Raw genomic sequence first — 115,091 nt, forward strand, 5'->3', positions numbered from 1 at the left:
GGTGCCGGTTGAGCACGGCCGGTCATCTCCCGCCGGTCCTGATCCCGCGGGGCGGGGAACCGTGCCTGCTCGACCTGCCGGCCGGGGCGCCGCTCGGTGTGGGCGGTGTGCCGTTCAGCGACGTCACCGTGCCTCTCGGCCCGGGCGACCGGCTCGTGCTCTACACGGACGGCCTGGTGGAGACCCGGAACAACGACATCGACAGCCGGCTGGACACCCTGCTGGAGCTGCTGCACGCGCCGGATCCGTCGCTGGAGGAGTCCTGCGACCGGCTGCTGCGCGAGCTGCGGGACCCGCAGGACCCTGACGACGTGGCCCTGCTGGTGGCCCGGGTACGCGGATGACGCCGGGGCGGTGAGAGGGGCTGTCCCGTGTCACCGCCCCGGGCCCCGTCGGGTCGGACGGGGGCGCGTCCGGGTAGGTCAGTGTGCGCACCTGCGGTGCCGGTGGCAGCAGTGCGCGGCGACAGCCCTTCGGCGGCTGCTCGCGCCGAGGAAGCCCAGCCCGATGCCGAGCATCCAGGTGTCCTTGGCCAGCGGGACGCCGTCCAGGCTCGGGCGCAGGCTTCCGGGCTCGCGCAGCCCCGGCACCCGCAGATACAGGCCGACCAGCCCGCCGGAGAACCCCGTGAGAGCGAGCCCCGCGAGCCTGGTCGGCACGAAGGGGACCAGCAGGCTGCTGCCGACCGCGATCTCGGTCCAGGCCAGCAGCCGGGTGAACCGGTCGGGCTCGATCTTCTTGAGGAACGGGTAGGCCGTGCAGGCCATGCCGTGCAGGCCTTGGGCGGTCGCTTCGTCCGCCTTGAGCTTGCCCAGGCCGGAATTGAGGATGAACGCGCCGGTGGCGATGCGCGGCGGGAAGTCGCGCGGTTCGGGCAGCGGCAGCATGGGTGCCTCCCTGTGTCAGGTCGTCGGCCCCTGATCGAGCATAGCCAGCCGCCGCCCCGCACGCGCGCAGAGATCGGCCGCCTGCCCGGCGGCGAGCGCGGCGGCGACGGGCACGCCGGCTGTCGTCCCCCTGGGAGCTGGTGGCCGAAGGGGCGTGCTCCGTGGCGACGTGCCCCGGCGGGGCCGGGGCGGAGTACGTACCCCTCCCACGCTCGCGACGCCGCGCGAAGTGACCGGCCCCGCGGCCGGAGTTCGTCGCGGCGGCGGGAGGGGCACGCCGCACCCCCGAGCGGGCCTCGGCCATACTGATCACGGCGGGAACGGAGAGGCGGAACAGTGGTCCGACAACAAACGGAATACGACGTCTTGGTGGTCGGCGGCAGCGGGGTGGACACGATCGTCCGCGTCGATGCGCTGCCGGTCCCGCTCGCCGACTCGGTCATGGTCGGCCCGATCGAGGAGTGGCCCGGTCACACCGGGGGCAACGTGGCTCTAGGCGCTCGTGCGCTGGGGCTGGACGTCGCGCTGCTCGACTGCATCGGCGACGACTGGACCGGCGCGCAGGTGCGCCAGAGGCTGGCCGAGGGCGATGTGGAGTTCCACCCGTTGATCTCTCCGGCGGGCACCCGTCGTGCGGTCAACCTGGTGGACGCGACCGGGCGGCGGATGTCGTTCTACGACGCCCGTGATCCGGAGGATCTGCGGATGCCGCGGGACTTCTACCTCCCCCGGCTACGGCGTGCCCGCCACGTCCACCTGTCGATCATGAACTTCACCCGCTTCCTCTACGACGACATCGAGGCCCTCGGCGTCCCGGTCTCCACCGATCTGCACGACTGGGACGGACTGGCCGACCACCAGCGGGAGTTCGCGCTCCGGTCCGACCTCGTGTTCTTCAGCGCGGCGGCGACCGGCGACCGGACACCCGCGCTGATGCGGGAGATCCTCGGTGAGGGCCGGGCCGGGACGGTGGTCGCGACGGCGGGCGCCCGGGGCTCCTACGTACTGACCCGCGACGGCGGCCGGGACCCGCACCACGTCCCGGCGACCGTGCCGCCGGCGCCGGTGGTGGACAGCAACGGCGCGGGCGACGCGTTCGTCACCGGGTTCCTGTACGGCAGACTCGACGGCCGGGACGCCCGGGAATCCGCCCGGCTGGGCGCGGTGGCGGGCGCCTTCGCCTGTACGGCACCGGGCTCCACGGCCATGATCGGCCGGGAGGCCCTGCTGGCGGCGGACGGCGACGGCTCGTAGCCGCGTACCACCGCTGACGCGTGCGCCCCGGCGGGCCGGGATTCCGGTCCGCCGGGGCGCTCGCGTGGCGGGACGAGTCCCGCTGGTGTCCGCCTACTTCAGGTAGGGGCCGGCCGTGCCGATCATGCCCGGGCCGTTCAGCACGTAGACGCGCATGTTGCCCTTGCCCGGTGCCGCGACGGTGAGCTTCCCGTCGGTGACGACCCGCGTGTCGCCGGTGACGGCGTCCTTGTACGTGCCGTTGGGGATCCCGGTGTACGAGGCGCCGCCGGTGACGGTGACGAGTGCGAAGCTGTCCGTCGTACCGCTGGTGTAGCGGCGCTTGTACGCCATCTGGCCGGTGATGCCCTCGGTGGAGTACTGGCCCATCTGCAGGGCGGGCACGGCCCGGCGGATCTGGTTGAGCCGCTGGACGTGCTTGACCAGGGGCTTGGCCAGCGTGTTGGCCACCTCACCGGTGGCGGAGTCGACCTTGGAGAACTCCGAGGACGTGACGTTCCCCGCGAGGTGGTCACCGTAGTAGGCCCGCCCGGTCGTGGCCAGCGGACAGGTCGGGCCGCAGTCGATCCGCTTGCCGGCCTGGAACTCGATCTCCGATCCGTAGTAGAGGGTGGGGATGCCGCGGAAGGTCCACATCAGGGCCATGTTCTCGGCCCAGGCGTCGGTGCCGCCCGTGTAGCGCTCACTGCTCTTGTTGGGGCCGTAGTCGTGGCTGTCGACGTAGACGACGTTGTACGTCGCGTCGTTCGTCGAGTCGTCGGAGTCCTTGCCGTTGTTGTAGGCGTTCGTGGCATCACCGAAGTTCATGTGCATGCGCATGTCGATGATGTTCATGCCGGAGAACTTGCTGTAGTCCGGTGCGTGGTACGCGTTGCCGTTCAGGAACGCGTTGTCCGAGGTCGGCTGCGCACCGGTGCCGAGCTGCTCCTCGTAGTTGTACATCTCCAGGGCGGCCTTGGTGTCGTCGGCGTCGTACTCCTTGCGTTCCTTCCAGGTGAAGAACTGCGCGGAGTGGTTGACCGACCCGCGGTTCCACTTGTCGTTGACGAACGCGCCGACCTCGCCGAAGACCAGGAAGTTCTTGGCGGCCTCGGCGCCGAACCGCTGGGTGACCCGCTCCTGGATCGCGGGCAGGAAGCGGCGGTTCCAGGTGGTGCGGGGGATGTGGACGGCGGTGTCGATGCGGAAGCCGTCGACGCCCATGTCGATGTACTTGTCGTACGCGCCGATCAGGTAGTTCTGGACCGGTGCGGACTCGGTGTTGAAGTCGGCCAGGTCTTCGTGCAGCCAGCACGAGCGGGAGTCCTCGCCCTCCCAGTTCCCCAGCCAGCAGTTGTGGTAGTAGACCTTGGGGAACATGCCCGAGGTCGGGTTCGGCCACTGGCAGTTGTAGATCTTGTAGCCCTCGGGCGAGGTGGCTCCGGTCGGCTTGCCCCAGTTGAGACAGGTGTTGCCCGCGGGCTCCGCCGTGGACCACAGGTCGCCGTTGTAGTACGACTTGCCGCTCTTGGGGTCGACGGTGAGTCCGTCGTACTCGAAGCCTTCGTTCTTCTCGTCGTAGTACCAGCTCCACTGGCTGTCCCGGACCCCGTAGACGGGCGGGGTGAACAGGCCCTTGGCGCCCCAGCGCGAGGAGTGGTTGTAGACGACGTCCTGGTAGATCTTGACGCCCTTGGCGTGGGCCGCGTTGATCAGGTCCTGGTACGAGGCTCCGGCGGACTCCAGGCGGGGATCGACCTTGTAGAAGTCGTAGCCGTGGTAGCCGTGGTAGTCGTAGTCGGACCGGTTCAGGACGACCGGGGTGATCCAGATGGCCGAGAAGCCGAGGCCCTTGATGTAGTCGAGCTTGTTGACCAGGCCCTTGAAGTCGCCCCGGAACATGGGGTCGTTGTTGGCGGCGTTGCCGGACTTCACGTCCTGGCTGCCGCCCCGGTTGTTGCTCGCGTCCCCGTCGTTGAAGCGGGCGGTCAGGACGAAGTAGATCGGGTCCTTGCGCGGGTCGGTGCCCAGCGGCGTGCCCTGGGCGGCCGTCGGCGGCCTCACCCCCGTGGTCGCCTTCGCGGCGGCGGAGGCGGCAGAGGTGTTGCCCGCCGCGTCGACCGCCTTGACGGTGTAGGTGTAGGCGGTGTTCTCCTCCAGGTTCGACTCGGACAGCACCGTCGAGCTCACGTCGGTGACGACGCTGCTCTTGGTGCCTCCGGTCCTGGTGACCTGGTACTTGGTCACCTTCTTGTTGTCGGTGGAGGGTTCCCAGGTGAGCACGACGGCCACCCCGTCGGCCTTGGCCGTCACCACGGTGGGCACGGTCGGCGCCTCGGTGTCCGGCGGTTCGGCGACGCACGGGTCCTTGGCGTCCTTGACGACCGCGCGGTCCTTCACCGTGCTGACGCCGGCGGGGATCGTGTAGTTGCCGCCGTTGTTGTTGTCCCAGACCCCGTTGCCGTTGTTGAACACGGCCTGCATGGAGGTGGCCGCGCCGAGCCCGACCGTCTTCTTCACCCAGCCGGTGCAGGCGGGCTCCATGCCGACGCCGGGCACCGCGGTCCAGGAGCCGCCCGCGGGCTGGTAGTGCAGGTTGGTGGTCGTCCAGCCGACCGTGGCCGTGGAGTAGTACACCGAGGCGGTGTTCGCCCCGTCGCCGGTGGGGCTCGGGCTCGGGTCCGGGCCGGTCCCCGCGCACGGGTCGCTGTGGGCCACGACCCCGTCCTTGACGGTGATGTTCCCACTGCCCAGGTCGTAGTTGTTCCCGGCGTTGTTGTCCCAGACGCCCGAGCCGTTGTTGAAGGTCGCCTGCAGCCCTTGCGCGGTCCCGAGGGGCACGGTCTTCTTGACCCAGTCGGTGCAGGCGGCCTCCATCGCCACGCCGGGCACCGCCGTCCAGGAACCGCCGTCCGGCGCGTAATGCAGGTTGTAGGCCGCCCAGTTCTTCGTCCTGGTGTAGTAGAAGACGGTCGTGGAGGTCTCGGAGGCGGCGACGGGCTTGGCGTCGAGATCAGGGGTGCCCGGCAGCGCGGTGAACAGGCCGAGCACTGCGGCCGCGGCCGTCGCCGCGGCCAGGGGGCGCCTCAGCAGCCTGTGAGGGGTGCGTTTCATCGGTGTCTCCAGGGAAGGGCCACGGCGACTGCGGTGCCGTGGCGTCCAGGACGCAGGGTCGGGGATCTGCGCCGTCCCGCCGGAAACCCTGACGCGCCTCAAGGCCCTGACGATGGGGGTGCGTTCCGGCTGAAAGTTCAGCCGGAATGTTGCTGCAATCTCTTGCAGCAGGGAAGTTACCGGCACATGACAAGGCCGTAAAGAGGTCCGGCGCCATCCAGCGCCCCTCTTCTCAAGTGGACTCCCCGACTCCGGACATGACGGCCTTGCCCGGGACGCCCCGGCCGGCCGCCGCCGCTCAGAGCCGTACGGTCAACTGCGCCTGCACGTGGGCGCGCAGAACGCCCGCCATGTCCGTGGCGCAGCCGCTGAGCAGCCACTGCGTCTGGAGTCCGTCCATGAGCGCGATCAGCTGCTGCGCCGCCTCGCCGGGAGCGATCCCGTCCCGGAGGTCCCCCGCGTCGCGGGCCTCCGCGTAGGAGACGGCGGTGGTCGCGACCGAGTCGCGGTACCGCTCGACGAAGTAGGCGTGAGCCGGGTGGTCGACGGAGGTGGCCTCGGCGGCGAGCACGGAGAACAGCTCGACGATTCCCCGCCGTTCGGCGTTCAGCGCGGCCAGGTCGACCAGCCGGCGCAGGCGGTCCACGCCCGTGGGGCCGCCGACGGAGAGCCACTGGCCGTCCACCTCGTCGCGGTGTTCGAGGACCGCGAGCAGCAGCGACTCCTTGGTGGGGAAGTGATGCAGCAGCCCAGGGTGGGAGATGCCGCAGCGGGTCGCGATCACACGCAGCGAGGCGCCCCGGTAGCCGGCCTCGCCGAACAGGGCCATGGCCTGGTCCAGGATCTCCCCGCGCTTGGCGCGGCCCTTCGCGTAGCCACGACGTGCCTGACCCGTCACTCGCCACACTCCCCGCTCATGTCGGACGGCACCTCTGCGTACAGTCGCACATCTACATACTTACCACCCGGTCGGTATTCAGCGTACGGTGGTCCTCAGCGGCCGGGCAGAGCCTCGCCGTGCCATCCCGTGAGCGCCACGCTGCGCCGACAGCAGGAGACCGCAGACGATGAACGCAGCCACCGGCCGGCCCGGCGCCCACAGCCGGCCGCCGCGCGTGCGCCCGCGGCCTGCCCGTCCCCCGCAACCGCCGGAACGCGGTCACGACACGTCGGAGGTGAGGGACGGCCGCGCGTGCGCCGCCGCTCCTCACCGTCCAGGTATCCGCCCGGTGAGAACGTCACCGACGTTGTGAAAGGAACTCCCGTGGGCTCCTGCCTGCCCTATCTCGACCCCGCACTGTCCGTCCCCGAGCGCGTCGCCGACCTGGTCGGCCGGATGACGCTGCCGGAGAAGGTCGGCCAGATGCTTCAACTGAACGCGAAGGACGGGGTACGGCACCTCATCGAGGAGATGCACGCGGGGTCGATCCTCCACGCCTCCCCGGACCGGGTCCTGGAGGCGGCCGCGCTCACCGAGCGGACCCGGCTCCGGATTCCGCTGCTCGTCGCGGAGGACTGCATCCACGGTCATTCGTTCTGGGAGGGCGCCACGATCTATCCCACCCAGCTCGGCATGGCGGCGACCTGGGACCCGGAGCTCGTGGAGCGCGTCGCCCGGGCGACGGCCGTCGAGGTGGCCGCGACCGGGGTCCACTGGACGTTCTCCCCGGTCCTGTGCATCACCCGGGACCTGCGCTGGGGCCGGGTGAGCGAGACGTTCGGTGAGGACCCCTTCCTCATCGGCGAGCTCGCCTCGGCCATGGTGCGCGGCTACCAGGGCGACGGGCTGGACGATCCGACCGCGGTCCTCGCGTGCGCAAAGCACTTCGCGGGATACTCCGAGACCCAGGGCGGCCGGGACGCCAGCGAGGCCGACCTCTCCCGGCGCAAGCTGCGCTCGTGGTTCCTGCCGCCCTTCGAGCGGGTCGCCCGTGAGGGCTGCCGGACGTTCATGCTCGGCTACCAGTCCATGGACGGGGTGCCGGTCACGGTCAACGACTGGCTGCTGAACGAGGTGCTGCGCGGCGAGTGGGGCTACACCGGAACGCTGGTGACCGACTGGGACAACGTCGGGCGCATGGTGTGGGAGCAGCACGTGTACGCCGACCACACGCAGGCGGCCGCCGCCGCCGTCCGGGCGGGCAACGACATGGTGATGACGACGCCGGCGTTCTTCGGCGGGGCGCAGGAGGCGGTCGCCGCCGGCACGCTCGACGAGGCGGAGATCGACGCGGCGGTCCGGCGCATCCTGACCCTCAAGTTCGAGCTGGGCCTGTTCGAGAACCCGCGCCACCCCGACCGCGACCGCCAGGCCGCCGTCATCGGCAGCGCGGACCACGCCGGGCTGAACCTGGAGGTGGCCCGCCGCTCGCTGGTGCTCCTGACCAACGACGGCACACTGCCGCTGGCCGGCGGGTTCGAGGCCGGTCCCGACGGGCGCGCGGTCGCGGGCGCGGGCTCCGCGCCGCGCACGGTCGCCGTCATCGGCCCCAACGCCGACGACGCGCAGACCCAGCTCGGCGACTGGGCGGGCTCGTCCGGCCAGGCGGACTGGCTGCCGGACGGGCATCCGCGGGCCATGATCCGTACCGTGCTGGACGGCTTCCGCGAGCACGTGCCGGACGGCTGGAGCGTCACGCACGCCCGGGGCGCCGACATCCTGACCGTGGGCCCGGACCCGGAGGGCGCCTTCTTCCCCGACGGGCAGCCGCGTCCGGAGATCGTCGTCCCGGCGGAGCCGAACGAGGCCCTGATCACCGAGGCGGTCGCCGCGGCGGAGGCGGCCGACTACGTCGTCGCGGTCGTGGGTGACCGCATCGAGCTCGTCGGTGAGGGCCGCTCCACGGCCACCCTGGAGCTGGTCGGCGGCCAGGTCGCGCTCCTCGACGCGCTGGCCGCGACGGGCAAGCCTCTCGTCGTGGTCGTCATCAGCTCCAAGCCGCTCGTGCTGCCGCCGTCCGCCCACCGCGCCGCGGCGATCGTGCACGCCTTCAACCCGGGGATGCGCGGCGGCCGGGCCGTCGCCGAACTCGCGCTCGGTCTCGTCGAGCCGTCCGGGCGGCTGCCCGTCTCCTTCGCACGCCATGCGGGGCAGCAGCCGACGTACTACAACCAGGTGCGCGGCCAGCACGGCACCCGCTACGCCGACCTGACGCAGCGTCCGGCATTCGTCTTCGGCGAGGGCCTCAGCTACACGACGGTCGCGTACGCGGACCTGGAGGTGCTCACCGACGTCCTCGGCCCGGGTGACACGCTGCGGGCGCGCGTTGTCGTCCGCAACACGGGTCAGCGCTCCGCGCTGGAGACCGTGCAGGCGTACGTCAGCGACACGGTGACCTCCGTGACCTGGGCGGAGAAGGAGCTCAAGGCCTACCGTCAGGTGGCGCTCGCCCCCGGCGAGTCGCGGGAGGTCGTCATCGAACTGCCCGTCGCCGACTGCAGCCTGGTGGACGCCGCGGGCCGGCGGATCGTCGAGCCGGGTGCGTTCGAACTCCTCGTAGGTCCGTCGTCGCGCGACGACGTCCTCCTGCGGGCGGGGTTCACGGTCAAGGGCTGAGGGCCCCGCGTGCGGGTGACGGGGGCGAGGGGCCCGTCACCCGCCGGGGTCACCCACCGCGGTTCGCCACCCCCGAGGGCGGACTCGGCGGCGCCGCCGCGCGGCGGACTGCCGCGCCGTCGGGAGCAGGCGATCCACGGAGTCATGGCCCGGGGCCGGGGCCCTTGCCACCGCCCGGGCCCGGGGGCTGCTCGTCGGAGCCCCGCGCGCCGGGGGCCGTCGCCCCTTCCGCCGGCTCGTCGGCCGCCGCGCCCGGCATCGCCCCGTCTCCCCGCAGGCGTTCCAGGTCCGAGGGCCGCACCTGGATGACGACCAGGGCGATCAGCGCGGCGACGACGGCGAAGGCGGCTGCGGCGACGAACGCGGTGGAGACACCCGATGCCAGGACCTGGTCACCCCACCCTCCCGGCAGCTGGCCGGTCCTGCGGAACTCCGCCAGCTGCGCCGGCGTCGCGTCCGCCAGGAATTTCGGCACCTGATCGGTGGCCTCGTTACGGCTGGCCGTACCGAAGACCGTGACAAGAATGGACAGACCCAGCGACCCGCCCACCTGCTGCGTGGTGTTGAGGATGCCGGACGCCGCACCGGCCTCCTTCGACTCGACCCCCGAAACGGCCATCAGCGTCAGCGACACGAACTGCAGGCCCATGCCGAGGCCGAACACCAGCACCGGGCCCAGGAGACTGCCCAGGTACGTGCTGTGGACGTCGGTCTGCGTCAGCCAGCCGAGGCCCACGGCGGCCAGCAGGGAGCCCGTCACCATGAAGGGTTTCGGGCCCCACCTGGGGAGCAGCCGGGAGGTGATCCCGGCGCCGATCGCGATGATGACGCTGACCGGGAGGAAGGCGAGGCCGGTTCTCAGCGGGCTGAAGTTCAGGATGTTCTGCACGAACAGGGTCAGGAAGAAGAACATGCCGAACATCGCCGCGGCGAGGCTCAGCATCATTCCGTACGTGCCGGCGCGGTTGCGGTCGCGGAACATCCACAGCGGCGTGATGGGCTGCCTGGACCGGCTCTCGATCGCGATGAACAGGCCGAGCAGCACCACGGCCACGGCGAAGGCCACCAGGGTGAGGGTGTCGCTCCAGCCTTCTTCGGAGGCGCGGATGAATCCGTAGACGAGGCACACCATGCCGAGCGTCGCCGTCAGTGCGCCGACGACGTCGAAGTGGCCGGGGTGGCGCGCGGACTCGCGGATGTAGCGGCGCGTGGCGAGCACGATCAGCAGCCCGATGGGGACGTTGACGAAGAAGATCCACCGCCAGTCGAGCCATTCCACCAGCACTCCGCCCGCCAGGAGCCCAATGGCGCTGCCTCCGGCCGAGACGGCCGCGAACACGCCGAACGCCCTGTTGCGTTCCGGTCCTTCGCGGAAGGTCGTGGTGATGAGCGAGAGCGCGGTCGGCGACGCGATCGCGCCTCCGACGCCCTGGAGGGAGCGCGCGGCGAGCAGTTGCCACGCCTCCTGGGAGAGACCGCCGAGCAGGGAGGCGAAGACGAAGAGGGCGACGCCGAACATGAAGACTCTGCGCCGCCCGAGGATGTCCCCGAGGCGCCCGCCCAGCAGGAGCAGCCCTCCGAACGTCAGGGTGTAGGCGTTGATGACCCAGGAGAGGTTCTCGGTCGAGAAGCCCAGCGAGCTCTGGATGTGCGGGAGGGCGATGTTCACGATGGTGATGTCGAGGACCACCATCAACTGGCACGAGCAGATGACGAGAAGGGCGATCCCGCTGCCTCGTCCCTTCCTCGGGGAGTCGGCAGCCTGTCGGGATGTCGCGTGGGAGCCCGTCATGGGTTTGCTTGCCACTCAAGCCGTCAGCGGAAATCAGGCCATCGGCGAACGCGGTCGTCCGCTCCCACGACGTTAACCCTGCCCGTCGGCTGCCGCCATTCGGGCGACAGGGCCGACGGACGGGCATGCACGAGTCGCCTGCACGGTTGGTCTGACAACGATGTCGTGTGCTGGGGCACTATCGGTGACGTCGCCCGGGCGACGAGGTGGGGCGGGACCGGTCCTGCGACGCCGTCGGCGCGGCAGGCCGCCGGGGCAACGGATACCGCCTCGGTCGCCGTGGGCTCACTCGAGCGCCGCCGGCGCCTGGGACGTCGCTGTCACCGCCTCCGGGGAGTCGGGCGTCGGGGCGGGCGGGAAGAGACGGGCCAGTTCGTCGGCCAGGACGGTGAGCTGGGCGCGCCCGGGGTGTCCGGCGAAGGCCGCGATCTGGAGGAGGGTCCCGGCGCCGCGGACGGTCAGCAGTTCGGTGTCGAGCAGTCCGGGGACGATCCGGCGGATCGCCTCGGTGGCGGCGGGCTCGGCCAGGAGCCGGGCCAGCGGGGTACGGAGGTTCAGCGCGCCCTCGGCGAACTCGTCGGAACGGGCGGCGGGTTCACGGGCCGCCTCGGCACGCTCGCGCTGGGCGGCGACGAGGAGATGGGCCTCGCCGACCTCGTCCGGATCGTACGGGAGACCGAGCCGGGTGTACTGGTCGGCGGGTGCCTCGCTCGCCCTCAGCCGCTCCACCAGAAGCCGGATCATGCGCAGTTCGACGCGGTCGTCGACGAGCGGCTTCTCCTGGTGCGGGTCGGTGTCGAGGTCGAACAGGAGGGTGCCGAAGCGCTGCGGCCCGAGCAGCGGGGAGGGGCTGGCCGCGATCCTGAGGGTGCGTACGCCCTTGGTGAAGCCGAACGGTTCGGCCAGGGTCAGGTCCGACAGTTCTCCGGGGGTGAACCGGCCACGGATCCGGGTCGGCATCAAGGTGTGTTCGAACAAGGGCTGGTTGCTGTCGTCGTGGCACGCCCGCATGTAGACGTACCGGCCGTCGGTGACGTTCACATGGCCGCCGAACATGCCGAACAGAGCCGAGTCACGTGGCTGTCGGGCGTCCGGCGTCTCGCGCAGCGGGCGGCCCTGCATGTCGGGGGTGCGTGCGGCGCCGAACAGGTCGAGGAGGGTCGGGGCGAGGTCGATGGTCTGCACGAGCGAGGCATCGCGGCTGCCGGCCCGTTCCGGGCTGCGCGGGTCGTGGACGAAGAGCGGGGTGTGGACGAGTTCGTTGTACCAGGGGGTGACGACCTTCGCCCACCAGCCCTTCTCCCCCAGCAGATAGCCGTGGTCGGTGCAGACGATGAGCATGGTGTCGTCCCACAGACCGTGCTCGTCCATCGCGTCGAGGACCCGGCCGAGCGAGTGGTCGCACATCGAGAGCAGCGCCGCGTACTCGTAACGGGCGTGGTTCTCCTGGCTCTTCGTCTCGGTGACCCGGTTGTAGTCGGGCCAGTCGAAGTGCGGCCCGTCGTAGTCGTGCGGATAGAGGTCCTTGTAGTGGTCCTGGGTGAAGAAGGGTTCGTGCGGGTCGAAGGTCTCGATCTGCACGAACCAGTCGTCCTCGGTGTGGTTGGTCCGCAGGAACGCGAGACCGGCGTCGAAGGTGAGGGTCTGTGGCTGCTTCGCCTCGGTGTCCAGGTACTGCCGGTTGACCCAGTCCTGGCGCCACAGGTCGTTGCGGGTGGTGCGCAGGTCCTCGGGGATCGTGGGCTCCGCGACCTGCCCCTTCCAGGCGTCGCCCTCCTGGCCCCGGAAGAACTCCCACGAGTTGTAGCGGCCGTGGTACGTGGCCCCGCCGTCTTCCCAGTAGTGCTGGTGGTCGCTGACGAGGTGGGTGTAGACGCCGTGCCGCTTCAGGAGTTCGGGCATCGAGTCGTCGAAGGGCTCCAGCGGTCCCCAGCCACGGTGGAGGAAGTTGTGGCGCCCGGTGTGCAGTTCGCGCCGGGCCGGCATGCACGGCATGGAGCCCGCGTAGCACGTGTCGTAGGTGACCGTGCGGTCGGCGAGACGGCGGAAGTTCGGGGCGTGGATCCAGTCGGCGCCGTAGGGCGGCAGCAGATGCCGGTTGAGGCTGTCGAACATCACCATGACGGCCTTCATCGGGTGGTGGATCCTTCCGCGGCGGGGACGGGTGTGAGATCGCGGGCGCAGCGGAAGCCGCCGTGGCCGGTCGAGGAGTCGGGGGTGTTGTGGGAGCGGGCGGCGACGCGGTAGCGGTTGCAGTACGAGGCGTGGCACAGGTAGGAGCCGCCGCGGATGACGCGCTCGCCGGGCCCGAAGGCGTCGGCACACCACTCCCAGACGTTGCCCGAGGTGTTGTGGAGGCCGTATCCGTTGGGCTCGTACGCGGTGACGGGCACGGTGCCCGTCCGGCCGCCCGGCCGGTCCGAGCGGTGCGGGAACGGTCCGCGCCAGATGTTGCACCTCTCGCGTCCGCCGGGGGCGAGTTCGTCGCCCCACGGGTAGCGGAGGCCGTCGTGGCCGCCGCGGGCGGCGTACTCCCATTCGGCCTCGGTGGGCAGCCGCAGGCCGGCCCAGTCGCAGTAGGCGAGCGCGTCGTCGTGGGAGACGTGGACGACGGGGTGGTCCGCCCGGTCGGTGACATGGGAGCCGGGTCCTTCGGGCGCCTGCCAGTACGCTCCTTCGACGCCCAGCCACCAGGGGGCGCCCGGCACCCGGCCGATGACGTGGTGCCCGGCGGCCGGGTGGACGAGCAGGTGGAACACGTAGGAGCTGCCGTGCCTCTCGGCGTCGGTGCGGTAGCCGGTGGCGTCGGCGAAGGCGGCCCAGTCGGCGTTGCTGACGGCGGTGGTGTCGATGGCGAACGGGGCCACGGCCACGTCACGCACCGGCCCCTCACGGTCGGCGAGGTAGCCCTCTCCGAAGCCGTCGCCCATCCGGAAGACGCCGCCGGGCAGTTCGGCCATCGCCCGGCACCCGGCCGCCGGTGGCGGGGCGGCCCGGCGTACCGCGGGCAGCGGGAGCACGTCCGTGCAGGGGCGGCCCGGGGCGCAGCAGGTGGTCACGCGGGTACTCCCGTCCTCTGCGTACGGACGGCGGGGGCGGCACGGGGTACGGGTTCGGGCGCCGCCGCCAGCAGGGCGCGGGTGTACGGGTCGCGAGGGTGCTCGCAGACCTCGTCCGCGCTGCCGGTCTCCACGATCCGGCCCTGGTGCATGACCGCGATGCGATGGCTGACCTGGCGGACGACCGCCAGGTCGTGGGCGATGAAGACCAGGGCGAGGCCGAGGTCGCGCTGGAGGTCGGTGAGCAGGCCGACGATCTGCGCCTGGACGGACACGTCGAGCGCGGAGACGGGTTCGTCGCAGATGAGGACGGAGGGATCGGGGGCGAGCGCCCGCGCGATGCCGACGCGCTGGCGCTGGCCGCCGGAGAAGGAGCGCGGATGCCGGTCGGCCACGGCCGGATCCAGACCGGCCAGGTTCAGCAGTTCCGCCACCCGCTCCCTGCGCCGGCCCCGGTCGCCCAGGCCGAAGGCGATCAGGGGTTCGGCGACGATCTCGCCGACCGTCATGCGGGGGTTGAGTGAGGCGTACGGGTCCTGGAACACCATCTGGACCTGGCGGCGCACCGTGTGCAGGGCCCGCCTGGTGGGTCGGGTGACGTCCTCGCCGCGCAGCCGGATGCTGCCGCCGTCGCAGGGGTGGGCGTGGGCCAGCACCCGGGCCAGGGTGGACTTTCCGGAGCCGGACTCGCCGACGATGCCGAGGGTCTCCCCTGCCGCCAGGGTCAGCGACACGCCGTCGAGCGCGGGGACCGCGTGGCGTCGGGCACCGCGTCCCCGGTACGTCTTGCGCAGCGCCTCGGCCTCCAGGACGACGGCGCCGGGGGCGGGGCGGTCGATGCGGGAGGGCGGGGCGGGGGCGGGCAGGGGCTCGGTGCGCGCGGCGGCGGGCAGGCAGGCCACGTGCACGCCGTCCGCGGTCCGGGTGAGCGGGGGTGTCGCGGTGCGGCAGCGGCTCTCGACGAGCGTGCAGCGGTCGGCGAAGGCGCAGCCGTCGCCGAGCAGGGTGAGGTCGGGCGGGCTGCCGGGGATGCCGGTGAGCCGGGTGCCCGACGGGGTGGACAGGCGGGGAACGGCGGCGAGGAGCCCGGCGGTGTACGGGTGGCGGGGCCGGGTGAGCACCTCGGCGGTGGGTCCGTCCTCGACGACCGTTCCGCCGTACATGACGAGGACGCGTGCGCAGGCGCGGGCGACGACGCCCATGTTGTGGGTGATGAGGACCAGGGCGGTTCCGGTCTCCCGGTTGAGGTCGGCGAGCAGGGTGAGGATCTGGTCCTGGACGGTGGCGTCGAGCGCGGTCGTCGGTTCGTCGGCGAGGAGGATGTCGGGTTCACCGGCGAGGGCCATGGCGATGAGGATGCGCTGACGCTGGCCGCCGGAGAACTGGTGCGGGTGGTCATCGGCGCGCCGGTGCGGTTCAGGGATGCCGACCCGGTCCAGGAGTTCGACGGCGCGGGTCCTGCGGGCGGCCTTGTCCCGGTCGCCGTGCGCGCGCAGCACCTCTTCGATGTGGCGGCCGGCCGTCAGGACGGGGTTCAGCGCCGTCATCGGGTCCTGGAAGATCATGCCGATGCGGGCGCCGCGCACCGCGCGCAGCTCCTCCTCGCCGGCGGCGGCCAGGTCCTGGCCGTCCAGGCGGACCGTACCGGTGGTGATACGGCCGGTGCCCGGCAGCATCCGGGTCAGGGCGAGAGCGGTGGTGGACTTCCCGGAACCCGACTCGCCGACGACCGCGAGCGTCTCGCCCCGGTTCAGGGTGAACGAGACTCCGCGTACGGCTCGGAGTGCCGAGCCGTCGGGGGTGGTGAACTCGACGCCGAGGTCGCGGACCTGCAGCAGTTCCTGGGCGGTCATCGGCGTATCTCCCGGTTGAGCGCCTCGGCGATGAGCGAGAGTCCGAGGACGAGCGCGGTCACGGTGATCAGGGGCCCCGCGGCGAAGTTCGGGGCCTGGGCGAGATAGGGCATGGACTGGCTCAGTACGGCTCCGAGGGTGGGTTCCGGCGGCCGTACGCCGACGCCGAGGAAGCTCATCGCGCCCTCGATGAACACGGCGACGGTCAGGGAGACGGCGATCTGGACGATGAGCGGATCGACGGCGTTGGGCAGGATGTGCCGGACCAGGACCCGGCGGCCGGAACTGCCGCCGACCCGGGCGGCGGTGACGTACTCCCGCTCACGCTGGACCAGGATGCCGCCGCGCAGCAGCCGGCCGAACGCCGGGATTTCCGCGAGTGCGATGACGAGGACGACGGGAGTGCGGCCGGGGCCCAGGATCGCGGTGATCGCGAGCGCGAGGATCAGGCCCGGGAACGCGAGAAGGAGGTCGAAGACCCGTTGGACGACGGTGTCGGCCACCGGGTGCGCGGCAGCGACGAGGGCGAACAGGCAGCCGAGGGCCGCGCCGAGGGGTACGGCGAGCGAGATGATGCCGAGGTCGGTCCGGATGCCGTACAGAACGCGGCTGAGCAGGTCCCGGCCCAGGTCGTCGGTGCCCAGCGGATGCCCCGGCGTGCCGAGGGCGGCGAGGCTCTGGCCGCTCTGCTCGGTGGGCCCGTGGCCGGCCAGGAGCGGTGCGAGCAGCCCGGCGAGGATCACCGCGCCGACGAGGACGAGGCCCGTGCGGGCGCGCACGGTGGACAGTGCTCTGCGGTAGGGGTGGCGGCTGCGGTGCGTGCCGCGCCCCTTGGCGGCGGCCGGGGGCGGTCCGGCGGTGAGGAGATCGGTTGTCGAGGTCATGGGCGTTACTCCCACCTGATCCGGGGGTCGAGCCAGGCGTACACGAGGTCCGTGAGCAGCTGGACGAGGACGAAGACGGCGACCAGGAGCAGCAGGAGGTCCTGGACGACCGGGTAGTCCCGGCGTTGGAGGCCCTGTTCGGCGAGCTGTCCGAGGCCCGGCCAGGCGAAGATCGCCTCGACGAGCACGGCTCCGCCGAGCAGGTGCCCCACCTGCATGCCCAGCAGGGTGACGACGGGCGGGAGGGCGTTCGGCAGGGCGTGGCGCCACAGGAGCCGGCGCGGTGTCACCCCGGCGGCGGTCGCGGTGCGGATGTAGTCCTCGGCGAGTCCTCGTTCGATGCCGTCCTTGAGGTAGCGGCCGAGGACGGCGGCGCTGGGCAGGGCCAGGCAGAGTGCGGGCAGCAGCAGGTACTGCGCGGCGAGGTCGGGCGCGGCGAGGAAGGCGACCCGGCCGCCCGGGGGCAGCACGCCGAGGATGACGGCGAACAGCAGCACAAGCAGGACCCCGCTGACGAAGGGCGGCACGGCCAGGGCGGCCGTCGTCGTCACCCGGACCACGGTGCGGATCCAGCGGCTCGGGGAAGTGGCCCCGAGCACACCGAAGGCCGTACCGAGGAGGACGACGAACAGCAGGGCCGCCACGGTGAGTTCGGTGGTGGCGCCGAGCCCGTCCCCGATGAGGTCGGCGGTCTGTCCGCCGATCGCGTACGAGGGTCCGAGGTCGCCCGTCAGCAGGGACCCGGTCCAGTGGGCGTACTGGGAGAGCAGGGGTGCGTCGAGGCCGAGCCGGTCCCGGATCGCGGCGACGGTCGCCGCGTCCGCGTCGGGGCCTGCGAGGGTGGTGGCGGGGTCGCCGGGGACGAGGCGCAGGATGGTGAAGATCAGGAAGGAGGCGGCAAGCAGGACGAGGAGGGCCGACGGCAGCCGGCGGATCAGATAGCCGCGCATGTCACACCAGGTAGGCGTTGTCGAGGTTGAGGTAGGAGAACTTGTTCAGGGTGACGCCGCGCAGCCGGTCGGCGGCGACCTGCACCTGTCCCCGCACGACGAGGTCGATGAGGAACGCCTCGTCGAGCAGGAGGGAGGAGATCTTCTCGTGCTGGGCGTTGACCGCCGCCGCGCTCGTCTCGCGCTGGGTCCAGGCCTCGCGCACGACCTCGGTGTACTCGGCCGAGCGGTACTTGGAGGTGTTCGTCGCCTCGTTGAACGGATAGGCGCTCACGGCGAGGGTGGAGGGCTGGACCTGGGCGAAGCCGTGCCCCATGGTCCACAGCGCCGGCATGTCCTGGGAGATCAGCTTCTTCTGCCCGGTCGCCGGGTCGGTGGGCTGGAGTGTGACGCGGACGCCGACCTGCTCGAGGTCGTACTGCAGGGATTCGGCGATCGCCGTCTCGCTGGGCAACGCAAGGTGCAGGAGCGGTAGTTCGAGCTTGCTGTGCCCGGCGGACCTCAGCAGCTCCCGGGCCTTCGCCGGGTTGTGGGTGTAGTGGGTGCGGTGCGCCTCGGTGAAGGCGGGTGAGGACTTGGGCCAGGGGGCGGCGGAGGCGAGGCCGTAGCCGCCGAGTGTCTGGGCGAGCAGTCGGTCGCGGTCGACGGCCCAGGCGAGCGCCTGGCGTACGGTCTTGTCGTCCAGCGGGGCGACGGTGGTGTTGACCCCGAGGTAGACGGCGCCTCCGCCCGTGTCGTAGTCGCTGATGGTGAGGTGCGGATCGCTTTTGACGACACCGAGGCTCTTGCCGGGCACGTTGAACGAGAGCTGGGACTGGCCGGAGCGCAGTGACGAGATCAGCGCGTCGGCCTGGGGTATGACGCGCAGTTCGACACCGTCGAGGTAGGGGCGGCCCGGCTGCCAGTACGCGTCGTTCCTGGCGAGGCTCAGGCCGGCGCCGGGGCTCCACTTCGTCAGCTTGAACGGGCCGGTGCCGATGAGCCTCTTCCCGACGACGGCGTCCTCGACCGTCTCCGAATCGGCGATGATCATGAACTCGAACAGGTCGAAGAGGTTGTTCACCGGATGCGCCAGTTTCAGCACCAGTTCGTGGTCGCCGCGCTTCTCGAATCCGGTGACCGTGGCGGCCGTGGCGCGCAACTGGGCCGCGCGCACCGGGTTCTGAAGGTTCTTCACGGCGAAGATCACATCGTCCGCGGTGAACGCGCGGCCGCTGTGGAAGCTCACGTCGTCGCGCAGCCGCAGCGTGATGCTGCGTCCGTCCTCGGCGTACGTCCAGGAGCGGGCGAGCTCCGGCTTCGGCCTGAGCCGGTCGTCGTAGCGGGTCAGGGTGTTGTAGATCAGCCGGTGCTGGAGGGACTGCCCGCTCTGGGAGAACAGGAGGGCGGGCGTGAAGTCGCTGTTGACCGCGACGTTGAGGACACCTCCGCGCTGGGGCGCGGCGCTCGCGCCCTGCGGAGCGGACGAGGCGTCCGACACCGCCGAGCGGCAGCCCGCCAGGCCCAGTCCGAGAAGCAGGGTGCCGCCTCCCGCGGCGCGCAGTGTCGAGCGCCGGGAGGGTCCGGAGGGCGTGTGGGAGTACAGCTCGGTCATCGAAGCCTGCCTGTGACGGTGAGGGACGGTGAAGGAAGGGAGCGGCCGGATGCGCCGACGCATTCGTTCCGCTGCGGGAGAAATAGGGAGCCGAGGTTGGCCGGCCCGGGGAAGGCACGGTTCGAGGGCGCTCAGGACGTACGGAATCAGTACCGGCGGTGCGTGAGGAAGTTGATCCGAGCCGGAACGCGCCGGGCGCGGCGCATCAGGTGGTGACGCGGCGCGGGGCTATATGAAATCGGCTCCGGCCGGGACGTCGTCGCACCGGTGAGGTGTCAGCGAGGCGTCGCGGACACCCGGGACGGGCCCGTGGAAGAAACGGTCCGGTCAGTCGCGAACGGCACAGACCGCGCTGGCCTGTCGACAGAGGTCGACGTGCCTGCGGGAGATGAGGCGCATGTCCGGGTTCACGGGAGCAATATGACAGTGGCGTCGCCGGACGGTCAACCCGGTCTGTCCGGATCCTGGTACGGAGCCTCCGTCTGCCCCGGGAGAGGTGCTAGCTCCGTGACGCCGTCAGCGGGCTCCTGAACAGCGGGTTCAGCAGGATGGTGCCCGCGGCGACGGGGGTGACGGCCGTCCCGGCATGTGGGCTGACGATCCGTTCGGGGTCCCCGCAGACGTGGGAGTGGTCCACCGCCGCTCCCCGGATCTCCTCCAGGTAGTCCGGATTGACCAGACTGGAGTGCTCCGTGACCACGACCAGGTCCGGGTTGAGGACGTCCAGGAGCAGGGCCGTCGCGCGGCCGACCGCACGGGCCCGCTCTCGCAGCAGCCGGTCCGCGCGCCGGTCCCCGGCCGCCGCGGCGTCCACCACCAGGAAGGCGTCCGGCTCGGGCACGATCCCGCGGCGCACGGCGGTCTGTGCGACGGCCGTGTTCGAAGCGGTCGCCTCCAGGCAGCCGGACCGTCCGCAGGGGCAGGTGGCCGTGGAGTCCGGGACGGGCAGGTGGGCCACGTCGCCGGCTCCGGACCCCGGCCCCTGGTGGACCACGCCGGCGATGCCGAGGGCGGCGTCGACCACGTTGCCGATGAAGAGGTGGACCAGGCTCCGGCGTGCGGCGGGCCGGCCGAAGAGGATCTCGGACTGGGCGACGGCCCTGGCGTGGTTGTCGATCCGCACGTCGAGTCCGCCCAGGCCACGGGCGAGTTCGGCGGCGAGGGGCCGCTGGTGCCAGCCGAGCGCGTCATGGCGCACGGCGGTCCCCGTGGCCGGGTCCACCCAGCCTCCGAGGGCCGCGCCCACACCCAGCAGGCGCCGTCCGCGAGCGACGTCGTCGAGGAACGCGCGCAGTCCCTGGACGATCCGGAGCGACAGGTCCCCGGGCGCTATGCCGTCGTGCGGAAGGGCGCGACGCGCCAGCAGCCTTCCGCGCAGGTCCAGCAGGCCGAACGTCGAACCGGGTACACCGATGTGGACCCCCGCCGCGACCGGCCCGCCGCTCTCCCCGGTGTGCAGATCGACCGGGATCTGGGGTCTGCCGACTCCGCTGCCGGCCACCAGCTGCGGCAACTCCCTGATCAGGCCGAGCCCTAGGAGGTCGGTGCACTGGCGGGACACCGCCGCCGGGCTCAGCCCCGAGCGATCGGCGATCGTCCGGCGGGCTACCGGTCCGTGGTCGAGAACGGTGCGCAGCACCGTGGCGGCGTTGGCCTCGCGCCGGCCGTCACCGGTCGCCCGGAACACGTGGGGGGCAGCTGTCATGGGTCCTTCCTCAGGTTTTCTGCGATCTGCGGGCGGTCGCAACGTTACGGCGGCATGAATTCGTCCCCGGGTTCGCACCCGGCGCCGGGGCGGGATGGCCGGCCTCCGGGGCCGGCAGGAGAACCCGCAGTTCAGAGGCGGTTCGGACGCCCCGCCCCGGAGACAACGCGAGCCCCGCGCAGGCGCCGATTGAACCACTGCCCGGCACCCTTCGGGGTACATGAGCGCGCTTGACGTACGCGGCGGGGCGCTGCGAGTCTCCGGGACATGTTCGCGACGGCCGTCACCGATGCGCGGCCCGCCCGCGCCGGCCGCACCGCGATGCCGCCCGCGTGTCCGGGCCCCTGTCCCACCGCCTGACCCGGCTCCCCCCGCCCGGCACTTCGCACAGCTCTCCGACCACACCTTCGGACGGCTCTCCACCCCCACCTCCGCTTACGGACGGCACCCCGTCCCTCGGTGGCCACGCCACACCTCTATTACTTCCGCTCCCAAATTAATCAGGGCGTCGACCGCACCACGATCGGCCGGCGCACCAGCCTGTCCTTCGAAAGGGATCTGCCATGACTTCCACCACCACCGCGCCCGCTCCCGCCGTTACCGTCCAGAAGCTCGGCGGTCGCATCGGCGCCGTCATCTCCGGGGTCCGCCTCGGCGGGGACCTCGCCCCCGAGACCGTCGCGGCCGTCCGGGCCGCGTTGCTGGCCCACAAGGTCGTCTTCTTCCGGGGCCAGGACCATCTGGACGAGGACAGTCACGAGGCGTTCGGGCGGCTGCTCGGCACGCCGGTCGCCCACCCGACCGTTCCGTCCGCCGACGGCCGTTACTCGCTCGGCATCGACTCCGACCACGGCGGCCGGGCCAACCAGTGGCACACCGACGTCACGTTCGTCCCCGCCTACCCGGCCTTCTCCATCCTGCGCGCCGTCGTCATCCCGCCGTACGGCGGCAACACCCTGTGGTCCAACACCGCCGCCGCGTACGCCGAACTGCCCGAGCAGCTCCGCGTCCTGGCCGACAGCCTGCGGGCCGTCCACTCCAACGACTACGACTACGTCGCCGTGCGGCCGAACGCCCGCCCGGAGGCGCTCGCCAAGTACCAGGAGGTCTTCACCTCGACGAAGTTCCTCACCGAACACCCGGTGGTCCGCGTCCACCCCGAGACCGGCGAACGGGTGCTGCTCCTCGGCAACTTCGTCCAGCGGATCAGCGGTCTGACCGGCCGCGACTCCCGGGCCCTGGTCGACCTGTTCCAGTCCCACATCGAGCGCCCGGAGAACACGGTCCGCTGGAACTGGCAGGTGGGCGACGTCGCCATCTGGGACAACCGCGCCACCCAGCACTACGGCGTGGACGACTCCGACACCCACGAGCGCAAGCTGCGCCGCGTCACCATCGACGGCGACGTGCCGGTCGGCACCGACGGCCGCTCCTCCACGCTCATCAGCCCCGAGGCGGTACCCGACCCGTCCTTCGGTATCGCTTCCGGCGCCTCGACGGCCTCGGTCGCGGAGACCGCGGGCGCATGAGCGGGTCCATCCCGTACGGTGAGGCCTCTGTCCCGGCGGGCGGCGCCACCGCGTCGCCCGCCGGGGCGCCCCCGCAGGTGATCGTGGTCCTCACCGACCAGCAGCGCTGGGACACGGCCGGCGTGCACGGCAACCGGGCGGGGGTAACCCCGGAGTTCGACCGGATCGCCCGCGAGGGCACCCTGTTCGAGCACGCGATCACCTCCAATCCGGTCTGCGCACCGGCCCGTTCGGCTCTGCAGACCGGCCGCTTCCCGACCGCCACGGGCGTCTTCCGCAACGGTCTGCCCCTTCCACGGGACGTGCCCACGCTGGCCGGGGAGTTCGCCGCGGCCGGCTATGCGACGGGGTACATCGGCAAGTGGCACCTGGCGGGTGAGGACCAGCCGGACGGCCCGGTGGAGCCCGGCCGCCGGGGCGGTTACGAACGGTGGCTCGCCTCGGACCGGCTCGAGTTCACCTCGGACGCGTACCGCACGGTGGTGCACGACGAGGAGGGGGCCGCTGTCCGCCTGCCGGGCTACCGCTCGGACGCCCTGGTCGACGCGGCGATCCGTTTCGTGGCCGACCACCACGACCGGCCGTACCTGCTGTTCCTCTCCCTGCTGGAGCCGCACCACCAGAACCCGACCGACGACTACCCCGCTCCGGCGGGCTACCGCGAGCGCTACGAGGGCGCCTGGCTGCCACCGGACCTGGCCGCGCTCGCACCGGGCGCGCCGCAAGGCGGTGCGCACCGTCATCTGGCCGGCTACCTCGGGCAGATCAAGCGCGTCGACGAAGGGGTGGGGCGCCTGCGCGACGCCCTGCGGAGCATCGGGACGCAGGAGAACACGGTCCTGGCCTGGACAGCGGATCACGGTTCCCATTTCCGCACCCGGAACAGCGAGTACAAGCGCTCGGCCCATGAGGCGTCCGTCCGTGTTCCGCTCGCGCTCACCGGACCCGGCTTCACCGGCGGCGGGCTGGTCCGCCGGCCCGTCGGCACGGTGGACCTGATGCCCACCCTGCTCGCGGCCGCGGGACTTCCGGTGCCCGATGGCGTCCAGGGGCGGTCCCTGCTCCCGCTCACCGGCGGGGGCCGTGACCCCGGCCGGCCCGGCTCCGCGTTCGTCCAGATCAGTGAGGACCGGGTGGGGCGCGCGGTACGCACCTCGCGGTGGAAGTACGTGGTGGACGCGCCGGGCGCCGACGCCTGGAACGAACCCGGCGCGGACCGCTACACGGAGACGGAGCTGTACGACCTGGCGGCCGACCCGTACGAGCTGGACAACCTCGCCGGGCTGGAGTCGCACCGCGAGGTCGCCGATGAACTGCGCGAGGAACTGCTGGACTGGCTGGAGCGGATCGAGGACGCGAAGCCCGGGATCGACCGGGCGGCCGCACGCCCGTCCGGTCAGCGGCGCGCGGAGCCGTTTCCGGCCGGTGTGCCGTGGGAGGGGGTGCGGTTCGGCCACCGCCCGCGCCCCTGAGCACACCGGCCTTCGCTGACGTCGTCGCGCAGGGCGGGTGCATCCCGCTCGGATCCGTGACTCAGACAGCCTGCGCGGCGGCCGGTGCGGGAGCGGGTTCCTGCCGCGTCCCCGCCGCCCATCGTGCCGCCGGCCCGAGTGCGTACGACGCGGCGAGGACCGTTCCGCCGAGCAGCAGCCAGCCCACGGTGCCCCGTCCGAGCAGCAGCCCGGTGAGCACGAGGGGCCCGAGCGTGCGCGCGACGGTCACGCCGGTGCCGAAGAAGCCCTGGTACTCACCGACGCGCCCCGTCGGTGCCAGGTCGAAGGAGAGCTGCCAGGAGCCGGCCGAGTGCAGCATCTCGGCGGCGACCAGCAGCACGGAGCCGCCGGCCAGGGCCGCCACCGCGGCCCACGGGGAGTCCACCGCCGACATGGCGAGGACGACGCAGGTGAGGACCATGAGTGCGCCGGACCGGCGGAGGGCGCGCACCGCCGTGGGAATGCCGCGCACAGCGCGCGCGGTTCGGACCTGGAAGAGCATCACGGCCCCGGTGTTGAGCACGAAGAGCGCGGAGACCAGCCATTCGGGAGCCTCGGTCCGCTCGGTGATCCACAGCGGCAGGCCGACGCTGAGCAGCGGCATGCGCAGGAGCAGCACGGTGTTGAGGAGCGTGACGACGGCGTAGGGCCGGTCCCGGAGCACCGCGAGTTTCACCTTCCGGCCCCCGGGCGCCCCCGGGACGGCCGGCAGACGTAGCAGGACGAGTGCGCAGAGCAGGAAGCTCGCGGCGTCGACGGCGAAGACCGCCAGGTACGCCGCCGTGGTCCCGGCCGACAGGGCGACGCCGCCGAGCGCGGCGCCCACGGCGAGCCCCGCGTTGAGCGTCGACTGGAGGTGGGCGAGCGCACCGGTGCGCTCCTTCGTCGCGACGAGGCCCGCCAGCAGCGCCTGACGGGCGGCGGCGAGGCCCGACTGCGCCGTGGCGTACAGACAGGCCGCCGCGAGGAACAGCGCGAAGTCCCGTACGACGAGGAAGGACGCGACGGCGAGGCCCGTCGTCAGAGCGAGCAGCACCGCAGTCCCCCGGGGGCCCCGGCGGTCCGCGATGCGGCCCAGGGACACCCCCGCGACGGAGCCGACCGCCCAGGCCACGGTGAGGCCGAGCCCCATCCTGCCGGGGGCGAGGCCGACCACATGGGTGAAGTAGAGGGCTGAGGTGACGTAGTACGCGCCGTCGCCGACGGAGTTGCTCAACTGGGCCAGGGAGAGCGTGCGTTGAGGACCGGCCGGGGGCAGAAGGTTCGGCATGGCGTTGACGCTACGCAAGGAGCGGCTCACCCGTGTGGGGCATTCAGGCACCGTGGGAGTGGGCCACTTCAGCCGTCCCCTCAGTCGGAGAAGTGCCGGCGCAGGTGATGGTCGAAGAAGCGCTCGACGAGGCCGGAGGTGAGCACCCCCGGCCGGGCCGGGGTCCGCTCGCCGCACCGGGTGGTGTGCACGGTCGTGGGCAGGGGCGGCGTCCGCTCAAGGGCGTCGGTGTTGAAGAACCCGTGTCCGGCGCCGTGGACCGACACCAGGGTCGCCTCGCTGCCCGCACCGTGCAGGGCCTCGAACAGCCGTCGGCTCTGTTTCGGCCCTACCAGGAGGTCCGCGTCTCCGTGCAGGATGAGGAAGGGCGCCGCCGGCCCGCTGACATGGCTCACCGGGCTCGCGTGGGCCGCGAGTCCCGGACGGTCCGTCGTCGGTCCGCCGAGCAGCCCCCAGGGCGGGGACGCCGGATCGATGTCGTTGACGACCCCGCCGGGCAGGCGATCCTCGTCCATGTGGCGGAGGTCCGTGGGGCCGTAACCGTCCACGACCGCCTGCACCTCGCTGGAGTACCCGGCGTGGCCGCCGTCCCCCTCCCCCGCCGGGTCGCCGCCGGTCAGTGCGAGCAGGGCGGCCAGGTGCCCACCGGCCGAGCTTCCCCACACGCCGACGCGTTCCGCGTCCAGCCCTCGGTGCTGCGCCACCGACCGCAGATAGCGCACGGCGGCTTTCACATCGTGCAGTTGGGCAGGCCAGAGCGCCGTGCGGCTCGACCGGTACTCGACGTCCGCCATGGCGTAGCCGCGCTGGGCGAAGAGCCGTCCCAGATGCGGGCCCATGCCCCGCGCGGCCCGCTGCCACCCGCCGCCGGGCAGCCAGACGATGACGGGACGCGGACCGGGCACGCCCTCGGGCAGGTACAGGTCCAGCCTCAGTCCGCCTCCGGTCGCGGGCTCGGAGAAGACCAGGTCGCGCAGCACCGTCACGGGCGGTGCGGGCGCCGTCGGCCCCGGCGGCGAGGTCGAGGCGAGGCCCTCGACGTAGGTCTGCATGAGGGTCGCGCTGCGGCCGCGCTGCTCCGCGTCGGCCCGGTCGTCGGCTCGCGTGCGCGCGTTCACGCTCCCTCCCACCGCTGGCCCGGGGCCGGAACGTTCCGGTAGCGGGTGAACGCCTGGCGCATCCGGTCCGGGGAGGACCGAGCCGATGCGGCTCCCGACGACGCGTACGACCGCCCCGCCTGCCCGCCGCTCCTGCGCCCAGGACACGACCTCGTCGAGCGCCGTGATGGAGCGGTGGGCCATCGGCAGCAGTTCGCGACCCAGCTCCGTGAGTTCGACGTGGCGCGCGTCGCGGCGGAACAGCGGTGCGCCGAACCTCCTCTCCAGCGCGGCGATCTGCTGGCTCAGCGACGGGGCGGAGATGTGCAGGCGCTGCGCGGCACGGGCGAAATGGAGCTCGTGTGCCACGGCGGCGAAGTACCGCAGTTGCTGGACCGTGAGATCCACGGAGATCCTCCTGGGGGCCCGGCCCTATGGCAGGGGCAGGCCCGCGTAGTTCTGGGCGAGTTCTGCGGCGGCGTGCGACGAGGCGGCGATCCTGTCCAGTCGCGCGATCTGCAGCCGGGTGTCGAAGGCGCTCTGCTCCGGGTCGGTGTGCAGGGCGGTGGTCATGAAGTACGAGAAGTGCTCGGCCCGCCACACCCGGCTCAGGCAGGTGTCGGAGTAGGCGTCCAGCAGGTCGGGCGACCCGGTCGTGTGCCGGCGGACCAGGGCGCGGGCCAGCACGACGACATCGGCCGCCGCCAGGTTGAGCCCCTTCGCCCCGGTGGGCGGGACGATGTGGGCGGCGTCTCCCGCGAGCAGCACCCGGCCGTACCGCATGGGCTCGGTGACGGAACTGCGCATCGGCAGAACGGACTTCGCCGTGATGGAGCCGCGCCGCAGCTTCCAGTCCCCGTCGACGGCGAACCGGGCGTCGAGTTCGTCCCAGATCCGCTCGTCGGACCAGTCGGCGGGGTCGGTGCCGTTGGGCACCTGGAGGTAGAGCCGGCTGACCTCGGGCGACCGCATGCTGTGCAGGGCGAATCCGCGCGGCGAGTGGGCGTAGATCAGTTCGTCGCAGGACGGCGGTACGTCGGCCAGGATCCCCAGCCAGGAGTAGGGGTACACGCGGTCGTACGTGCGCTGCACCCCGGCCGGGATCGCGGTCCGGGCGACGCCGTGGAAGCCGTCGCAGCCCACCACGTAGTCGCAGGTGAGCACCTCGTCGCGGCCGTCGTGGGTGTAGTGGACGGCCGGCCGGCCGGTGTCGGCGCCCTCGACCGAGGTGACGTGCGCGCCGAAGAGCAGCGGCGCGCCCTCGGCCAGGTGCAGGGCTATGAGGTCCTTGACGACTTCGGTCTGGGCGTAGACCCACACCCGGCGGCCGCCGGTGAGCGAGGGGAAGTCGATCCGGTGGGCGCGGCCGTCCCAGCGCAGCTCGATGCCGTCGTGCACCAAACCCTCGGCGTCGAGGCGCTGGGCGGCGCCGGCCTCGCGGAGCGCGTCGACGGTGGGCTGTTCGAGGATGCCGGCCCGCTGACGCCGCTCGACGTACGCGCGGTCGCGGCTCTCCAGGACCACGCAGTCGACACCCGCGCGGTGCAGCAGCCGGGCGAGCAGAAGTCCCGCCGGTCCGCCGCCGATGATCCCTACGGTCGTGTGCATGGACTACTTCTCCTCTGCGGGGTGGGTGATTTCGGCGAGGATCCGGTCCGCCGCCGCGAACGCGGCGTTGGCCGCCGGGACTCCGCAGTAGACGGCTGCCTGCAGCAGGACCTCCTGGACGTCCTCGGGGGTGAGGTCGCCGCTGACGAGCGCCGCCCGCAGGTGCATGGCCAGTTCTTCGTGGTGGCCGCGGGCCACCAGGGCGGTGAGGGTGAGGCAGCGGCGGGTCCGGTGGTCGAGACCCGGCCGGGTCCACACCTCGCCCCAGGCGTAGCGGGTGATGAAGTCCTGGAAGACGGCGGTGAAGGGCGTGGTCCTGGCGACGGCCCGGTCGACGTGCGCGTCACCGAGGACGGCGCGGCGTACGGCCAGACCGGCGGTGTGGCGGGACGCGTCGTCGGGGAGGGCCGCGAAGTGGTTCAGCAGCGCGGCCCGTACGGGCGCGGGCCGCTCCACGTTGGCCAGGTGCGAGGCGCCGGGAAGTTCGACCAGCGTCGCGCCGGGGATGGCGTCGGCGAGTTCGCGGGCGTGGGCGACCGGGGTCGCGGGGTCCTCGCGGCCGGCCACGACGAGCGTGGGGGCGGTGATGCCTCCCAGTTCGCCGCGCAGGTCGTATGCGGCGAGGGCTTCGCACAGCGACGCGTACGCGTGGGGGTCGACGTCGTGCAGGTCCGCCAGGACGGCACGGGCCGCGGGGCTGTCGGCGAAGTCCGCGGTGAACCAGCGGGCCGCGGCCGTGCGGGCCACCGGGCCTGTCCCCTCGGCCCGTACGAGGGCGGCGCGCTCGTGCCAGGCCCGGGGTTCGCCGAAGCGCGCCGAGGAGCACACGAGTGCGAGCGAGGTGATCCGGTCGGGGTGGTGGACGGCCAGCCAGGTCCCGACCGCGCCGCCCAGGGAGATGCCCGCGTACGCGAACCGCTCGATGCCGAGGGCGTCGGCGAGGCGGAGCACCTCTCGGGCCAGCTCCGCTATCCCACTGCCCGCGGGGAGGAGGCCGCCGGGCGTGCCGCCGTGGCCGGGCAGTTCCCAGCGGACGACGCGGTGGTCCCGGGCCAGCGCGGCGGTCTGGCCGTCCCAGACGGACAGTGCGGTGCCGAGGGAGGGGCCGAGGAGGAGCGGTGTGCCGGAGAGGGGGCCGTCCACCTGGTGGTGGAGAAGGCGTGCGGCCGGGGCGGCGGAGGAGTGCGGGGTGGTCATGGGGCTCCTGAACCGGACGGTGCCGGTGGTGAGGGGGCCGGTGGCGGGGGTTGATGGGTGAGGGGTGTCTGTCAGCGGGTTCCGGGAGCGCGTGGTCGGGGCACTGCCGCCGGGCACCCGGTGCGTGCCGGGATCGTGCTGTCGCGCGTGCGCCTCAGTCCGGGCCTCTTCGCTCTTCACCGCGGCGCAGCGCGCGGTCGACGAGGAGGCCGGCCGATCCGGTGTAGGCGGAGGGGTCGGTGAGGGCCCTCAGCTCGTCGGGCCGCACGACACCCGCCAGTGCGGGGTCCTGCGCCAGCGCTTCGTGGAGGTGCGTGCCCTCGCGGGACGCGCGGGCGGCGCCCTCGGTCACCGCCGTGCGGGCCTCGGCCCGTCCGATCCTGGCCGAGAGGACGGCGAGGAGCCGTTCGCTGACGATCAGTCCGCCCGTCGCGTCGAGGTTCTCGCGCATGCGCCCGGGGTGGACGCGCAGCCCTTCGACCAGGGTGGCCGCCGCGTCGGCGGCTCCCCCCACCGTGCGCAGCGCCTCCCGCAGGGGCTGCCATTCGGCGTGCCACGCGCCGGGCGGGCGTTCGTCCTCGGCGGCGAGTGACGCGTACAGGATTCCGGCGAGCGCGGGGACCTGACGGGCGGCCCCCGCGATCAGGACGGCGCGGGCCGGATTGGTCTTGTGCGGCATCGCCGATGATCCTCCGCCGGTGCTTTCGGAGACCTCGCGGATCTCGGTGCGGGAGAGGACGAGGACGTCCGCGGCGAGTTTGCCGAGTGCTCCGGCGGTGAAGGCCAGCGCTCCCCCGAGGTCGGCGACCGGCGTGCGCAGGGTGTGCCAGGGCAGTGCGGGTGCGGCCAGTCCGGTCGCGGTGGCGTACGCCTCGACGAGGCTCAGGCCGGTGTCCCCCGCCTGTCTCGCTGACCCTTCGCACGGCCCCGCGTCCGGGTTCCCGGACTGCGCGAAGGCCGAGAAGGCCGCCAATGTACCGGCCGCGCCGCCCAGTTGGGCCGGGAGTGCGGCCCGTACCGCCGCCAGCCGGTCGCGGGCGTCGAGGACCAGGCCGCGCCAGCCCGCCGCCTTGAGGCCGAAGGTCGTCGGCACGGCGTGCTGGGTGAGGGTGCGGCCCGCCATGGGTGTGTCGCGGTGCTCGGCGGCGGTGAGCGCCAGGGCGGCGGCGGAGCGGTCGAGGTCGGCCAGGATCAGGCGCAGGGATTCGGACGCCACCAGCATGGCGGCGGTGTCGAGGATGTCCTGGCTGGTCGCGCCCCGATGGACGTGGGCAGCGGCCCGGGGGGACCGTTCGGCTACGGCGGCCGTCAGGTCGGCGGCCAGCGGGATGACCGGGTTGCCGCCCGTACGGGCCCGCAGCGCCAGGGAGCGCGGGTCGAACCGGGTCGCGTCGGCCGCGGCCGACGCGACGGCGTCCGCCGCGCCGGCCGGGGCGTGGCCCAGGGATTCCTGGGCGCGGACGAGCGCCGTCTCGGCGTCGAGCAGGGCGCGTACGTACGCCGTGTCGCCCGTCGCGTCCTCGACCGCCGTTCCGGCGCGGACCGGTGCCAGCAGGCCGACGTCCGCCGCCACGTCAGCCGAAGTCAAGGAAGACCGTCTCCTCATGTACGCCGTCGTACTGCAGACGGATGTCGAATCGGTGGATGCCGGTGTCCTCCGGCGTGGTGAGGAGCGTGGCCCTGCGCTCCTCGGGAAGCCCCGCGAGCAGCCGGTCCTCGGCGAGGCCGGTGGCGTCGTGCAGATAGGCGCGGGTGTGCAGGTGGTGCGTCAGACCGCGGGCGAAGAGGGCGATCGCGAGGTAGGGGGCCCCGCCCGGCGGCAGCGTCGTCACGGTGTAGTGCCCGTCGGCATCCGTCGCCACCCGGCCGAAGCCGGTGAAGCCGAGTCCGTGGCGGCCGATGACCGCCCCGGTGACGGGGTCGCGGCGCAGGGATCCGGGCGCCCCGCGCCGGGAGCCGTCGGGTGCGGGCTGCCACACCTCGACGAGGGCGTCGGGCACCGGTTCGCCGGCTCCGTCGAGGACATGGCCGTGCAGGACCACGGTGCCGGGCCGGTCCGCCGGGGCGATGTCGCCGCCGCCCGCGAACGGCAGGGCGTATCCGTAGAAGGGCCCGACGGTCTGGGACGGGGTGGGCTGCGGTCGCCCCGGAGCGGCGGGGGCGGGTACGGCGGCGGACATCAGCGGCCCTCCTCGGTCCAGGTGGCGGACGGGCCGTCCAGAACGATGTCCCAGCGGTAGCCCAACGACCACTCGGGGGTGGACAGTTCATGGTCGTACGCCGCGACGAGACGACCGCGGGCTTCATCGTCGGTGACGGACTGGAGGATCGGGTCGTACGCGAAGAGCGGGTCGCCCGGGAAGTACATCTGGGTGATCAGACGCTGCGTGAACGCGGCGCCGAACAGCGAGAAGTGGATGTGTGCGGGGCGCCAGGCGTTGGTGTGGTTGCGCCAGGGGTAGGCGCCCGGCTTGACGGTGACGAAGGAGTACGTGCCCTGCTCGTCGGTCAGGCAACGGCCCACGCCGGTGAAGTTCGGGTCGAGCGGGGCGGGGTGCTGGTCGCGCAGGTGGGCGTAGCGGCCGGATGCGTTGGCCTGCCAGATCTCGACGAGCTGGCCGCGCACGGGACGGCCCGCCCGGTCGAGGACGCGTCCGGTGACCGTGATCCGCTCCCCCAGCGGTTCACCGTGATGCTGTCGCGTCAGGTCGTGGTCGAGTTCGGTGATGTCGGTGACGCCGAAGACGGGACCGGACAGCTCGACGGCCTCCGGGTCGGCGCCCACGGGGATCAGTGGCCGCTTCGGGTGCCGCAGGGTGCTGCTGCGATAGGGGGCGTAGTCGCGGGCGGGGTGCGCGCGCGCGGGTGCGCCCGCGGCGAGTGCCTTGGCGTAGGCCTGGCGCGCCGCGGTGATCTCGGCGGTGACGTCGGCCTGGTCCGGTGGGCGGGGGGCGGCCTGGGCGGATGGGGTGGTCATGGGTGGGAGCGCTTCCTTTCCGGTACGGGGGAGGTGGCCCGCCGGTCGGCCGGGTGCGGTGCGACCGCGTACGGGCCGGGGATCACAGCGTGCTTCCCCGGACGACGGGGACGGGGCTCACGGCGTGGCCCCTCGGGCGACGCGGACCGGGGCGGCGGTCCGGGCCAGCACCTCGGCGACGTCGACACCCGGTGCGGTCTCGGCCAGGACGAGCCCGGCGGGGGTCACGTCGAGCACGGCCAGATCCGTGATGATCCGGTGGACACAGGCCCGGCCGGTGAGCGGCAGGGTGCATTCCTCGACGATCTTCGGGCTGCCGTCCTTGGCGGTGTGGGTCATCGTCACGATGACCCGGCGGGCTCCGTGGACGAGGTCCATGGCCCCGCCGATGCCGGTCACCAGCTTGCCCGGGACGGCCCAGTTGGCGAGGTCGCCGCCGGCGGACACCTGCATGGCGCCGAGCACGGCCGTGTCGATGTGGCCGCCGCGGATCATGCCGAAGGAGAGGGCGGAGTCGAAGAACGAGGCCCCGGGCAGGACGGTGACCGTCTCCTTGCCGGCGTTGATGAGGTCGGGATCGACGTCCTCGTCGTACGGGAAGGGGCCGGTGCCCAGGATGCCGTTCTCCGATTCGAGGACGACGTGCACGCCGTCGGGCAGGTGGTTGGGGATCAGCGTCGGCAGGCCGATGCCCAGGTTGACGTACTCGCCGTCGCGGAGTTCGGCGGCCGCGCGGGCGGCCATCTCCTGGCGGTTCCAGCTCATCGGTGACCGTCCTCGTCAGGGTGGGGCCGTGGTGTCACGGTGCGCTGCTCGATCCGCTTGTCGGCGGCCTGCTCGGGGGTCAGCGCGACCACGCGCCGCACGAAGATGCCGGGCAGGTGCACGTGGTCGGGGTCGATCTCGCCGGGCTCGACCAGTTCCTCGACCTCCGCGATCGTGAGGCGGCCCGCCATGGCGGCGAGCGGGTTGAAGTTGCGGGACGCCTTGTTGAAGACGAGGTTCCCGTGCCGGTCGCCCCTGGCCGCCCTGACGAGGGCGAAGTCGGTGCGGATGCCGCGCTCCAGGACGTGAGGGGTGCCGTCGAAGTCGCGTACTTCCTTGGCCGGCGAGGTGATCGCGACGCCGCCGTTCCCGTCGTAGCGCCAGGGCATCCCGCCGTCGGCGACCAGGGTGCCGACGCCGGCCGGGGTGTAGAACGCGGGTATGCCCGCTCCGCCGGCGCGCAGGCGCTCGGCGAGGGTGCCCTGCGGGATGAGTTCGAGCTCCAGCTCGCCGGCCAGGTACTGGCGGCCGAACTCCTTGTTGCCGCCGATGTACGAGCCGGTGACCCGGCTGATCCGGCCGGCGGCCAGCAGGACCGCGAGCCCGGAGTCCTGCGCGCCGCAGTTGTTGGACACGACCCGCAGGTCCCGGGTCCCCCGTTCGTGGAGGGCTGCGATCAGTGCGTCGGGGACGCCGCTGAGTCCGAAGCCGCCCACCGCGACGGAGGCGCCGTGCGGCACGTCGGCCACGGCGAGCGCGGCGGAGGCGACCACCTTGTCCATGGGACCGTTCCTCACTTGCTCGAAGAGCGTGTTCGCAGAGTTGTGTGTTCGCGTAAACGCGTGTGCGCGGAGGCGTGTGCTCGCGTAGGTATGTGTTTGCGGAGATGCGTGTTCGCATAGTGAAGTTTCTTTCACTATTCTTGCCACGGAGTCTGCCGCCCGCCCGGAGCCCTGTCAACGGTCGGCGCCCCACCACCGCCGTGCGGCCCGCCGCTCGGCGGCCGGCGTTCATTACTGTGGTCCCACGACGCACGACGGAGAGCCGATGCCACCGCCCCACACGCTTCAGCAGACCGAGACGCCGGCGCCGGCCGAAGCCGTCGCCCCGCTCATGCGCGGCATCACGGTCCTGCGCCGGCTCACCGACGAGGGCGGGACGATGAGTCCCAGCGCCATCGAGCGCGCCACCGGCCTGGCCCGGTCCACCGTCGACCGGATCACCGCGACCCTGGCCCGCATGGAGTACGTACGGGTGGACGGCCGCGACATCACGCTCGCCCCGCGCCTGATGGAACTGGGCAATGCCTGCCTCTCCGCCCTCCGTCTTCCCTCGCTGCTCGGCCGGCGCGCCGACGCGCTGGCCGACGAGCTCGACGAGTCGGTGTCCCTCGCGGTCGGCGACGGCGACGGCATCCGCTTCGTCCATCAGGCCACCCGGCGCCGCGCGATGTCGCTGAGCTTCCGCATCGGTGACCTGCTGCCCGCCGAACGCACCGCCCCCGGACCGCTGTTGGCCGCCGGCTGGGACGCACGGGCGTGGCAGCGGTGGCGGGAGCGCCGGGCCGCGGACCCGGAGGGCCTGACCTTCCCCGCCGTGCCCGTGCGCCCGTCCCCGGACGAGGAGGAGTTCGCCGTCCGCGCGGAGCGGGCACGCCACGACGGCTGGGCCCTGGACGATCAGTTGATCGAGCCCGGTCTCGTCGCCCTGGCCGTGCCGGTGCACTCCCCCGAGGGCGACGTGGCCTGCCTCGTGAGCGTCGTGAGCCACACCAGCCGGCACACCGCGGCCTCCCTGCGCGACACCGTGCTGCCCAGGGCGCTGGCGGCCGCCGCGGCCATGGAGGAGGACCTCCGGCAGGCACCGCCCGCCGCCCCTGCGGACTCCCCCACCGCGTCGGCCTCCTGGACCCGCGCGTCCAAGCAGGAGCTGGGCCGCGAGTTCAACGAGTCGCTCGCCCGCGGTCTGAGCGTGCTGGCCACCTTCGGCGAGGGCCGGGACGCGCTGACGCTGACCGATGTCGCCCGGGCCACCGGGCTGGCCAGGGCGACCGCCCGGCGGGCCCTGATCACCCTGGAGCACCTCGGTTACGTCGTCACCGAGGGCCGGATCCATCGCCTCACCCCGCGCGTGCTGGCCCTCGGCTACCCCCCTTTGTCCCGCGCGACGCTGCCCCAGATCGCCCAGCCCCACCTTGCCGCTCTGACCGGACAGGTCCAGGACTCGGCCTCACTCGCGGTCCTCGTGGGAGACGACGTCCAGTACACCGGCCGCGTGGCGACCCGGCGCATCATGAACGTCAACATCACGGTCGGCACGCGCTTTCCCGCGCACGCGACCTCCCTGGGCCGCGTGCTGCTCGCGGCCCTGCCGCCGGCGGAGCGGGCGGCCCGCCTCGCCCGCACGGAGCCGCACGCCCTGACCCCGTACACCGTCACCGGCCCCGACGAGCTCCGGGCCGTCCTGGACCGTGCCCGGGCGGACGGTTACGCGTTGGTCGACGAGGAACTGGAGGTGGGACTGCGTTCGGTCGCCGTCCCCGTCCACGACCGCCGGGGCACCGCCGTGGCGGCCGTCAACGTGGCCATGCACAGCAGCAGCCGCACCCTGCAGGAGTGCGTCACCGACGTGCTGCCCCGCCTGCGTGCGACGGCCGGGCGCATCGAGGCCGACCTGCACATCACCGAACGGTACGTCCGGGTCCCGGCGATGTGACGCGGCCGGCCGGACGTCCGCACCGCCGAGCCGTGGCGACTCCCGCCGGGAGACACGGAGCGCACCCGCCCCTGCGCTCCGGCGCGGGCCGCCTCCGCACGCCGCACCGCTCGTTTGCTAAGATCGTCACGCCGTTCAGCGTGTACCGAGGAGACCAGACATGGCAGGCGACGACGACATCTCCGGGTGATACCCGGATCTGACCGGCCACCGCGGGCGCCCAGGGGCGCCACCGCAGTGGCCATGTCGTTGTTCCCTTCTCAGCCACTCCTCCGGGGCGGCAGTCCGTGCCGACCCCGGATTCACACGCGAGGTCTCCCGTATGTCCGACGCTTCCCTCATCTGCTCGAACCTCTCCTTCTCCTGGCCCGACGACACCCCCGTCTTCACCGGCCTGTCCTTCACCGTGGGCGCAGGCCGGACGGGCCTCGTCGCACCGAACGGGTCCGGCAAGAGCACCCTGCTCAAGCTGATCGCCGGGGAGCTCCGTCCCGCCACCGGCTCCGTGTCGGTGGGCGGCACACTCGGCTACCTCCCGCAGAGCCTGCCGCTGACCGGCGACCTGTCGGTGGCCGAGGTCCTGGGCGTCGACGCGGTGATCCGCGCCCTGGACGCCGTCGAGTCCGGCGACGTCGCCGAGGACCACTTCGCGGTCATCGGCGACGACTGGGACATCGAGGAGCGCACCCGCGCCCAACTGGACCGGCTCGGGCTGGAGGGCCTCTCCCTCGACCGCCGCATCGGCACGCTCAGCGGCGGCCAGGTCGTGTCGCTCGGACTGGCCGCCCAGTTGCTGAAGCGCCCCGACGTGCTCCTGCTCGACGAGCCGACCAACAACCTGGACATCGACGCGCGCCGGACGCTCCACGACACCCTGGAGGCGTGGAACGGGGCCCTGCTGCTCGTCAGCCACGACCGCGCGCTGCTCGACCGCATGGACCGCATCGCCGAACTCCACCCAGATGAACTGCGCCTGTACGGAGGTAACTTCACGGCCTACGAGGAGTCCGTGCGGGCCGAGCAGGACGTGGCCGAGAAGAACGTCCGCAACGCCGAACAGGAGCTGAAGCGGGAGAAGCGGGAGCTGCAGCAGGCCCGTGAGCGGGCCGAGCGCCGCGCGAGCAACGCGGCCCGCAACCTCAAGAGCGCGGGTCTGCCGCGCATCTTCGCCGGGAACATGAAGCGGGGCGCCCAGGAGTCCGCGGGCCGGGCCGGTCAGACGCATGCCGCACGGGTCGGCGACGCCAAGGCGCGGCTGGACGAGGCGGGCCGCGCGGTGCGCGACGAACAGCGCATCACACTCGACCTCCCGGACACCGACGTCCCGGCCGGGCGCACCGTGCTGCTCGGTGAACGGCTCCAGGTACGCCACGGAGACCGCGAGCAGTTCACCGCCCCGGGCGTGGACCTGACGATCCGCGGCCCCGAGCGCATCGCGCTCACCGGGCCCAACGGTGCGGGCAAGAGCACGCTGTTGCGGGTGATCAACGGCGATCTCCCCCTGGACGGCGGCGAGATCAGGCGGGCCGACGGCCGGATCGCGTACCTCTCGCAGCGCCTCGATCTGCTCGACCTCGACCGCACGGTGGCGGAGAACTTCGCCGCGTTCGCCCCGCACCGTACGGAGGCGGAGCGGATGAACCTGCTCGCGCGCTTCCTCTTCCGCGGCGACCGGGCCCACCTGCCCGTCGGTGTGCTGTCGGGCGGAGAACGGCTGCGGGCCACCCTGGCCTGCGTCCTGTGTGCGGAGCCGGCCCCTCAGCTGCTCCTGCTGGACGAGCCGACCAACAACCTCGACCTCGTCAGCGCCGACCAGCTGGAGAGCGCGCTGGGCTCCTACCGGGGGGCGTTCGTGGTCGTCAGCCACGACGAGCGCTTCCTCCGGCGGATCGGGGTGGACCGGTGGCTGAGGCTGGCCGACGGGCAGTTGGTGGAGAGCGGAGCGCCGCAGACGTGACGCGCTGACGTGCCGTCCTGGCCCGCGCCCGAGGCCGAGCGCCCGGCGGGCCGAGAACCGACCACGTTGGAGGCAGTCATGAGCAACCCCACACCCCCGCCCGCCCTGCTCGCACACGATCTCGTCCGCGCCTTCGGTGCGCGGCGGGTACTGGACGGAGTGTCACTGACCGCGTCGCCCGGCCACCGCATCGGCCTGATCGGGGAGAACGGAGTCGGGAAGTCGACTCTGCTGCGCCTCCTGGCCGGGACTGACGAACCGGACTCCGGCCATGTGACCCGGCCCGCCGATGTGGGCTTCCTGCACCAGGAGATGGCGTTCGACGCCGGTTCGACGATCGCCGACGTACTGGACGACGCCCTCAGGGAGGCCCGGGCGGACCTGGCGGAGCTCGACCGGCTCTCCGCGCTGCTCGCCCGCACCCCGCAGAGTGCCCCGGACCACACCGCGCTCCTGGAGGCGTACGGCGTGCGGCTCCAACAGGCCGAGGATCGCGAGACGTGGGACGCCGACCGACGCGCCGCGGTCCTGCTCACCGGGCTCGGCCTCGCGGCGCTGGCGCACGGCCGGACGCTCGGCTCGCTCTCGGGAGGGCAACGCGGCCGCCTCGCGCTCGCCGCGCTCCTGGTGCGGCGGCCCTCGGCCCTGCTGCTGGACGAGCCGACCAACCACCTCGACGACGAGGCCGCCGCGTTCGCGGAGGAGCAACTGCGCGGCATGCCGGGGCCCGTGGTGATCGCCAGCCACGACCGGGCCTTCCTGGAGGCCGTCTGCACGGACCTGGTCGACCTCGATCCGGCCGTCGACGGCCCCGTACGGTACGGCGGCGGCTACAGCGCCTATCTGGCCGGGAAGCGGGCCGAACGGGCGCGCTGGGAACGGCGCTACACCGAGGAGCAGCAGGAACTGGAGGCGCTGCGGCGCTCGGCCGATGTGACCGCGCGCATGGTCGCGCCGGACCGGGCACCGCGCGACAACGAGAAGATGGGGTACGGCGTACGGGCCGGCCGCGTGCAGAGCCAGATCGCGCGCCGGGTCCGCAACGCCTCCCGCCGGCTGGAGGAACTGGAGCGCGACCGGATCGCTGAGCCGCCCGCGCCGCTGCGGTTCCGGTACACCTCGCTGGCCGGGCCGGCGGAGGAAGGCACCCTCGTGTCCCTGCGCGCTCTGCGTGTTCCGGGCCGCCTGGCCGTGGACCGCCTCGACGTCACAGCGGGCGAACGCCTGCTGGTCACGGGCGGCAACGGCGCGGGGAAGTCGACGCTCCTCGCGGTGCTCGCCGGGGGTCGCGCGGCCGAACGGCTCCCCGTCGAGGGAGAGGTGGACCGGCGTCCGGGGCTGACGGTGGGGGCCCTCACCCAGGACACGGAGTTCGCCCGGCCGGACCGTACCGTCCGGGAGACCTACGAGAAGGCGCTCGGCTTCGCACGGGCCGAGGAGGTGCCGCTGGTCTCGCTCGGACTGATCCACGAGGGAGACCTGGACAAGCCGGTGGGACAGGTGTCGGTGGGCCAGCGCCGCAGGCTCGCCCTGGCCGTGCTGACGGCGCGCCCGCCGCAGCTCCTGCTGCTGGACGAGCCCACGAACCACCTGTCCCCGCGTCTGTGCGACGAACTGGAGGAGGCCCTGGGGACGGGCCCCGGAGCCATCGTGCTCGCCAGCCACGACCGCTGGCTGCGGCGGCGGTGGCGGGGCCGGGAACTCCGCCTGTTCCCGGAGGAGGAGCACCAGGACCTCCCGGTTCCCGGACTATGAGGCGGCGGCCTCGATCAGCAGCGCCTGCCCCGGGTTGAGCGTCGGCATGGGCAGCCCCGCCCGGGTCAGTACCGTGCCGGCCATCGGTACCCAGCCCTCGACCGCGGCCCGGTACCAGGCGGGGGCGAGGGTCTGGTGCATGGAGGGCAGCCCGGCCTCCGTCCGGATGCGGACCCGGTAGGGCCGGCCGGGGGCCAGGCCGGGGAGGCGGACGCGGCCCGACTGAGCCGGCACGGAGGTCTCCGTCCGCGCCCAGCAGTACAGCGCCGCACCGGCGTCCGGCGCGACGACTCCGTGCAGGTACGTCGCGTCGTCGCCGAGGTCCGCCCTGACGACCCGTCCACCGTGCAGCAGCCCCCGTACCTCCTTGTACAGCGCCGCCCACCGGGTCAGCACGTCCCGCTCCGCGGGGGTGCGCGCCGTCAGGTCGTCCTCGATGCCGGCGTGTCCGAACAGGGCGGTGATCAGGCGGAACGAGTCGTCGGCGACCCGGCCCGTCGTGTGGCTGCGCGGGCCCCCGACATGGGTGCCCACGAGTTCCGGCGGCAGCAGCTGCCCCGTCCAGCGCTGGATGGACTGGCGCTCCACCGGGTCGTTGCAGTCCGAGGCCCACACCCGGTCCGTGCGGGCGAGGACGCCGAGGTCGACGCGTCCGCCCCCGCTGGAGCACGATTCGATCTCCAGGCCTTGCCGGCGGGACCTGAGCGTGTCCATCAGCCGGTACAGGGCCCGCGTCTGGGCGTGCACCCCCGGCCGGTCACCGCCGGGCGCGCCGCGGTGGACCGCCTCGTGCAGTTCCCGGTTGTGGTCCCACTTCAGGTAGTCGATGCGGTACGCGGCGACGAGGGTGTCCAGCGCCTCCAGCAGATACGCGAACGCCTCCTCGTGGGCCACGTTGAGCACGTACTGGTGGCGGGAGCTCGGCCCCAGGCCCGCGGACGGGCCGAGGATCCACTCCGGGTGCTCCTGTGCGAGGCGGGAGCGGAGGTTCACCATCTCCGGTTCCACCCAGAGGCCGAACTGCATGCCGTGGGCGTGCACCCGGTCCGCGAGCGGGGTCAGCCCCTGGGGCCACATCCGCGGGTCGGCCGTCCAGTCGCCGAGCCCGGCCGTGTCGTCGCGCCGGCCGAGGAACCAGCCGTCGTCCAGGACGAGGCGCTCCACGCCGACCGCGGCGGCGGCGTCGGCCAGGGCGAGGAGCCGTTCGGGCCGGTGGTCGAAGTAGACGGCCTCCCAGGTGTTCAGGGTCAGCGGACGCGGCGACGAGGGGTGCCCGGGACGGGATCGGAGCATCGTGTGGAAGCGTCCCGCGAGACCGTCCAGACCGTCGGCGGACCAGGCGAAGAAGCACTCCGGCGAGGTGTAGCTGTCGCCGGGGGTGAGCCGGATCTCGCCGGGTGACAGCAGTTCGCCCCCGCCGAGGACGCCGCCGTGCACTCCGGCCCCCTCGGGCAGCCGCTCGGCGAGCCAGCGCTGGTTGCCGCTCCAGCCGACGTGCAGGGCCCAGACCTCGCCCGTACGGAAGCCGAATCCGGGCACGCCGACCGTCAGCAGATAGGGCGCGTCCAGGCCGGGCCGCCCCCGGCGGACCTCACGGACGTGGCCGGCGAAGGCGAGCGGCCCCCGCTGCGGGGAGCGTTCGCGGCACCATTTGCCGGTGAAGTCCAGGATCTCCTGGGCGCGGTGCGGCAGGGGGAGCAGGGTGGTGGTGGAGGCGAGGTCGTACGGGGCGGCCCCGGGGGCGTCGGCCGGGGAGGACAGCCGGGTGCGCACACCGAGGACACCGGACGGGTCGAGCCGGTAGGTGAGGGTGAGGTCGAGCCCGGCGTCGGTGTCCCGCAGGGTGATGACGAGCGCGTCCGGGCTCTCCTCGGCTCCGGTCATCACGACGCGGGGCGTGGTGGCCGTCCCGGCCCGGTGGCCCTCGTGGGCGGGGGTGCCCGACCAGCCCTCGGCCTGGGTGGGCCAGACCGTGAACTGCCGTGGCTCGTCGAGTGCGCAGTGGAGCGAGGCGGCGTCCGCCGACAGCGCCAGGGACGCGAGAGCGTCGTCGGTAAGCTCCCCGAGGTCCTCGCCCCAGTGCAGGACACGGGGCAGTGGGGTGCGGAGTTCGACGACGAAACTCACGCCTGCCGCACGCAGGTGTGCGATCCGGGTGGTGCTGCGCGTCATACGTTGGTGTCCTCTCGGAACCGGGGGGCGGCGATTCGCCTCGCCGCCCCCTTCGTGGCCGGTCAGGCGTAGGGGTCGAAGGGGATCCCGGCGGGCTTCGCCTTGGCCAGGTGGCCGGCGAAGTTGCCGTCCTTGAGACCGAAGACGGCGCTGCCGAAGTCGGCCTGCACCAGCTTCTCCCGGATGCCGGCGGGGTAGCCGTTCCAGCCGACCAGATCGGGGAACTGCCACTGGTGGTAGTGGTTCTCCGGCGGCTCGTCGCCGGTGGTCGCGCGGCGGAAGCAGTGGGTTCCGATTCCGTCCTTGTGGTAGACGACCTTGGGGTGCGTGCCGTCCCACAGCATCCCGTCGCGGCCGTACACCTGGAAGTCGCCGTGGGCGGAGGTGGACACGTACTTCGCCTCGTTGTCCTGCACCCACACCACGACGTGCTCCCAGTCGTGACGGTGCCCGCCGAGACCGCTTCCGGCGACGGCCTGGTCCTTCTCGAAGTAGAGGCCGTACATGATGGCGCACCAGCCGTTGTTGCACAGGGAGCGTGCGTAGCCGTTGGTGTTGTCCAGGTCCCAGGCGTCGTGGCAACTGCCGTTGACGGCGCCCGTGGTGTTCAGGCCGGGAGCCACGGCCCCGTCGGCGCCGATGGCGGGTGTCGGGTAGCAGCCGTCGCCGTCGTAGTCGAAGGCGGGCTGGAACGTCTGCTCCAGCGCGTCCGCGTTCGCGGGCAGCGCGCCCGGCACGGCCGCGAAGGCGCTGCCGGACGCGCCGACGACCAGGACCGCCGCGGCGGCCAGGGGGAATAACGCCTTACGGAGTCGTCCTGTGTTCTTCACTGCTTCCTCCTGGTTCACGCCTGCCGGACACAGCCATGCCATGGCATGCCCATGTCCAAGCTCACGGAACCCCCGCCGGACCCGGCGACGGCCGCCCCGGCGACGACGCTCACGCGTAGTCCATGAAGCAGTGGGCGGCTATGCGGTGCGTGGGATAGCCGAGCCGCTCGTCCGTGAGCAGGCGCACGAGGAACTCGCCCATACCGGACTCGTGTCGCTCCCAGGTGTCGAAGTCCGTACGCACGAGTACGGTCCAGTCGTCCGGATCGGGCGCACCCGTCTGCCAGACGAAATCGAGTTCCTGCTCCGACGTTCCCCAGCGCAGGATGCCTCCCGGTGCCGGGAAGACGGAATGGGGCCGCCAGAGGTCGCGGGCGTGGACCGCGTCCCCGGTGGCCCACTCCACGAGGTCCAGGCCGCGCACCCCGGGGACGAGCAGTTCGAGGTACGTGTCGAAGCTTCCGTACCCGAACAGGTCGACGATCTCCTTGTAGTCGCCCGGCAGCCGTGTGCCCAGGGCCTGTTCGGCGGCCTGCCAGTCGACCGGCGTACGGGGAGGCGGCTCCCAGCCCGTGAGCAGGCGCAGCCTCTCGGGCCACGAGGCACCCTCAGGGATTCCCTCCGCGGCCGGGTCCGCCCGGTCGGCGATCACGACGAGCGCATGCTCCCGTCCGGCGCGGACCACCCGGGCGCAGCCGATCCAGTCGTTCCAGTGCGGCCACGCACGCATCTCCAGCAGCTCCGTGCCGAAGGCCTCGACGAGCGGCTGTCCGGTCCGCGCGTCGAGCGGCTCCACCCTTCGGCCGTCGTCGATCAGCGTCCGGGGCGTCCCCGCTCTGCCGGAGATCCCGTCGACGAGTTCATGGAGATCCGTCCCGTCCGGCACGTCCAGGATGACGGCCGGACGGGGCGCGGGAGCGGGCCCGAGCACGGGACGGAGGTGCTGCCAGACCGTGTTGACGAATGAGGGTTCGACCATGACCCGCAGTCAACCGCATCCCTCTGACATCCGCCTCAGTCCAGCACTTCCCTCGTCAACTCCGCCGAGTCGTCACCCGGTTCGACGGCTGAGACCGCCCGGGGACGGACGGCCCTACGGCTGTTCGCCGGTGCGCGGCGTGCTGTCGACGTCGTGGTGGATGGGCGTCCGCACTCCGGTCAGCGGAGCACCCGTCCCGCCCCGGCGCTCCGCCACGATCTCCGCCGCGATGGACAGGGCCGTCTCCTCCGGCGTACGGGCGCCGAGGTCGAGGCCGATCGGGGAACGAAGGCGATCCAACTCGGCCTCGGTCACGCCGGCTTCCCTCAGCCGCTGGTGACGCTCCTCGTGCGTGCGGCGCGAACCCATCGCGCCGACGTAGGCGACCGGCTGCCGCAGGGCCGTCTCCAGCAGCGGAAGGTCGAACCTGGCGTCGTGGGTCAGCACGCACAGGACGGTACGGGCGTCGGTGGCGGTGCCCGCGAGATACCGGTGCGGCCAGTCCACCACCACCTCGTCCGCCTCGGGGAAGCGGGCGCGGGTGGCGAAGACGGGCCGGGCGTCGCACACCGTCACGTGGTGGCCGAGGAACTTGCCCGCCCGCACGAGCGCCGTGGCGAAGTCCACGGCGCCGAACACGATCATCCGGGGCGGCGGCACGCTCGACTCGACGAACAGCGTCAGTCCGCCCGGACAGCTCGTCCCGTCCTCGGCGATCTCCACGGCGCCGGTGCGGCCGGCGTCCAGGAGCGCGCGGGCCTCCGCGGCCGCTCTGCGGTCCAGGGCCGGACGGCCGTCGAGACTCCCCTCGTACGATCCGTCGCCGCGGACCAGCAGCGGCCGGCCGAGCAGAGCGTCCGGCCCGCGCACCACCCGGGCGAGGGCCACCGGCTCGTCGCGGCCGGCCGCCGACAACGCCGCCCGGAGCACCGGCTCCCCGGAGCGGACCGGTGCGACGACGACGTCGATGACACCGCCGCAGGTGAGTCCCACGGCGAAGGCGTCGTCGTCGCTGTAGCCGAACCGCTCCCGTACCGTCCGGCCGTCCTGGAGCGCCTGGACGCAGAGTTCGTACACGGCCCCTTCCACGCAGCCGCCGGAGACCGAGCCGACCGCGGTGCCCTCGGCGTCGACGGCCATGGCCGCGCCGGGGGCACGAGGAGCGCTGCCGTCGACCGCCACCACGGTGGCGACGGCGAAGGCGCGGCCGTCCTCGGACCAGCGGTGCAGCGCCTCCGCGATGTCAAGCACCCCGGGCTCCCCCCGCGGCCCGCTGTCGCGCCTCTTCCGCCGCCGCGAGGACGCGGTCGGGGCGGATCGGCAGGCGGCGGTGACGCACGCCGGTCGCATGCCACACCGCGTTGGCGATCGCCGCGGCGACGCCTACGATGCCGATCTCGCCGATGCCCTTGATCCCGATCGGGTCCTCGGGGTCGTGGTCGTCCACCCAGCCCGCCTCGATGTTCTGCACATCGGCGTGGGCGGCGACGTGGTAGCCGGCCAGGTCGGCGTTGACGTAGCCGCCGGAGGCCTGGTCGCGGACCGCCTCCTCGTGCAGGGCCATGGAGAGCCCCCAGGTCATGCCGCCGACGAGCTGGCTGCGGGCGGTGAGCGGGTTGACGACGGTCCCCGCGGCGAAGATGCCCAGCAGCCTTCGTACGCGTACCTCGCCGGTGGTGACGTCCACGGCCGCCTCGGCGAACTGCGCCCCGTAGGAGTGCCGTTCCTTCTGCGCCAGGGCTCCGATGGCCTCGGTGGTGTCCGACCGGGCGGTGAGTCCCTCGGGCGGAACGGATCCGCCGAGCGCGAGCATTTCGCGCAGCTCGTCCGCCGCCAGTCGCACCGCCCAGGCCCAGGAGCGCGTGCCCATGGACCCGCCGGCGATCCAGGCCGGGCCGAGGTCGCTGTCCCCGAGACGTACCCGGATCCGGGACGGGTCCACCCGCAGCGCGTCCGCGGCGACCGAGAGCATCGCGGTCCGCGCGCCGGTACCGATGTCCGCCGCGTTGATCCGTACGGTGTAGCCGCCGTCCTGCTCCGCGGTCACGGCCGCCGTGGACGGGCCGACCCCCGCGGGGAAGGACGCCGCCGCCATGCCGGTCCCGAGGAGCCAGCGCCCCTCGCGGCGCAGCCCGGGACGTGGGTCCCGGCCGGCCCAGCCGAAGCGGCGGGCGCCCTCCTCGAAGCAGGCGGTCAGGTTGCGGCGGCTGTAGGGCAGCCCCGATACGGGGCCGGCCGAGGGCTCGTTGCGCGCCCGCAGCTCCATCGGGTCCAGGCCGCACTTCTCGGCCAGTTCGTCGATGGCCGACTCGAGGGCGAAGGACCCCGGCGCCTCTCCCGGCGCCCGCATCCAGGTCGGGGTCGGCACGTCGAGGCGCACCAGCCGGTGCCGGGTGCGGTGCGCGTCGGCGTCGTACATGGTGCGTCCCGCACTGGCGCCCGGCTCGACGAACTCGTGCACGGTCGACGTGAGACTCAGTGACCGGTGGTCGAAGGCCCGCAGGCGGCCGGCGGCGTCGGCTCCGAGGGTGACCCGCTGCGCGGTGGGGCTGCGGAATCCGACCAGCGAGAACATCTGCCGGCGCGTCAGGACGACGCGGACAGGTCGGTGGAGCAGGGTCGTCGCCATCACGGCGGCCACCTGGTGGGGCGCGAGGCCCTTCGATCCGAAACCGCCGCCGACGTGCTCGGACCGCACCCGGACGGAGCCGGGGTCGAGGGAGAAGAGCGACGCGAGCTCGCTCGCCACCCAGAAGGTGCCCTGGTTGGAGTCGAGGACCTCCAGCCGGCCGCCCTCCCACCGGGCCGTCGCCGCGTGCGGCTCCATGGAGTTGTGGTGCTCCTCGGGGGTGGAGTACTCCTCGTCCACGACGAACGCGGCCTCCCGCAGCCGGGCCTCCAGGTCCCCCTTCTCCGTGTCGGCCTGGGCCATCGCGTTCTCGCCGGGGGTGTAGGTACCGGAGTGTCCGGTGAAGAAGCCCACGTCGTGCGGTTCCTCGTCGTAGCGCACCACCAGCGCCTCGGCGGCCTCCCGGGCCTGCTCGGACGTCTCGGCGACGACGAGTGCCACGGGCCAGCCCATGAAGGGCACCCGGTCGTGCTGGAAGAGGCCGACCACCGGGTTGGGACGTCCCAGCATGCCCCTGTAATCCGTGTCCACGCGCGGCGCGTTCCCGTGGTGGAGCACGGTGAGGACTCCGGGCATGTCCCGGACGGGGCCGTCCTCCACGGACACGATCCGGCCGCGGGCCACGGTGGACAACGCCAGCCACCCGTGGGCCAGTTCGGCGAAGGGGATCTCTCCGGCGTAGCGGGCCGCGCCGGTGACCTTGTCCCTGCCCTCCACTCGGGTACGGGCGGAGCCGACGGCTCCCGTCACGGTGGAGTTCTCGGTCGTGGTGGTCATCGGGCGGCCTCCTCGGCGAGTTCGGTGAGCACGGCAATGACGAGGTTGCGCATCAGGGTCACCTTGTAGGCGTTGTCCACAAGGGCTTCGGCGGCCGCCAGTTCGGCATCCGCCGCCGCGGCGAACGCCTCCGCGTTCGCCGGGCCACCGGTCAGGGCCTCCTCGGCCGCACGGGCCCGCCACGGCCGGGACGCCACCGCGCCGAAGGCCAGACGCACCTCCCGTACGACTCCGTCCTCGACGGCGAGCGCCGCGGCGACGGAGCCGATCGCGAACGCGAAGGAGGCGCGTTCGCGCACCTTCCGGTAGCGGGAGTGCGCGGCGACCGCGGCGGGCGGCACGGTGACCCCGGTGATCAGGGCGCCGGGCGGGAGGGCCGTCTCCATGTGCGGGGTCTCCCCCACCGGAAGGTAGAAGTCGGCGAGGGGCAGCTCACCCGGGCCGTCGGCCGTCTCGTACGAGACGACGGCGTCGAAGGCCGCCAGCGCGACCGCCATGTCCGAGGGATGCGTCGCCACGCAGTGCTCGGAGGCTCCGAGGATCGCGTGGTTGTGGTGCTCGCCCGTCCGCGCGGGGCAGCCACTGCCGGGTACGCGCTTGTTGCACGGCTTGGTGAGGTCGCCGAAGTAGCCGCAGCGGGTCCGCTGGAGCAGATTTCCGCCGACCGTGGCCATATTGCGCAGCTGACCGGAGGCGCCGGCCAGGAGTGCCTGCGCCAGGGCCGGGTAGTGCCGGCGGACCTCGGCATGGGCGGCGAGGTCGCTGTTGGTGACGGTCGCACCGATGCGCAACCCACCGCCGGGTGTGAACACGACCTCGTCGAGCGGGAGTTCCTGGACGTCGACGAGGAGTGTCGGCCGTTCCACACCGGCCTTCATCAGGTCGACGAGATTGGTTCCGCCACCGAGGAGGCGGGCGCCCGGGTCTTCCGCGAGCAGGGCCACCGCCCCGGAGACGTCGAGAGCGCGTTCGTATCCGAATTCCTTCATGCGACAGTCTCCTCGGCGCCGGCCGCGGACTCTTCGGCCGCCCGTGCCACGGCCTGCACGATCGACATGTAGGCGCCGCAGCGGCAGAGATTGCCGCTCATCCGCTCGCGGATCTCCTCGGCGGTGAGAGCAGGCGGCCCCGCTTCCGGCCGGATGTCGTCCGTCACGGCACTCGGCCAGCCCGCCGCGTGTTCCTCGATCACCGCGAGCGCCGAACAGATCTGGCCCGGGGTGCAGTAGCCGCACTGGTAGCCGTCGAGGTCGAGGAAGGCCTGCTGCACGGGGTGCAGCCGGTCCCCGTCGGCGACGCCTTCGATGGTGGTGATCGCGCGGCCCTCGGCCGCGACCGCGAGCTGCAGACAGGAAACGGCCCGCCGTCCGTCGAGCAGTACCGTGCAGGCACCGCACTGCCCCTGGTCGCAGCCCTTCTTGGTGCCGGTCAGATCGAGACGCTCGCGCAGGGCGTCGAGCAGGGTGGTGCGGTGGTCGACGGGCAACGTGTATTTTTCGCCATTGATGTTCAGGGTGAGGTCACTGGACGTCGATGGGGCCATGATCAGCCTTCTTTCGCGTTCTTGTGCGCGTCGAACGAGACGTTCCCGGCAGCGGTGCCGGGAGGGAGAGGGCGGAACGGGTGGGGGCAGGTGACCGGGCACACCGGTCGGCCACAATGGCCGGATCTACCGCTAGGATGGAGAAAGCGGACAGCTGTCCGCTTATCTGCCGAACCTAACGGACAGCTGTCCGGTTAGCAAGGCCGGCGTGGTCGTTTTTCCGGAAGGAGGAGGCGTGGACGAGGAGAAGAGCACGCCCCAACGTCCGGATGCGCAACGGAACCGCGAGCGCATCCTGGCCGTCGCCCTGGTGGAACTGACGCGGTCGGCGGACGCCCCGGTGAGCGCGATCGCGAAGAAGGCCGGCGTCGGCCAGGGCACGTTCTACCGCAACTTCCCCAACCGCGAGGCCCTGGTCCTGGAGGTCTACCGCTACGAGATGCAGCAGGTCGCCGACACCGCCGCCCACCTGCTCAGGACCCGCACCCCCGACCAGGCCCTGCGGGAGTGGATGGACCGTCTGGCCCAGTACGCCATGGCGAAGGCGGGACTGGCCGTCGCCCTGCGCGCGACCGCCGGCAGGTACGGCAGCCTGGCGCAGCTCGGCCACGGCCCGGTGACCCGCGGCATCACGCTCCTGCTGCGGGCGAACGAGGAGGCGGGGACCATCCGCCCGGGGGTGACCCCCGACGACTTCCTGCTGGCCATCGCCGGCCTCTGGCAGCTCGACCCGCACAGCGAGTGGCAGCCGAGGGCCGCCCGGCTGCTGGACCTCGTGATGGACGGGCTGCGGGCGGGAGCGCCCGGCGCGGACGGACCGTCAACGCGGGCGTAGGTCCCTGCGGTTCACACGGCCACGCCCCCGATGACCACCGTGCGCGCCCAGGGAGGCGGTTCGCCGGGAACGTACTCGGCATCGTCCTCGTCCCACTTCCGCGCGTCAGGCCGGTCGAACAGTCCCACCACCGTCCGGCACGGCGGTGGGGTGCTCGGCCACGGGGTCTGTCCGTCGGTGAGGACCACGATGACATCGGGCCGGGGTTGCGAGCGGAGCGCCTTGCCGAAGCCCGAGCGCAGGTCCGTGCCGCCACCGCCGACGAGCGGTATCCCCTCGGCCCGGCACAGCGGGTGCACGACCCGGGTCGCCGCGTCGCACGCCAGGACGGTCACCAGGTCACGCCGGCCGCCCACCGCCCGGGAGATGGCGGCGACCTCCAGCAGCGCACTGCCCAGTTCGCCATCGCCGACCGAACCGGAGGTGTCGACAACCACCGCCACCCGGGGAGGCCTGCGCCGCAGGCTCGGCAGGACGACGCCGGGCGCCCCTGCCGAGCGTCGGGCCGGACGGCCGTACGTGTAGTCCTCGCCGGCCCCGGGCCCCGACGCCGCCGAACGCACGGCCGCACCCAGCAACCGCCGCCACGGCTGGGGCGGATGGAACGCCTCCTGCGCCCACCTCCGCCACCCCTTCGAAGCGGTGCCCGCCGCCCGACGATGCCCTGGGCCACCCGGAAGCGCACCGCGTCCCGCTCCTGCGGGCTGAGACCGTGAGCGCCTTCCGGTCCCAGGTCCCATTCCCGTTCGAGGCCGTCGGCGCCGCTTCCGCAGTCCAGCCAGGCCAGGTGCTGCGTGCGCGGGCCGAGCCTGAACTGACGCAGGTAGTCCTCCATCAGCTCCCCCTCCGGCTCGCACGGGGACGGATCACCCGGGCGCCACGGTCGGCGGGGCCGCGTCAGCGGCCGCGGGCGTCCCGCAGGAGAAGCAGCCGCCGCGACCGCAGCCATTGCGGGCCGATACCGGCCGGGCATGTGAGGATCCGGGCTCGCCCGGGCACACGTGGTGTTCCGGGGCTTACGGGCCGAAGGGCGCAGCGGACGGAGACACACCATGGCCGGTAGCGGCGTGCCCCAGGCGGGTGCGGTACCCGCCGCGAGCATCCAGCTGCCCGGCATCGTGCTGGGGGTGGGGCTGGGCGGCTTCGTCGACGGCATTCTCCTGCACCAGCTGCTGCAATGGCACCACATGCTCACCGGCACCGACCACGACCGGATCGGTGTGAAGTACTACAGCCCCCGCACGGTCCCCGGACTGGAGATGAACACCGTCTGGGACGGCATCTTCCACGCCGTCTGCTGGATCGCCGTCCTCCTGGGCCTGGCCATCCTCTACTCCCGCGTCACCCACAACCGTCGACGCGTGTGGACCTCCAGGGTGCTGTGGGGCTGGATCCTCGTCGGCTGGGGCCTGTTCAATATCGTCGAAGGTCTCCTCGACCACCAGATCCTCGCCATCCACCACGTCCACGGTGGCCCGTACCAGGTGTGGTGGGACATGGGTTTCCTCCTCCTCGGGCTGCTCCTGATCATCGGCGGCCTGCTCCTTCAGCGCGGCGGGAAGGCGTTCGATCCCGAGGCCCCCCGCGGCGGCCCCCGCCTGGCCCGGAGCGCCTGATGGACCACGACATGCCCGGGCCCGGCGACCACGCCCCAGGCGGCCTGTGGCAGACACTGCTCCTCGTGCTCGGCCTGCTTCTCGCCTCCGCCGCCTACCTGCTGCTGGCCCACCGGGCCCGCCGCCGCAACTCCGCCCGGGGGTGGGGGCGGTGGCGATCGGCCGCCTTCCTGACCGGGACCTTCCTGCTCGCGGTGGCGCTGCTGCCACCGCTGGCGCCGTTCGCCCACCACGACTTCCGCGGCCATATGGCCCAGCACATGCTCATCGGCATGTCCGCGCCGCTCGCCCTGGTCCTCAGCGCCCCCGTCACCCTCCTGCTACGCACTCTGCCCGCCACCCGCGGCCGGCAGCTGACGAAGGCCCTGCACACCCGCCCGGCCCGGATCCTCACCCACCCCGCCGTGGCGCTGCTGCTGTCCACCGGCACCCTCGCACTGCTCTACTTCACCCCCCTGTACCACGCGAGCACGGGCAACGCGGCGGGGCACTGGCTGCTGCACGCCCACTTCCTGCTGTCCGGGTGCCTGTTCGCCCACGTCATCGCCGGCCCCGACCCGGCCCCCTCGCGGCCCGGAGTGCCGGCGCGCCTGGTCTGCCTCGGCATCGCCATCGCCGCGCACGCGGCGATCTCCCAGCTGATGTACGGCGGCTTCTGGATCGACATCCACGCCCCCGTCGACCAGGTCCAGGGCGGCGCGGAGATCATGTACTACGGCGGCGACATCACCGAACTGCTCCTGGCCGCCGCCCTCGTCACCACCTGGCGCCCCGCGCCGGGGCCCCAGCCCCGCAGTGCCGCCACTGGCTCGCCTCTGGCCACGGGCGCGGCGGCCGCGCGCTGAGGCTCTCGCCGCTTGCGGATGTCAGGCACGGGGCGCGGGCAGGGCGGCCACGGCCCACCTCGCCCGCGTGGACAACGGGCTGAGCGCCTTCGCCGACTCCTTGCCGATGGTGCCGAGCAGGACGTCGCCGTGCTCCATGGTCGCGTACGCGAGTTCCGCGTCGCCCGTCTCCGCCGCGGCCAGCGTCAGCTCCAGGTGCTGTTCCGTGATCAGCCGCCCGAGCCCTCGCCGGTGCCATCCGGCCACGCCCTCGTCCGGTGGGGGGCCGCCGAGGCCGACCGCCGCCCGTGCCCGCCCCAGCGCCCTCCCGGCGGCCGCGAGGTCGCCCTTGCGGCGTTCGAGGCGGGCGAGGACGTACGCTTCCGAGGCCCGGTCCGACGCCGTGTCCTGGAGCGAGAGCAGATTGAACTGGGCGCGGGCCGCCTGCGCGTGGTCGCCGATGCCCTCCAGCGCCCGGCTCAGCTCCCGGAGCAGCGCGGCGTCGGGGCCGGTGTCGTCGAGCATGCGGATGAGCGCGACGCGGGCGTGCTCGACGCGGCCCTGCCGGTGCGCCAGGTCGGTCCAGATGAACTCGCTCGCGGTCGCGATGTCCCGCCCGTACCGCCTCGTCTCCTCGGCGCGGGCCCATGCGACAGCTCCGGCACGGTCGGTGATGGCCCCGGTGGTGGCCGACCTCAGCAGGGGGACATCCTCGTCCTGCCCGTGCAGGGCGACGAGCACCGCGGCCAGCCTCCGTTCCTCGAACCGCTCGGTCCGTACGGCGCACTCGGCCTCCAGCAGCGGACGCAGCAGCGGCAGATCGTCGTGCCGGCGATCGAACTGCGCCGCCCTCAGCACGCCCGCCCGCAGCACCGGGTCCGCGGCCGCCTCCTCCGCCGCGCCGAGGTCGCCGGAGCGCATCCGTCGCAGCACCTTGCGTCCCGGGCCGAGGACGACGTCACGCAGACACATCCGGTAGGAGTCGTCCAGCCGGTAGGCGCACAGCTCCGCCGAGTTGAGCAGGAGATGGTCCGGCTCGGTGCGCCTGGCCGCTGACTCCGTCATCGCGAAGAGTTCGACCAGGGGCCGCTGCGGAAGACCCAGACCGCTGAGCAGTGCCGCCCGTTGTCCGTCCAGGTCGGGTGCGTACTCTTCGCGCGCTTCGTCGTCGGACGCGCGGACAGCGGCGCGCATCGCCTCTTCGTCCAGGTCCTCAGTGACGTTCTCGCACCACTCGGGCAGCCGGATCTGCATCTCCAGTGCCTCGCCGACACTGTCGGCGATCAGCACGGCGTCCCCTTCCGACGAGGCGTACAGCACGGCCGTTCCCCCGGAGAGGAAGAACGTGCCACCGGTGTCGTCTCCGGCGATCGGCTCCAACGACGCACCGGATGCCAGGTGCACGTCTTCCACGTGATACGCCCGGCTCACGTCGAAGTTGAAGGGGAAGGCGGCTGTCTCCGCCAGTTCGGGGCGGCTGCGCAGGAGTGCGAGGCAGGGGTCTGTCATGGGGCCGGATCCTACTGAGAGGGACTGTCGGGCGGCCACGCGCGCGGCCACCACGACGTCGTCGGGACGGCCCCGCCGACCCCCTCGACGCCGGTGCCGGGCCGGGTGGGGTCTGACCGGGTGATGCCGGACGGGGGTGGAGTCGGACCGGGTGGGGTCGGACCGGTTGCCCGGCCTTCGGTCGGCAGGTCAGTCCGTCAGGCCGGCGGCGAGGGTCGCTCCCAGCTCCCAGCACGCCTCGATGTCGGCCTTGCCGGGCTCTCCCGTGACGGTCACCGCGTCGGCCGCTCGGCGCCAGCCCAGGCCCGTCGTGATCGACTCGATGGCCCGCACGGCCCCGGTGACGTCGTTGCCGCCGTGCACGTAGTAGCCGAAGGGGCGGCCACGCGTCGCGTCCAGGCACGGGTAGTAGACCTGGTCGAAGAAGTGCTTGAGCGCCCCGGACATGTAACCGAGGTTCGCCGGGGTTCCGAGCAGAACGCCGTCGGACGCGAGCACGTCGGACGCCGTCGCGGCGAGCGCCGCGCGCCGCTCGATGCGGACGCCCTCGATCCCGTCGGTCGTCGCACCGGAGACGACCGCTTCGAACAGCGCCTGACAGTTCGGCGACGGCGTGTGATGCACGATCAGCAGAGTAGCCACACCCCGAAACCTTGCAGTGCCCGCCTCGCGGCCGCAAGCGAGGCCCCGTCCGTCCCGCTCCCGCCGTCGTGGAACCAGGCAGCGGGGAAGATCCGGCGGTCAGGGCCGGTGGCCGAAGAACTCGACCTCCGCCATGGCCACCCGGCGGCCCTTGCCGGTGCCGTACGCGGAGGCGACCGTGATCCGGACGCGCACCGTGTCCGAGCCCCGCACGTCGAAGGTCTGCTGGCCCGCCTGGTCCGCCAGCCGGATCCTCCGCGTCGTCTCCTTGCCGTCCTTCGAGGTGAGGACCACGGTGATCCGCGCCGGCCTCGCCTGGGTGAGGAATTCGTCCTTCCGGGCCGAGGTGCCGGAGAACACCACCATCTTCAGCAGCCGGACCGGCTGCGTGAACGCGCACTCCAGGTAGGCGCCCACACCGTCGTCGCTCTCCCGGGGGGCCCAGTAGCGGTTGTTGAAACCGTCGAAGGCCGCAGCAGCGGGGTGTCCCGGAGCCGCGCTGGAACTCAGGTAAGCGGAGGGCACAACCGCTTCCGGGGCCCCCGTCTCCTCCTTCGCGATGCCGAACAGGCCGGACAGGTGCGGCAACGCGAACCAGATGCCGGCCAGCAGCAGAAGCACCACGACCGGCAGTGCGAGCCGCGGTCTGCGCCGTCCTCGCCGTGGCCGGGTGCCTGCCATGTGCGCCTTCCCCGGTCCCCGGCGAAGGACGCGCCGCCACCACGGAGGCCGGACGCCGGGCGCCGGTCCCGGGTCGAGGAGCAGGCCGCACCGGACGCAGAGGGTGCGCTCCGGCGCGTTCTGGGCACGGCAGTTGGGGCACACCACGGGAGCGCCTGTCGCCGGCGGAGGGCCCGGCGGTGCGGGTGCGTCCGGATCCGGGCCGGGCGGCCATGCCTCGGGGCCGTGGCCGGGCCCGGCGGGGGCGTCCCCGGGACGGCGGGGAGCCGCCGTCACCGGCCGGAGAGGGGAAGGCGGCACGGCGGGGGCCGGGGCGGGAACGGCGGGCGGGGAGGGGGGCGGCGCAGGCCGCCCCCGGTCAGGAGCCGGTGCCACCGGCTCCCGCGATTCGGCCACCGGCGCTACAGCCGCCGGGCGTCCGTCCGGCGGCGACCCCGGACGACCGGTCGGCCGTGGCGGCGGGACCTCCGGCTGACCGGCCACCGGCGGCCCCGGCTCACGACGGGCGCCGGGCGCCGCCCCGTCGGATTCCTCCGCCCCCTCCGGTTCCCACGCCAGAAACGCCTCGCAGGACGCGCAGAACTCCCGCCCCGGCGCATTCCGATGACCACATGTCTCGCAGATCACTGCGCACCGCCCCCCGCGCCCCCGGCCGGAGGCACGATCTCCAGCGTGTATCCCACATGAGCCGGGACCTCGGCATCGATGAGCTCCTCCAGCCGCACCCGGTCGATCGTCCGCCCCGGCCGTTCCCCGACCCGGACCGTCACCCAGGGACGTGCCCGCCCCGGCAGGACGGTGTGCGACGCGGTCGACCAGGCCGTTCCCCCGCTCTCGGTGATCTCGGGCTCGGTGCCCGTCTCCAGCCGTACCGCGTCGGCCAGTCCGCCCGCGGTGCCGCGCCGGGCATGCCGGGCGACCGCTCCCCGTACCGTCTCGCGTCTCCGCTCGACGGGACTGTCCTCGTGCGGCTCCACCGCCACCCACTGGGCCAGCCAGGCCAGGAAGTCCTCCGGGGCGCTGCGCGGGTCCAGGTGGGCGGGGAGGTTGTCGATGGTGAGCAGCACCGGCGCGAGCACGTCGTCGAGCGCGGAGAGGAACCGGCGGAGGAAGTCCTGCTCCAGGTAGACGGCGGGCAGCTGCTCGATCAGCGGGTGCGGGGTCGGGAGTCCGGGGACGCAGGTACGCATGGGCCTAGGCTCCCCTCACCCGGAGCTGGTGCTCGTAGCTGAAGACCAGCGCGTGCCGGTCGAGCGGAATCTTGGCCGTGGCGTCGGTGCGTTCACCGGTGACCGGATCGGCGCGGTAGAGCCGTACGTCCTCCACGAGGTCGACTCCAGGAACCCTTTGGAGTACGGCGAACGCCTCGCCGGACTGGACCGGCCGCCCGAACGGCCAGCCCTGTCCGTTCGGCCCGCCGGTCAGCGCGTTGAAGTACCCGTACAGCGCGGCCAGCGCCGCCTCCCGCACGCGCTCGGCGACCGCCCCGCGCTCGGCCTGCACCGAGGCGACGACGGTGACGCCTTGGTAGTACGGCGGCTCGACGACGAGCCGGGCCCCGATCGGCCGCCGCGCTTCCAGGTGGCCGGCGATGAGGCGCAGGGTCTGCGCGGGAGGGACGAGCTCGTCGAACTCGATCCTGCCCTGCTCGTCGCTGCGGCCGGCCGGGACGACGAGCAGCCGCACCCCGTGGGCGGAACCGTCGCTGTCGTCCCCGTCCTCGCCTCCACCGGCCCGGATGCAGTGCACGCGGGCGGCGTCCGGGGCGACGTCGCGGGCGAGGAGTTCGTAGTCGTGGGGGACGACGGCACGGTGCAGGGTGCGCAGCGTCATCGGCCCGCGCACCCGGGCGCTGTCGACGCTCTCCCCGTCGACTCCGCCGAGGGCCGGCCGGCGGTTCTCCACCCGTGCCACGTACGGGATCGCGCTGCGCAGCACCTTCAGCGTCGACCGGGCGACGTTCCCGCGCAGCCCGCCACCGGTGCGGTAGGACCGCACCCGGACGGTGGCGCCCTTGGCGGGGACCGCGCCGTAGTGGCGTACGGACCCGTCCCGTTCCCGTACGGCGGGACCGAACTCGACCCGGCCGGAGTTCGGGTCGAGGGTGATGTGGTGGTCCTCGGGCCCGGAGTGCGCGAAGTCGTCGACCCGGGTCCACCGGGTGTATTGCGGATCGGGTCCGCTCGCGGGGTCGGCCACCTCGATCACGAAGTCGCCCGGCACCACGGGCGGACGGGCCAGCGTGAACGCCTGCCCCGCCACTCCCTCCGCCGCGCCCAGCACCTCGTCCGAAACGGTCTCGGCGTGCTCGGCGGCCACGGTCGCGCCGATGGTGAAGGCGGTGATCCGGCGGACGACGGGCGGTGCCAGGTAGGTCGGCCGGCCGTCCTCCGCGTCGATCAGGCGGCAGCGGAGCCAGCCCCCGGTGCGCCGGACGAGGGCGGCCGCCGTGTGCGTCCTCGGCAGGTGGAGGATCAGCTCGCCGGAGCGGTTGAAGCCCCCGGTGTCGTCCTTCTCGACCTCGCAGACCGTCCATGCGGTGCCGTCCCAGGCTTCCCAGACCAACGGCGGCCGCAGCGGATCGACACCGACCCCCTCGACCTTGCAGTCGAGCCGCAGGACGACGACCCCGGCCGGCACCGCCGTCGACAAACCGACATAGAGGCAGTCCCCCGGCGCGGGGGCGGCCCCGAAACACGTCACGTCGCGGCCGATCGCCAGTTCCTCCGTGCGGTCCGCCGCCTCCCCCGCCGCCGGCCAGGTGGCCAGGTGGGCGAAGGCGCAGGGGGTGATCGTCAACTGCTCGGCGGTCGTGAAGACGACGGCTTCCTCCGTCTCCGTGCGCACGGTGGCGACCTCCGTACCGGCCCGCACCACGACGGGGTCGGGGCGGGGCGCGGAGAGCCGGAACGTCACGTCGGTGTGCGCGGCGGTGGGCGGGTGCAGCCGGACCCCGATCAGGTCGAGGAAGGTGCGGTAACTCTTCTCCGGCACCCGGTTCACCCGGTAGACGAGCTGGTCGACCATGGTGGCGAACGCCTCGATGAGGGTGACGCCCGGATCCGACACGTTATGGTCGGTCCACTCCGGGCAGCGCTGCTGGACCAGGCGTTTGGCCTCGTCCACCAGCCCCTGAAAGCGGCGGTCGTCCAGATGGGGACTGGGCAGCGTCACGCGCCGGCCTCCTCGTCGTCGTGGCTCGTCGTGTGTTCGTGCTGCGGGATCACGTAGAACGGGAAGACGAGGTTGCGGGGGTCGTTGGAGCCGCGTACCGCGTAGCCGATGTCGATGTAGAGGACCCCGTTGTCCGCCTCGTCGAACCGCACGGTGACCTCGTCCACGTCGATCCGGGGCTCCCAGCGCTCCAGCGCCAGCCGTACCTCGTACGCGAGTTGCCCGGCCGTCCCCGCGTCGGCCGGGGCGAACACGTAGTCGTTGACCGCGCAGCCGAACTCCGGCCGCATCGGCCGTTCCCCCGGGGAGGTCGCCAGGATCAGCCGGATGGACTCCTCCAGTTCCCGCTCGCCGCGCACCAGCGCGATGGACCCGGTGGCGTCCGTACGGGGCGGGAACGCCCAGCCGGCTCCGATGAACTGCTGTCCCATGGCGCTCAGCCCCCGATCAGCACGGTGGCGCACCCCGCCACGACCGGTGACCCACAACCGCTCCGGTCCCCCACGCGTGCGGCGGGCCTGCCGCCGATCGCCACGGTGGAGCTGCCCGGCGGCGCGATCGTGGACGGCGGGTGGAGGGCGGGCGACGCGCACTGGTGCGAGGTGCCCACGGTGGCGGCGGGTCTCCCGCCGATCAGGACCGACGGCACCCCTGGCGGACCGACCGTGCCCGGGTGCCCGGTGGGGTCGGCGACCCGGGCGGCTGCGGATGGTGCTGACGGCATGCGGTCCTCTCCTGTCCCACTGCTCTCGGTGCTCGGTGCCGGTGGTTCCGGCACGTCCGAACCGCTGGTTCCCGTACGTCAGTTGAGCGTGATCATCGGTGCGTTGACGGCCACCGAGCCACCGCTCTTCACGTCCGTGCGCTGCGTTCCGTCGACCGTGACATGGCCTCCCCGCACCTCCACCGCGCCCCCGGTGGAGAGCGCTACCGTGCCGTTCCCCCCGTCGACTGCGACCCCGCTGCGGGACGACACCGTGACGCTGTCACCGGTGAGGGCGAGCACCCCGCGTCCGGCGTCCAGCGCGACGCCCTTGGCCGCTTTCACGGTGACCTCTTCCTTGGCCTCGATCGTCACGCTGCCGTCGCTGTTGATGACGACGGCGGTGCCCCGGCGGTCCAGGTCGATCGTGAGCTTGCCGTCGCCGGTGCGGAGTCTCACCCCTTGCGGACCGTCCGCCGCGTCCAGCAGTTCGAGCTGGTTCCCGCTCCTGGACGCGAAGGCGCGACGGTTGACCGCGCCGGTGGTGGGATCGACGAGATCGCCGCCGGAACCGGGAGTCCCCGCATCGGCGGCCGGAGCGCCGCCCCCACCACCGGGGCGGTCCTTCCCGTTGTAGAGCCCGGCCAGCACGTACGGCCGGTCCAGATACCCGTGCTCGAAGCCGACCAGCACCTCGTCCCCGACCTCCGGGATGAAGGCCTCGCCGCCGCCCGTCCCGCCGGACTGAGCCGTGCGTGCCCAGTCGCTCGCGTACTCGTCCGACAGCCAGGGGAAGCGGACCTTCACCCGGCCCGACCCCTGCGGATCATGGGTGTCCGTCACCGTCCCACTGACCAGTCCGGCGCACCGCCCGAGTCCTCCGGGCGCTCCCGCCGCCCCCTGTCCACCGCCTCCGGTGAGCCCGAACAGGGAGCGTTCCTGCTGGCCCGACACCGTGATCCAGGTCTCGTACCCGCGTACGGCGTCGAAGACGTGCCGTGAGGACGTGACGGTGTACCGGCCCTCGAACGGCGCGCCCACCGCGTTCAGTGCCACCGCGCTGCCGGCCCTGACCTGCGGGTTTCCCCGGATCACCGCTTCCAGCTCCGCGAACGAACCCGCGATCCGCTCCGCCAGCGCCTTCGCCGCCCGGTCCACCTGCGCCTGTGCCCCGTACGCCGCGTCCGTCACCACGAACCGTGCCTCGCCGAACGGGGCGGACACCTCGGCCGCCGTCACGCCGAGTTCCAGCGTCGACGACGTGCCGGCCGGGGCCCTGCCCACCACCGGCGCCTTCGCCCCGACGTCCCAGCCGCGCACTTCCACCTCGGACACCTGCTCGGCGGCCGAGACCCCGGCGCGGCACCGCAGCAGGTTGTCGCCCAGTTCGAGGACGAGGGGGTCGCGGCCGGCCCGCGCGGACCCGTCCGGCGCCCCGCTCGCCTCGGCGGGGCGGGTGATGTGCAGGTGCCCGTCGCGGACGTACGCCTGCGCGCCGGCCTCCTCGGCGAGCCCGCGCACGAACTCCCAGTCGGTGACGTTGGGCTGGGCGATGTGCTCGATCACGGGGCCTGCCACGTCCACCGTTCCCGGCTTGAGTCCGGCCCGCTGCGCGACCTGGCCGCAGATGTCGGCGAGCGTCATGTTCTGGTAGCTGGCGACCCGCCGCCCCCGCAGCAGCCGGTGCGACTCGTCGAGCCCGCGGACGACCGTGAACGTGCCGGTCTCGTCGAGTTCCACCTCAAGCGCCGTGACCACCCCTTCGAGCAGGGGCTTCGGAGCCGTTTCACCGCCCGCACGGGCCAGCAGCCGGGCCTCGCTGCCGATCCTCAGGCCGGTCTGTTCCAGCAGGACCCGGTCCGGGTCACGGAACCGCAGCAGGAACAGGTCGGGGAGCGTACGACTGTCGTCGACGTACCCCTCGACCAGGGTGTTGACGAATCCCGGTGGCAGCGGTGTGCCGTCGAACTCGACCACCAGTGCGGTGGCGACGCCCTGCCGCGTCATCGGCCCGGCCCCCGGTCCGTGGCGGTGCTGCCGAGCCTGCTCAGCTCGTCCAGCGCCGGCAGGAGGAGCTGCGTCCCGGGGGCGAGCCGCAGCGGGTCGTCGATACGGTTCGCCTCGGCGATGAGCCGCCAGGCACCGGCGTCCCCGTACTCCCGGTGGGCCAGCGACGGCAGCGAGTCCCCGGCCGCCACCCGGTGCACGCGCCGGGCCGCCAGCGCGCCCGATGTCGGGTTCTGGCCGGGCGTCTCGCCGCTGATCTCCTCCATCGTGACCTGGCAGACGGCCCGGATCGGCACCCCCGAGGTCGTGAACAGGGTGTACTTCGCGGCGACCTGGCTGACGTAGCCCGGGAATCCGGTGAGCCCGCCCCAGTGGAACACCACCCACGGCGGTGACGACCGCTGCTGCTGCCGGGTCTCGCTCGTCGGCACGCAGCAGGCGAACAGCTGCTCGACCGAGGTCACCACCCGGGTGTCCTGAGTGTCACTGGCGTCGAAGAACATCTCGACGGTGAGCTTGCTGGGCTGCGACCCCTGGTACTCCGGCGGTCCCGAACTCTTCGCCGCCTTGGCCGGGGTGCGCTTCCAGGAGGCGGCCTTCGTCAGGCTCAGCTCCTTGGGATTGAACTGGAAGTCGATCCGACCGCACGGACCGCCGGGGGTGAGTCCGCCGCCGGTGGGCGGCGTGCGCAGCTCCAGGTAGGCGTGCTCCAGCTTGGGCCTGGCCGATCCGCCCTTGGCCGCGGACGCCACCCCGGACGTACCGGCGGCACTGAAAGCGATGGGTCCCGCGCCGCTCATGCCGTTCAGCCCTCCATCACGTAACCGTGGTGGGCGATCTCGATGGTCTCCATCGCGACCTTGGGCGATTCCGGAGTGAAGGAGGGGCCGGTCCAGCGCACGGGCACCACCTCCAGCAACCCCCACTGGGCCACCTTGCGCCCGTCCCCGGTGCGCGCCTCGATGTGGGCCGTCTTGCGGCTGAACCCGGTCGTCATGGTGGCGAACCAGCGCGCCACCTTCTCCGTCTCGCGGGTCAGCGGGCGGGACAGTTTGACGTTGGAGTACTTGAGCCGGGTCGGCAGCTGCCACAGGTGCCCGTTGTTGCCGCCCTCCTCCCGGGTCTCCAGGACGACTTCGCACCCCAGGCCGTCGCAGGTGTTGAACGACCCGAGTTCGATGTCGTCGATCGTCACGACGAAGCAGACGCTGACGGCGGGGTCGTCGTCCGGGGCGGTGGCCATGGCACGTGCCTCTCGATCGTTGACTCAGGAGCGGGGCGTCAGTGACGGGTGTCGATGAGGAATCCGGCGCGTTCACGTTCGAGCCGGAGATCGGCCTTGAGGAGACGGCTGAGCGGCCCGTAGAGCGCCCGGACCAACTCGTCCGTCACGGGCGGCGCGCCCTGCCCGGCCGGTGCGCCGGCACGGGTCTCCGCGACGGAGGCGGGCGTGGGCTCCGGTCCCGTACTCGTCCCGGTTTCCGCTTCCGGTTCCGTTACGGGAGGGGGATCGGGGTCCGGCAGCGGAGGCGGCTCCTCGGCGATCTCGGCGTCGCGCTGGAGAACCGGCCGTGAGGTGCCGTGCGGGGGCGCGGCCCCGAAGACGACGCTCCCGTCGGCCAGGCGCTGGGCCACCCCGGCCGCGACGGCGACGGAACCGGCGGTCGGTGAGGGGGCTGGGCTGCCGGAACGGGCTGCCGACGACGCGGGGCGGGGCGGCGCCCCGCCGGTCTGCCTCTGTACGGGCGACACCGCGGGCCGCAACGGTGCCGCGGGTGGGCCGGGGGCCACTCCCGGGTCCGTGATGGTCCACCGGACGGGCACGGCACCGGGTGCGCTCAGGGGCGGGCCGTCAGGCGGTGATGGCCGCTCCACCCCGCCGCCCGTGGACGAACGCTGGACGGCCGCCCCGTCCGAAGGCGCGGTGTCACCTGCGTCGGGGACGTTACGGAGGGACAGCGGCCGGTCCCCGAGAAGGGGTGCGGTCGGGCCGGCGGGGGGTGCCGGGACGGATGTGGACCCGCCCGAGTGGGCGAGGGAGCGCTGCACGGGAGCGGAGGACGCCTGGGCCGGAAAGGACGTTGGGGCTGCGGGGGACGTCCGGGGCTCGGATGCCGGGGCCCCGCTCTCGCCGCCCACCTCTCCCCCTTGCCCGGCGCCGGAGCCGGTGCCGGGCAGGGGGGCGTCACCGAGCAAGGGGGCGACGGGCCCGGTCACTTCACCCCCGGTGGACGCCTCCGGCAGTTCCGGGACGCCTGGCGTTCCGCCCTCAGCCTGGACGACGGGATGGTCCGCCGATGCCGCCGAAGTGGTCTCTCTCGGCACCAGCGGGTGCCGGGGCTGCGCGTCCGACGGCTGATCGGACCGCCGCTGAGCCGTCGGCGGCAGACCGGGCAGCGGCGCTCCGAGTCCGGGTGTACGCCGAGGCGGCTGCGCCGAGGGGGAGGCGACCGTGCGCCGCACCGCCTCGACGCCCGTGCTCGCGCTCTCCCCGGCGGGTGTCTCCTCGGCGGGCTCCACCCGCTGGACGAGCGCCTGCTCGCCGACCAGGTGACGTACGGGCAGCGCGCCCGCGGCCGGTGAACCCCCTGCGGACGTCAGAGCCGGCGCACCGTCCTCGTACGCGCGCCGCACAGCCACCGCAGCGGGCCCGCTGCGGTGGCGCGGCGGCATCTCGACGGCCCGCTGAACCGCCGGGGCGGGGCTCCCCGCCGCCGCGAGGGCGACGCCGTGCACGAGTCCGGCCGGTGCGCCCGGGCTGACCAGATGCCCCAGCGGCGTGCCGAGCGCGGTCTCCTGCCGTGTGGTCAGCGCCGCCTGGAAGCCACCGGGGTCGATGACGAGGTCCTGCCCGGTCACGGACCGTTGGACAGGCGCCAGCCGGCTCACATCGACACGGTCGCGGCGGTCCGGTCGCGGCGCTTGCGCAGCGGCCGGGGGCGGGGCGCTGCTCGTGGAACGGCCGCCGCGCAGCCAGGACATCAGCCCCATGGATCTCCCGTCCTCCCTGCGCCTGCCGCTACTGCCCGTTGAGGCGAGCGATCTGAGCGACGAACTTCAGTCGTTCCGGATGTTCCAGGTCCAGCAGGTCGTCGAGCGGCCAGTGGAAGTGGTAGGCGAGGTACGCGACTTCCTCGTAGAGCAGGTCGGCCGCGTACGTCACGATTCCCCCAGGCGACCGCCGGCGAGATCCACCGCGAACTCCTTCTGGCAGGACGGACACGAGACGGCGGCGCGGGTGTGCCCCTCCGCGTTGATCCGTCGGTAGAAGTCCTGGAGGAACGCCAGGTCGGACGCGAACAGGTCCTCGATGACACCCGGATGGATGTCCTCGACCGTCCCGATCCGGGTCACGACCCGGGAGATCAGGACGACCGACAGATAGGCGGAGTTCTCCCGCACGCGGTCGTCGCGCAACGGCACGAGTTCGTCGCGGGCGGTCGCGAGCCGCATGACTCCCGTGCGGTGCACGGTGCCCGACTCGTCGACGTAGCCGCGCGGCAGGTCGAACGCGAACTCCGTGCGCAACGGCTCGGGCTCCGCGGCGCCCTCCCGCTCCGCCGGCTCCCGTCGCGGCCCCTCGAACTGGACCGTGCGCCGCATCAGTCGAGCTCCATGCTCTCGTAGGTGATCGACAGTTTCTCCGTGAGGACCGAGGTGTCGCCGGCCTTGAGCGTGCCGATCTCCAGGGACTTCGGCCAGGCATTGATCAGCTTGTACCGCTTGATCGGCAGGCCTTCGTAGTCGTAGACGATGACCGCTCCGTTGCGGCGGGCGCTCATCATGCGGCCGAAGCGTGAGTCCTTGATCCAGCGTTCGAAGCTGTTGTCCTCGGTGAGGCCGCGTGTGACGGTGACCTCCCCGGCCTTGGGCCGGCCGGGCAGCTTCTTGATGGCGTACTTGCCGTCGGCGGTGTTCTGCTTCAGCTCGATGACGTCCTGCTCCATCTTGAGGCCACTGACCTCGGTGATCTGCTTGATGATGACGCTGTCGAACTCCAGGCCGAAGGAATGCCCGACGGAACTGTCAAGATCGGGAAGCGGCACAACAGGCTCCTTACGCCAGGTTCGAGGACGGGCCGGTGACGGGCGCGCCGGTGACGGGCTGACCGGTCACTGCTGATCAGGGCGTGCTGTCGACAGCCCGGTCATTCGTCGACGCCCCCTGTGCCGCCGGCCAGTTGGGAGAGCCGGAACACCACGAACTCCGCCGGTTTGACGGGAGCGACGCCGATCTCGCAGATGACCTGGCCCGCGTCGACGCTCTCGGGCGGGTTGGTCTCGCGATCGCACTTCACATAGAACGCCTCGTCCGGTGTGAGCCCGAAGAGCGAGCCCTTGCGCCACTCGTTCACCAGGAACGCCGAGACCGTACGTCGGATACGCGCCCACAACGCATCGTCGTTCGGCTCGAAGACGACCCACTGCGTGCCCGCGAGGATCGACTCCTCCAGGTAGTTGAAGAGCCGCCGGACGTTGAGGTAGCGCCAGGCCGGGTCGGAGGCCAGGGTCCGTGCGCCCCAGACCCTGATGCCGCGCCCCGGGAAGGCGCGGATGCAGTTCAGCCCGATCGGGTTCAGCAGATCGTGCTCGCCCTTGGTCAACTGCGTCTGCAGCGCCACGGCCCCGCGCACCACCTCGTTGGCCGGCGCCTTGTGCACCCCGCGTGTGTCGTCGTTGCGCGCCCAGATCCCCGCGATGTGGCCGCTAGGAGGTACGAGGGTGGCGCGGCCGGAGGAGGGGTCGGCGACGCTGATCCAGGGGTAGTAGAGCGTGGCGTACTTGGAGTCGAAGTTGGCGCGGTCCGTGCGCCAGGCCCTGACCTGCTGCGGCGAGAGACCTGGGGGCGGGTCGAGAACGGCAACGCGGTCGCCCATCAACTCGCAATGGGTGATGAGGCCTTGTTGCACGGCGATGACCGATTCCAGGTCGAGCAGCCCGCGTTCGTACGCGCCCATCAGGTCGGGTACGGCGATCATCGTGACCTCGTCCACGGCCTCCAGCCCGCCGAGCCCGGTGCGGCGGTCGGCGTCACCGACGTACGTCTCGGGAGCGAGCGCCCCGGCGCCGCCCGCCAAAGGGGCGGCGGGAGCGAGCGCGACCGACTGCACGTCCGGCCTGGCCGGGGCGGCGCCCCGCCCCGTCTCCCGTATCTCGATGAGCTCGGACTTCGCGTTGACGCGGGTGGCGACGTTCTCCTTGCTGCGCTTGGTGGTCACGGACGGGTACGTCTCAGCCACCTGCCCGTCCCGCTTCACGATCAGCTGGAAGACGTCGGAGGGCGGGTCGTCACCCTCCACCTCCGCGACTTCGACGCTGATCTCACCGGCCACGCCGGGCCGGGGCTTGACGGCGTACGGCCCGATCTGGACCTCGGCGCCGGCGGCCAGATCCCCCGGGCCGGTGTCCGACCCTTCGGCGATGCGCACCACGTGGCAGATGCCGCCTCCGTTGGCGAAGAAGCCGTAGACGGCGGAGGCGAGGTACGTACCGTCGACGAAATCGCCGAAGGTGCTGACGAACTGGCTCCAGTTCGTGATGAGTGTCGGCTCGTCGAACGGGCCCCGCTGGGCGAAGCCGATGAAGGCGGCGACCGACGTGCCTACCCCCTCGATCGGCCGCGACCCGGACTCGACCTCTTCGACGTAGACGCCCGGGGACAGGTACGACGGCATATGAGCCTCTCCTTGACGCGCTCCTCGGCATGCTCCTCGCCCCGCTCCACGGCCGGGACCGCGAGCAATTCTCGCCACTCGCGCGATCACCGGGAACGGATACTCGGCCGCCCCGCCGTGCACCGGCCGCTGCCCGAAGAGGCAACCCGCCGGCGCCGCACGCACTACGCGGACGTGCCCCGACCGTGGCGCGCCCACGCTCCGCTCACCCGGCACGCGCGCGGCAGCCTGGCACACCACGTCCGGGCGGATCTGTGGCTGGCGGGAGGGACGGATGAAGGCGGTTCCGGAGAAGACCCCCACCGCACCGGCCCACCCCGATACCGCCCCCCGCTCGGACCAGGCGCCGGCACCCTCCGCCCCGGCCCCGGACCGCCGGGCCGTACAGCGCCTGCAACGGGCGGCCGGCAACGCGGCGGTCTCCCGCCTGGTGGCCCAGCGCTACACGGCCCCGGTCACACCGGCCCCCGCCCAGGCTCCCGGCTTCCGCAGCCTGAAGGCGTCCGTTGCGGCGAAGAAGACCCGGATCGCCGTCCACCCGCCCGCTGCCGCGGAGTCCAAGGCATCCCAGGACGCGGCGGTCGCGCCCCCGGACGACAGGGAAGCGCAGGGGAAGGCTGCCAACGCCGAGAAGATGAACGCGGCGAAGCCCGGCGAGTTCGACAAGAAGGCGTTCGTCGACGCCGTGAACAAGGCCATCGACGCGCAGGCCCCGAAGAATCTCGACGAGGCCGACAAGTTCTCCAAGTCGGGCAAGGCGGAGAAGGTCAAGGCGGAGGTCGACGGCAAGGTCACGGCCGGCAAGGAGTCGTCGGTCAAGGACATCGGCACGGCGACGAAGGCCCCGCCGGACACCTCGGCCGCCAAGGACAAGCCGGTCACCCCCCTCATCCCGGACCAGCCGCCGGGGAACCCGGGCGCTCCGTCCGCAGCGGACGCGATTCCGGCCGAACAGCCGCCTGCCGTCACGGACTTCTCCGAGGGCCCGGCTCAGAACGACCAGGCGATGGCGGACGCCGAGGTCACCGAGGACCAGCTCGCCAAGGGCAACGAACCGGAGTTCAACGCGGCCCTGGCGGCGAAGAAGACCGCCGAGACGGACTCGGCGAAGGCCCCCGCGAAGGGCAGGGCCGCCGAGAGCCGTCAGCTGAACACCGCCAAGGCGGGCGCGGCGGCCTCCGGCGCGGCCGCGATGTCCGCCCTCACCGCCACCCGGGCGCAGGCGGGCCAGAAGGTCGACGGCGGAAAGGGCGAGACCAAGTCGAAGGACGAGAAGAAGCGCGCCGAGGTGACGGCAAAGCTGCAGAAGGTCTACGACGGCACGAAGAAGGACGTCGAGACCACGCTCTCCGACCTGGACAAGAAGGTCGACACGGCGTTCACGGCCGGCGAGAAGGCGGCGCGGGACGCGTTCACGGCGGATCACAAGCGCCGGATGAAGAAGTACAAGGACAAGCGCTACTCGGGCTGGACGGGCAAGGCCCGCTGGGTGAAGGACAAGTTCGCCGGCCTCCCCCAGGAGGCGAACGACCTCTACCAGGAGGCCCGCAAGCTCTACGTCGCCCAGATGCAGACGGTGATCTCCTCGGTCGCCGACCTCATCGGTACGGAACTGGGCAAGGCGAAGGCCCGTATCGCCAAGGGCCGCACGGACATCAGGGCCGAGGTCGACAGACTCCCCGCAGCCCTCCGACAGTTCGGCGAGGAGGCGGCCAAGGACTTCGCCGGCAAGTTCGACGACCTGGAATCCACGGTCGACGAGAAGTCGGAGCAACTGGTCCAGGACCTGGCGTCGAAGTACACAGCGGCCCTGAACAAGATCGACGAAGAGATCAAGAAGCTCCAGGAAGCCAACAAGGGCCTGATCGACAAGGCGAAGGACGCGATCGTCGGCGTCATCCAGACGATCAACGAACTCAAGAACCTCCTCCTGGGCATCCTCGCCAAGGCCGCGGGCGCGATCATGAAGATCATCAAGGACCCGATCGGCTTCCTGGGCAACCTGGTACGCGCGGTCGGCGCGGGCCTCGAACTCTTCGTCACGAACATCGCCGAGCACTTGAAGACGGGCGTGGTCTCCTGGCTGCTCGGCACCGCGGTCAAGGCGGGCCTCGAACTCCCCCAGAAGTTCGACATGAAGGGCATCGTCCGGATCATCGGTTCGCTCCTGGGCCTGACCTGGGACAACATCAAAGCCCGCGTGACCCGCAAGGGCGTCCCGGCCGAAGCGATGGCGGCGGTCGAGACTTCGGTCCCGGTCGCGAAGAACATCGCCGCCGAGGGCCCGGCGGGCGCGGTCAAGGAAATCCAGGCGGAGGCCGGTGACCTCAAGGCCACGATCCTGCAGAAACTGACGACCTACCTGATCCCGACGGTCATCATCGCGGGCATCACGTGGATCCTCTCCCTGCTGAACCCGGCCTCGGCGTTCATCCGAGCGGTCAAGGGAATCATCGACATCGTCACGTTCGTGGTGACCCAGGGCTCCCAGATCGCGGAGTTCGTCAATGCGGTCCTGGACGCGGTGGTGGCGATAGCCAACGGCGGCCAGGCGGGCGTCCCGAAGATGGTCGAGACGGCGTTGGCGGCGAGCGTGCCGCTGCTGATCGGGTTCCTGGCGTCGTTGCTGGGCATCGGAAGCCTGGCCAACAAGGTCAAGAGCGTGTTCCACGCGGTGGCCAGACCCGTCAACCGAGCCATCGACAAGATTGTCGATCTCATCGCCAGAAGAGGAAGGGCACTTCGGAGCAAGCCGAAAAAGGAGGGCCAAGAGGAAGCAAAGTCAAAAAAGACAGACGAACCGACCGTTCGAGACGTCCGCAAGCCGTTCACCATGGGCAATGAGCAGCACACCCTGCTTCTGTCGATCAAGAACAAGAAGCCTCATGTCGAAATGGCTTCGGAGCATTGGAGATATCTCAAGAGGCTCATCGTGCTGGCTCGACTCGATCTTCCCAATCGCACCGCCGACCAGACTCAACGGAAAGAGATAACCGACGGACTCGCCCAGGTCGACCTGATCCTGGACCAGCTGGAGGCAGCCGGCGAGTGGGACTCCAACATCACCTTGCGGCAACGTCGTGAATTCGATCGCACGCTGGCAAACCTCACCGCTGTCCTCGGCGAGATAGGCGGTAAGTACGGATTCCCCAAGCTGAAGGAACTCAAGAAACCTTCGGACTGGCTTCTGGGTAACCTCATAAAAATGGACCTACGCGAGAACAAGCTGTTCCGCAAGGTCGTGTACGGCGGCTGGTCCCCCGCTTCCAACACGCTTCGTGCGACCACCAAGGCGAGCCTTCTGGCAGCCATGTCGACGGCCCCGGTGCGATCAGCCTGGTCGACAGATCCCAAGTTCGGGAAGCCCGGCGTGTACGTGTGCCCCGGCTACTCCGCCGGTGGCCTTCCGCCGCACCTTGCAGACAGCACCGACCCGGCGGAATTCCTCACTCTCGACCACGATTCACCGGTCTCCGGTCACTGGCAGAACCTGGGCAACAAGCGTGGACATCCAGAGCGAGAACGGTTTTACAACGATCCCGCAAACCTGGTTCCCATGTGCAACACCTGCAACGGCAAGAAGAGCGGTCCCCGCGTGAGCGACTGGATGGTCCATCAGGGCTTCTCCGACTATTTGGGACGTGGGCTTTGAGCACTTTCGCACTGTGGCATCCCACCTGCACTGCGGTTCAAGGAGGGTTTCGGTGTGCCGTCGACGTGACGGCCATGGAGTTCCAGGAGATCAACGAGGGTACAGACGCTCTGATGACGGCGTTCGCTCGCGCCCTCGGCATGGACGGAATTATCCGGGAGTGGAACGTCAGCCTCTTCCTGTCCCCGTACTACGCGTACGAAATATGGCCGGACCAGAGACCATTCGCCGAAGTCACTTCGCACACGGCCGACTGGCGAAATCGCTTCGGCCGGGCGTGGCATGCGTCGTGGCTGGTGACTGAGCAACCACCTTTCCAGTACGGCGGCCTCGGGCCGTACTTCGTCGACGAGATCGACCGCAGTTGGACCGATGAGCCGCGTTCGAGCGGGTCCGAGGACGAGTACGAAGTGGTCATTCTGGCCGACGGCAGCGGCAGCGCATCGTTCCTGGACGGTCTGGTCAGCCCCGAGCGGATCAGTGTGGTGGATGTACCGACCGGTCTTCTGCCACTGAACCGGGTGACGATCCGGCTGGGGCGCGTTCGTCCGCAGATCGTCGAATCGGACCTCGCCGCAATCCTGAGGGCCTTCGGGGTCAACCTCTACTCCACGCATCACCTTCTGACGAGGGACTATCACTTGCCGTGGCCTCATCTTGTTCCTTGGTGAAGCCCCGCGAAGTCACGGGTTTCCACCGCTTTGCGACGACGCGCAGCCCAGTTCACCCGGCGGCGGGCGAGGGCGAGGACTGCTTGGGCAGCAGCGCAGGCAGAGGTGGGAACAAGGCATTCGACGGCGACGTCCTGTTCCTCGCTGCCCCGGACGGCACCCCCGCTGGGGGGCTCCGATGCCGAGCCCGGCTGCACCCCGGACATCACCCGCGTGAGGCGCTGGGTCGTCACCGCGTGACGGATCAGTGGTCACGCATCAACCCACCCGCACACGAAGCGACTTCACGCCGTTGATGAAGTTCGACACCAGCCGGCGCGGTGGCGCCGCGAGCTGGAGGCCCCCGGCAGGGAGCACGCGGCACGCCTCCTCGTACAGCGCGCGCAGTTGCAGCCGCGCGAAATGCGCTCCCATGCAGACATGCGGGCCGTCACCGAAGGAGAGGTGCGGGTTCGGGGAGCGGGCCAGGTCCAGGGCGAACGGGTCGCGGAAGACGCGTTCGTCGTGGTTGGCCGAGGCGTGGAAGACGACCACCTTGTCGCCCCGGCGGATGCGGGTGCCCGCCAGGGCCGTGTCCTGGGTCGCGGTGCGGCGGAAGGTCAGGACCGGTGGGTGGCGGCGGAGCAGTTCGTCCACGGCGGTGGTGAACCCCACCTCGCCGTCGCGCAGGCGGGCGTACGCATCAGGGTGCTGGGTGAGCAGGTGCAGGCCGCCGGGGGCCGCGCTGCGTACCGTGTCGTTGCCCGCCACCACCAGCAGGAAGAAGAACATCTCCAGTTCCGGCGCGGTCAGTTCGCGGTCGGTGGCGAGAGCCGTCATCACGTCGTCGCCAGGGTGTCGGCGCTTGTGGACCGCCAGCGCGTGCGCGTAGGCGAACATGTCGCGCAGGGAAGCCGGGGAGCGTGGGTCGACCGGCTTGCCGTCCGGGTCGAGAGCCGGAGTTCCGGCCTCGTCCGGGTCCTGGTAGCCGATGACGCGTCGGGTCCAGTGGAGGAGGAGCGTGCGGTCGGCGTCCGGTACGCCCAGGAGGTCGGTGAGGTTGAGCAGGGCGTAGTCGTCGGTCACCTGGGTGACGAGGTCGCATGTACCGTCGCCGGACCGTGCCCCGGTGACCGCGCGGGTGAGGAGGGAGCGGGCCCGTTCGCGTACGACCGTCTCGAAGCGGTCCACTCGCTTCGGGGTGAAGGCGCGGCTGACGAGCGTACGCAGGCGCCGGTGGTGCGGTGGGTCCTGGTTGAGCATCATCCGGCGGATGAACGGCAGGTCGGCGGGGTCCGGGTCGCGGATCTGGGTGGCGCCGAGGTACGAGGAGTACGTGGAGGAGTCCTTCAGGACCCGGGTCACGTCCTCGTACCGGGTGACCGCCCAGAAGCCGGGGCCCGCCGGCCAGCCCAGCACCTCCGGCTCCTCCTGCCACGCCACGGGGTGGTGGTCGCGCAGGTGACGGTAGCGCTCGTGCGGGACGCCCCGCTCGTACTGCCTGGGGTCGAACACGTCCGGCACGCTCACGCCGTCGCCTCGCCGCCCTCCGCGTCCGCCCGCAGGAAGTCCTCCACGACCCGGATCAGGTCGAGCGGAGCCTCGTCCATCGCGTAGTGGCCGCAGGACGGCAGTTCCACCAGTTCGGCGTGCGGAAACCAGCGCATCCAGGTGGCACGCTGCAGGTCCGCGGAGAGGGCCGGGTCGAGTGCGCCCACCACCGCCAGGGCGGGGACCGGCGAACCGTCGACCCGGTCGTGGAAGTCCTCGCCCGCCCACGAATCCAGCCAGGCCCGGAACGCCGTCGCGTCGCTGCACTCGACCGAACGGCGCACCATGCGATCCAGCCAGGCAGCCGGGCGTCCGCCTCCGGTGGTGATGTCGATGATGGCCCGGCGGTTGTCCGGGTTCCGCGCCGCGTCGGCGAACAGCTCCCACTGCTCGGGCGGCAGGGGCAGGCCGGACGCGGGGACCGGTGACACCCCGACGACCCTGCGCACCCGCTGCGGCGCGGCCGCCAGCGTCCGCTGGACGACGGAGCCCCCCATCGAGTGGCCGATCAGCGAGAAGCGGTCCCAGCCGAGCCGGTCGGCCAGCGCGAGTACGTCCGCGGCTCCCTCGGCCGTGGTGTACGTGCCGCTCGCGTCCCTGGCCTCGCCGTATCCCCGGAGATCGACGAGCGCGTACTGGAACGAACCGATGTCAAGGTCCGGCAGCACCGCGTCGTACGCGGAGCGGTCGGCGAACCAGCCGTGTACCGCGATCACCTTGTGCGGGCCCTCGCCGTGCAGGGCATGAGGCAGAACGGACCATGCGGTCACACCGGCTCCCGTCGCAGTGCGGCAGTCATCTGTCGGTCGACAGAGCGTCCGCCCGCCCACGGTGGCGGGAAGCACCGGTCCGCGCAAGGGCACACGCGGAGGCCGCCGCGACTGCTTCACCGGGGACGGACCGCGATGCCGCGCCTCTCACGGGTGAGGACGGCCCCGAATCCGGCACGGCCGTCGGATCCAGGCTCAGGACCAGCCCATCTCGCCGTGCCGGGAGACGAAGCGCCCGGTGCCGGCGCCGGGCCCCTCGGTGGCGAGGGCGACGATCGCGTCCGTGCCCTCGGTGACGGTCTGCGGACCGCTGTGCCCGTTGAGGTCGGTCGCGGTGTAGCCGGGGTCGGCGGCGTTGACGCGGATGCCCTTGAGCGCTTTGGCGTACTGCGTGGTCAACATCGTCAGTGCCGCCTTCGAAGCGGTGTAGAGCGGCACGACGACGTGCGATTCGGGCCGGGCGGGGTCGTGGGTGAGCGCGAGGGAGCCCATGCCGCTGCTGACGTTGACGATCGCGGGGTCGTCGGAGTGGTGCAGCAGCGGCAGGAACGCGGTGGTGGTGCGGATGACGCCGATGACGTTGACCTCGAGGACGGCGCGGGCGTCGGCGGCGGTGAGGCCGCTGGGATCTCCGGCGGGGCCGTGGACGCCGGCGTTGTTGATCAGGACATCGATCCTGCCCTCGTGTTCGGCGACGTTCGCGGCCGCGGCGGCCACGGACGCGTCGTCCGTCACGTCGATGGGGACGTAGCGTGCGCCGAGCGCGGCGGCGGTCTCCTCACCCTGCTCGCGGTTGCGCGCTCCGACGAGAACGGTGTGGCCGCGCTCGATCAAGCGGCGGGCGGTCTCGCGGCCGAGACCCTTGTTGGCTCCGGTGATGAAGGTGATCGTCATGTGGTCGATGGTGGTGCCGTCCGGAGAAGCGCACCAGGGACGCCTCGACGGTAGGAAAGCCTGTACCCCCCTCACGCCCGCCCACATGACCGGGCATGCGGGAGGATGGAGATCATGCCGACGACACCCGAATCCGGACTGGGCGCCATGATCCGTACGTGGCGGGACCGGCTGCCGCCGTCGGCCGCCGGACTGCCGGTGGCCCACGGGCGTCGGACCGCCGGGCTGCGGCGGGAAGAGCTGGCTGACCTGGCCGGTGTCTCCGTCGACTACGTCGTGCGCCTGGAGCAGGGGCGGGCCACCACCCCCTCGGTGTCCGTGGCGGCGGCCCTGGCGCGCGCTCTGCAGCTGTCCACCGCTGAGCGCGACCACCTGTACCGGCTGGCCCGGCTCGCGCCGCCGCTGGACGGCGCGATCTCCGATCACCTCGCGCCCGGCGTGCAGCGGGTACTCGCCCGCCTCGGGGACGTGGCGGTCGCGGTGTTCGCCGCCGACTGGCAACTGGTGTGGTGGAACCATGGGTGGGCCGCCCTGCTGGGCGACCCCGGCGCCTCGCCGCCGCGGCTGCGCAACTTCGCCCGTGACAGGTTTCCGGTGGGCGCGGGCCCAGCCCACCTCGCGCGGTGGCCGGTGACCGAGGCGGACCGCGACGCCACGGACGCGGCCGTCGTCTCCGACCTGCGCCGCGCCACCGGCCGCTTCCCCCGTGACAGCCGCTTGGCCGCGCTGATCCGCGATCTGCACGCGGTCAGCCCGAGGTTCGCCGAGCTGTGGGCGACGGGGGTGGTGGCGGCACATCGCGAGGACCACAAGACGATCGACCACCCGTTCGTGGGCCCGGTCACGGTGGACTGCGACGTCCTGACCGACGGCGACTCCGAACTCAAGATCGTCATCCTGACCGCCGCGCCCGGCAGCGAGGACGAGACCAAGCTGCGGCTCACCGCCATCTCCGGCGCACCGGCCACCACGCACCACTGATCCGGCCCGTCCGCCTGACGATGGACTGCGCGAACGGCTGCTCAGGGCGTGCCGGGCCACGCTGCGTGACGCTGGGCTGTCGCCGCCCTGCGTGACCGTGCCGAGCGGCCGGCCGGGACTCGTCGGCGGACTCCACGGACTCGTGGGGTCGGTTCACCCTTCGAGCAGGCGTCTGCCCTTCACCCCTGCACCAGTGCCAGATACGGCCCGAACTCCGACGCCAGCGTCAGCCGCCCCAGCTTCTGGTACTCCCGCTGGATGGCGTGGATCAGCGTCGCCATGGTCACCGCACGCCCGGTGTCCGCCGCCAGGTACGCCGCCGTCACCGCGATCGAGCGGATGTTGCCGCCTGCCAGCTCGAAGTTCTCGGCGCAGAAGGCGAGATCCAGGTCCGTGCCGCGCGGGAGCACCGTCCCCAGGCAGCGCTCCCAGAGCACCAGGCGTTGTTCCGGGTCCGGGACGGGGAAGTCGATGACCAGGTCCAGGCGGCGGGTGAACGCGTCGTCGAGGTTGGCGCGGAGGTTGGTGGCGAGGATGGCGAGGCCGTCGAAGGACTCCATGCGTTGCAGCAGGTACGCGCTCTCGACGTTGGCGTAGCGGTCATGGGCGTCCTTCACGTCCGAGCGTTTCCCGAAGATCGCGTCCGCCTCGTCGAAGAGGAGGACGCCGTTCACCCCCGCCGCCTCGGTGAAGATGCGTTCCAGGTTCTTCTCGGTCTCGCCCACGTACTTGTCGATGACCGTCGCCAGGTCGACGGTGTAGAGGTCCAGGCCGAGGTCGGCCGCGATCACTTCCGCCGACATGGTCTTGCCCGTGCCGGAGTCGCCTGCGAAGAGGGCCGACACGCCGCGGCCCCTGCCTCCTCCCGGGCGCATGCCCCACTCCCCCAGGACCCGGTCGCGGTGGCGGGCGCGGGCGGTGAGTTCGCGGAGCTGGGCGTGGGCGTCCGGTGGCAGGACCAGGTCGTTCCAGGTCACGGCGGGTTCGATGCGGCGGGCCAGGCGGTCCAGGCCGGCGGCGTTCTGGGCGCGGGCTCCCTGACGTACGTGGTCGGGGGTGAGGGTTCCACCGTCGAGCTGTGCCGTCTGCGCCGCGCTGCGGGCGGCGCCGGTGACCTGCTCCGGGGTGAGGAGGAAGGGGGCGAGGAGGTGGTCGGGGTCGATGGCTGCCGGAACGGGGGCGGATGTCGTGTGTGTGTAGGCGTCGCTCCACAGTGCGCCGCGTGCCGACGGCTCGACTCTCGGGGCGTGCAGGAGCAGCGGGGGGACCGTCGACCAGGAGGCGTCCCAGGGGGCACGGCCCACCATCACCGTCGGTACGGGTGTGGCCGTCAGCAGCCGGACCAGGTGCGGGTGTTCGCGGCAGAGCGCGTCCAGCGGGGCGCAGACGAGGCCCGCGTGTGTCAGGTGGGCCTCACGGACCAGGGAACGTATCGCGTCGGCCGGTGCGGGATCCTCCGCCAGCCGGGCCAGGTCCAGGCCGAGTACTCCCAGGCCGGCGCGGGCGAGTGCCGATGCGGCGAGTGCCGTGCCCGCCCCGCCCTGGTCCTCGCTCAGGTAGGCCAGCGGGAGTCCGCCGGCCAGGACCCGGGCCAGGGGGGCGGGGTCGCCCACGCCCGCCACCGCGCGCCAGGGGGCCAGGAGTTCGGCGAGGCGGGGATCTCTGGTGTCGTCGCCTAGGAGGTGAGCGGTGACGCGGTCCGGGACGCGCAGCGCGCGGCTCAGGAACGGGCGGTCCAGGTCCTCGGCCAGCAGCAGCCCGGTGTGACGCAGCGGGGCGCGGGCCGCGAGCCGTCCCCGCGCCACCGCGTCGGCCGGCGACAGCCCGCACAGGCCCAGCGCGAGGCCGATGGAGGGGCGGCGGCGGGTCACGTCGTCGTTGAGGTAGCCGTAGAACGCCTCGAAGCGGTCGTCCAGATCCGGGACGAGTGCGATCAGCAGGATCTCGACGTCGAGTGCGGTGAGTCCGAAGCCGGCCTGCAGCGAGGCGAGACGGGAGGCGGGGGTCTGCGCCGGAGGCTCTTGCGGGCGCACGGGTTCCGGGAAGCCCCGGGCGCCGTCCTCGTCCAGCAGCCGCGCCACGTTCTCGTCGGTGAGGTACAGCCCCCGGAACTCGTCCTCCGGGTCCGGGTCGGTGCGCTGCCGGGCCTCGACCGCACGGCGGACGCGGTGCTCGACGTCCACGGCGCGGGCGAGCAGATGGCGCAGGTTCGGATCGTCGTGGGGGTGGCCGGGGAGTGTCATGCGGTGCTGTCCTCCGGACGGCCGTCCTGGGTGCGTCGGTTCTCGGTGATCCGCAGGGCGAGGCCCCGGCGGGGCTCCGGGGAGCCGGGCGCGGCCCCGGGCGCCGGTCGCCTCGGGCGGCTGCCGTACACCGGGAGGCCGCCGCGTCCCGGCGTCGGCTCGCGTCGCGGTTCGAGGGGCGGCGGTATGTCGCCGAAGTGCGCCCGGAGCCCTTCCTCGCCCACCGGCGGGCCCGCCGTGTACGTCGGCGAGGCCGTCACGGGGACGCTGACCACCAGGTCCAGCGAGGGCTTGAGTTCCCCGCCGAGCGCGCTCCACACATCCGCGAAGGAGCGGTCCTCCGGTGGTGGCAGCGCGATCGACATCGGCACGGCGGCCCCTATCTCGGCGAGGGAGCCCGCCAGACGTTCCGGGGGCAGTGCCTCATACCCCAGCAGGCAGCCGAGCAGGGAGGACAGCAGCCGGTGCTCGTCCTCCGGGCGCTTGGTCCATGCCGTGATCAGGTACGACAGCTTGAAGTAGCGGGGCGGCCGCCGGCGGGCGACGACGGCGCCGTGTTCGTCGTACTCGTTGTGGAGTCCGCGCTCCCGGCGCCTCATGTCCTCGCGGATGTCGTAGAGGTAGAGGTTGACCATGGGGGCGTTCACCTTCGCCGCCCACTCCCGGGTCGGTGCGTCGAAGACGACCGCGATCTGACCGCCTCCGAGCACCTCCGCCCGGATGAGGGAGCGCAGTACGTCGTCCACCTCGTGGATCATCCCGGGTCTCTTCCTCTCATGTCCGGCCCTTGAAGTCCGGTGGCTGGAGGTTGCGTTGGACGACGAGGACCGGGGCCTGGAGCCGGGGGAGGCCGCGGATGTCGGCGCGCAGGATGCGCGGGCCGAGGGTGTCCTTGCGCAGCACCAGCACCTGCGCCTCGAACGTGCCGTCGCGGCCCACCCGCACCCCCGACCGGTCACCGGTGATGCCGATGTCCCACGTGAGGTCCATGGTCTCGCCGGGCGGACAGTCCCTCCCGCGGGCCAGTACGGGCTGCCCCGGCTTGGCGACCTGCGGGGTGACGGTGAGGGAGGGCTTCAGCACGCGCAGCCGGTCCGTGTCCTGGTTGTCGGCCGCGTTGCGGTCCGGGACGGTGCCGCGCACCGTGGCCCGGACGTTCCCGGTGATCGCCGTGCGGTACGTCGCCGTCTGCGTCACCTCGATCCTGCCGCCGGCCGGAATCGTGCACGGCTTCGCCGCCGTGCAGCGGGTCAGGGCGGGCAGACCGCGGTCTGTCGACGCGGGCGGCTGCGGCCAGGCCGCGTCGATGACGACGTCCCTGGCGGTGTCCGGGCCGGCGTTGGTGATCGTGAAGCGGGCGCGGGCGGGGCGGGTGACGTATGTACGGTCCGGGCTGACGTCGGCCTTGACCGCGATCTCCGCCAAGGACGGCACCGGTCGCGGCGGTGCCGGGGGCCGCGGGGGCGGCGGCGGTTCCAGCACCTCGAAGCGTGCGGTGTCGGTGCCGGTGTTGCCCGCCGCGTCCGTGGCCGAGCAGGTGACCGTCGTCGTGCCGATCGGGAAGAACGACCCGGACGCGGGGGTGCAGGTGACGGGCACAGGGCCGTCGTGGGCATCCGTTGCCGTCGCTGTGTACCTGATCCGTCCTCCGTCGTCGTTCTCCGGCCTGGCGACGCGGTCGTCCACGGTGACGACGGGGGCGTCGACGTCGTTGACGTCGATGCTGATCCGCTGCTGGAAGTCGGGGTCGGCCACCGCTGCCGGGCCGATCGTGTCCGTTCCCGGCACCTGGGTACCGAGCAGGAACTGCACCGTGCAGGTGAGGGTGGTGCCCTGCGGCGCGTCGGCGGAGACGTCGATGTTCTCGGCGAAGTGCGCGGTCTCGCCGCTGGTCAGCCGGCGGATGGGCGGGTCGAGGGAGACGGTGAGGTGGGGGTCGCAGTCGTCGAGCCGGTAGCCGACGGAGGTGGGGAGGTTGTTGAGGCCCTCGACGATGGCGTCGGTCACCCCGTCCCCGGGAATGCCGTTCAGCATGCGTCCGTCGGTGGCCGCGGTGATGCGTGTGGCCTGGTCCGGCTCGTGATACGGATCCTGGTAGGTGGGGCTCTTGTAGCCGAAACCGTTGAGGCCGTCCCCGTTCTCGGTCGTCACGTCGACGGCGATGACCCGCACGCCCTTGTCCTGGAGGGCGAAGACGGCTTCCGCGTAGGGGATCTTGTTGCTCGGGTCGTGGCTCGACGCGTCTCCGACGAGGACGACGACCGGACTGGATCCGTCCCGGAACACCGTCTTGCCCTGCGCACCCCCGGCCACCTGCCACAGGGCGTAGATCCAGTCCTCCGACGGTCCGCTGCTCTTGTATCCGCGGCCGGTCCCGAGCCTGTCGACGCCCTGCTCCTGGACCGCTGTCAGATCGTCCGTCAGCCCTTGGAGCACCTCGAACTCCGCCGTCGGGTCGTCCTTCTCGTCACCGTAGGTGGCCACGGCGAACCAGGCGTCCGGCTGCTCGGCGCGCACCGTGTCGGTGATGTCTTTCAGACCGGCCCTCACATCGCCGATGGGGACGCCCATGCTGCCGGTGCCGTCCACCAGCAGCACCACATCCGGCTTCGGTGGAATGGCCGGTGTGCGCACCGTCTTGTCCACCCCCGTCGACCCGCCCGGGTCGAGCGCCTCGTGCAGGCTCGCCGGTGTGACCCACGGCTCGGGTGGAACCGGCACCGCCGTCGCCACGCCCGTCCCGGCCGAGGCGGGTGCGAGGCCGGCGGCCAGCAACAGCAGGACCAGAGCCACCGAACGACGCGCGCCGGTGCGTCCCCGTGACCGTTCCTCCGGCCGTATCCACCGCACCGCATCTCTCCCCCGCACCCGGACCTCCCACCGAAGAGCAGCGCCCAACGGTCCCGCGGTCCCACGCCTCCCGCAGCGGAAGGTGAGCCACATCCCCGGGAAGCCGGTGCTGCCCTTTGGGGCAGCGGTGCGGGGCGGCAGCACCCGGGCCCCGCCGCCGCCCACGCCGGGAGGCGCGTCCGAAGAGCTCGGCGAGCCGCCGGGCCGCCACCGGTCCGGCGGCGACCCGCTCCTCGCCCAGTTGGGCGGGCGGAGCACGAGATCAGATCAGGCCCTGCCGCATGGCGTACGCCACCGCGTGGGACCTGTTGCGCAGTTGGAGGCGGGTCATCACCGAATGCAGCACGTTCTTGATCGTGCGTTCGGAGTACGCCAGTTTCGTGGCGATGTCCGCGGTGTCGTACCCCTCGGCCACCAGTCGCAGCACATCCACCTCGCGTGCGGCGAGACCGGTGAAGTGCAGTCCGCGCGGCCCCAGCACCTGGCCCTGGAGCCGGCCCACCTCCGCCAGGAGCCTCCCCAGCAGATCGGAGGGAAGATGGCCCTCGCCCCGCGCCACCGTCTCTATGACGTGGACCAGGTGTTCGGGGGTCGACTGCGCCCGCCTGATCACCCCGACCACCCCGCACTCCGCCGCGCTCACCAGTTTCTGCTCGTCGATGTCCGTGGTGACCAGCACGGCACGCGAGTCACTGGTGCGCTGGATGTGGCGCAGTGTCCTCAGCACGTCCTCGTCGACCGTGTCGACGACCATGACGACGACCTCGGGCGAGGTCCCGTCCTCTCCCCACTCCACGACGTTCACCTCGGGGCGGGCCCTCAACTGGCTGGCCACGCCTGCTTGCGAGATCGGATCCTGGGCCCGTAACGCGACCGTGGTGCGTTCCATCCGTTCCATGCCGAAGCTCCCCCCTAGGGCAACAGCTGGAAGGCCCCAACGAGCACATGCCTCGCAGCCGTTCTCGTCCGCCTCATTGGTTATGAGGCGGACAGAAGATGCCCTTGTTCACCGACCAGGAAACTAACGGGGCGTCAGGGGCACTCGATCTGCCCGAAAGTGTTCCTTCGGGGCCGATGTCCGACGGCCACGGCGACTCTACGGTCCGCCCTATGAGTCTCACGGCAAGTCTCGACGCCTCGTCCGTCAGCGCCGCACCGGGCGAGGAGACGGCTGTCCCCCTGACGGTCCGCAACTCGGGTGCGACCGTCGAGGAGTACCGCTTCGAGGTGGTGGGTGCGTGTGCCGCCTGGTCGTCGGTGGAGCCGGCTGTCCTTTCGCTGTACCCGGGCGACTCCCGGACGGTTTCTCTCATGCTGCGTCCGCCGCGCGACGCGACCGTGCCTGCGGGTGAGACGCCGTTCGGGATCCGGGTCGTGCCCACCGGTGAGCAGGGACGGACCGTGGTGCCGGAAGGCCGGGTGACCGTGCTGCCGTTCACCGGGACTACGGCCGAGCTGGTCCCGCGCAGCTCGCACGGATCGCTGCGCGGACGACACCAGCTGGCTGTCGACAACCGGGGCAACACACCGGTCACGGTCCGGCTGGGGGCCCAGCCCGGCAGCGAGCTCGCACGCGTCGCGTTCGCCGTGACCGAACTCCAGGTGGCGCCCGGCCACGCGGAGTTCGGGAGACTGCGGGTCAGCCCGGTGAAGCGGATGTGGCGCGGTACGCCGGTGACGCATCCCTTCCAGGTCTTCGCCGCCACCCAGGTGGCCGAGGGTGAGGAACCGGTGGCTCCGGTCCTCGTCGACGGCTCCTACCAACAAGAACCCCTGCTCCCGCGCTGGCTGCCCCGGGCGCTCATCACCGCGGCCGTGCTGCTGGTCGCCCTCGCCGGGATCTGGTACGCGTTGCTGCGCCCGGCCGTGAAGTCCGTGGCCCGGGAGGCGGTCACCCCCGAGGCGGTACGCTCCGCCGCCGCGGCCGACACGAGCAAGGCGCCGCAGCAGGGCGACGCGGCAGGGGCGGGCGCCGACGCCGGCACCGGTGACGCGGCCGGGGCGGACTCGGGCGGCGGCGCCTCGAAGCCCACGGCGAGCCCCTCCGCGGAGGCGGAACCGAGTACGGCGGCGGACGCCGGGGCGGCCGTTCCGACGAGTGCGCAGGTCCGGGTCAGGGACGCGGTGGGCGGTGGTACGAACACCGGGGCCGCCCTCCGGGTGCCGAAGGGCCACACGTTCCAGCTGACCGACATCGTCGTGCAGAACCCGCAGGGTGACGCCGGAACCGTCGTCATCTCGGCCGGCGCGAACACGAGTGTGCTGAGTCTCGGGCTGGAGAACTTCCGTGACTCCGACTACCACTTCGTGACGCCGATCCTCGTCCCGGCGGGCGGCAGGGTCACGATGACCATCGACTGCCGCAAGGTGGGCAAGCCGGTCGGCGCCCGCACGCCTTCACGCTGCTCGGAGTCGCTGTTCCTCGGCGGCACGATGCGCCCCGACTCCGCGGGCTGACACCGAGCGCGCCGCCCCCGCGGGCCGGCGCCGGGGCGCCCCGGCCCCACAGGCTGACACCGGGGCGCCCCGGTTCCTCCGGCACGGGCACATCACTGCCGGAGGAGCCCCTCAGGCAGGCGGGGCCTCTTCGTCCTCCTCCGGGCTCTTCACCTCAGCCCGCTGGACGAACGACCCCTGCACATCGGCCGGCTGCTCGTCCTCGTCCTCCGTGGCAGCCCGCTGCACGGCAGGGGCGGCAAAGGCGGCGGACGGCGAGGCGGAAGGGGCGGCCGGCGCCGGTGCCGGGTCCGAGAGCACCCGGTCCGCGTTCGCCACGGCCTCCCGCTCGAAGCGGTCCGAGGGGTCGCTGACCCGGATCCCTCCGGGGGCCTCCGTGCCCTCCACCGGTCCGCTGCGCTGCTGGATCACATGGGTCAGCTCGTGAGCCAGTGTCGTGCGGCCCTGCGGGGACGAGGGGTCGTACGCGTCGCGCTGGAACACCACGTTGTTCCCCACGGTGTACGCGTGCGCACCGACGCCCTTCGCCGATTCGTGCGCGGCGGAGTCGTTGTGGATCCGCACGTCGGAGAAGTCCGCGCCCATCCGGCCCTCGAGATCCGTGCGGGTCTCGGTGTCCAGCGGGGCGCCGCCGCCGGACGTGATGACGTCGTGGACCGGGGACCGTGGCTCCTGCCCGTCCTGCTCGGTCGCCGCCGCCCTGGAGCGCTGGATCATCGGGCCGAGCGCGGCATTGCCGACCGTCCGCTGGAGCACGCCCATCCCGGCCGTTCCGACGACGTCCGCCCGGCCGGTGGCCGCCGCCCGGAAGAGGTGGTGCGTGTCCGCTCCCGCGTCGTGCGCGTCGGGGGCGCGCTGGGCCACGGCGGCGTCGCCCGTCAGGCGGTCCCCGTGCAGCCACTCGAGACCGTCCGCGCTCTCCCGCTGCGGAGTACGGTGTTCGGTTTCGGGGTCGTGCTGGCGCTCGTGGTCCTGTGCGTTCATCGTCGTCTCCCTGACCGCACCGTCGCGGGCGTGCACCGCGCGGGACCGCAGCGACCCGCCCGCCTGTCGGTTCTCCACCCTCGCGGCAGCCTCGCCGCCCCGTCCAGCCCGCGTCCGGCGGGCCCGGGGCATCCGGCGCTGCCTCTTGGGGCAGCCAGGCGGTACGAACGGCCGTCGGGCCGTGTCCCCGCACGTTCCATGAGCGGTGGCAGCCGAGGGGCGTTCCGGTGCCCGGGCGCGGCACCTCGCCGGCCCACCCGGCTAATCCGGACCGCCTTCGAGGGGCGCTCGACGGGAAGTTGACGCCATGCGAAGTCAGCCTTCCCGTCCACGGCGTAGCCGTCACCGCTCCGGCGTATGCCGACGGAGCCGCAGGACATCGTCGCCGAAGAACCGGGCGTCCCGCCCGACATGGTGGATCACTCCCCTAACGCCCCGATGCTCGGTCATGCTCGAAACCTGGCAGCCGTGAACAAGTATTGGCATGCCAACGTCACTCCCGCGAGAGTCGTTCTCGCCCGTGATGCCGGTCGCGTAGCGAGGAGCGTTGTCGCATGCCTGAAATCCCTGCAGTCTCACGCCGTTCGGTCCTGGGAGGAACGCTGGCCACGGGGGCGCTCGCCGTCGGGATCGGTGCGGCCGTGCCGGCTGCGGCGGCCCCCGCGGCCGCCGCCTCCGTACTCGCCCCGGCGGCCGCCCCCCGCCGGCGAGCGGGTCAGAAGTCGATGGTGGACGTCCCCTTCGAGCCGTACGCGACGGTGCGCGTGGGGGTGATCGGGCTCGGCAACCGGGGTTCCGGGATGACCACGGGCTGGTCCGTCATTCCCGGCTGCGTCGTGACCGCCGTCTGTGACATCCGGGCCGACCGCGCCAAGCGCACCGCCGACCAGCTGGTCACGGCCGGCAAGCCGCGTCCGGCGGAGTTCGGCGGTCTCGCCGACAGCTATGCCGAGATGCTCAAGCGCGACGACATCGATCTCGTCTACATAGCGACGCCCTGGGAGTTCCATTACGAGCAGGGCAAGGCATCGCTCCTGGCCGGCAAGCACGTGGTCGTCGAGTTGCCCATCGCGACTGAGCTCGACGAACTCTGGGACCTCGTGGACACCTCGGAGCGCACCCGGAAGAACCTGATGCTGTCCGAGAACTGCAGTTACGGGCGCAACGAGCTGGCCATGCTGAAGATGGCCCACGAGGGCCTGTTCGGCGACGTCACCAACGGTCACGGCGGCTACCTCCACGACCTGCGCTCGCTGCTGTTCTCCGACACCTACTACACGGACTCCTGGCGCCGTCTGTGGCACACCCGCTCCACCGCGTCCTTCTACGCCATGCACGGCCTGGCTCCGATCGCCGCCGCCATGGACGTCAACCGCGGTGACCGGATGACCACGCTGACGGCCACCGCCACGGCGCCCAAGGGGCTCGCCGACTACCGGGAGCGCTTCATGCCGAAGTCGCACCCGTCCTGGAACGAGACGTACGTCAACGGCGACCTGGTCACCTGCCAGATCCGGACGGCCAAGGGCCGGACGATCCGGGCCGAGCACGCGGTGAGCTCGCCCCGCCCGTACAGCCGGATCAACTCGCTCGTCGGCAGCCGCGGCATCTTCGAGGACTACGCGGGCACCTCGTCCACCGATGCCCGCGTCTACTTCGAGCCGGACCACAGCGGCGACACCTGGCGCGACTTCGAGACGTACCGCAAGGAGTTCGACCACTGGCTGTGGAAGAAGATCGGTGACGACGCCGCGAACAACGGCGGTCACGGCGGCATGGACTACGTCCTGCAGTGGCGCACGGTCCAGCTGATGCGGGCCGGGCTGGTCCCCGACATCGACGTGTACGACTCCGCCTCCTGGTGCGCACCGGTCCCGCTGAGCGTCATGTCCCTCGCCGCCAAGGGGCGTCCCGTGGAGATCCCGGACTTCACCCGTGGCTCCTGGGTCAACCTGCGCATGGGACTCGACTCCCGCACCACCGAGATGCCCCCCGTCGTCCGATGACCTCCCCCTCCAAGGAGCACGCCATGAGACCGGCCCGACTGCTCAGCCCGCTCCGAGCCGCTGCCGTGGCGGCGACGGTCCTGCTCGTGCCCGCGCAGGCGGCCGCCGCGGCGCCCGCCCCGCCGGCCGCTGCCACCCCATCGCAGACCGAGGTGACCGTCTCCCCCGTGGATCTCGACGGACCGGTCATCTCGACGGTGAAGGTCACGGTCCAGAACACCGCGCCGCAGCGCCTGCGTTCGCTCAGGGTGTCGTTCGCCGGGCCCGTCGGATGGGCGGTCCAGCCCTCCGTGCAGAGCGTGTCCGGGTCCTTCGCGACGGGCGCCTCCGCCTCCGCGACGTTCCGGATCCAGGTCCCGGAGAAGCGTCCCGGATTCGTGATCCGAACGTTCACGGCGAACGCGACCTACCAGGGCGGCGACGGCCTCGGGACGGCGACCGGCACCCGGACCGAGCGCTCCGGATCACCGCAGGCGAACCTGTCGGCCGCGTACAACGGCGTGGCGATCACGGACGAGTCCGCCCCGGCGGCCGGTGATTTCGACGGCGAGGGCAACAGCTTCTCGGCGCAGAAGCTCGCCGCTGTCGGCCTGACGCCCGGAGCGCGGGTCGAAGCCCTGGGCGCCACCCTGACGTGGCCGGACGTGCCGGCCGGCACCAAGGACAACGTGGCGGGCTCCGGGCAGGCCGTCGCACTGAGCGGCAAGGGATCCGCGCTGGTGTTCCTCGGTTCCGGCGTCGGCAGCGGTGCCACGGGGACGGCCACCGTCTTCTACACCGACGGCACCTCCACCACGGGGTCGTTCGGCTTCCCCAACTGGTCGTTCGACCCGGTCGACGCCCACGGCGCGACACTGGTCAGGTCGACGGACGGCCGCAACCGGCCCGACGGGTACGGCAACGCCACGGTGAAGTACAGCGTGTTCGCCCACTCGATCGCACTGGACCCGTCCAGAACCGTGGACTTCGTGGTCCTGCCCGCGAACGGCGGCGTGCACCTCTTCGACATGGCGATCGCCTCCTGACCCTCCCCGACGTCCGGCGTCACTCGCGGGCCCGTCGCCCTGGGCGGCGGGCCCGGTCATGTTCTCCGCCGGTCTGTTGGCCGGTGTTCTGCATACTCTGTCTGTCGCAGAGGAGTTCGGGGCGCCCCGCGGGGCTCGGTCTCCGGGTCTCCGCGCCTCCTTCACCCGACCGACTGGAGACCCCTGTTGAACACACCACCGGTGAACTCCGCAGCAGGTGCGCCGCACCGCATGGACCCGGCGGGCGGCTGCCCGCACGCGGCCAATGCCAGGCTGCTGGCCCAGGGCGCCGTCACGACGGTGATCCTCCCCGGCGAGGTGGAAGGGATGGCGGTCCTCGGTCACGACGCGCTCAGGGAATTCCTCTCGCACCCCGATGTCGCCAAGAACGCCCGGCACTTCACCGCGCTCCAGGCAGGCGCGATCGCCGACGGCTGGCCACTGAAGACATTCGCCACGGTGCCGGGGATGACCACGGCCGACGGCGCCGACCACCGGCGGCTGCGGTCCTTGATGAGCAAGGCGTTCACCGCGCGGCGGGTCGAGGAACTGCGGCCCCGTGTCCAGGCGTTGACGGCATCGCTCCTGGACGGCCTCGAAGACGCCGCTGTCGACGGTGTCGTCGATCTGCGAGCGCACTTCGCGCTGCCCTTGCCGATGGGCGTCATCTGCGAACTGCTGGGCGTGGACGAGGCGCACCAGGACCGGCTGCACCGCCTGTCCGACCGGATCGTTTCCACGGACGTCGGTCCCGCCGAGGCGATGGCGGCCAACCGCGAGATGATGGAGGTGCTGGGCACGCTCGCCGCCGCCCGGACGGAACGTCCCGAGGACGATCTCACCAGCGCGCTGACAACGGCTCGCGAGGAGGACGGTGACCGGCTCGGCCCGCACGAACTGATCGGCACCCTGATGCTCACGATCATCGCCGGGCACGAGACGACGCTCAATCTGATCACCAACGCCGTCCGCGCCCTGTGCGCCCACCGGGATCAGCTCGCCCTGGTCCGGTCCGGCGCCGCTACCTGGGGGGACGTGGTCGAGGAGACGCTGCGGTGGGACAGTCCGGTCAGCTACTTCCCGTTCCGCTACCCGACCGCCGATCTGACGCTGGACGGGACGGTGATCCCCAAGGGGACCCCGGTGCTCGCGGGCTACTCCGCGGCAGGGCGCGACCCGAAGGCCCACGGCCCCGAGGCGGACCGCTTCGACATCACCCGCGCAGGCGGCGCCCGGCACCTCTCACTCGGGCACGGCGCGCACTACTGCATGGGCGCGCCACTGGCCCGGATGGAAGCCACGCTCGCGCTCGAGCAGTTGTTCGCGCGCTTCCCCGGCCTCGATCTCGCGATCCCCGAGGCCGAGTTGCCTCGGCACGCCTCGTTCGTGGGCAATGGGGTGGAGAGGCTGCCCGTGCGGCTGCACGGCTGAGGCCGGGTCACTCGGGGGCGGCCGACACCGGCCGCTCCCGTGAGCCCGGCACCCGGTCAGCCGTTGGCGAGGAGCTGGAGCGTGTCGATGACACGGTTGGAGAAGCCCCACTCGTTGTCGTACCAGGCGACGACCTTGACGTGCCGGCCTTCGACGCGGGTGAGGGCCGAGTCGAAGATCGACGAGGCCGGGTTGCCCGTGATGTCGGACGAGACGAGCGCGTCCTCGGAGTACTCCAGGATCCCGGCGAGCGGTCCGTCCGCTGCCGCGCGGTAGGCCGCCAGCACGTCCTCGCGCGACACGTCACGGGCCACGGTCGTGTTGAGTTCGACGATCGATCCCACCGGCACGGGTACGCGGATCGAGTCACCCGACAGCTTGCCTTCGAGGTTCGGCAGGACCAGGCCGATCGCCTTGGCGGCGCCGGTCGTGGTCGGCACGATGTTCACGGCGGCGGCGCGGGCGCGCCGGGCGTCGCGGTGCGGGCCGTCCTGCAGGTTCTGCTCCTGCGTGTAGGCGTGCACCGTCGTCATGAACCCGTGCTCGATACCGGCGAGTTCGTCGAGCACCGACGCCAGCGGGGCGAGTGCGTTGGTCGTGCACGAGGCGTTCGAGACGATCGTGTGCAACGCCGGGTCGTACGCGTCGGTGTTGACCCCGAACGCGAGGGTGACGTCGGCGCCGTCCGAGGGCGCACTGACGAGAACCTTCTTCGCGCCGGCGTCGATGTGCGCGCGGGCGGCCTTGGCCGACGTGAAGCGGCCGGTGGCCTCCAGCACGATGTCGACGTCGAGGGCGGCCCACGGCAGCTGCGCCGGCTCGCGCTCGGCGACCACCTTGATGCGGCGGCCGTCGACGACGAGGACGTCCCCGTCGAGTGTCACCGGGCGCCCCAGCCTGCCGGACGTCGAGTCGTAGGCCAGCAGCCGGGCCAGCGTGGCGGGCTCGGTGAGGTCGTTGACGGCGACGACCTCGAGGTCGCTGTCGCGCTCCAGCAGTGCGCGGAGCACATTGCGTCCGATGCGGCCGAATCCGTTGATGGCGATGCGAGTCATGAGTGGTGTGTCCCTTCGTCTCGTCACCCAGGTTCGCTCGTGGCGCCCTGCCGTGGCAGCGGCGTGAGCGCCACGGTTCGAAAGGATCGCGCCAGGGCCGGCCCGGTCTATTCGCCGTTGGCGAAGGTGCGCCGGTACTCACTCGGTGTGGTGCCCAGAATCCGCTGGAAGTGGAGGCGCAGATTGGTCCCGGTGCCGAGGCCGGTCTCCGCGGCGATCTGCTCGATCCCGCGCTCCGAACGCTCCAGCAGCTCGCGGGCTATGTCGATGCGGGCCCGCATGACCCACTGCATCGGGGTGTAACCGGTGTCCTCGACGAAGCGCCGCGAGAGGGTGCGCGGCGAGACCGCCGCGTGCCGGGCGAGCACCTCCAGGGTGAGCGGCTCACCGAGGCGGTGCAGCGCCCACTCGCGGGTGGCGGCGAACCGTTCGCCGAGCGGCTCGGGCACGCTGCGCGGCACGTACTGGGCCTGACCACCGCTGCGGTAGGGCGCCGCCACCAGCCGCCGGGCCGCGTGGTTCGACGCGGCCACCCCGAGGTCGCCGCGCAGGATGTGCAGGCACAGGTCGATCCCGGAGGCGGCCCCGGCCGAGGTCAGGACGCTTCCCTCGTCGACGAACAGCACGTTCTCGTCGACCCGGACGAGGGGGTGTTTCGCCGCGAGCGCCCGCGTGTAGTGCCAGTGCGTCGTCGCCCGCCTGCCGTCGAGCAGACCCGTGGCGGCGAGTGCGAAGGCTCCCGTGGAGATGGCGGCGAGCCGCGCGCCCCGGTCGTGGGCGGCGACGAGCGCGTCGACGACGGGCCGCGGCGGGTCGTCGCGGTCCGGGAACCGGTAGCCGGGGATGAAGACGACGTCGGCCCACTCCAGCGCGTCGAGGCCGTCGGCGACGTGGTACGACAGCCCGTCACCACCGGTCACCAGTCCGGGGGCCGCGCCGCACACCCGTACCTCGTACGGCATGCTCGCGCGCGTCGTGAACACCTGGGCGGGGATCCCCACATCGAGCGGTTTCGCGCCCTCGAGCACGAGGACGGCGATGCGGTGGAGGCGGGGGGCTGGCACGGTCCCAGGGTACGAGGGGCCCGGCCGGACCGGCGAGCAGGCCGGGGCCCCTCGCGCGGCCGGGTCCGTCGTCCGTGCTCAGCCCGCGAACCGGGCCATCCACGCCTCGACGTCGTCGGCGGACCGCGGCAGGCCCGCCGACAGGTTCTCGTGACCGTCCTCGGTCACGACCAGGTCGTCCTCGATCCGGACGCCGATGCCGCGCCACTCCTCGGGGACGGTGAGGTCGTCGGGCTGGAAGTACAGACCCGGCTCGACGGTGAGCACCATGCCCGGCTCCAGGACGCCGTCCACGTACTCCTCGTGCCGGGCCTGTGCGCAGTCGTGGACGTCCAGACCGAGCATGTGGCCGGTACCCGCCATGGTGAAGCGGCGCTGGAGGCCGAGTGCGTACGCGCGGTCGGCCGGTCCCTCGACGAAGCCCCACTCGACCAGCCGGACCGCGAGGTGGCGCTGGGCCGCCTCGTGGAAGTCGCGGTAGGCGGCGCCCGGCTTCACCGCGGCCATCCCGGCCTCCTGCGCCTCGTACACCGCCTCGTAGACCTGGCGCTGCAGAGGGGTGAAGGTTCCGCTGATCGGGAGCGTGCGCGTGACGTCGGCGGTGTAGAGGGTGTGCGTCTCCACGCCCGCGTCCAGGAGGAGCAGCTCGCCCGGGCGCACCGGGCCGTCGTTGTCCGTCCAGTGCATGATCGTGGCGTGGTCGCCGGCGGCGCATATCGTGCCGTAGCCCACGGAGTTGCCTTCGAGACGGGCGCGGCGCAGGAACGTGCCCTCGATCCACCGCTCGGACGAGGCGACCGCGCCGGAGAGCTCGCCGACCGCGTCGGTGAACCCGCGCACCGTGGAGTCCACGGCCTTGCGGAGCTCGCCGATCTCCCAGTCGTCCTTGATGAGGCGGAGGTCGCCGAGCGCCTCCTCGAGTTCGCCGTCGCGCTCCTCGTCGGTGCTGACGGCGGCCTCCAGGGACGGATCGAGACCGCGGACCACACGGGTCGGCACGCCGGAGGCGGCCGCCAGGTCGCGGGCCGCGCCGCGGACATCGCGGCAGGGCAGGCCGAGGACGCGTGCGGACTCGACGAGGGAGCGGCGCCGGCCCATCCAGAGTTCCGCCGTGGGACCGGTCCAGAACTCGTCGTCGTCCCTGCTGTCCCGGGGCAGCTGGAAGCAGTACGCGTCGTGGCCGCCGTCCGGGCGCGGCTCGAGGACGAGCGCACCGTCCCGGGCCCGGTCGCCCGTCATGTGTACGTAACCCGAGTACGGGCGGAACGGGTAGGCGTCGTCGTTCGACCGGGCCTTGAGGTTGCCCGAGGGAATCACGAGGCGTTCGCCGGGGAAGCGGGCGGAGAGCGCGGCGCGGCGGAGAGCCGCGTACGGCGCCTGCTCGTCGGGCGGCAGGTCGTGCTGCTCGGTGTCGGCCCACCCGGTCCGCATCAGCGCGGACAGTTCCTCGGAGATCCCTGTGTAGAGACCGTTCTTCCGGCCTTTCGCCACGTCATGCTCCTTCTTGGGGACGGGTCGTCCGCGGTGAGTGCCGAAGGGAGACCTCCGCACTCGCGCCTTCGCCGCCGGTCGCCGGCGGCTCTCGGACGGTATCCCTCAGGCCGGGCGCGTGGTGCCCACCACTGCCACTGGCACTGATCGGCCACGGTCGCGGAGGAGGCGGTCGATAATGCGCCCATGACGAATGTGCGACTCGGCGACGCCCTGCGGCTCCTGGGAATCGATCAGGCGGCGAGCCGGGTCTATCTGGCGCTGCTGGAACTGGCCCCGGCCCCGCTGGGCGCGATCGGGTCCGCGGCCGGCCTGGACGGTGCGGAACTCGCCGCGGCGTACGCGGCGCTGGTCGACTCCGGACTGGCCAGTGCCGCCGGGGAGGGCGCGGACGTGGTGGCTCCGGTTCCCCCCGCGGCGGGCCTGGAGATCCTCGCCCGGCACCGGGCGGCCGAGGTCGAGGAGTCGCGCATCGCCGTCGGGGGCGCGTTCGAGTCGTTCCGGCGGCAGCGGCTCGCCGCGTACAACGACCATCTCGTCGAGGTGGTCACCGGGGACGCCGTCGGGCCCCGGATCCGACAGGCCTGGGCGAGCGCCCGGGAACAGATCCGGCAGTTCGAGTCGCCCCCGTACTTCCCGCTGCCCGGGGCCACGGACGACGCGCTGGCCACGCTCGCCCGCGGGGTGAGGCAGCGCGTCGTGTACTCGCGGGAGTCTCTGGAGCATCCGGGCCATCTGAAGGACGTCATCGAGCCGTGCGTCGCGGCCGGCGAACAGGCCAGGGTCCTGCCCTCGGTGCCGGTCAAACTCGTGATCATCGACGACGCGTACGCGCTCGTGTCGTTGTCGATCAAGGAGGCCGACGTGCACAACACCATGCTGGTGGTGCAGCCGTGCGGCCTCTTCTCGGCGCTCGTGGCACTGTTCGAGCAGTCCTGGCGGAACGCGCTGCCGTTCCACGGCCACGTCACCCGGCCGGGTGGACTGCCGCCCGCCGACCGGCGGCTCCTGTGGCTCCTGGCGGGCGGCGCGAGCGACGAGGTGATCGCGCGCGAGATGGGCGTCAGCCGTCGCACGCTGTTTCGCCGGCTGTCGGTCCTGATGGCACGGCTGGGCGCCGCCAACCGTTTCCAGATGGCCTTGCAGGCGCAGCGCTCGGGGTGGCTGTGAGCGGGGGCGGCCGTTCCGGTGCGCCGGACGCGGCCGGGGCCCCGCTGCGGGCCCCCGCCGCGCCCTCGTCGCTCGCGGTCAGATCAACCCGGGCTGCGGCTGGGAGGGGTCGTCGAGGAAGCCGCCCGACTGGTGCTGCCACAGCCTCGCGTAGGCCCCTTCGGAAGCCAGCAGTTCCTGGTGCGTGCCCTGTTCGATGATCCGGCCGCGGTCCAGGACCACGAGCCGGTCCATGGTGGCGACCGTGCTCAGCCGGTGCGCCACCACGAGCGCCGTCCGCCCCTCCATGAGCCGCCACAGCGCCTCCTGGACGAGGATCTCGCTCTCCGAGTCCAGGGCGCTCGTCGCCTCGTCGAGCAGCAGGATCGGCGCGTCGCGCAGGATCGCCCTGGCCAGGGCGACGCGCTGCCGCTGGCCGCCGGACAGTTTCACGCCCCGCTCCCCCACCATGGTGTCGAAGCCGTCGGGCAGGGCGTCGGCGAACTCCGTGACGTGCGCCGCCTTGGCGGCGCGGCGGACCTCGGCGTCGGTGGCGTCGGGCCGGGCGAACGCGATGTTCTCCCGCAAGGTGCGGTGGAACATCGCCGGGTCCTGCGGCACATAGGCGATCATGCCGCGCACGTCGGTCTGGCGCAGTCTGCTGATGTCCTGGCCGCCGATCAGGATCCGGCCGCCGTCGATGTCCGTCATCCGCAGCAGCAGTCGGCTGAGTGTGGTCTTGCCGCCGCCCGAGCGGCCGACCAGGCCGATCTTCGTACCGCTGCGTACGGACAGGTCGAGGGACTCGAAGAGCGGCGGCGCTCCCGCGTGGGCGAACGTCACCTGCTCGAAGCGGACGTCCGCCCCCTGGGGGCGCAGCGGCTCCGGCGACTCCGGGTCGCGCAGGGCGGGCGGCGTCAGCAGCAGTTCGGTGAACTGCGCCGCCTCCGTCATCGCGCTTTCCAGCCGTCGGTAGATCTGGTTGAACTCGAACATGATCCGTGTCGCGTTGGTGTAGTACATGAAGGCGACGACCACCGCCTCCACGCCGTTCCCGCCCCCGCCGAGGGTGACGGCGAGCAGCAGACCCAAGGCGTTGGTCAGTACGGACATGGGCGCGACCAGCGTGTCGATGCGCAGGTTGCCGTAGTCCCACGAACGCAGCGTCAGCCGCCGGGACTCGGCGACCCGTGAGCGGTGCTCGGCGGCCTCGCGCTCCTCGGCGGCGAAAGCCCGGACCGTGTCCATGTTCATCAGGCTGTCGGCCACGTGGCCGGACACCCGGGCGATCGCCTCCTCACGCTCGCCGACGAGGGCCTGACGGCGGCGGATGAGGGGAGCCACGCAGCAGGCCGTCACCACGATCATCGTCAACAGCCCGACGACGAGCAGCGGTTCGTAACGCCAGAGCACCACCGATCCGAAGGCGAGCGGCACGAAGCTGCCCACGACGGAGAACGTCAGCGTGTCGATGAACTCCTCGAAGCGGGAGGCGAAGCTCAGGACCCGCTTGGTGAGCGAACCGGCGAAGTTCTCGTGGAAGAACGCGGCGTCCTTGGCGTACAGCTCGTCCATGCCCTGCACGTACAGGTTCTCGATGCCGAGGGCGTCGAGGCGGTTCAGGAAGTGCAGGCCGACGCGCCAGAACGTCTCCGCGAGGAGCAGCACGCCGGCGAAGCCGAGGACGTAGGGGAGCATCGACCCGATCGAGGTGTCCTCGTCGCCCGCGATCCGGCCGACGAGTTTCGCGACGACGAGTGGTGCGACGTAGTTGATGCCGATGTTGCCCAGTGCGGGCATCAGCATCGCGGGTAAGGTCATCCGTTTTCGGCGGGCCAGCTCCCGTCCGTAGTAACGAAGTGCGAGGAGCACGGAGCCCCTGCCCGGCGCTTCGTGCGATTCTGGCGATCCCATACCAACCCTGTGTGGTCGTGCGGCTGCCCGCCACGTGCTGCTGCGGGAGGAGGCGCTTGCCTCACCGGCCGCGCGGAACTTCGGTGTCGTCGAGTGGGTGCCCTCGCCCGCTGGGTCCCGCGGCACACGGTGCGCGGTGGTGGCTTGCCCCGCGCGGCTCGCGGGGTGCGTCGGGGTGAGTACGAGAGGTGGCGGGCGAAGGAATTCCAGTGTCCCGCCACGGCACCCGCCGAGTCCAAGCGTTTTCCGGGCGGCCTGGAGCGCGACCGGGGGGCACGAGGCACGGGCCCGAAGGGCGGTCCCACCGCGCGCGCCCCGTCGGTGCTCGGCGCATGTGGACCCAACGGGAGCCCGGGCCGGCCTACTTCGCCACGACCGAGGTCCCCTGGGCAAAGTGACCACCGTGCCGCGTATCCCCGCGTGTGCGTGTGGCGATCCGTATACGCTGCCCGGGATTTGACCCGCCCAGACGAACGGATCGACCCCATGCACGTCGTGTTCACCGGTCGCGTCATCGAATGGCGTGGCCCCTCGCCGTTCTACTTCGCGACCGTGCCCGAGGAACAGGCCGCGGACATCCACGAGGTGGCCGCGATGGCCACCTACGGCTGGGGTGCGGTTCCGGTCGAGGCCCGCATCGGCGGGACGGGCTTCACCACGTCGCTCTTCCCCAGGAACGGCGGCTATCTGCTGCCGCTCAAGAACGCCGTGCGCCGGCCGCAGGGCCTTGCGGCCGGCGATGACGTGACCGTGCACATGACCGTGCGCCTCTAGGGTCGTGGCAAGGCCATGGGGACCTGAGGACGGCCGGTACGAGGGTGTCCTGGCCGGCGGGTGCGCAGCCAGGCAGGCCTGAGCGGCGTCAGGCGCCGCCGACGATGAAGTCGGTCAGCGCCGCAGCGACGGCTTCGGGCTGCTCATCGGGGATGAAGTGCCCGGCGCCCGGCACGACCACTCCGGTGGTGTGGTCGGCCCACGGGCTGAGGGAGGCCGCCATGTCCGGGATGGAGCCGTGGCTGCTGGATATTCCGAGGACGGGCACGGTCAGGTGCTCCCGCTCGAGCGCCTCGTGGTTCTTGCGCGCCGACTCGGCGGCGTCCCGGTAGTAGGCGAGGGAGGCGCGGAGGCCGCCGTCGGCGGCGAGAGCCGCTGCGTAGTGGTCGAGGTCGGCGGCGTCGAATGCGCCGGGAGCGAGGGCCTTGACCTTCAGGAACCAGTCGACGTACTCCCGTTCGCGGCCGGCGAGCAGGGTCTCGGGCAGGTCGGGCACGAGGTGGAACGCGAAATGCCAGGTCTTCCACGCCCGGGCCGGGTCGGTGGGAATCGATTCCGGGAGGGTGATGCCGGGGATTCCGGCGTCGAGCAGGGCGACCCCGCGCAGGTGGCTCTCGTAGGTGAGGGCCAGGGAGAAGGCCACCCAGGCGCCGATGTCGTGGGCGGCCAGCCAGTAGTCCCGCACTCCGAGTGCCTTGACGGTGGCGTGGACATGGGCGGCGACCGTGTGGGTGTCGTAGCCGCGCTCCGGGCGCTCGGAGTGGCCCTGGCCCGGCAGGTCGATCGCGATGACGCGGAAGCGGCCGGCGAGGCTGGGCATGACCTTTCGCCAGGCCCGCCAGGTCTGCGGGAACCCGGCGAGCAGGACGACAGCCGGACCGGCCGGCCGGCCGCCTTCGACGGCATGAAGGCGGACGCCGTCGGCGTCGACCCAGCGGTGGGTGAATCCAGCCAGGTCGTGCAGGGGCAGGTCGGGGACGGGGTTGCCTTCGGAGACGGTCATGGGTTCCTCCATCGGTGGGGGTGTGCTGGTTCGGGGGTCAGGCCCCGAGGGCCAGGCCCGCGAGGGCGATGCGGATGACGAGGGCGGGCGGCGTGGGGCTCGGGATCCGGGTCCCGGCGGCCGGATCGATGAGGCCTGCGGGACGCCGGGACGGCGAGCCCGGAATGGGTGAAGTGCCGGCCGGCGCATCCGGGGCTGTCGGCGGGCCCTCCGGGCTGACCCCGCGGTTCAGGCCGCCGCTACCGGCGACGGCGGCCACCGCGGATGCGGCTTGCGGCCGGGTACGAAGGGGGTGGTCAGGTTCCCCCCGGCCAGGACGGGGGCCCAGAGGAAGACGACGGCGGCAGCCGGGGCTGTGCGGCGCGCCTGCCGCTCTGTCTCCATGTGCGGGGGACGCCTGGCCATGATCACGTCCGGAGGCTAGCACATCTTGAACCGATCAGTTCAAGATAGACTGACGGGCAGCATCCGGAACACCGACACACCGACACACCGGCAAGGAAGTGCCACGTGGCAGGCAAGAAGCAGTTCGACACGGACACGGCCCTGGACGCCGCGATGATCCAGTTCTGGCGCGCCGGCTACGCCGACACCTCGGTCGACGACTTGTCCCGGGCGACCGGCCTGAACCGCAGCTCGATCTACTCCTCGCTCGGCGACAAGGACACCTTGTTCCTGCGCTGCCTGGACCGCTACGCCGCGCGCTACGGAGGCAAGTACGACGCCGCCCTGTCGAGCGCGGCCTCCGATCCCCTAGCGGCCGTCCGCGCGTTCTTCGACGTCACCCTCGATCGCATCGCCGATCCCGCACTGCCCGATGGATGCCTGGTCGCCCAGTCGGCCATGGCGATTCCGGTGCTGAGCCCGGCCGTCGCGGCGCACGCCAGGCAGGCGCTCGGCCTGCAACGCCTGCGCCTGCGCGCCGCGCTGAAGGCCGGCCGGATGACCGACCAGGATGCCGAGGCCTTCGCCGTACACGCGGCGGCCGTGAACCAGTCCCTCGCCGTCATGAGCAGAGCCGGAGCGAGCCCGGCGCAGCTCCGGGCCGTGGTGGACGTGACCCTCGACGCGCTCTCGCAGGCGCTTCGCCCGCGCCGTTAGGCCGCCTGTCGGCGATCCCGCCCTGGGCCGGTCCAGGGCAGCCTGGCCCTGCACGTTGCGCGTGACTCTTCTGTCAGACCCGCCTGGAATGCTCTGAGCATGGAGATGACAGTGCAGCTGACGATCGACTGCTTGGATCCGCAGGCAATGGTGACCTTCTGGGCCGAGGCCCTGGGCTACGTGCCTGAGCCTCCGCCGGGCGGCCACGCCACCTGGCGCGCCTACTGGGCGGCCACAGGGGTGCCGGAGGCGGAGTTGCCGGAGGGGGCCGGGGACATACCGGAGTCGATCATCGATCCTGCGGGGCGTGGACCGAGGGTGTGGTTCCAGCAGGTCCCGGAGCCAAAGGTCGCCAAGAACCGGTGGCACTTCGACCTGAAGGTCGGAGGGGGCGGTAACGTCCCACTGGACGTCCGCGTACAACGGGTCAACGCTACGGTGGAACGGCTGGTCGAAGCCGGCGCCACCGTGCTGCGGACCAAGGACGAGCCGGACATGGGGTTCTACGCCGCCGCCCTGCAGGACCCCGAGGGCAACGAGTTCGACGTCGTCTGAGGGCCGTTGCGCCTGCGCCGGTCAGAGCCACTCGCTCACGGCTGCGACCGGCACAGGCGCCTTTGGGCGGACGAAGAGCCGGTCGCACCTCGTGGCCCATTCCCGGTGCCCGCCGGGGCGGTGCTCCCGCACGCGACCGGGCCGGTCAGTCCTTGCTGGCCGCCTGCCAGCTGAGGCCCCATCCGTAGGCGAGGTCCACAGCCTGCTGCTTGAAGATGCCGGGCGGCAGCACCAGGTACTTCGCTTCGCGCCGGACGATCAGTTCCCCACCGATGTTCTCGATCAGGGCGATCGCGGCCACCGGCGAGGGAACGGTGCACTCGTCCAGGAGCACTTCGATGGGCGGACCGACGGGCGGATAGAGCGTGGCGACCCCGTTCAGTCCAGCGAAACTCGACGCCCCGGCGTAGATGGCCACGAACACCAGAAGGCGCTTGATCTCCGCCGTGTGGTCGAGGTTGATCATGAGGTTCTCGCCGGCCTCGCTCGTGCCCGTCCGGTCGTCCTGGTCCAGTTGGACGTAGGGCGGCTGGTCGAACGAGCCGAACTGGTTGTCGATGGGGTGGACGATCCCCGTCGCTCCGTTCTCCAGTTCCCACAGGCAGGAGAGGTCCAGGTCGACGTCCTCCAGCCGGACGGCGTCGGGCCCCTTGTTCATCCAGCCGCGCGGCGGCTTGCGGGCGCTCCACGAGAGATTGACCCGCATGCCTCCCGAGGTCGCCCCCTGCTTGGCCAGCGACACCGCGGGCGCCGACTTCGTCAACGTGATCTTCGACAGCCGCACCGGCTGAACGGGTACGGCCGGTGGAGCCGAAGGAGGCGGGGCGGCCGGCTGCGGTGGGGACACGGCCGGCCTCACCGGCGGGGTGGTGGAGGCGGGCTCGTCGTCGACCGTGATCCCGAAATCGGTGGCGAGCCCCGCCAGGCCGGAGGCGTATCCCTGGCCCACCGCCCGGAACTTCCAGGCGCCGTTGCGCCGGTACAGCTCCCCCAGGACGAACGCGGTCTCCGTCGTGGCGTCCGTGGCGTCGAACCGCGCCACCTCGACGCTGCTCACGGCGTCGAGCACCCGCACGAACAGGCCTGGCACCTGACCGAACGTGCCGTCCGTCGAAGCCGCGACCACGACGGTCCCGATCTCCTGCTCGACCGCCGACAGGGCCACGCCGATCGTCTCGACCGCACCGGCGCCGTCCTGGCGTCTGCCCTCGTGCCGCACCGCACCGCTCGGGTGGACGGGCTGGTTGTAGAAGACGAAGTCGTCGTCCGAACGCACCCGGCCGGCTGCCGTCAGCAGGAGAGCCGACACGTCCACACCAGGTATGCCGGGGCCTTCGCGCCAGCCGAGCTCCACCCGTACGCGGGCACTCGCCACCGGTGTGTTGGCGCCCTTGAGCAAGGTCATGCGGGTCCCCCTCCGTGACCGTTCCGACTTCCGCAGGGTACGGAACTTCGGCGTTGCCTCCTCCCGGAAGTCGTTAATTTCTCCGATCCGGGCGAAGTCGCGGACCCGGCAGTCCCGGGACGCTCCGGTCGTGATCAGAGAGCCGGATCCGACGGTCCCACGATCGCCCGCAACGCCGCCAGGTGCCCTTGGTAGGCGGCCTGTCCCTGCCGGGTCAGACGGAGCCAGACGCGCTGCCGGGTGTCGCGGACGGCCTTGCGCTGCTCGACGTAGCCGGCGTCCATCAGCACGGCGACGTGCTTGCTCAGCACCGAGGCGGAGAGGCCGAGTTGCTTCTGGACCAGTCCGAACTCCGCCTCACCCGCGGTGTCCAGCAGGGCGCAGATGCGCAGCCGGTTCGGGGCGTGGACGGTGCTGTCGAATCCCTCCAGCGGGGTTTCGCCGCTCATGCGGACTTCCTGTGCAGGCGGACGAAGGCGAGGTGGAAGCCGACGGACACGCCGGCACTGATCAGCGAGGCCGCGATCAGCCACCCCGGCCATCCCGTGAGGCGGAACGCGACGGCGGCCCCCACCAGCAGCACCGGCAGGCCGGCCACGACCGGCACGGTCGCCCGCTTCGGCAGCACGTCGAAGCGCAGCGCCACCCCGGTCCTGTTGCGCCAGACCCTGGACGCGACGGACAGGAGCGCCACGTACACGGCGGTGATCGTGAGCATCACGCCCACCCAGGCAGGGCGCGGCAGCAGCCAGTCCGAGTCGGCCGCGATGCCCCCGTACGTGAGCGGGAGCGCGGCAACGTAGAGCGTGAGGGCGACGAAGAACCAGGTCGGCCACGGTGCGGCCGCCAGTTCCGCGGCGGAGGCGCTGACGCGCTGGGTGTCGGCCAGGGCGGCTCGGGCTTGCTGCGGCGTCAGGTGCACCCCGTCGGTTTCCATGAAGGAAAGAGTATCCGTCAGTTTCCATTAAGGAAAGTGACGAGTTTCCGATACAGCAAGTGAATGAGCCGCCCGTGGGCGCCCCGCTGCCCCGGAGCGGCGCGGCCTGCCCGGATGAGCGACGGCCGCCGACACCCCCCTCCGGCCGATGAGCCGCCCTTCCCGCCGCGGTTTTTTTGACGTTGCGTCACCCAGGCTGCTTTCACGCCCACTTGAACGAGGATGACAAGCATGACAACCGGCACCGAGCGCCGCGGCCCACGCGTGACGACCGTCCTGCGGGGTCTGCGGGCACCGACCCTCGCCCCGTGGGCCCACGTGCGTGAGCCGCCCGCGCCTCCCCGCCCGGGGGCTCCACGCGTCACGTTCCTCGGCGTGTCCACGCTCCTGCTCGACGACGGGGACAACGCGGTCCTCACCGACGGGTTCTTCAGCCGCCCGGGCCTCCTGCGCATGCGGTTCGGCCGTCTGCGACCGGACCGTGCGCGCATCGCCGCCGGCCTGCGCATGGCAGGGACCTGTCGCCTCGATGCCGTGTTCGTCGTCCACTCGCACTACGACCATGCCCTGGACTCCCCCGCGGTGGCCGCCGCCACAGGAGCCCGGCTCATCGGCTCCCCCTCCACCCGCAACATCGCCCGAGGGCAAGGTTTTCCCGACGATCGCTTCCAACCGGCCGTCATCGGTGAGCCGTTCACGATCGGGCGCTTCACCCTCACCGCCCTGCCCGCCCGGCACAGCCCCGGCGACATCGCGCCCGGCCGGATCACCCGGCCCCTGCGGCCTCCGGTACGCGCCCTGGACTACAGGACAGGTGACTGCTACAGCCTCCACGTCCGGCACGGCGCACGCGCGCTCCTGGTCCACGCCAGCGCGCACAGTCTGCCCGGCGCGCTCGACGGCTACGTCGCCGACACCGTGTACCTGGGAATCGGCGCGCTCGGCAAGCAGGACGAGGCCTTCCGGGAGGAGTACTGGCAGCGGCTGGTCACGGCCACCGGTGCCAGACGCGTGGTCCCCATCCACTGGGACGACTTCTTCCGCCCCCTCGACCGGCCCCTAAGGCCCTTCCGCGCCTTCCTCGACGACTTCACGGTCACCATGGACTTCCTGACCCGCAAGGCCGAACGCGCGGGAGTCGCCCTCGCCCTGCCCGTGTTGGGCCGGCGGGCCGATCCGTGGCCGCCGTGACCCACTTCAGCCGGAATCGCCCGCAGTGGCGGCGGCACCTGTACGAGGCGCTCGGCCGGGAGTGCCGCCGTCGGTCGTCCGAGGCCCGGCCCGCGGGCGTGCGATAGGTTGCCCGGCATGACTGAGCTCGGACCCGTCACCTGGCCGCCCGCCCCGATCAGGACCGAGCGGCTCGTGCTCCGCGAGTCCGAGGCCCGCGACCGGGCGGCGTTCATCGAGCTGTTCGCCTCGTCGGAGGTGGGCGCCTACCTCGGTGGCCCTCGGCCTCTTGACGAGCTCGAGCGCGCGGTGCCCCAGGTCCCCGGGAGGCGCCCTGGCCTCTTCGTGATCGATCTCGACGGAGCGATGATCGGCACGACCACGCTCGACCGGCGCGACGCGGAAAGGCCGGGCCACGTCCGTCCGGATGCCGGGGCTGCCGGGGCTGCCGGGGCTGCCGAGCTCGGCTACATGTTCCTGCCGCAGGCGTGGGGGCACGGGTACGCCACCGAGGCGTGCACAGCGGCGCTCTCCTGGTTCGGTGACGCGTACCCAGGCGAGCCGGTGGTGCTCTGCACCCAGACCGCCAACGACCGCTCGGTGCGCGTGGCGGCCAAGCTGGGGTTCACCGAAGTGGAACGGTTCGAGGAGTTCGGTGCCGAGCAGTGGTTCGGCGTGTGGTCCCCGGCCGGAAGGCCGGCAACACCCCGGGTGTAGGGGCGCGGCAGGCCCGCTGGTGCCCGTCCGTGGTCACCGACAGCGCCGCTGCGCAGGCTGTCAGGACAGATGTCGCAGTACGTCGCCGAGCGTGGCCACTCCGCGGCGGATGTCGGCGGGCGTGCTCGCCGCGTAGCCGAGGACCAGCCCGGGTCGACGAGGTCGCTGGCTGTGCCAGGACAGGGGATGCACTTTCACGTCGCGCGCGAGCGCCTCGGCGGCGAGGTGCGTGTCGGCGAAACCGGCCTCGAAGGTGACGGTCAGGTGCAGACCGGCCGCGGCCCCGTGCACGGTCGCGCCCGGGAGGTGGGTCCCGAGGGCCTCGATCATGGCGTCCCGGCGGCGACGGTGGTGCCTGCGCAGATGGCGTAACTGGCGTTCCAGCGCACCTGACTCCATGAACCCGGCCAGGACGAGTTGGGGCAGGGCGGCGTTGCCGAGGTCGGTGAACCGTTTGGCATCGACGAGGGCGTCCCGGTACTTCGGCGGAGCGATGACCCATCCGATGCGCAGGGCCGGGGCGAGGAGCTTCGACACGCTTCCGGCGTAGACGACGTGGTCGGCCAGCACGGACCGCAGGGCGGGCACCGGGCTCCGGTCGTAGCGGTGCTCGGCGTCGTAGTCGTCCTCGATGATCAGTCCGCCGGTCTCGCGGGCCCAGCGCATCAGTTCGGCGCGCCGGCTGCCGCGCAGCACCACGCCGGTGGGGAACTGGTGGGCAGGCGTCAGGAGGACGGCCGCTTCGCCGGTGGCGCGTAGTTCGTCGACGCGCAGGCCTTCGGAGTCGACCGCGACGGGCGGGGTGTCCAAGCGGCAGTTGTGCAAGTGCTGCCGGGCTCCGAGGGAGCCGGGGTCCTCCACGGCCACGGCCGAGATGCCGTCGTCGTACAGCACCCGCCCGAGCAGGGTGAGCGTCTGAGCGGTTCCGGCGACGATGAGCACCTCGTCGGGGTCCGCCCGGATACCCCGGTTGCGGGCGATCCAGTTCGCGATGGCCAGGCGCAGTGCCGGTGTGCCCCGCGGATCTCCGTATCCGAGGTCGGATGCCGCCAGGTGGTCGAGGACACGGCGCTCGGTGCGCAGCCACGCCGCCCGGGGGAACGCGGCGAGGTCGGGCAGCCCGGGCGAGAGGTCGATCCGGGCCCGGACCATGCGCATCGCGTCGAAGACGGCCGCACCGGGCGTGGCGGCGAAGACGGCGCCTGGTGACGGCGGGGCCGTGGGCCGGGGAGGTTCGGTCGCCGTCGGCGTCGCCACGGGGGCGCCCACGACGATCGTTCCGTTGCGGCCCTGGCCGGCGAGGTGGCCGTCCTCGATCAGCCGTTGGTAGGCCTCGGTGACCACGCCGCGCGACACGCCCAGTTCACCGGCCAGGACCCGGGTGGCCGGCAGCCTGCTTCCCACCGGCAGGCGGCTGTCCGCCAGCGCGAGCCGGATCTGTCCGGCCAGCCAGTCGGACTTTCCGCGCCTCGGCACCTCGTCGACGGCCAGGTGAAGGAAGTCGGCCCCCGCCGTTATGGACCGGTCATGACAGTCGCCATTGGATCTGTTCACCGGGCCATAGTGGCAGCAGGGTGAGGCCATGAACACAGCCACGACGCCTTCCTCCCCTGTTCCGGCGGCCGATTACGTGCACGGGTACTCACCGCGTGAGGGCCGTCGGCTCGGCGACCAGGCGGACACCCTGGCGCAGCTGCTGCACGCCGGCACGGCCTACCCCGCAGGCAGTCGGGTGCTGGAGGTCGGCTGCGGGGTCGGGGCCCAGACCGCCCACTTGCTCCGTTCCAGCCCCGGGGCGCACATCGTCGCGGTCGACCAGTCCGAGGAGTCCCTCGCCGAGGCCCGCAGGCGCGTCGCGGGCCTCGCGGCCGGCGCGCCGGTGGAATGGCACCGCGCCGACGTGTTCGACCTGCCCTTCGCCGACGCGGAATTCGACCACGCCTTCGTGTGCTTCGTCCTGGAACACCTGCCGGATCCTCGGCGGGCGCTGGCCGGACTGCGGCGCGTGCTGCGGCCCGGTGGCACCATCACCGTGATCGAGGGGGACCACGGCTCCGCGTTCTTCCATCCCGACAGCGCGTACGCCCGGGCGGCGATCGACTGCCAGGTCCGTCTCCAGGCGGCAGCCGGAGGGGACGCGCTGCTCGGCCGGCAGTTGCAGCCGTTACTCGCCGGTGCCGGGTACGAAAGCGTCGTGGTCCGCCCACGCACGGTCTATGCCGACCGGACCCGGCCCGCGTTGGCCGACGGCTTCACCCGCAACACCTTCATCGCCATGGTCGAAGCCGTCAGGGACAATGCGCTGGCCGCCGCCCTCACCACGACGGCCGACTGGGACCGGGGGATCGCCGATCTGCACCGGACCGCCCTCGACGGAACCTTCCACTACACCTTCTTCAAAGCTCTTGCCGTGAACCCGCCGCCTGCCCCCGCGGCGCCCCCTCGGCTCGGGTGAGCCGTCCCGCCGGGCCAGGAGCTCACGAGGGGCCGGCGGCATCGCGACGCACCTCGCTCCCGCGTCCGCTCAGGTGCCGAGCCAGGCGAGGGCGGCCACCGTCATCGCGCTGACGCCGGTGTCGAGGGTGGGCTGGATGACGGGGGCGAAGGCCGGGCTGTGGTTCACCGGGATGTCCCGGGCGACCGTGCCGTTCCTGGCGGCGTCGGCGTACAGGCCGGCGTCGATGCCTCCGATGGCCCAGTAGGTGAACGGCGCTCCGAACACGCCGGGGATCTCGCTCATGTCCTCGCTGGCGGTCTGCAGCTCGATGGTGTGTGCCTGGTCGCCGAAGTGGGCGGCGAACGCCTCGGCGACGCGCCGGGTCGTTTCCTCGTCGTTGACGGTCGGCGGGAAGGCGGCCGTCTTCTCGAACTCCGGCGCCCTCGGCGCCCCGGACGCCACGCACTCGGCGCGGACGATGCGTTCGATCGCCGCCAGGACCTGGGTGCGCGTCGCCTCGTCGTACGTACGGATGTTGAGTTCCAGGACGGCGCTGTCGGGGATGATGTTGGGGCCGCTGCCCGCGTGGATGCTGCCGACGGTCACCACGGCGGGGGTGGTGGCGGCCAGTTCGCGGGACACGACGGTCTGCAGCCGTACGACGATCGTCGCGGCCATCACCACCGGGTCCACTGCCGACTGGGGCATGGAGCCGTGCCCCCCTCGTCCGTGGACGGTGACGCGGAGGTTGTCCGCCGCCGACAGGAAGGGCCCCGGACGGGTGCCGACGTAGCCGGCCGGACAGGGCAGGACGTGCTGGGCGAGTACCACGTCGGGTACGGGCGACTTCGTCGTGAGACCGTCGTCGATCATGGCGTCCGCACCGTCGCCGTTCTCCTCCGAAGGCTGGAAGAGAACCACGAAGGTGCCCCGCCAGGCGTCCTTGGCCGCGGCCATCAGCCGGGCGCAGCCGACGAGTGCGGTCACGTGCACATCGTGGCCGCAGGCGTGCATGACCGGCTGTTCGCTGCCGTCCGACCCGGTCAGGGTCACGGTGGAGGCGTACGGCAGACCGGTCCGCTCGCGCACCGGGAGGGCGTCCATGTCCGCGCGGGCCATGACGGTGGGGCCGTCGCCGTTGGCCAGGACGCCGATCACGCCGGTGCCGCCGACACGCTCGGTGACCTCGTAGCCGCAGTCCCGCAGCGCGTCGGACGCCCTCTTCGCGGTGCGGTGCTCCCGCAAACCGAGTTCGGGGTGGCTGTGCAGATCGCGGTAGAGGTCCTCCAGGTCGGCGCGGATACCGGCGAGGCCGGACAGCACCGCGTGCGGACGATCGGTCATGACGGCTCCTTGGGCGGGTCGGGTCGGCTCTCTTCCTGATCGGACCGCATCTCCCATCCGCTGCCCTGCGGGACCGGTACGGCGCCGCGAGGCGCGGCGTCCGTGCTCCCGGGTCGCCGTTGGAAGCTGTCGGCGGGTCCGGCCGAACGGCTCGGCAGTGAGACGGAAGACCTGTGCGCCCGGAAAGAAGACACCGGCGAGATCCAGATGCGGCTCGCGACCGTGACACCGGCCGGGATCGCGGAAGCCGACGTCAGGCACACGGGGGGACACGGTGACGAGCCTACTGACTCGACCCCCGCGCAGCATGCGGGTCAACCACGGAGCGTGAGGGTCGCCTGCCGAAACCATGCCGAATTCGAGCCATCCCGAAACTTTCGAAATTCTTCAGACGCAGAATGGATGACCCTTTCCCACCTAGTGCAGACCGTCGCCCATTCCGAAGACTGCACATGCGGCTTGAACTGGAGAAATAGCCACCAGGGCACTCGTCACGGAGACCGAAGGTTTCGCAACAACTGCCGAAAGTATTGACAGTTGTTGGGGACAGGCCAAAACTCCGTGCTCAGGCCCGACTACCACCGCCGGCCGCCGCTTCGGCTCAACCATGCGGCGGGGCAACGGCGTTGTCCGGAGTCGGTAGGGGCCGTCCCGCACCACTCGTACGCCTTAGTTCCTGGAGGACACCGACATGAGCGCACTTGTGCCGCCACCGCGCAGACGCGGACCCGCCCGCTTCATGACCCTGCTCCGAAATTCCTGGGTGATCGCCCTGGCCGCGGTCGGCGTGCTGCTGCTGCCCAACGCCGCGAGCGCCGACACCGTCATCACCTCGAACCAGACCGGCACCAACAATGGCTACTACTACTCGCACTGGAGTGACGGCGGCGGCTCGGTGTCGATGACGCTGGGTTCGGGCGGTAACTACGGCTACCAGTGGAGCAACGTGGGCAACTTCGTCGGCGGCAAGGGGTGGAGCACCGGCGGACGCAAGTCCGTCAACTACTCCGGCACCTTCAGCCCGTCCGGCAACGCCTACCTCGCACTCTACGGCTGGACCACCAACCCGCTGGTCGAGTACTACGTCGTCGAGAACTACGGCACCTACCGGCCCACCGGCACCTTCAAGGGCACGGTCACCAGCGACGGCGGCACCTACGACATCTACGAGACGACCCGTGTCAACCAGCCCTCGATCGAGGGCACGAAGACGTTCAAGCAGTACTGGAGCGTCCGCCAGTCGAAGCGGACGGGCGGCACCATCACCACGGGCAACCACTTCGACGCCTGGGCGAGCCACGGCATGAGCATGGGCTCCTTCAACTACATGATCATGGCGACCGAGGGCTACCAGAGCAGCGGCAGCTCCAACATCACCGTGAGTGAGGGCGGCTCCGGCGGAGGCACGGGCGGTGGCACGGGCGGTGGCACGGGCGGCGGCGGATCCGGCGGCTGCACTGCGACCCTCTCCGCAGGCGACAAGTGGAGCGACCGCTACAACCTGAACGTCTCGGTATCCGGATCCAGCAACTGGACCGTGACCATGAAGGTCCCCTCGCCCGAAAAGGTGCTGTCCACCTGGAACGTGAGCACCAGTTATCCGGACAGCCAGACACTCGTCGCCAAGTCCAACGGCAGCGGCAACAACTGGGGAGCGACCATCCAGACCAACGGCACCTGGACCTGGCCCACGGTCACCTGCACCGCCGGCTGATCCCACCGAGCACGCGCTGACCCTCCCCTTCACCACCGGTCCGGCCACGCTCCTCCGCGTGGCCGGACCACCCGCCACCAAGGAGGACCCCCATGCATCTCCTTCCCCGCCTCCGCCCGGCCGCTCTGGCCGCCGGACTGGTACTCGCCGCGACGGCCTCCCTGGGCCTGACCGCCATGGCCGCCGTCCCCGCCGAGGCCGCCACCTGCAACGGCTACGTAGGCCTCACCTTCGACGACGGCCCGTCCAACGACCACACCCCCGCCCTGCTGAACGCCCTCAAGCAGAACGGCCTGCGGGCCACCATGTTCAACGAGGGCCAGTACGCCGCCTCCGCCCCGAGCCAGGTGCGGGCCGAGATCGACGCCGGCATGTGGGTCGGCAACCACAGCTACACCCACCCGCATCTCATCCAGAAGAGCCAGGCCGAGATCGACTCGGAGGTCTCCCGGACCCAGCAGGCCATCGCCGACGCGGGCGGCGGCACGCCGAAGTTGTTCCGGCCGCCGTACGGCGAGACCAACTCCACCCTCAAGTCCGTCGAGGCCAAGTACGGGCTGACGGAGGTGATCTGGGACGTCGACTCGCAGGACTGGAACGGCGCCGGCACCGACGCGATCGTGCAGGCCGTGGGACGGCTCACCAACGGTCAGGTCATCCTGATGCACGAATGGCCGGCCAACACGCTCGCCGCGATCCCGCGGATCGCTCAGTCGCTCGCATCCCGCGGCCTCTGCTCGGGCATGATCTCGCCGCAGACCGGGCGGGCCGTCGCGCCTGACGGCAGCACCGGCGGAGGCGGGACCGGTGGAGGCGGGGGCACCGGCGGATGCACGGCGACCCTGTCCGCAGGGCAGCAGTGGGGCGACCGCTACAACCTCAACGTCTCCGTCACGGGCTCCAGCAACTGGACCGTCACCATGAACGTGCCCTCCCCCGAAAAGGTCCTGTCCACCTGGAACGTCAGCGCTTCCTTCCCCAGCGCCCAGGTCCTGACCGCGAAGCCCAACGGCAGCGGGAACACCTGGGGGGTGACGCTGCAGACCAACGGCTCATGGACCTGGCCGACGGTCTCGTGCAGTACCGGCTGACCACCGAAAGCGCACGTGCCGGTGCGGCGGCCCTGCGGCCGCCGCACCCTCGGGTCCTTCCTCGTCCGGATCCGACCCGCCCGCACCGCCTCACTTGACCTGGAGCGCGCTCCAGATCCGAGCATGGGGGCATGAACATCACCGATCCCCAGATCGTTCTGGGAACCATGGACTTCGGCACCCGGGTCGGCCCCGACCAGGCCTTCGCGATCCTCGACGCCTTCGTCGCCGGCGGCGGTGTCTGGCTCGACACCGCCAACTGCTACTCCTTCTGGGCCGATGCCGACGGCGTCGGCGGCGCCAGCGAGCGCGTCATCGGCGCGTGGCTCCGTGCTCGTCCCGGCGTGCGGGACGCGGTGCGGATCGCGACGAAGGTCCGGCAGAACCCGCTGGTCCCGCACTCCTGGCCGGAAAGCGCCGAAGGGCTCTCCGCCCTCGCCGTCCGCACCGGCGTGGAGGAGAGCCTGGAGCGTCTCGGAGTCGATCACGTCGACCTGCTCTGGGCCCACGCCGAGGACCGCACCGTACCGCTTCAGGAGACGGTCGGCGCGTTCGGCGAACTCGTGGCGAAGGGAGTGGCGTTGCGGGTCGGGGCGGCGAACCACGCCGCCTGGCGCGTCGAGCGGGCCCGGTCGCTCGCCCGGGAGCGGGGCGTGGAGCCGTGGACGGCTCTGCAACTGCGCCACTCCCTCGTCCAGCCGCGACCGCTCACCCCCGTCGCGGAGGGCGGCCACCGCATGCTCGGGGACGAGGATCTGGATCTCGCGCGGTCGGAGGGGCTCACCGTGTGGTCGTACAGTTCGTTGCTGTGGGGCTCCTACGTCCGCCCGGACAAGCCGCTTCCTCCCACGTACGATCATCCCGGAACCACCCGGGTGCTCTCGGTCCTGGACGACATATCCGGCGAGCTCTCGGTCACGAGGAACCAGGTCGTCCTCGCATGGCTGATGCGGCATCAGATCGACCCCATCGTCGGCGCGAGCCGGGTGGAGCAGATCGAGCAGGCACTCTCCGCACGCAGTGTGCGGCTCAGCGACGAGCACCTGGCGCGCTTCGCCGGAGCGCGGTAGCAGCGGTCGGAAAGGAAACCCCATGACCACCCTCACGCCGGCGGCAGCCGCCGACCGTACCGGTGTCTCCATCGACACGCTGCGCTATTACGAGCGCGAAGGGCTCATCGGTCCGATCCGCCGCTCCGGCGGTGGCCACAGGGAGTACACCCAGGACGACGTCTTCTGGATCGGCCTGGTCACCTGCTTTCGTGAGGCCGGTCTCGGCATCGCGGACCTGCGCGGGTTCGTCGCCATCCTGCGCGCCGAGCACCCCGCGCAGGACCGGGTCGCCTTCCTCCGTGAGCGTCGTGCCACCTTGGAGCAGCAGGTGGCGGCCCTCTGCCGGGCCATGGACGTCCTCGACGAGAAGATCGCGTACTACAGCTGAACCGGGCCCGCCCGGTCGTCCCGCCTCTACACTGCCCAGGTGATCAACGATCTCCCCCGCGGACTGACGTCCCGACACCCCGTTGCCGAGGACCACGCGCGGGTACTGGCCGTGCTGGACAGGTGGTGGGGCGGGCTCAAGGGTGAGGCAGGGGCGGTCGAACGCGCGCTCCTCCTCCCCCGCCTGTACTTCCAGCACTTCACTTCCACCAGCCTGTTGATCGAGCGCCCGGACGGGGAACTCGCCGCGTTTCTCGTAGGATTCCTCTCGCAGACCGAACCGGATGTCGCCTACGTGCACTTCGTCGGCGTCGACCCGGCTCTGCACGGGCAAGGGGTCGGACGTGCCCTCTACCGCGCCTTCTTCGGGCTCGTGCGGACACAGGGCCGCCGGTATGTGCACTGCATCACCAGCCCGGAGAACACCGCCTCGCAGGCTTTCCACACCCGGCTCGGGTTCACCGCCACGCCCGTCCAGCCGGACTACGACGGTCCCGGGCTCGACCGGGTCGCCTTCACCGTCGATCTGGCCCCGCGTCCGGACGGCCCCTCGACTCCCGACCGCACTGACACCGGACCCTGACCGCTCCGCGCTCGTCCGGATACGGAATCGGCTGACGCCCGCCGACACCGCCGACCGCCGACCGCCGACCGCCGACCGCCGACCGCCGACCGCCGACCGCCGAGGAAACGGTCCAGGTGCTCGTCCGGCGGCGGTGCCACCCCTTCGACGGCCTCCTCCGCATGGGGTCGGCTCGGCGACCTTGCGGCCGTCCCTGGTGGGCACCGCGTGCCCCTTCAGGCAGTCTCCCTCGGCACGGTCAACTCCGGGTGGGGGAACGCCCGTCGGCCGTGGCCGGTCCGTACGGGTCACGACCGCGGCAGCGTCCTGAGCCAGTCGTAGGGTTCACCTGCGAGACCGCCGCCTCAGCGCCTGAATCACCACCACCGCGAACAGCAAAGCGGCCGTGGGCGCCGCGGCCTTCCTGAGGAGCACGGGCAGCGCCGCCGCACCGAGGTCGATGGCCTCCGGCTCGGGCGCGTGCCGGCCCTGGAGGGTTTCCGCCAGGCCCGTCGTGGACACCGCGGACGCGCCGGGCCCGACGTCCCGCAGCAGCTCTTCGAGTCGGGTGGCGAACTGCTGAACGATGCGGTCGCCGACCTCGGTCATGATGCCCCGGCCGAACTGTGCGGGCCGGCCGGTGATGTCGAGGTCCGTGCGGACGCGCACGAGGGTGCCGGCCGGATGGACGGTCAGCGTCGCGCTGACGGTGGCCGACGCGGTCCCCGCGCCCCGGGTCTCGCTCCCGCTGAGGTCGAGGAGCATCGAGTGGGCGGCGCCGTCCCGGGTGACGGTGCCCTCGCCGCGGTAACTCATCTGCACCGCGCCGACCTTGACCTTGACGCGGCCGGTGAAGGAGTCGCCGTCGAGGGTGTCCAGCACGGCGCCGGGCATACAGGGCGCGACCCGGCCGAGGTCCTGGAAGAGCTGCCAGGCGTCGTCGGGAGCGGCCGGGACGGTGAAGGAGTGGTCGAGCTGCATGGTTGTCCCATCAGGGGGCGGCCGGCGGAGCCGGCCGTGGAGGGGGAGCCGTTTCGGGTGCGGGGCGGACTCAGGTGGCGGCCTTCGTACGGATCAGCGCGCGCACCCGGCTCGGCGAGAGGGGGCCGCGGCGTACGACCACGTCGAAGGGGCGCAGCGCGTCCTCGACGGCGCCGGCGAGTACCGCCTGCGGGGCGATCGCGCCGCCTTCGCCGAGTCCCTTGACGCCGAGGTCGTTCATGGGGCTCGGGGTGAAGATCTCGTCCATGTCGAGGTCGGGGATCTCCGAGGACGTGGGCACCAGGTAGTCCATGTAGGTGCCGGTGCGGGGCTGGCCGTCGGGGCCGTAGACCATCTCCTCGTACAGCGCTCCGCCGATCCCCTGCGCGATGCCGCCGGTGACCTGTCCTTCCGCGATCATCGGGTTGACGATGTTGCCCGCGTCGTGGACGACGACGTAGTGCAGGATCTCGATCTCGCCGGTGTGTTCGTCGACCTCGACGACGGCCGCGTGCGCTCCGCTCGCGACGGCGAAACCGGGTGGGCGGAAGTGCACGGTCTCACTGATCTCGGCGCCGTGCCGGCCGTCGGTGGGTTCGGGGGTGCCGGGCAGCGGCGCCTTCCCGGCCAGTTCCGACAGGCTGAGGGACGGGCCGCCGGGTTCCTGGGCCCGCACGATGCCGTCGCTCAGGTCGAGGCCGGCCGCCGCGACACCGAGGCGGCGGGCCGCCGCTTCGATGATCTTCTCGCGGACGAGCCGGCCGGCCCGGTGGGTGGCGTTCCCGGCGTTGACCAGGGCGCGGCTGGCGATGGTGCCCACACCGAACGGGGTGGCCTCGGTGTCGCCGCCGACCACGTCGATGACGTCGAGGGGCACACCGATGGCGTCGGCGGCGATCTGCGCCATGGAGGTGCGGTGCCCCTGCCCCTGGGAGGGGGCGCCGATGGCGAGCCGCACCCGGCCGCTGGGGGCGAGGTCGACGCGCGCGGTTTCGAACGGCCCGAGACCGGTGGCCTCTATGTACATGGCGAATCCGATGCCGATGTGCTTGCCGTCGCGGGCGCCTTCGCGTTGCCGGGCGCGTACCCGCTCGACGTCGGCCTTCGCGACGGCGCGGCGCAGAAGTTCCGGGAAGTCGCCGGAGTCGTAGGACTGCGGCCGGCCCGAGCGGTCCACCAGGCCGGTCGCGTACGGCATCTCGTCGGGCCGGACGAGGTTGCGCGCCCTCAGCTCCTCGGGCTCGATGCCCAGTTCCACGGCCAGCCGGTCCATGGCCCGTTCCATGGCGAACACCGTCTCCGGACGTCCGGCTCCCCGGTAGGGCGTGGCGAAGGTGGTGTTGGTGAGCACGCCGACGACGTCGATGTGCACGTTCGGGACGCGGTAGGGGCCCAGGAGGTGGCACAGCGAGTTGTACGGCACGACCAGGCCGGTCATGTTGTACGCGCCGAAGTTGACGGTGATCCGGTCGCGTACCGCGAGGAGACGGCCTTCGGCGTCCGCGGCGAGTTCGATGCGGTGGATCTGTTCGCGGGCGTGCGAGGAGGCGGTGAGGTTCTCGTTGCGGTCCTCGCGCCACAGCACGGGGCGGCCCAGGCGGCGGGCGGCGTGCGGGACGAGGAGTTCCTCGACGTACAGGATGCCCTTCTGGCCGAAGCCTCCGCCGACGTCGGCCGCGATGACGCGGACCGTGGCGGCTTCCAGCCCGAGGGTGTGGGCGATGGCGTCCCGCAGCCGGTGCGGGGTCTGGGTGCCCGACCAGACGGTCAGCCGGCCGCTGTAGGGATCGACCTGGGCCGAGATCGCACGGGTCTCGATCGGCGAGGCGACGTAGCGGTGGGCGTCGAACCGCTCGCTGACCACGGCGTGCGCGCGGGCGAACGCCTCTTCCGGGTCACCGACGCGGGTGGCGACCGCGACCGCCGTGTTGTCCGGCAGATCCTCGTGCAGCCGGGTCGCGTCCTCGGTCAGGGCTTGTTCGGGGTCGACGAGCACCGGCAGCGGGGCGTACCGCACCTCGACGAGTTCCAGGGCGTCCTCGGCGAGGTAGCGGTTCTCGGCGAGGACGACGGCGAGGGGCTGGCCGACGTAGAGGACCTTCTCGCGGGCGAGCAGCGGCATGGGAGTCATCCGGACCAGTGGGTCGAGGAGCTCGGCGAGGCCCGGCGGGGTGCGCAGTTCTTCCTTGTTCAGCATCGCGGGCAGATCCGCCACGTCGTCGCCGGTCCACACGGCGACGACACCGGGTGCGGCCAGGGCCGCGGTCACGTCGACCGACTCGATACGGGCGTGGGCGTGCGGGCTGCGCAGGAAGGCGGCCTCGACGGCGCCGGGGAGGGCGATGTCGTCGACGTACCGTCCGTGGCCGCGCAGCAGCCGGTCGTCCTCGACGCGGGGGACGGAACGGCCGATCCAGTTGCTGTTGCCGGACTGGGCCCGGTCGTCGTCGTGGGACATGCGGGTCACTTCCCGAAGCGTTCGTCGAGTGCCTGGCACACGGCACGGCGGATGTTGCGGTAGCCGGTGCACCGGCACAGATGCCCGCTGAGCGCGTCGGCGACCTGTTCCTCGTCGGGGCGCTGGGACTGCTCGGTCAGAGCGGTCGCCGTCATGACGAATCCGGGCGTGCAGAAGCCGCACTGCATGCCGTGGCACTCGTGGAAGGCCCGCTGCACGGGGGTGAGCGGGGCGTCGTCGGAGGCGAGGCCTTCGACGGTGCGGAGCTCGGCTCCGTCGCACTGCACGGCCAGGGTCAGGCAGGCGCGCACCGGCTCGTCGCCGACGAGGACGGTGCAGGCCCCGCAGACTCCGTGTTCGCAGCCGACATGGGTGCCGGTGAGACCGAGCCGTTCGCGCAGGAAATCGCTGAGCAGCAGCCTCGACTCGACCTGGGCGGTGACCGGTCGTCCGTTGACGACAAGGCTGATCGGGTGCCAGCCGGAGGGCTCGGCGAGGGGCGGTGTGCGCGCGGCGAGCGGGGTGGGGACGGAGGGGGTCATGAGCAGCGCTCCCAGGCGGTGGTGCAGGCGCGGACGAGGAGATGGGCGGCGCCCTCGCGCCGGTACTCGGCGGTGGCGTGGACGTCGTCGGAGGGGGTGAGGCGGGACAGCGCGGCGCCGGCCGCGGCAGCGAGGGCGCGCTCGCCGACCGCGCTGCCGACGAGCGCGTCCTGTGCGGCGGGCAGGCGTACGGGGACGGGGCCCGCGCCGCAGAAGACGACGCGGGCGGACCGGGCGGTGTCCGAAGCGGTGTCCCGTTCCAGGACGACGGCCACGCCGACGGAGGCGAAGTCGCCATGCCTGCGGGACAGTTCTTCGAAAGCCCAGCCGTGATGGGCCGGAGGGGGCGGGAAGACGACCTCGGTGAGGAGCTCGTCCTCTTCGACGGCCGTGGAGAAGGTGGCGAGGAAGAAGTCCTCGGCGGCGACCGTACGGGTGCCCCGGGGCCCGGTGATGACGAAGCGGGCGTCCAGGGCCAGGGCCGCGGCGGGGAGTTCGGCGGCCGGGTCGTGGTGGGCGAGGCTGCCGCAGACCGTGCCGCGGTTGCGGATCTGAGGGTGTCCGATGTGGCGGATGGCGGCGGCCAGGAGCGGCCATCCGTTCCGTACCGCGCTGTCCGCGGCCGCGTGGGCCTGCCGCACCGCGGCTCCGATGCGCAGGCTGCCCGACTCGTCCACGCGGAGGCGGCCGAGTTCGTGGATCCGGGTGATGTCCACGAGCAGCCCGGGCCTGGCGAGACGCATGTTCAGCATGGGGATCAGGGACTGGCCGCCCGCGACGACCTTGGCCTCCCGCTCCTCATCGGCGAGGAGGGCGACCGCCTCGCCGACGGTGCTGGGGGCGGTGTAGTCGAAGGGTGTGGGTTTCAACCTGCTGCCACCGGACCTCTCGTGTCGTGGTCACGCCGTGGCATTCGACACGGACGGATGTATCTAGTACCTGAAATGATTTACACTAAAGTTTCTGCTTGGCAAGAGGGTGCCCGAGATTTCACGGCCCGCGGAGGGCGATATGCGACACGTCATCGATCAGGCAGCCGCCTGGCAGCGCTCCGGAACCCGCTTCGCCATGGCGACCGTCGTCCGGACGTGGGGCTCGTCGCCGCACGG

The 115,091-nt window shown here is 72.0% G+C and carries 96 protein-coding genes and 1 pseudogene (2 of these 97 cut by a window edge); 31 read left to right on the forward strand and 66 right to left on the reverse strand.

What is annotated here, in order from left to right; all coding sequences use genetic code 11:
- Positions 1-344, forward strand: partial view of a SpoIIE family protein phosphatase gene (locus ABZ454_RS04215; RefSeq protein ID WP_359536175.1) — the 3' end only. The gene continues 1,714 nt to the left of window position 1, outside the view; only the last 344 of its 2,058 coding nucleotides appear in the window; its start codon lies off the left edge, out of view; the stop codon is at positions 342-344.
- A 78-nt stretch (positions 345-422) separates the two neighbouring features.
- Here the strand turns inward: ABZ454_RS04215 and ABZ454_RS04220 are convergent, their stop codons facing one another.
- Entirely contained in the window at positions 423-887 is a 465-nt protein-coding gene (locus tag ABZ454_RS04220; RefSeq protein WP_359535993.1) for a hypothetical protein, read from the reverse strand.
- 366 nt (positions 888-1,253) lie between these two features.
- Here ABZ454_RS04220 and ABZ454_RS04225 point away from each other — a divergent pair, with 366 nt between their 5' ends.
- A complete protein-coding gene (locus tag ABZ454_RS04225) occupies positions 1,254-2,141 on the forward strand; it encodes a carbohydrate kinase family protein (RefSeq protein WP_359536176.1) in 888 nt (295 codons plus the stop codon).
- Positions 2,142-2,234: 93 nt separating this feature from the next.
- Here the strand turns inward: ABZ454_RS04225 and ABZ454_RS04230 are convergent, their stop codons facing one another.
- Complete coding sequence (locus tag ABZ454_RS04230; RefSeq protein WP_359535994.1) at positions 2,235-5,234, reverse strand: carbohydrate binding domain-containing protein; 3,000 nt, start codon at positions 5,232-5,234, stop codon at positions 2,235-2,237.
- Positions 5,235-5,532: 298 nt separating this feature from the next.
- The gene (locus ABZ454_RS04235) at positions 5,533-6,132 is read right to left on the reverse strand and encodes a TetR/AcrR family transcriptional regulator (RefSeq protein ID WP_356316309.1); all 600 of its coding nucleotides are present in this window, start codon (positions 6,130-6,132) and stop codon (positions 5,533-5,535) included.
- A 366-nt stretch (positions 6,133-6,498) separates the two neighbouring features.
- Here ABZ454_RS04235 and ABZ454_RS04240 point away from each other — a divergent pair, with 366 nt between their 5' ends.
- Positions 6,499-8,790, forward strand: a complete 2,292-nt coding sequence (locus ABZ454_RS04240; RefSeq protein WP_359535995.1) for a glycoside hydrolase family 3 N-terminal domain-containing protein — start codon at positions 6,499-6,501, stop codon at positions 8,788-8,790.
- A 142-nt stretch (positions 8,791-8,932) separates the two neighbouring features.
- On the opposite strand, the gene ABZ454_RS04245 is transcribed toward ABZ454_RS04240, so the two are convergent.
- From ABZ454_RS04245 to ABZ454_RS04285, 9 genes are all read right to left on the reverse strand, one after another.
- Positions 8,933-10,582, reverse strand: a complete 1,650-nt coding sequence (locus ABZ454_RS04245) for an MFS transporter (RefSeq protein ID WP_359535996.1) — start codon at positions 10,580-10,582, stop codon at positions 8,933-8,935.
- 285 nt (positions 10,583-10,867) lie between these two features.
- A complete protein-coding gene (locus ABZ454_RS04250; protein WP_359535997.1) occupies positions 10,868-12,715 on the reverse strand; it encodes a sulfatase in 1,848 nt (615 codons plus the stop codon).
- Entirely contained in the window at positions 12,712-13,542 is an 831-nt protein-coding gene (locus tag ABZ454_RS04255; protein ID WP_359536177.1) for a formylglycine-generating enzyme family protein, read from the reverse strand. The genes ABZ454_RS04250 and ABZ454_RS04255 overlap by 4 nt, the downstream gene beginning before the upstream one ends.
- Before the next feature lie 95 nt (positions 13,543-13,637).
- A complete protein-coding gene (locus ABZ454_RS04260) occupies positions 13,638-15,494 on the reverse strand; it encodes an ABC transporter ATP-binding protein (RefSeq protein WP_356316301.1) in 1,857 nt (618 codons plus the stop codon).
- The gene (locus tag ABZ454_RS04265) at positions 15,491-16,378 is read right to left on the reverse strand and encodes an ABC transporter permease (protein WP_359535998.1); all 888 of its coding nucleotides are present in this window, start codon (positions 16,376-16,378) and stop codon (positions 15,491-15,493) included. Before ABZ454_RS04265 ends, ABZ454_RS04260 begins: the two co-directional genes overlap by 4 nt.
- Before the next feature lie 5 nt (positions 16,379-16,383).
- Positions 16,384-17,328 (reverse strand): ABC transporter permease, encoded by a 945-nt coding sequence (locus ABZ454_RS04270; RefSeq protein WP_356316297.1) that lies wholly within the window; start codon positions 17,326-17,328, stop codon positions 16,384-16,386.
- Between the two features lies 1 nt (position 17,329).
- Entirely contained in the window at positions 17,330-18,922 is a 1,593-nt protein-coding gene (locus ABZ454_RS04275) for an ABC transporter substrate-binding protein (RefSeq protein ID WP_359535999.1), read from the reverse strand.
- Positions 18,923-19,249: 327 nt separating this feature from the next.
- A complete protein-coding gene (locus ABZ454_RS04280; protein WP_356316515.1) occupies positions 19,250-19,321 on the reverse strand; it encodes a putative leader peptide in 72 nt (23 codons plus the stop codon).
- 100 nt (positions 19,322-19,421) lie between these two features.
- The gene (locus tag ABZ454_RS04285) at positions 19,422-20,627 is read right to left on the reverse strand and encodes an ROK family transcriptional regulator (protein ID WP_359536000.1); all 1,206 of its coding nucleotides are present in this window, start codon (positions 20,625-20,627) and stop codon (positions 19,422-19,424) included.
- A 563-nt stretch (positions 20,628-21,190) separates the two neighbouring features.
- Between ABZ454_RS04285 and ABZ454_RS04290 the strand changes: the two genes are divergently transcribed.
- Positions 21,191-22,156, forward strand: coding sequence for a TauD/TfdA family dioxygenase (locus tag ABZ454_RS04290; protein ID WP_359536001.1), 966 nt, complete (start codon positions 21,191-21,193; stop codon positions 22,154-22,156).
- On the forward strand, positions 22,153-23,628 hold the full coding sequence (locus ABZ454_RS04295; protein ID WP_359536002.1) for a sulfatase-like hydrolase/transferase: 1,476 nt from the start codon (positions 22,153-22,155) through the stop codon (positions 23,626-23,628). The genes ABZ454_RS04290 and ABZ454_RS04295 overlap by 4 nt, the downstream gene beginning before the upstream one ends.
- A 61-nt stretch (positions 23,629-23,689) precedes the next feature.
- Here the strand turns inward: ABZ454_RS04295 and ABZ454_RS04300 are convergent, their stop codons facing one another.
- The 9 genes from ABZ454_RS04300 to ABZ454_RS04340 form a co-directional block, all read right to left on the reverse strand.
- Entirely contained in the window at positions 23,690-24,919 is a 1,230-nt protein-coding gene (locus tag ABZ454_RS04300; RefSeq protein ID WP_359536003.1) for an MFS transporter, read from the reverse strand.
- An 80-nt stretch (positions 24,920-24,999) separates the two neighbouring features.
- Positions 25,000-26,424 (reverse strand): LysR family transcriptional regulator, encoded by a 1,425-nt coding sequence (locus ABZ454_RS04305; protein ID WP_359536004.1) that lies wholly within the window; start codon positions 26,422-26,424, stop codon positions 25,000-25,002.
- A 24-nt stretch (positions 26,425-26,448) separates the two neighbouring features.
- Positions 26,449-27,624, reverse strand: a complete 1,176-nt coding sequence (locus tag ABZ454_RS04310) for a 4-hydroxybenzoate 3-monooxygenase (protein WP_359536005.1) — start codon at positions 27,622-27,624, stop codon at positions 26,449-26,451.
- 3 nt (positions 27,625-27,627) lie between these two features.
- Positions 27,628-28,821 carry a 4-carboxymuconolactone decarboxylase gene (pcaC, locus tag ABZ454_RS04315; protein ID WP_359536006.1) on the reverse strand — a complete coding sequence of 398 codons (1,194 nt, stop codon included), beginning with the start codon at positions 28,819-28,821 and terminating at the stop codon, positions 27,628-27,630.
- A 154-nt stretch (positions 28,822-28,975) separates the two neighbouring features.
- Positions 28,976-30,409 (reverse strand): 3-carboxy-cis,cis-muconate cycloisomerase, encoded by a 1,434-nt coding sequence (gene pcaB, locus ABZ454_RS04320; protein WP_359536007.1) that lies wholly within the window; start codon positions 30,407-30,409, stop codon positions 28,976-28,978.
- The gene (pcaG, locus tag ABZ454_RS04325; RefSeq protein WP_356324147.1) at positions 30,396-31,001 is read right to left on the reverse strand and encodes a protocatechuate 3,4-dioxygenase subunit alpha; all 606 of its coding nucleotides are present in this window, start codon (positions 30,999-31,001) and stop codon (positions 30,396-30,398) included. Before pcaG ends, pcaB begins: the two co-directional genes overlap by 14 nt.
- Complete coding sequence (pcaH, locus tag ABZ454_RS04330) at positions 31,001-31,798, reverse strand: protocatechuate 3,4-dioxygenase subunit beta (protein WP_359536008.1); 798 nt, start codon at positions 31,796-31,798, stop codon at positions 31,001-31,003. Before pcaH ends, pcaG begins: the two co-directional genes overlap by 1 nt.
- A 117-nt stretch (positions 31,799-31,915) precedes the next feature.
- Entirely contained in the window at positions 31,916-32,563 is a 648-nt protein-coding gene (locus ABZ454_RS04335; RefSeq protein WP_356324151.1) for a CoA transferase subunit B, read from the reverse strand.
- The gene (locus ABZ454_RS04340; protein ID WP_356324153.1) at positions 32,560-33,345 is read right to left on the reverse strand and encodes a CoA transferase subunit A; all 786 of its coding nucleotides are present in this window, start codon (positions 33,343-33,345) and stop codon (positions 32,560-32,562) included. The genes ABZ454_RS04335 and ABZ454_RS04340 overlap by 4 nt, the downstream gene beginning before the upstream one ends.
- Positions 33,346-33,610: 265 nt before the next feature.
- Here ABZ454_RS04340 and ABZ454_RS04345 point away from each other — a divergent pair, with 265 nt between their 5' ends.
- From ABZ454_RS04345 to ABZ454_RS04355, 3 genes are all read left to right on the forward strand, one after another.
- A complete protein-coding gene (locus ABZ454_RS04345) occupies positions 33,611-35,278 on the forward strand; it encodes an IclR family transcriptional regulator C-terminal domain-containing protein (RefSeq protein ID WP_359536009.1) in 1,668 nt (555 codons plus the stop codon).
- Between the two features lie 322 nt (positions 35,279-35,600).
- On the forward strand, positions 35,601-37,235 hold the full coding sequence (gene abc-f, locus ABZ454_RS04350) for a ribosomal protection-like ABC-F family protein (protein WP_359536010.1): 1,635 nt from the start codon (positions 35,601-35,603) through the stop codon (positions 37,233-37,235).
- Between the two features lie 78 nt (positions 37,236-37,313).
- A complete protein-coding gene (locus tag ABZ454_RS04355) occupies positions 37,314-38,990 on the forward strand; it encodes an ABC-F family ATP-binding cassette domain-containing protein (protein WP_359536011.1) in 1,677 nt (558 codons plus the stop codon).
- Here ABZ454_RS04355 and ABZ454_RS04360 read toward each other — a convergent pair.
- The 7 genes from ABZ454_RS04360 to ABZ454_RS04390 form a co-directional block, all read right to left on the reverse strand.
- Positions 38,985-41,162, reverse strand: coding sequence for an alpha-galactosidase (locus ABZ454_RS04360; protein WP_359536012.1), 2,178 nt, complete (start codon positions 41,160-41,162; stop codon positions 38,985-38,987). The genes ABZ454_RS04355 and ABZ454_RS04360 overlap by 6 nt on opposite strands.
- 62 nt (positions 41,163-41,224) lie before the next feature.
- The gene (locus ABZ454_RS04365; protein ID WP_359536013.1) at positions 41,225-41,992 is read right to left on the reverse strand and encodes an NPP1 family protein; all 768 of its coding nucleotides are present in this window, start codon (positions 41,990-41,992) and stop codon (positions 41,225-41,227) included.
- 109 nt (positions 41,993-42,101) lie between these two features.
- Positions 42,102-42,971, reverse strand: a complete 870-nt coding sequence (locus tag ABZ454_RS04370; protein ID WP_359536014.1) for an SMI1/KNR4 family protein — start codon at positions 42,969-42,971, stop codon at positions 42,102-42,104.
- A 114-nt stretch (positions 42,972-43,085) separates the two neighbouring features.
- On the reverse strand, positions 43,086-44,222 hold the full coding sequence (locus ABZ454_RS04375) for an XdhC/CoxI family protein (RefSeq protein ID WP_359536015.1): 1,137 nt from the start codon (positions 44,220-44,222) through the stop codon (positions 43,086-43,088).
- A complete protein-coding gene (locus ABZ454_RS04380) occupies positions 44,215-46,377 on the reverse strand; it encodes a xanthine dehydrogenase family protein molybdopterin-binding subunit (RefSeq protein WP_359536016.1) in 2,163 nt (720 codons plus the stop codon). Before ABZ454_RS04380 ends, ABZ454_RS04375 begins: the two co-directional genes overlap by 8 nt.
- Positions 46,374-47,366, reverse strand: coding sequence for a xanthine dehydrogenase family protein subunit M (locus ABZ454_RS04385; RefSeq protein ID WP_359536017.1), 993 nt, complete (start codon positions 47,364-47,366; stop codon positions 46,374-46,376). The genes ABZ454_RS04380 and ABZ454_RS04385 overlap by 4 nt, the downstream gene beginning before the upstream one ends.
- Positions 47,363-47,920, reverse strand: coding sequence for a 2Fe-2S iron-sulfur cluster-binding protein (locus ABZ454_RS04390; RefSeq protein WP_356324174.1), 558 nt, complete (start codon positions 47,918-47,920; stop codon positions 47,363-47,365). The genes ABZ454_RS04385 and ABZ454_RS04390 overlap by 4 nt, the downstream gene beginning before the upstream one ends.
- A gap of 235 nt (positions 47,921-48,155) precedes the next feature.
- Here ABZ454_RS04390 and ABZ454_RS04395 point away from each other — a divergent pair, with 235 nt between their 5' ends.
- A complete protein-coding gene (locus ABZ454_RS04395) occupies positions 48,156-48,755 on the forward strand; it encodes a TetR/AcrR family transcriptional regulator (protein WP_359536018.1) in 600 nt (199 codons plus the stop codon).
- Between the two features lie 11 nt (positions 48,756-48,766).
- Here ABZ454_RS04395 and ABZ454_RS04400 read toward each other — a convergent pair.
- Positions 48,767-49,605: pseudogene (locus ABZ454_RS04400) on the reverse strand (VWA-like domain-containing protein); the annotation flags it as partial.
- A gap of 202 nt (positions 49,606-49,807) precedes the next feature.
- Between ABZ454_RS04400 and ABZ454_RS04405 the strand changes: the two are divergent.
- Positions 49,808-50,371: a DUF2243 domain-containing protein gene (locus ABZ454_RS04405; RefSeq protein WP_359536019.1), complete on the forward strand. Its 564-nt coding sequence runs from the start codon at positions 49,808-49,810 to the stop codon at positions 50,369-50,371.
- Complete coding sequence (locus ABZ454_RS04410) at positions 50,371-51,216, forward strand: cytochrome c oxidase assembly protein (protein WP_359536020.1); 846 nt, start codon at positions 50,371-50,373, stop codon at positions 51,214-51,216. Before ABZ454_RS04405 ends, ABZ454_RS04410 begins: the two co-directional genes overlap by 1 nt.
- 21 nt (positions 51,217-51,237) lie before the next feature.
- Here the strand turns inward: ABZ454_RS04410 and ABZ454_RS04415 are convergent, their stop codons facing one another.
- The 15 genes from ABZ454_RS04415 to ABZ454_RS04485 form a co-directional block, all read right to left on the reverse strand.
- Complete coding sequence (locus ABZ454_RS04415) at positions 51,238-52,704, reverse strand: hypothetical protein (protein WP_359536021.1); 1,467 nt, start codon at positions 52,702-52,704, stop codon at positions 51,238-51,240.
- Between the two features lie 189 nt (positions 52,705-52,893).
- Positions 52,894-53,346 carry an NAD(P)H-dependent oxidoreductase gene (locus ABZ454_RS04420; protein WP_356324184.1) on the reverse strand — a complete coding sequence of 151 codons (453 nt, stop codon included), beginning with the start codon at positions 53,344-53,346 and terminating at the stop codon, positions 52,894-52,896.
- Between the two features lie 99 nt (positions 53,347-53,445).
- Entirely contained in the window at positions 53,446-54,027 is a 582-nt protein-coding gene (locus ABZ454_RS04425; protein WP_359536022.1) for a hypothetical protein, read from the reverse strand.
- A gap of 623 nt (positions 54,028-54,650) precedes the next feature.
- A complete protein-coding gene (locus tag ABZ454_RS04430) occupies positions 54,651-55,217 on the reverse strand; it encodes a phage tail protein (protein WP_359536023.1) in 567 nt (188 codons plus the stop codon).
- Between the two features lie 4 nt (positions 55,218-55,221).
- A complete protein-coding gene (locus ABZ454_RS04435) occupies positions 55,222-57,201 on the reverse strand; it encodes a putative baseplate assembly protein (RefSeq protein ID WP_356324190.1) in 1,980 nt (659 codons plus the stop codon).
- A complete protein-coding gene (locus ABZ454_RS04440; RefSeq protein ID WP_359536024.1) occupies positions 57,198-57,632 on the reverse strand; it encodes a GPW/gp25 family protein in 435 nt (144 codons plus the stop codon). The genes ABZ454_RS04435 and ABZ454_RS04440 overlap by 4 nt, the downstream gene beginning before the upstream one ends.
- Positions 57,633-57,637: 5 nt before the next feature.
- Complete coding sequence (locus ABZ454_RS04445) at positions 57,638-57,925, reverse strand: PAAR domain-containing protein (RefSeq protein WP_356324194.1); 288 nt, start codon at positions 57,923-57,925, stop codon at positions 57,638-57,640.
- 78 nt (positions 57,926-58,003) lie between these two features.
- Positions 58,004-59,911, reverse strand: a complete 1,908-nt coding sequence (locus tag ABZ454_RS04450) for a VgrG-related protein (protein WP_359536025.1) — start codon at positions 59,909-59,911, stop codon at positions 58,004-58,006.
- Complete coding sequence (locus ABZ454_RS04455; protein WP_359536026.1) at positions 59,908-60,711, reverse strand: peptidase M23; 804 nt, start codon at positions 60,709-60,711, stop codon at positions 59,908-59,910. The genes ABZ454_RS04450 and ABZ454_RS04455 overlap by 4 nt, the downstream gene beginning before the upstream one ends.
- Positions 60,712-60,716: 5 nt before the next feature.
- On the reverse strand, positions 60,717-61,154 hold the full coding sequence (locus tag ABZ454_RS04460; RefSeq protein ID WP_351002529.1) for a phage tail protein: 438 nt from the start codon (positions 61,152-61,154) through the stop codon (positions 60,717-60,719).
- A gap of 38 nt (positions 61,155-61,192) precedes the next feature.
- Entirely contained in the window at positions 61,193-62,770 is a 1,578-nt protein-coding gene (locus ABZ454_RS04465) for a hypothetical protein (protein WP_359536027.1), read from the reverse strand.
- 160 nt (positions 62,771-62,930) lie between these two features.
- Positions 62,931-63,074, reverse strand: a complete 144-nt coding sequence (locus tag ABZ454_RS04470) for a DUF6760 family protein (RefSeq protein WP_187284983.1) — start codon at positions 63,072-63,074, stop codon at positions 62,931-62,933.
- Positions 63,071-63,514, reverse strand: a complete 444-nt coding sequence (locus tag ABZ454_RS04475; protein WP_359536028.1) for a hypothetical protein — start codon at positions 63,512-63,514, stop codon at positions 63,071-63,073. Before ABZ454_RS04475 ends, ABZ454_RS04470 begins: the two co-directional genes overlap by 4 nt.
- Positions 63,514-63,957 (reverse strand): phage tail protein, encoded by a 444-nt coding sequence (locus ABZ454_RS04480; protein ID WP_148016754.1) that lies wholly within the window; start codon positions 63,955-63,957, stop codon positions 63,514-63,516. Before ABZ454_RS04480 ends, ABZ454_RS04475 begins: the two co-directional genes overlap by 1 nt.
- Before the next feature lie 101 nt (positions 63,958-64,058).
- The gene (locus ABZ454_RS04485) at positions 64,059-65,585 is read right to left on the reverse strand and encodes a phage tail sheath subtilisin-like domain-containing protein (protein ID WP_359536029.1); all 1,527 of its coding nucleotides are present in this window, start codon (positions 65,583-65,585) and stop codon (positions 64,059-64,061) included.
- Positions 65,586-65,859: 274 nt separating this feature from the next.
- Between ABZ454_RS04485 and ABZ454_RS04490 the strand changes: the two genes are divergently transcribed.
- Positions 65,860-69,237 carry a hypothetical protein gene (locus ABZ454_RS04490; protein WP_359536030.1) on the forward strand — a complete coding sequence of 1,126 codons (3,378 nt, stop codon included), beginning with the start codon at positions 65,860-65,862 and terminating at the stop codon, positions 69,235-69,237.
- Positions 69,238-69,311: 74 nt separating this feature from the next.
- Positions 69,312-69,908, forward strand: coding sequence for a hypothetical protein (locus ABZ454_RS04495; RefSeq protein WP_359536031.1), 597 nt, complete (start codon positions 69,312-69,314; stop codon positions 69,906-69,908).
- 258 nt (positions 69,909-70,166) lie between these two features.
- On the opposite strand, the gene ABZ454_RS04500 is transcribed toward ABZ454_RS04495, so the two are convergent.
- From ABZ454_RS04500 to ABZ454_RS04510, 3 genes are all read right to left on the reverse strand, one after another.
- Complete coding sequence (locus tag ABZ454_RS04500; RefSeq protein ID WP_359536032.1) at positions 70,167-71,417, reverse strand: cytochrome P450; 1,251 nt, start codon at positions 71,415-71,417, stop codon at positions 70,167-70,169.
- A complete protein-coding gene (locus ABZ454_RS04505; RefSeq protein ID WP_359536033.1) occupies positions 71,414-72,208 on the reverse strand; it encodes an alpha/beta hydrolase in 795 nt (264 codons plus the stop codon). The genes ABZ454_RS04500 and ABZ454_RS04505 overlap by 4 nt, the downstream gene beginning before the upstream one ends.
- Positions 72,209-72,403: 195 nt before the next feature.
- Positions 72,404-73,102 (reverse strand): SDR family NAD(P)-dependent oxidoreductase, encoded by a 699-nt coding sequence (locus ABZ454_RS04510; RefSeq protein WP_359536034.1) that lies wholly within the window; start codon positions 73,100-73,102, stop codon positions 72,404-72,406.
- A gap of 114 nt (positions 73,103-73,216) precedes the next feature.
- On the opposite strand from ABZ454_RS04510, the gene ABZ454_RS04515 reads away from it, so the two are divergent.
- Positions 73,217-74,083 (forward strand): helix-turn-helix transcriptional regulator, encoded by an 867-nt coding sequence (locus ABZ454_RS04515; protein ID WP_359536035.1) that lies wholly within the window; start codon positions 73,217-73,219, stop codon positions 74,081-74,083.
- 179 nt (positions 74,084-74,262) lie between these two features.
- On the opposite strand, the gene ABZ454_RS04520 is transcribed toward ABZ454_RS04515, so the two are convergent.
- The 4 genes from ABZ454_RS04520 to ABZ454_RS04535 all read right to left on the reverse strand — a co-directional run bounded on the left by ABZ454_RS04520 (position 74,263) and on the right by ABZ454_RS04535 (position 80,065).
- A complete protein-coding gene (locus ABZ454_RS04520; RefSeq protein WP_359536036.1) occupies positions 74,263-76,326 on the reverse strand; it encodes an ATP-binding protein in 2,064 nt (687 codons plus the stop codon).
- Positions 76,323-77,084 carry a DUF4255 domain-containing protein gene (locus ABZ454_RS04525; RefSeq protein ID WP_359536037.1) on the reverse strand — a complete coding sequence of 254 codons (762 nt, stop codon included), beginning with the start codon at positions 77,082-77,084 and terminating at the stop codon, positions 76,323-76,325. The genes ABZ454_RS04520 and ABZ454_RS04525 overlap by 4 nt, the downstream gene beginning before the upstream one ends.
- Positions 77,085-77,100: 16 nt before the next feature.
- Positions 77,101-79,119, reverse strand: coding sequence for an HYR domain-containing protein (locus tag ABZ454_RS04530; protein ID WP_359536038.1), 2,019 nt, complete (start codon positions 79,117-79,119; stop codon positions 77,101-77,103).
- 319 nt (positions 79,120-79,438) lie between these two features.
- Complete coding sequence (locus ABZ454_RS04535) at positions 79,439-80,065, reverse strand: response regulator transcription factor (RefSeq protein WP_356318192.1); 627 nt, start codon at positions 80,063-80,065, stop codon at positions 79,439-79,441.
- A gap of 221 nt (positions 80,066-80,286) precedes the next feature.
- Between ABZ454_RS04535 and ABZ454_RS04540 the strand changes: the two genes are divergently transcribed.
- Positions 80,287-81,633, forward strand: coding sequence for a hypothetical protein (locus ABZ454_RS04540; protein WP_359536039.1), 1,347 nt, complete (start codon positions 80,287-80,289; stop codon positions 81,631-81,633).
- A gap of 111 nt (positions 81,634-81,744) precedes the next feature.
- Here the strand turns inward: ABZ454_RS04540 and ABZ454_RS04545 are convergent, their stop codons facing one another.
- Complete coding sequence (locus ABZ454_RS04545; RefSeq protein WP_359536040.1) at positions 81,745-82,617, reverse strand: DUF4157 domain-containing protein; 873 nt, start codon at positions 82,615-82,617, stop codon at positions 81,745-81,747.
- 554 nt (positions 82,618-83,171) lie between these two features.
- Between ABZ454_RS04545 and ABZ454_RS04550 the strand changes: the two genes are divergently transcribed.
- The 3 genes from ABZ454_RS04550 to ABZ454_RS04560 all read left to right on the forward strand — a co-directional run bounded on the left by ABZ454_RS04550 (position 83,172) and on the right by ABZ454_RS04560 (position 87,079).
- Complete coding sequence (locus ABZ454_RS04550; RefSeq protein WP_359536041.1) at positions 83,172-84,623, forward strand: Gfo/Idh/MocA family oxidoreductase; 1,452 nt, start codon at positions 83,172-83,174, stop codon at positions 84,621-84,623.
- Positions 84,624-84,646: 23 nt separating this feature from the next.
- Positions 84,647-85,648 carry an NEW3 domain-containing protein gene (locus tag ABZ454_RS04555; protein WP_359536042.1) on the forward strand — a complete coding sequence of 334 codons (1,002 nt, stop codon included), beginning with the start codon at positions 84,647-84,649 and terminating at the stop codon, positions 85,646-85,648.
- Between the two features lie 231 nt (positions 85,649-85,879).
- Positions 85,880-87,079: a cytochrome P450 gene (locus tag ABZ454_RS04560; RefSeq protein WP_359536178.1), complete on the forward strand. Its 1,200-nt coding sequence runs from the start codon at positions 85,880-85,882 to the stop codon at positions 87,077-87,079.
- A gap of 56 nt (positions 87,080-87,135) precedes the next feature.
- On the opposite strand, the gene gap is transcribed toward ABZ454_RS04560, so the two are convergent.
- From gap to ABZ454_RS04575, 3 genes are all read right to left on the reverse strand, one after another.
- Positions 87,136-88,134 carry a type I glyceraldehyde-3-phosphate dehydrogenase gene (gene gap, locus ABZ454_RS04565; protein ID WP_359536043.1) on the reverse strand — a complete coding sequence of 333 codons (999 nt, stop codon included), beginning with the start codon at positions 88,132-88,134 and terminating at the stop codon, positions 87,136-87,138.
- A gap of 107 nt (positions 88,135-88,241) precedes the next feature.
- A complete protein-coding gene (locus ABZ454_RS04570; RefSeq protein ID WP_359536044.1) occupies positions 88,242-89,198 on the reverse strand; it encodes a helix-turn-helix domain-containing protein in 957 nt (318 codons plus the stop codon).
- A gap of 78 nt (positions 89,199-89,276) precedes the next feature.
- Positions 89,277-90,689, reverse strand: coding sequence for an aminopeptidase P family protein (locus ABZ454_RS04575; protein ID WP_359536045.1), 1,413 nt, complete (start codon positions 90,687-90,689; stop codon positions 89,277-89,279).
- Positions 90,690-90,875: 186 nt separating this feature from the next.
- On the opposite strand from ABZ454_RS04575, the gene ABZ454_RS04580 reads away from it, so the two are divergent.
- Positions 90,876-91,859: a LuxR family transcriptional regulator gene (locus ABZ454_RS04580; protein ID WP_359536046.1), complete on the forward strand. Its 984-nt coding sequence runs from the start codon at positions 90,876-90,878 to the stop codon at positions 91,857-91,859.
- Positions 91,860-91,937: 78 nt separating this feature from the next.
- Here ABZ454_RS04580 and ABZ454_RS04585 read toward each other — a convergent pair whose 3' ends face one another.
- The gene (locus ABZ454_RS04585; protein ID WP_359536047.1) at positions 91,938-93,752 is read right to left on the reverse strand and encodes an ABC transporter ATP-binding protein; all 1,815 of its coding nucleotides are present in this window, start codon (positions 93,750-93,752) and stop codon (positions 91,938-91,940) included.
- A 486-nt stretch (positions 93,753-94,238) separates the two neighbouring features.
- Here ABZ454_RS04585 and ABZ454_RS04590 point away from each other — a divergent pair, with 486 nt between their 5' ends.
- Entirely contained in the window at positions 94,239-94,526 is a 288-nt protein-coding gene (locus ABZ454_RS04590; protein WP_359536179.1) for a DUF1905 domain-containing protein, read from the forward strand.
- A gap of 88 nt (positions 94,527-94,614) precedes the next feature.
- On the opposite strand, the gene ABZ454_RS04595 is transcribed toward ABZ454_RS04590, so the two are convergent.
- Positions 94,615-95,529 carry an alpha/beta hydrolase gene (locus ABZ454_RS04595; protein ID WP_359536048.1) on the reverse strand — a complete coding sequence of 305 codons (915 nt, stop codon included), beginning with the start codon at positions 95,527-95,529 and terminating at the stop codon, positions 94,615-94,617.
- Between the two features lie 510 nt (positions 95,530-96,039).
- Between ABZ454_RS04595 and ABZ454_RS04600 the strand changes: the two genes are divergently transcribed.
- Together ABZ454_RS04600 and ABZ454_RS04605 are read left to right on the forward strand one after the other, a co-directional pair.
- Positions 96,040-96,630, forward strand: coding sequence for a TetR/AcrR family transcriptional regulator (locus ABZ454_RS04600; RefSeq protein ID WP_359536049.1), 591 nt, complete (start codon positions 96,040-96,042; stop codon positions 96,628-96,630).
- A gap of 99 nt (positions 96,631-96,729) precedes the next feature.
- Positions 96,730-97,185: a VOC family protein gene (locus tag ABZ454_RS04605; RefSeq protein WP_359536050.1), complete on the forward strand. Its 456-nt coding sequence runs from the start codon at positions 96,730-96,732 to the stop codon at positions 97,183-97,185.
- Between the two features lie 145 nt (positions 97,186-97,330).
- Here ABZ454_RS04605 and ABZ454_RS04610 read toward each other — a convergent pair whose 3' ends face one another.
- The 3 genes from ABZ454_RS04610 to ABZ454_RS04620 all read right to left on the reverse strand — a co-directional run bounded on the left by ABZ454_RS04610 (position 97,331) and on the right by ABZ454_RS04620 (position 99,527).
- Positions 97,331-98,590 carry a TerD family protein gene (locus tag ABZ454_RS04610; RefSeq protein ID WP_359536051.1) on the reverse strand — a complete coding sequence of 420 codons (1,260 nt, stop codon included), beginning with the start codon at positions 98,588-98,590 and terminating at the stop codon, positions 97,331-97,333.
- A 134-nt stretch (positions 98,591-98,724) separates the two neighbouring features.
- Entirely contained in the window at positions 98,725-99,039 is a 315-nt protein-coding gene (locus tag ABZ454_RS04615; RefSeq protein ID WP_356318126.1) for a transcriptional regulator, read from the reverse strand.
- A complete protein-coding gene (locus tag ABZ454_RS04620) occupies positions 99,036-99,527 on the reverse strand; it encodes a hypothetical protein (protein ID WP_359536052.1) in 492 nt (163 codons plus the stop codon). The genes ABZ454_RS04615 and ABZ454_RS04620 overlap by 4 nt, the downstream gene beginning before the upstream one ends.
- A 231-nt stretch (positions 99,528-99,758) precedes the next feature.
- On the opposite strand from ABZ454_RS04620, the gene ABZ454_RS04625 reads away from it, so the two are divergent.
- Together ABZ454_RS04625 and ABZ454_RS04630 are read left to right on the forward strand one after the other, a co-directional pair.
- Positions 99,759-100,718, forward strand: coding sequence for an MBL fold metallo-hydrolase (locus tag ABZ454_RS04625; RefSeq protein ID WP_359536053.1), 960 nt, complete (start codon positions 99,759-99,761; stop codon positions 100,716-100,718).
- Between the two features lie 117 nt (positions 100,719-100,835).
- Positions 100,836-101,414 carry a GNAT family N-acetyltransferase gene (locus tag ABZ454_RS04630; RefSeq protein ID WP_359536054.1) on the forward strand — a complete coding sequence of 193 codons (579 nt, stop codon included), beginning with the start codon at positions 100,836-100,838 and terminating at the stop codon, positions 101,412-101,414.
- Between the two features lie 60 nt (positions 101,415-101,474).
- On the opposite strand, the gene ABZ454_RS04635 is transcribed toward ABZ454_RS04630, so the two are convergent.
- Positions 101,475-102,968, reverse strand: a complete 1,494-nt coding sequence (locus ABZ454_RS04635) for a PLP-dependent aminotransferase family protein (protein WP_359536055.1) — start codon at positions 102,966-102,968, stop codon at positions 101,475-101,477.
- Positions 102,969-102,996: 28 nt separating this feature from the next.
- Between ABZ454_RS04635 and ABZ454_RS04640 the strand changes: the two genes are divergently transcribed.
- Entirely contained in the window at positions 102,997-103,869 is an 873-nt protein-coding gene (locus ABZ454_RS04640) for a methyltransferase domain-containing protein (protein WP_359536056.1), read from the forward strand.
- A gap of 69 nt (positions 103,870-103,938) precedes the next feature.
- Here ABZ454_RS04640 and ABZ454_RS04645 read toward each other — a convergent pair whose 3' ends face one another.
- Positions 103,939-105,195, reverse strand: coding sequence for a M20 family metallopeptidase (locus ABZ454_RS04645; protein WP_359536057.1), 1,257 nt, complete (start codon positions 105,193-105,195; stop codon positions 103,939-103,941).
- A gap of 691 nt (positions 105,196-105,886) precedes the next feature.
- On the opposite strand from ABZ454_RS04645, the gene ABZ454_RS04650 reads away from it, so the two are divergent.
- From ABZ454_RS04650 to ABZ454_RS04670, 5 genes are all read left to right on the forward strand, one after another.
- Entirely contained in the window at positions 105,887-106,909 is a 1,023-nt protein-coding gene (locus ABZ454_RS04650) for a glycoside hydrolase family 11 protein (protein ID WP_356318112.1), read from the forward strand.
- 92 nt (positions 106,910-107,001) lie between these two features.
- Positions 107,002-108,000 (forward strand): polysaccharide deacetylase family protein, encoded by a 999-nt coding sequence (locus tag ABZ454_RS04655; RefSeq protein ID WP_359536058.1) that lies wholly within the window; start codon positions 107,002-107,004, stop codon positions 107,998-108,000.
- A gap of 131 nt (positions 108,001-108,131) precedes the next feature.
- Positions 108,132-109,070, forward strand: coding sequence for an aldo/keto reductase (locus ABZ454_RS04660; RefSeq protein ID WP_359536059.1), 939 nt, complete (start codon positions 108,132-108,134; stop codon positions 109,068-109,070).
- Between the two features lie 22 nt (positions 109,071-109,092).
- Positions 109,093-109,440 (forward strand): MerR family transcriptional regulator, encoded by a 348-nt coding sequence (locus ABZ454_RS04665; RefSeq protein ID WP_359536060.1) that lies wholly within the window; start codon positions 109,093-109,095, stop codon positions 109,438-109,440.
- 39 nt (positions 109,441-109,479) lie between these two features.
- Positions 109,480-110,022 carry a GNAT family N-acetyltransferase gene (locus ABZ454_RS04670; protein WP_359536061.1) on the forward strand — a complete coding sequence of 181 codons (543 nt, stop codon included), beginning with the start codon at positions 109,480-109,482 and terminating at the stop codon, positions 110,020-110,022.
- Between the two features lie 324 nt (positions 110,023-110,346).
- On the opposite strand, the gene ABZ454_RS04675 is transcribed toward ABZ454_RS04670, so the two are convergent.
- The 4 genes from ABZ454_RS04675 to ABZ454_RS04690 all read right to left on the reverse strand — a co-directional run bounded on the left by ABZ454_RS04675 (position 110,347) and on the right by ABZ454_RS04690 (position 114,851).
- Positions 110,347-110,982 (reverse strand): SRPBCC family protein, encoded by a 636-nt coding sequence (locus ABZ454_RS04675; RefSeq protein WP_359536062.1) that lies wholly within the window; start codon positions 110,980-110,982, stop codon positions 110,347-110,349.
- A gap of 70 nt (positions 110,983-111,052) precedes the next feature.
- Positions 111,053-113,440, reverse strand: coding sequence for a xanthine dehydrogenase family protein molybdopterin-binding subunit (locus ABZ454_RS04680; RefSeq protein ID WP_359536180.1), 2,388 nt, complete (start codon positions 113,438-113,440; stop codon positions 111,053-111,055).
- A 5-nt stretch (positions 113,441-113,445) separates the two neighbouring features.
- Entirely contained in the window at positions 113,446-113,982 is a 537-nt protein-coding gene (locus ABZ454_RS04685) for a (2Fe-2S)-binding protein (RefSeq protein ID WP_359536063.1), read from the reverse strand.
- Entirely contained in the window at positions 113,979-114,851 is an 873-nt protein-coding gene (locus tag ABZ454_RS04690; RefSeq protein ID WP_359536064.1) for an FAD binding domain-containing protein, read from the reverse strand. Before ABZ454_RS04690 ends, ABZ454_RS04685 begins: the two co-directional genes overlap by 4 nt.
- 142 nt (positions 114,852-114,993) lie before the next feature.
- Between ABZ454_RS04690 and ABZ454_RS04695 the strand changes: the two genes are divergently transcribed.
- Positions 114,994-115,091, forward strand: the 5' portion of a protein-coding gene (locus tag ABZ454_RS04695) for an XdhC/CoxI family protein (protein ID WP_359536065.1). It continues 1,012 nt past the right edge of the window; 98 of the gene's 1,110 nt are visible here — the first part of the coding sequence; it begins with the start codon at positions 114,994-114,996; its stop codon lies off the right edge, out of view.

Source organism: Streptomyces sp. NPDC005803, from assembly GCF_040630435.1.
GTDB lineage: Bacteria > Actinomycetota > Actinomycetes > Streptomycetales > Streptomycetaceae > Streptomyces.

Coding starts and splice junctions, on each gene's coding strand:
- ABZ454_RS04220 (WP_359535993.1), bottom strand. CDS start 887: ATGCTGCCGCTGCCCGAACCGCGCGACTTCCCGCCGCGCATCGCCACC.
- ABZ454_RS04230 (WP_359535994.1), bottom strand. CDS start 5,234: ATGAAACGCACCCCTCACAGGCTGCTGAGGCGCCCCCTGGCCGCGGCG.
- ABZ454_RS04245 (WP_359535996.1), bottom strand. CDS start 10,582: ATGACGGGCTCCCACGCGACATCCCGACAGGCTGCCGACTCCCCGAGG.
- ABZ454_RS04250 (WP_359535997.1), bottom strand. CDS start 12,715: ATGAAGGCCGTCATGGTGATGTTCGACAGCCTCAACCGGCATCTGCTG.
- ABZ454_RS04255 (WP_359536177.1), bottom strand. CDS start 13,542: ATGGCCGAACTGCCCGGCGGCGTCTTCCGGATGGGCGACGGCTTCGGA.
- ABZ454_RS04260 (WP_356316301.1), bottom strand. CDS start 15,494: ATGACCGCCCAGGAACTGCTGCAGGTCCGCGACCTCGGCGTCGAGTTC.
- ABZ454_RS04265 (WP_359535998.1), bottom strand. CDS start 16,378: ATGACCTCGACAACCGATCTCCTCACCGCCGGACCGCCCCCGGCCGCC.
- ABZ454_RS04270 (WP_356316297.1), bottom strand. CDS start 17,328: ATGCGCGGCTATCTGATCCGCCGGCTGCCGTCGGCCCTCCTCGTCCTG.
- ABZ454_RS04275 (WP_359535999.1), bottom strand. CDS start 18,922: ATGACCGAGCTGTACTCCCACACGCCCTCCGGACCCTCCCGGCGCTCG.
- ABZ454_RS04285 (WP_359536000.1), bottom strand. CDS start 20,627: ATGACAGCTGCCCCCCACGTGTTCCGGGCGACCGGTGACGGCCGGCGC.
- ABZ454_RS04290 (WP_359536001.1), top strand. CDS start 21,191: ATGACTTCCACCACCACCGCGCCCGCTCCCGCCGTTACCGTCCAGAAG.
- ABZ454_RS04295 (WP_359536002.1), top strand. CDS start 22,153: ATGAGCGGGTCCATCCCGTACGGTGAGGCCTCTGTCCCGGCGGGCGGC.
- ABZ454_RS04300 (WP_359536003.1), bottom strand. CDS start 24,919: ATGCCGAACCTTCTGCCCCCGGCCGGTCCTCAACGCACGCTCTCCCTG.
- ABZ454_RS04310 (WP_359536005.1), bottom strand. CDS start 27,624: ATGCACACGACCGTAGGGATCATCGGCGGCGGACCGGCGGGACTTCTG.
- pcaC (WP_359536006.1), bottom strand. CDS start 28,821: ATGACCACCCCGCACTCCTCCGCCGCCCCGGCCGCACGCCTTCTCCAC.
- pcaG (WP_356324147.1), bottom strand. CDS start 31,001: ATGTCCGCCGCCGTACCCGCCCCCGCCGCTCCGGGGCGACCGCAGCCC.
- pcaH (WP_359536008.1), bottom strand. CDS start 31,798: ATGACCACCCCATCCGCCCAGGCCGCCCCCCGCCCACCGGACCAGGCC.
- ABZ454_RS04335 (WP_356324151.1), bottom strand. CDS start 32,563: ATGAGCTGGAACCGCCAGGAGATGGCCGCCCGCGCGGCCGCCGAACTC.
- ABZ454_RS04340 (WP_356324153.1), bottom strand. CDS start 33,345: ATGGACAAGGTGGTCGCCTCCGCCGCGCTCGCCGTGGCCGACGTGCCG.
- ABZ454_RS04345 (WP_359536009.1), top strand. CDS start 33,611: ATGCCACCGCCCCACACGCTTCAGCAGACCGAGACGCCGGCGCCGGCC.
- abc-f (WP_359536010.1), top strand. CDS start 35,601: ATGTCCGACGCTTCCCTCATCTGCTCGAACCTCTCCTTCTCCTGGCCC.
- ABZ454_RS04355 (WP_359536011.1), top strand. CDS start 37,314: ATGAGCAACCCCACACCCCCGCCCGCCCTGCTCGCACACGATCTCGTC.
- ABZ454_RS04360 (WP_359536012.1), bottom strand. CDS start 41,162: ATGACGCGCAGCACCACCCGGATCGCACACCTGCGTGCGGCAGGCGTG.
- ABZ454_RS04370 (WP_359536014.1), bottom strand. CDS start 42,971: ATGGTCGAACCCTCATTCGTCAACACGGTCTGGCAGCACCTCCGTCCC.
- ABZ454_RS04380 (WP_359536016.1), bottom strand. CDS start 46,377: ATGACCACCACGACCGAGAACTCCACCGTGACGGGAGCCGTCGGCTCC.
- ABZ454_RS04385 (WP_359536017.1), bottom strand. CDS start 47,366: ATGAAGGAATTCGGATACGAACGCGCTCTCGACGTCTCCGGGGCGGTG.
- ABZ454_RS04390 (WP_356324174.1), bottom strand. CDS start 47,920: ATGGCCCCATCGACGTCCAGTGACCTCACCCTGAACATCAATGGCGAA.
- ABZ454_RS04405 (WP_359536019.1), top strand. CDS start 49,808: ATGGCCGGTAGCGGCGTGCCCCAGGCGGGTGCGGTACCCGCCGCGAGC.
- ABZ454_RS04410 (WP_359536020.1), top strand. CDS start 50,371: ATGGACCACGACATGCCCGGGCCCGGCGACCACGCCCCAGGCGGCCTG.
- ABZ454_RS04415 (WP_359536021.1), bottom strand. CDS start 52,704: ATGACAGACCCCTGCCTCGCACTCCTGCGCAGCCGCCCCGAACTGGCG.
- ABZ454_RS04425 (WP_359536022.1), bottom strand. CDS start 54,027: ATGGCAGGCACCCGGCCACGGCGAGGACGGCGCAGACCGCGGCTCGCA.
- ABZ454_RS04430 (WP_359536023.1), bottom strand. CDS start 55,217: ATGCGTACCTGCGTCCCCGGACTCCCGACCCCGCACCCGCTGATCGAG.
- ABZ454_RS04440 (WP_359536024.1), bottom strand. CDS start 57,632: ATGGGACAGCAGTTCATCGGAGCCGGCTGGGCGTTCCCGCCCCGTACG.
- ABZ454_RS04445 (WP_356324194.1), bottom strand. CDS start 57,925: ATGCCGTCAGCACCATCCGCAGCCGCCCGGGTCGCCGACCCCACCGGG.
- ABZ454_RS04450 (WP_359536025.1), bottom strand. CDS start 59,911: ATGACGCGGCAGGGCGTCGCCACCGCACTGGTGGTCGAGTTCGACGGC.
- ABZ454_RS04455 (WP_359536026.1), bottom strand. CDS start 60,711: ATGAGCGGCGCGGGACCCATCGCTTTCAGTGCCGCCGGTACGTCCGGG.
- ABZ454_RS04460 (WP_351002529.1), bottom strand. CDS start 61,154: ATGGCCACCGCCCCGGACGACGACCCCGCCGTCAGCGTCTGCTTCGTC.
- ABZ454_RS04475 (WP_359536028.1), bottom strand. CDS start 63,514: ATGCGGCGCACGGTCCAGTTCGAGGGGCCGCGACGGGAGCCGGCGGAG.
- ABZ454_RS04485 (WP_359536029.1), bottom strand. CDS start 65,585: ATGCCGTCGTACCTGTCCCCGGGCGTCTACGTCGAAGAGGTCGAGTCC.
- ABZ454_RS04490 (WP_359536030.1), top strand. CDS start 65,860: ATGAAGGCGGTTCCGGAGAAGACCCCCACCGCACCGGCCCACCCCGAT.
- ABZ454_RS04495 (WP_359536031.1), top strand. CDS start 69,312: ATGGAGTTCCAGGAGATCAACGAGGGTACAGACGCTCTGATGACGGCG.
- ABZ454_RS04510 (WP_359536034.1), bottom strand. CDS start 73,102: ATGACGATCACCTTCATCACCGGAGCCAACAAGGGTCTCGGCCGCGAG.
- ABZ454_RS04515 (WP_359536035.1), top strand. CDS start 73,217: ATGCCGACGACACCCGAATCCGGACTGGGCGCCATGATCCGTACGTGG.
- ABZ454_RS04520 (WP_359536036.1), bottom strand. CDS start 76,326: ATGACACTCCCCGGCCACCCCCACGACGATCCGAACCTGCGCCATCTG.
- ABZ454_RS04525 (WP_359536037.1), bottom strand. CDS start 77,084: ATGATCCACGAGGTGGACGACGTACTGCGCTCCCTCATCCGGGCGGAG.
- ABZ454_RS04535 (WP_356318192.1), bottom strand. CDS start 80,065: ATGGAACGCACCACGGTCGCGTTACGGGCCCAGGATCCGATCTCGCAA.
- ABZ454_RS04540 (WP_359536039.1), top strand. CDS start 80,287: ATGAGTCTCACGGCAAGTCTCGACGCCTCGTCCGTCAGCGCCGCACCG.
- ABZ454_RS04545 (WP_359536040.1), bottom strand. CDS start 82,617: ATGAACGCACAGGACCACGAGCGCCAGCACGACCCCGAAACCGAACAC.
- ABZ454_RS04550 (WP_359536041.1), top strand. CDS start 83,172: ATGCCTGAAATCCCTGCAGTCTCACGCCGTTCGGTCCTGGGAGGAACG.
- ABZ454_RS04555 (WP_359536042.1), top strand. CDS start 84,647: ATGAGACCGGCCCGACTGCTCAGCCCGCTCCGAGCCGCTGCCGTGGCG.
- ABZ454_RS04560 (WP_359536178.1), top strand. CDS start 85,880: ATGGACCCGGCGGGCGGCTGCCCGCACGCGGCCAATGCCAGGCTGCTG.
- gap (WP_359536043.1), bottom strand. CDS start 88,134: ATGACTCGCATCGCCATCAACGGATTCGGCCGCATCGGACGCAATGTG.
- ABZ454_RS04580 (WP_359536046.1), top strand. CDS start 90,876: ATGACGAATGTGCGACTCGGCGACGCCCTGCGGCTCCTGGGAATCGAT.
- ABZ454_RS04585 (WP_359536047.1), bottom strand. CDS start 93,752: ATGGGATCGCCAGAATCGCACGAAGCGCCGGGCAGGGGCTCCGTGCTC.
- ABZ454_RS04590 (WP_359536179.1), top strand. CDS start 94,239: ATGCACGTCGTGTTCACCGGTCGCGTCATCGAATGGCGTGGCCCCTCG.
- ABZ454_RS04595 (WP_359536048.1), bottom strand. CDS start 95,529: ATGACCGTCTCCGAAGGCAACCCCGTCCCCGACCTGCCCCTGCACGAC.
- ABZ454_RS04605 (WP_359536050.1), top strand. CDS start 96,730: ATGGAGATGACAGTGCAGCTGACGATCGACTGCTTGGATCCGCAGGCA.
- ABZ454_RS04610 (WP_359536051.1), bottom strand. CDS start 98,590: ATGACCTTGCTCAAGGGCGCCAACACACCGGTGGCGAGTGCCCGCGTA.
- ABZ454_RS04615 (WP_356318126.1), bottom strand. CDS start 99,039: ATGAGCGGCGAAACCCCGCTGGAGGGATTCGACAGCACCGTCCACGCC.
- ABZ454_RS04620 (WP_359536052.1), bottom strand. CDS start 99,527: ATGGAAACCGACGGGGTGCACCTGACGCCGCAGCAAGCCCGAGCCGCC.
- ABZ454_RS04625 (WP_359536053.1), top strand. CDS start 99,759: ATGACAACCGGCACCGAGCGCCGCGGCCCACGCGTGACGACCGTCCTG.
- ABZ454_RS04630 (WP_359536054.1), top strand. CDS start 100,836: ATGACTGAGCTCGGACCCGTCACCTGGCCGCCCGCCCCGATCAGGACC.
- ABZ454_RS04640 (WP_359536056.1), top strand. CDS start 102,997: ATGAACACAGCCACGACGCCTTCCTCCCCTGTTCCGGCGGCCGATTAC.
- ABZ454_RS04645 (WP_359536057.1), bottom strand. CDS start 105,195: ATGACCGATCGTCCGCACGCGGTGCTGTCCGGCCTCGCCGGTATCCGC.
- ABZ454_RS04650 (WP_356318112.1), top strand. CDS start 105,887: ATGAGCGCACTTGTGCCGCCACCGCGCAGACGCGGACCCGCCCGCTTC.
- ABZ454_RS04655 (WP_359536058.1), top strand. CDS start 107,002: ATGCATCTCCTTCCCCGCCTCCGCCCGGCCGCTCTGGCCGCCGGACTG.
- ABZ454_RS04660 (WP_359536059.1), top strand. CDS start 108,132: ATGAACATCACCGATCCCCAGATCGTTCTGGGAACCATGGACTTCGGC.
- ABZ454_RS04665 (WP_359536060.1), top strand. CDS start 109,093: ATGACCACCCTCACGCCGGCGGCAGCCGCCGACCGTACCGGTGTCTCC.
- ABZ454_RS04675 (WP_359536062.1), bottom strand. CDS start 110,982: ATGCAGCTCGACCACTCCTTCACCGTCCCGGCCGCTCCCGACGACGCC.
- ABZ454_RS04680 (WP_359536180.1), bottom strand. CDS start 113,440: ATGTCCCACGACGACGACCGGGCCCAGTCCGGCAACAGCAACTGGATC.
- ABZ454_RS04685 (WP_359536063.1), bottom strand. CDS start 113,982: ATGACCCCCTCCGTCCCCACCCCGCTCGCCGCGCGCACACCGCCCCTC.